At 49.2% G+C, this 91,649-nt stretch carries 85 protein-coding genes and 1 riboswitch (1 of these 86 only partly in view); of the genes, 41 read left to right on the forward strand and 44 right to left on the reverse strand.

All coding sequences use genetic code 11. The annotated features are described in order from the left end of the window. Positions 1 to 238, forward strand: the 3' portion of a protein-coding gene (locus tag VPR01S_RS15775) for a methyl-accepting chemotaxis protein (protein ID WP_021706359.1). 1,649 nt of this gene lie to the left of the window's left edge; only the last 238 of its 1,887 coding nucleotides appear in the window; its start codon lies off the left edge, out of view; it ends in the stop codon at positions 236 to 238. Between the two features lie 57 nt (positions 239 to 295). Here the strand turns inward: VPR01S_RS15775 and VPR01S_RS15780 are convergent, their stop codons facing one another. Next, positions 296 to 1,195 carry a LysR family transcriptional regulator gene (locus tag VPR01S_RS15780; RefSeq protein WP_021706360.1) on the reverse strand — a complete coding sequence of 300 codons (900 nt, stop codon included), beginning with the start codon at positions 1,193 to 1,195 and terminating at the stop codon, positions 296 to 298. 165 nt (positions 1,196 to 1,360) lie between these two features. Between VPR01S_RS15780 and VPR01S_RS15785 the strand changes: the two genes are divergently transcribed. The 8 genes from VPR01S_RS15785 (at position 1,361) to VPR01S_RS15820 (ending at position 12,461) form a co-directional block, all read left to right on the forward strand. Beyond that, on the forward strand, positions 1,361 to 3,052 hold the full coding sequence (locus VPR01S_RS15785) for an L-lactate permease (RefSeq protein ID WP_021706361.1): 1,692 nt from the start codon (positions 1,361 to 1,363) through the stop codon (positions 3,050 to 3,052). 167 nt (positions 3,053 to 3,219) lie between these two features. Then, positions 3,220 to 4,359, forward strand: coding sequence for an FMN-dependent L-lactate dehydrogenase LldD (lldD, locus tag VPR01S_RS15790; protein ID WP_021706362.1), 1,140 nt, complete (start codon positions 3,220 to 3,222; stop codon positions 4,357 to 4,359). Between the two features lie 94 nt (positions 4,360 to 4,453). Then, the gene (locus tag VPR01S_RS15795) at positions 4,454 to 7,294 is read left to right on the forward strand and encodes an FAD-binding and (Fe-S)-binding domain-containing protein (protein ID WP_021706363.1); all 2,841 of its coding nucleotides are present in this window, start codon (positions 4,454 to 4,456) and stop codon (positions 7,292 to 7,294) included. A gap of 111 nt (positions 7,295 to 7,405) precedes the next feature. Next, the gene (locus VPR01S_RS15800; RefSeq protein ID WP_021706364.1) at positions 7,406 to 8,200 is read left to right on the forward strand and encodes a PhzF family phenazine biosynthesis protein; all 795 of its coding nucleotides are present in this window, start codon (positions 7,406 to 7,408) and stop codon (positions 8,198 to 8,200) included. 17 nt (positions 8,201 to 8,217) lie between these two features. Beyond that, a complete protein-coding gene (locus tag VPR01S_RS15805; protein WP_021706365.1) occupies positions 8,218 to 8,862 on the forward strand; it encodes an HD domain-containing protein in 645 nt (214 codons plus the stop codon). Then, positions 8,855 to 9,601 carry a helix-turn-helix domain-containing protein gene (locus VPR01S_RS15810; protein WP_021706366.1) on the forward strand — a complete coding sequence of 249 codons (747 nt, stop codon included), beginning with the start codon at positions 8,855 to 8,857 and terminating at the stop codon, positions 9,599 to 9,601. Before VPR01S_RS15805 ends, VPR01S_RS15810 begins: the two co-directional genes overlap by 8 nt. Before the next feature lie 127 nt (positions 9,602 to 9,728). Continuing rightward, positions 9,729 to 11,789 (forward strand): VIT and vWA domain-containing protein, encoded by a 2,061-nt coding sequence (locus tag VPR01S_RS15815; RefSeq protein WP_021706367.1) that lies wholly within the window; start codon positions 9,729 to 9,731, stop codon positions 11,787 to 11,789. A 108-nt stretch (positions 11,790 to 11,897) separates the two neighbouring features. After that, a complete protein-coding gene (locus tag VPR01S_RS15820) occupies positions 11,898 to 12,461 on the forward strand; it encodes an esterase/lipase family protein (RefSeq protein ID WP_021706368.1) in 564 nt (187 codons plus the stop codon). Positions 12,462 to 12,545: 84 nt separating this feature from the next. Here the strand turns inward: VPR01S_RS15820 and VPR01S_RS15825 are convergent, their stop codons facing one another. Further along, positions 12,546 to 15,413 (reverse strand): alkaline phosphatase family protein, encoded by a 2,868-nt coding sequence (locus tag VPR01S_RS15825; protein WP_021706369.1) that lies wholly within the window; start codon positions 15,411 to 15,413, stop codon positions 12,546 to 12,548. 183 nt (positions 15,414 to 15,596) lie between these two features. On the opposite strand from VPR01S_RS15825, the gene VPR01S_RS15830 reads away from it, so the two are divergent. The 13 genes from VPR01S_RS15830 (at position 15,597) to VPR01S_RS15890 (ending at position 26,405) form a co-directional block, all read left to right on the forward strand. Continuing rightward, on the forward strand, positions 15,597 to 15,938 hold the full coding sequence (locus VPR01S_RS15830; RefSeq protein WP_021706370.1) for an ArsR/SmtB family transcription factor: 342 nt from the start codon (positions 15,597 to 15,599) through the stop codon (positions 15,936 to 15,938). A 130-nt stretch (positions 15,939 to 16,068) separates the two neighbouring features. After that, entirely contained in the window at positions 16,069 to 17,142 is a 1,074-nt protein-coding gene (gene arsB, locus VPR01S_RS15835) for an ACR3 family arsenite efflux transporter (protein WP_021706371.1), read from the forward strand. Between the two features lie 329 nt (positions 17,143 to 17,471). Further along, positions 17,472 to 17,690 carry a Flp family type IVb pilin gene (locus tag VPR01S_RS15840; protein WP_021706372.1) on the forward strand — a complete coding sequence of 73 codons (219 nt, stop codon included), beginning with the start codon at positions 17,472 to 17,474 and terminating at the stop codon, positions 17,688 to 17,690. 13 nt (positions 17,691 to 17,703) lie between these two features. Then, on the forward strand, positions 17,704 to 18,102 hold the full coding sequence (locus VPR01S_RS15845) for a prepilin peptidase (protein WP_021706373.1): 399 nt from the start codon (positions 17,704 to 17,706) through the stop codon (positions 18,100 to 18,102). Between the two features lie 20 nt (positions 18,103 to 18,122). Beyond that, positions 18,123 to 18,665 (forward strand): TadE/TadG family type IV pilus assembly protein, encoded by a 543-nt coding sequence (locus tag VPR01S_RS15850; RefSeq protein ID WP_021706374.1) that lies wholly within the window; start codon positions 18,123 to 18,125, stop codon positions 18,663 to 18,665. Between the two features lie 9 nt (positions 18,666 to 18,674). Further along, complete coding sequence (cpaB, locus tag VPR01S_RS15855; RefSeq protein ID WP_021706375.1) at positions 18,675 to 19,628, forward strand: Flp pilus assembly protein CpaB; 954 nt, start codon at positions 18,675 to 18,677, stop codon at positions 19,626 to 19,628. Between the two features lie 10 nt (positions 19,629 to 19,638). Further along, positions 19,639 to 20,799: a type II and III secretion system protein family protein gene (locus VPR01S_RS15860; RefSeq protein WP_021706376.1), complete on the forward strand. Its 1,161-nt coding sequence runs from the start codon at positions 19,639 to 19,641 to the stop codon at positions 20,797 to 20,799. An 11-nt stretch (positions 20,800 to 20,810) separates the two neighbouring features. Continuing rightward, entirely contained in the window at positions 20,811 to 22,073 is a 1,263-nt protein-coding gene (locus tag VPR01S_RS15865; RefSeq protein ID WP_021706377.1) for a TadA family conjugal transfer-associated ATPase, read from the forward strand. Then, positions 22,070 to 22,930, forward strand: coding sequence for a type II secretion system F family protein (locus VPR01S_RS15870; protein ID WP_021706378.1), 861 nt, complete (start codon positions 22,070 to 22,072; stop codon positions 22,928 to 22,930). Before VPR01S_RS15865 ends, VPR01S_RS15870 begins: the two co-directional genes overlap by 4 nt. A gap of 9 nt (positions 22,931 to 22,939) precedes the next feature. Continuing rightward, positions 22,940 to 23,824, forward strand: coding sequence for a type II secretion system F family protein (locus VPR01S_RS15875; protein WP_021706379.1), 885 nt, complete (start codon positions 22,940 to 22,942; stop codon positions 23,822 to 23,824). Then, positions 23,825 to 24,511: a tetratricopeptide repeat protein gene (locus VPR01S_RS15880; RefSeq protein ID WP_021706380.1), complete on the forward strand. Its 687-nt coding sequence runs from the start codon at positions 23,825 to 23,827 to the stop codon at positions 24,509 to 24,511. It begins immediately after the preceding gene. After that, on the forward strand, positions 24,508 to 24,768 hold the full coding sequence (locus tag VPR01S_RS15885) for a DUF3613 domain-containing protein (protein ID WP_021706381.1): 261 nt from the start codon (positions 24,508 to 24,510) through the stop codon (positions 24,766 to 24,768). The genes VPR01S_RS15880 and VPR01S_RS15885 overlap by 4 nt, the downstream gene beginning before the upstream one ends. Before the next feature lie 2 nt (positions 24,769 to 24,770). Continuing rightward, positions 24,771 to 26,405 carry a pilus assembly protein TadG-related protein gene (locus VPR01S_RS15890; RefSeq protein WP_040902903.1) on the forward strand — a complete coding sequence of 545 codons (1,635 nt, stop codon included), beginning with the start codon at positions 24,771 to 24,773 and terminating at the stop codon, positions 26,403 to 26,405. Between the two features lie 49 nt (positions 26,406 to 26,454). On the opposite strand, the gene VPR01S_RS15895 is transcribed toward VPR01S_RS15890, so the two are convergent. The 5 genes from VPR01S_RS15895 to VPR01S_RS15915 all read right to left on the reverse strand — a co-directional run bounded on the left by VPR01S_RS15895 (position 26,455) and on the right by VPR01S_RS15915 (position 32,824). Beyond that, positions 26,455 to 27,309: a mechanosensitive ion channel family protein gene (locus VPR01S_RS15895; RefSeq protein ID WP_021706383.1), complete on the reverse strand. Its 855-nt coding sequence runs from the start codon at positions 27,307 to 27,309 to the stop codon at positions 26,455 to 26,457. 1,010 nt (positions 27,310 to 28,319) lie between these two features. Further along, entirely contained in the window at positions 28,320 to 28,787 is a 468-nt protein-coding gene (locus VPR01S_RS15900) for a DM13 domain-containing protein (RefSeq protein ID WP_021706384.1), read from the reverse strand. A gap of 75 nt (positions 28,788 to 28,862) precedes the next feature. Next, entirely contained in the window at positions 28,863 to 30,095 is a 1,233-nt protein-coding gene (gene pepT, locus VPR01S_RS15905; protein ID WP_021706385.1) for a peptidase T, read from the reverse strand. 217 nt (positions 30,096 to 30,312) lie between these two features. After that, complete coding sequence (ompW, locus tag VPR01S_RS15910; RefSeq protein ID WP_021706386.1) at positions 30,313 to 30,948, reverse strand: outer membrane protein OmpW; 636 nt, start codon at positions 30,946 to 30,948, stop codon at positions 30,313 to 30,315. Between the two features lie 247 nt (positions 30,949 to 31,195). Next, a complete protein-coding gene (locus tag VPR01S_RS15915; RefSeq protein WP_021706387.1) occupies positions 31,196 to 32,824 on the reverse strand; it encodes a methyl-accepting chemotaxis protein in 1,629 nt (542 codons plus the stop codon). A 208-nt stretch (positions 32,825 to 33,032) separates the two neighbouring features. Between VPR01S_RS15915 and VPR01S_RS15920 the strand changes: the two genes are divergently transcribed. After that, a complete protein-coding gene (locus VPR01S_RS15920; RefSeq protein WP_202599241.1) occupies positions 33,033 to 33,788 on the forward strand; it encodes a TetR/AcrR family transcriptional regulator in 756 nt (251 codons plus the stop codon). A 62-nt stretch (positions 33,789 to 33,850) separates the two neighbouring features. On the opposite strand, the gene VPR01S_RS15925 is transcribed toward VPR01S_RS15920, so the two are convergent. The 4 genes from VPR01S_RS15925 to VPR01S_RS15940 form a co-directional block, all read right to left on the reverse strand. Beyond that, positions 33,851 to 36,892: an efflux RND transporter permease subunit gene (locus VPR01S_RS15925; RefSeq protein ID WP_021706389.1), complete on the reverse strand. Its 3,042-nt coding sequence runs from the start codon at positions 36,890 to 36,892 to the stop codon at positions 33,851 to 33,853. 5 nt (positions 36,893 to 36,897) lie between these two features. After that, entirely contained in the window at positions 36,898 to 38,007 is a 1,110-nt protein-coding gene (locus VPR01S_RS15930) for an efflux RND transporter periplasmic adaptor subunit (RefSeq protein ID WP_081693185.1), read from the reverse strand. 349 nt (positions 38,008 to 38,356) lie between these two features. Continuing rightward, positions 38,357 to 38,869 (reverse strand): regulatory protein ToxS, encoded by a 513-nt coding sequence (locus tag VPR01S_RS15935; protein WP_021706391.1) that lies wholly within the window; start codon positions 38,867 to 38,869, stop codon positions 38,357 to 38,359. Positions 38,870 to 38,871: 2 nt separating this feature from the next. Beyond that, entirely contained in the window at positions 38,872 to 39,741 is an 870-nt protein-coding gene (locus VPR01S_RS15940) for a winged helix-turn-helix domain-containing protein (RefSeq protein WP_021706392.1), read from the reverse strand. Between the two features lie 359 nt (positions 39,742 to 40,100). On the opposite strand from VPR01S_RS15940, the gene VPR01S_RS15945 reads away from it, so the two are divergent. After that, the gene (locus VPR01S_RS15945; protein WP_021706393.1) at positions 40,101 to 41,033 is read left to right on the forward strand and encodes a hypothetical protein; all 933 of its coding nucleotides are present in this window, start codon (positions 40,101 to 40,103) and stop codon (positions 41,031 to 41,033) included. Between the two features lie 44 nt (positions 41,034 to 41,077). On the opposite strand, the gene VPR01S_RS15950 is transcribed toward VPR01S_RS15945, so the two are convergent. After that, on the reverse strand, positions 41,078 to 41,947 hold the full coding sequence (locus tag VPR01S_RS15950; protein WP_040902909.1) for a cation diffusion facilitator family transporter: 870 nt from the start codon (positions 41,945 to 41,947) through the stop codon (positions 41,078 to 41,080). A 562-nt stretch (positions 41,948 to 42,509) separates the two neighbouring features. Between VPR01S_RS15950 and cspE the strand changes: the two genes are divergently transcribed. Both cspE and VPR01S_RS22880 read left to right on the forward strand, forming a co-directional pair. Then, positions 42,510 to 42,722 carry a transcription antiterminator/RNA stability regulator CspE gene (gene cspE, locus VPR01S_RS15955; RefSeq protein WP_021706395.1) on the forward strand — a complete coding sequence of 71 codons (213 nt, stop codon included), beginning with the start codon at positions 42,510 to 42,512 and terminating at the stop codon, positions 42,720 to 42,722. Between the two features lie 424 nt (positions 42,723 to 43,146). Then, complete coding sequence (locus tag VPR01S_RS22880; protein ID WP_169727790.1) at positions 43,147 to 43,287, forward strand: hypothetical protein; 141 nt, start codon at positions 43,147 to 43,149, stop codon at positions 43,285 to 43,287. Between the two features lie 52 nt (positions 43,288 to 43,339). Here VPR01S_RS22880 and VPR01S_RS15960 read toward each other — a convergent pair whose 3' ends face one another. From VPR01S_RS15960 to soxR, 3 genes are all read right to left on the reverse strand, one after another. Next, positions 43,340 to 44,011 (reverse strand): glutathione S-transferase family protein, encoded by a 672-nt coding sequence (locus VPR01S_RS15960; RefSeq protein ID WP_021706397.1) that lies wholly within the window; start codon positions 44,009 to 44,011, stop codon positions 43,340 to 43,342. A 23-nt stretch (positions 44,012 to 44,034) separates the two neighbouring features. Further along, positions 44,035 to 44,403, reverse strand: a complete 369-nt coding sequence (locus tag VPR01S_RS15965; RefSeq protein ID WP_021706398.1) for a VOC family protein — start codon at positions 44,401 to 44,403, stop codon at positions 44,035 to 44,037. A gap of 146 nt (positions 44,404 to 44,549) precedes the next feature. Continuing rightward, positions 44,550 to 44,990 (reverse strand): redox-sensitive transcriptional activator SoxR, encoded by a 441-nt coding sequence (gene soxR / locus VPR01S_RS15970; protein WP_021706399.1) that lies wholly within the window; start codon positions 44,988 to 44,990, stop codon positions 44,550 to 44,552. Between the two features lie 107 nt (positions 44,991 to 45,097). On the opposite strand from soxR, the gene VPR01S_RS15975 reads away from it, so the two are divergent. After that, on the forward strand, positions 45,098 to 45,514 hold the full coding sequence (locus tag VPR01S_RS15975; protein ID WP_021706400.1) for a RidA family protein: 417 nt from the start codon (positions 45,098 to 45,100) through the stop codon (positions 45,512 to 45,514). Between the two features lie 80 nt (positions 45,515 to 45,594). Continuing rightward, positions 45,595 to 46,473, forward strand: coding sequence for a DMT family transporter (locus VPR01S_RS15980; RefSeq protein ID WP_040902934.1), 879 nt, complete (start codon positions 45,595 to 45,597; stop codon positions 46,471 to 46,473). Between the two features lie 254 nt (positions 46,474 to 46,727). Here VPR01S_RS15980 and VPR01S_RS15985 read toward each other — a convergent pair whose 3' ends face one another. The 7 genes from VPR01S_RS15985 to hemB form a co-directional block, all read right to left on the reverse strand. Further along, positions 46,728 to 48,680 (reverse strand): DUF3732 domain-containing protein, encoded by a 1,953-nt coding sequence (locus VPR01S_RS15985; protein ID WP_021706402.1) that lies wholly within the window; start codon positions 48,678 to 48,680, stop codon positions 46,728 to 46,730. Continuing rightward, positions 48,677 to 49,156: a three component ABC system middle component gene (locus VPR01S_RS15990; protein WP_021706403.1), complete on the reverse strand. Its 480-nt coding sequence runs from the start codon at positions 49,154 to 49,156 to the stop codon at positions 48,677 to 48,679. The genes VPR01S_RS15985 and VPR01S_RS15990 overlap by 4 nt, the downstream gene beginning before the upstream one ends. Beyond that, complete coding sequence (locus VPR01S_RS15995; protein ID WP_021706404.1) at positions 49,156 to 50,274, reverse strand: hypothetical protein; 1,119 nt, start codon at positions 50,272 to 50,274, stop codon at positions 49,156 to 49,158. The genes VPR01S_RS15990 and VPR01S_RS15995 overlap by 1 nt, the downstream gene beginning before the upstream one ends. A 466-nt stretch (positions 50,275 to 50,740) precedes the next feature. Next, entirely contained in the window at positions 50,741 to 51,346 is a 606-nt protein-coding gene (locus tag VPR01S_RS16000) for a hypothetical protein (protein WP_021706405.1), read from the reverse strand. Between the two features lie 230 nt (positions 51,347 to 51,576). Continuing rightward, complete coding sequence (locus VPR01S_RS16005) at positions 51,577 to 52,482, reverse strand: hypothetical protein (RefSeq protein WP_021706407.1); 906 nt, start codon at positions 52,480 to 52,482, stop codon at positions 51,577 to 51,579. Between the two features lie 140 nt (positions 52,483 to 52,622). Further along, positions 52,623 to 54,263: a hypothetical protein gene (locus VPR01S_RS16010; RefSeq protein ID WP_040902911.1), complete on the reverse strand. Its 1,641-nt coding sequence runs from the start codon at positions 54,261 to 54,263 to the stop codon at positions 52,623 to 52,625. Positions 54,264 to 54,653: 390 nt separating this feature from the next. Further along, positions 54,654 to 55,634, reverse strand: coding sequence for a porphobilinogen synthase (gene hemB, locus VPR01S_RS16020; RefSeq protein ID WP_217997213.1), 981 nt, complete (start codon positions 55,632 to 55,634; stop codon positions 54,654 to 54,656). Between the two features lie 460 nt (positions 55,635 to 56,094). Between hemB and VPR01S_RS16025 the strand changes: the two genes are divergently transcribed. Beyond that, positions 56,095 to 56,343, forward strand: coding sequence for a hypothetical protein (locus VPR01S_RS16025; RefSeq protein ID WP_021706411.1), 249 nt, complete (start codon positions 56,095 to 56,097; stop codon positions 56,341 to 56,343). Positions 56,344 to 56,553: 210 nt separating this feature from the next. Here VPR01S_RS16025 and VPR01S_RS16030 read toward each other — a convergent pair whose 3' ends face one another. The 15 genes from VPR01S_RS16030 to VPR01S_RS16105 all read right to left on the reverse strand — a co-directional run bounded on the left by VPR01S_RS16030 (position 56,554) and on the right by VPR01S_RS16105 (position 70,677). After that, entirely contained in the window at positions 56,554 to 56,769 is a 216-nt protein-coding gene (locus VPR01S_RS16030) for a DUF3820 family protein (RefSeq protein ID WP_021706412.1), read from the reverse strand. Between the two features lie 69 nt (positions 56,770 to 56,838). After that, positions 56,839 to 57,183, reverse strand: a complete 345-nt coding sequence (locus VPR01S_RS16035) for a helix-turn-helix domain-containing protein (protein WP_021706413.1) — start codon at positions 57,181 to 57,183, stop codon at positions 56,839 to 56,841. Positions 57,184 to 57,461: 278 nt separating this feature from the next. Beyond that, positions 57,462 to 57,902: a F0F1 ATP synthase subunit epsilon gene (locus VPR01S_RS16040; protein ID WP_021706414.1), complete on the reverse strand. Its 441-nt coding sequence runs from the start codon at positions 57,900 to 57,902 to the stop codon at positions 57,462 to 57,464. Between the two features lie 15 nt (positions 57,903 to 57,917). Then, on the reverse strand, positions 57,918 to 59,303 hold the full coding sequence (atpD, locus tag VPR01S_RS16045) for a F0F1 ATP synthase subunit beta (protein ID WP_021706415.1): 1,386 nt from the start codon (positions 59,301 to 59,303) through the stop codon (positions 57,918 to 57,920). A 23-nt stretch (positions 59,304 to 59,326) separates the two neighbouring features. Continuing rightward, the gene (gene atpG, locus VPR01S_RS16050) at positions 59,327 to 60,187 is read right to left on the reverse strand and encodes a F0F1 ATP synthase subunit gamma (RefSeq protein ID WP_021706416.1); all 861 of its coding nucleotides are present in this window, start codon (positions 60,185 to 60,187) and stop codon (positions 59,327 to 59,329) included. 33 nt (positions 60,188 to 60,220) lie between these two features. Next, entirely contained in the window at positions 60,221 to 61,759 is a 1,539-nt protein-coding gene (gene atpA, locus VPR01S_RS16055; RefSeq protein ID WP_021706417.1) for a F0F1 ATP synthase subunit alpha, read from the reverse strand. 12 nt (positions 61,760 to 61,771) lie between these two features. After that, complete coding sequence (locus tag VPR01S_RS16060) at positions 61,772 to 62,314, reverse strand: F0F1 ATP synthase subunit delta (protein WP_021706418.1); 543 nt, start codon at positions 62,312 to 62,314, stop codon at positions 61,772 to 61,774. An 8-nt stretch (positions 62,315 to 62,322) separates the two neighbouring features. Next, a complete protein-coding gene (locus tag VPR01S_RS16065; RefSeq protein WP_021706419.1) occupies positions 62,323 to 62,793 on the reverse strand; it encodes a F0F1 ATP synthase subunit B in 471 nt (156 codons plus the stop codon). A gap of 43 nt (positions 62,794 to 62,836) precedes the next feature. Continuing rightward, positions 62,837 to 63,073 (reverse strand): F0F1 ATP synthase subunit C, encoded by a 237-nt coding sequence (gene atpE / locus VPR01S_RS16070; RefSeq protein ID WP_004730405.1) that lies wholly within the window; start codon positions 63,071 to 63,073, stop codon positions 62,837 to 62,839. A gap of 49 nt (positions 63,074 to 63,122) precedes the next feature. Next, a complete protein-coding gene (gene atpB, locus VPR01S_RS16075; RefSeq protein ID WP_021706420.1) occupies positions 63,123 to 63,890 on the reverse strand; it encodes a F0F1 ATP synthase subunit A in 768 nt (255 codons plus the stop codon). Next, on the reverse strand, positions 63,891 to 64,238 hold the full coding sequence (locus VPR01S_RS16080; protein ID WP_245580797.1) for an ATP synthase subunit I: 348 nt from the start codon (positions 64,236 to 64,238) through the stop codon (positions 63,891 to 63,893). A 629-nt stretch (positions 64,239 to 64,867) separates the two neighbouring features. Then, positions 64,868 to 66,835, reverse strand: a complete 1,968-nt coding sequence (gene fhuB, locus VPR01S_RS16090; protein ID WP_021706422.1) for a Fe(3+)-hydroxamate ABC transporter permease FhuB — start codon at positions 66,833 to 66,835, stop codon at positions 64,868 to 64,870. Next, on the reverse strand, positions 66,832 to 67,758 hold the full coding sequence (locus tag VPR01S_RS16095; protein WP_040902921.1) for an ABC transporter substrate-binding protein: 927 nt from the start codon (positions 67,756 to 67,758) through the stop codon (positions 66,832 to 66,834). Before VPR01S_RS16095 ends, fhuB begins: the two co-directional genes overlap by 4 nt. Further along, positions 67,749 to 68,534 carry an ABC transporter ATP-binding protein gene (locus VPR01S_RS16100; RefSeq protein ID WP_021706424.1) on the reverse strand — a complete coding sequence of 262 codons (786 nt, stop codon included), beginning with the start codon at positions 68,532 to 68,534 and terminating at the stop codon, positions 67,749 to 67,751. Before VPR01S_RS16100 ends, VPR01S_RS16095 begins: the two co-directional genes overlap by 10 nt. A gap of 55 nt (positions 68,535 to 68,589) precedes the next feature. Next, positions 68,590 to 70,677, reverse strand: a complete 2,088-nt coding sequence (locus VPR01S_RS16105; protein WP_021706425.1) for a TonB-dependent siderophore receptor — start codon at positions 70,675 to 70,677, stop codon at positions 68,590 to 68,592. Between the two features lie 136 nt (positions 70,678 to 70,813). On the opposite strand from VPR01S_RS16105, the gene VPR01S_RS16110 reads away from it, so the two are divergent. Then, positions 70,814 to 72,643, forward strand: a complete 1,830-nt coding sequence (locus VPR01S_RS16110) for an ABC transporter ATP-binding protein (RefSeq protein ID WP_021706426.1) — start codon at positions 70,814 to 70,816, stop codon at positions 72,641 to 72,643. Between the two features lie 64 nt (positions 72,644 to 72,707). Here VPR01S_RS16110 and VPR01S_RS16115 read toward each other — a convergent pair whose 3' ends face one another. Further along, the gene (locus VPR01S_RS16115) at positions 72,708 to 73,649 is read right to left on the reverse strand and encodes an NAD(P)-dependent oxidoreductase (RefSeq protein ID WP_081693189.1); all 942 of its coding nucleotides are present in this window, start codon (positions 73,647 to 73,649) and stop codon (positions 72,708 to 72,710) included. A 69-nt stretch (positions 73,650 to 73,718) separates the two neighbouring features. Here VPR01S_RS16115 and VPR01S_RS16120 point away from each other — a divergent pair, with 69 nt between their 5' ends. Next, on the forward strand, positions 73,719 to 75,050 hold the full coding sequence (locus VPR01S_RS16120) for an aminotransferase-like domain-containing protein (RefSeq protein WP_021706428.1): 1,332 nt from the start codon (positions 73,719 to 73,721) through the stop codon (positions 75,048 to 75,050). Positions 75,051 to 75,071: 21 nt separating this feature from the next. Here VPR01S_RS16120 and VPR01S_RS16125 read toward each other — a convergent pair whose 3' ends face one another. Then, positions 75,072 to 75,533 carry an ecotin family protein gene (locus VPR01S_RS16125; protein ID WP_021706429.1) on the reverse strand — a complete coding sequence of 154 codons (462 nt, stop codon included), beginning with the start codon at positions 75,531 to 75,533 and terminating at the stop codon, positions 75,072 to 75,074. 316 nt (positions 75,534 to 75,849) lie between these two features. Between VPR01S_RS16125 and VPR01S_RS16130 the strand changes: the two genes are divergently transcribed. The 8 genes from VPR01S_RS16130 (at position 75,850) to VPR01S_RS16165 (ending at position 85,081) form a co-directional block, all read left to right on the forward strand. After that, complete coding sequence (locus VPR01S_RS16130; RefSeq protein ID WP_021706430.1) at positions 75,850 to 76,515, forward strand: HAD family hydrolase; 666 nt, start codon at positions 75,850 to 75,852, stop codon at positions 76,513 to 76,515. Between the two features lie 64 nt (positions 76,516 to 76,579). Continuing rightward, entirely contained in the window at positions 76,580 to 77,479 is a 900-nt protein-coding gene (locus VPR01S_RS16135; RefSeq protein WP_021706431.1) for a LysR family transcriptional regulator, read from the forward strand. A 464-nt stretch (positions 77,480 to 77,943) separates the two neighbouring features. Further along, on the forward strand, positions 77,944 to 78,843 hold the full coding sequence (gene cyoA / locus VPR01S_RS16140; RefSeq protein ID WP_021706432.1) for a ubiquinol oxidase subunit II: 900 nt from the start codon (positions 77,944 to 77,946) through the stop codon (positions 78,841 to 78,843). Positions 78,844 to 78,847: 4 nt separating this feature from the next. Then, positions 78,848 to 80,884: a cytochrome o ubiquinol oxidase subunit I gene (gene cyoB / locus VPR01S_RS16145; protein ID WP_021706433.1), complete on the forward strand. Its 2,037-nt coding sequence runs from the start codon at positions 78,848 to 78,850 to the stop codon at positions 80,882 to 80,884. Continuing rightward, positions 80,874 to 81,467: a cytochrome o ubiquinol oxidase subunit III gene (gene cyoC / locus VPR01S_RS16150; protein WP_021706434.1), complete on the forward strand. Its 594-nt coding sequence runs from the start codon at positions 80,874 to 80,876 to the stop codon at positions 81,465 to 81,467. The genes cyoB and cyoC overlap by 11 nt, the downstream gene beginning before the upstream one ends. Next, entirely contained in the window at positions 81,467 to 81,781 is a 315-nt protein-coding gene (cyoD, locus tag VPR01S_RS16155; RefSeq protein ID WP_021706435.1) for a cytochrome o ubiquinol oxidase subunit IV, read from the forward strand. The genes cyoC and cyoD overlap by 1 nt, the downstream gene beginning before the upstream one ends. 7 nt (positions 81,782 to 81,788) lie before the next feature. Then, positions 81,789 to 82,655 carry a heme o synthase gene (gene cyoE, locus VPR01S_RS16160; RefSeq protein WP_021706436.1) on the forward strand — a complete coding sequence of 289 codons (867 nt, stop codon included), beginning with the start codon at positions 81,789 to 81,791 and terminating at the stop codon, positions 82,653 to 82,655. Positions 82,656 to 83,065: 410 nt separating this feature from the next. Then, positions 83,066 to 85,081 carry an alkyl/aryl-sulfatase gene (locus tag VPR01S_RS16165; RefSeq protein WP_245580798.1) on the forward strand — a complete coding sequence of 672 codons (2,016 nt, stop codon included), beginning with the start codon at positions 83,066 to 83,068 and terminating at the stop codon, positions 85,079 to 85,081. A gap of 47 nt (positions 85,082 to 85,128) precedes the next feature. Here the strand turns inward: VPR01S_RS16165 and VPR01S_RS16170 are convergent, their stop codons facing one another. From VPR01S_RS16170 to VPR01S_RS16185, 4 genes are all read right to left on the reverse strand, one after another. After that, positions 85,129 to 85,605: a DUF4234 domain-containing protein gene (locus tag VPR01S_RS16170; protein WP_021706438.1), complete on the reverse strand. Its 477-nt coding sequence runs from the start codon at positions 85,603 to 85,605 to the stop codon at positions 85,129 to 85,131. 97 nt (positions 85,606 to 85,702) lie between these two features. Beyond that, positions 85,703 to 86,326 carry a class I SAM-dependent methyltransferase gene (locus VPR01S_RS16175; protein ID WP_021706439.1) on the reverse strand — a complete coding sequence of 208 codons (624 nt, stop codon included), beginning with the start codon at positions 86,324 to 86,326 and terminating at the stop codon, positions 85,703 to 85,705. Between the two features lie 171 nt (positions 86,327 to 86,497). Beyond that, on the reverse strand, positions 86,498 to 87,493 hold the full coding sequence (locus tag VPR01S_RS16180) for an HlyD family secretion protein (RefSeq protein ID WP_021706440.1): 996 nt from the start codon (positions 87,491 to 87,493) through the stop codon (positions 86,498 to 86,500). Then, positions 87,493 to 87,816 (reverse strand): DUF3302 domain-containing protein, encoded by a 324-nt coding sequence (locus VPR01S_RS16185; protein ID WP_021706441.1) that lies wholly within the window; start codon positions 87,814 to 87,816, stop codon positions 87,493 to 87,495. The genes VPR01S_RS16180 and VPR01S_RS16185 overlap by 1 nt, the downstream gene beginning before the upstream one ends. 243 nt (positions 87,817 to 88,059) lie before the next feature. On the opposite strand from VPR01S_RS16185, the gene VPR01S_RS16190 reads away from it, so the two are divergent. Both VPR01S_RS16190 and VPR01S_RS16195 read left to right on the forward strand, forming a co-directional pair. Further along, a complete protein-coding gene (locus tag VPR01S_RS16190; RefSeq protein WP_021706442.1) occupies positions 88,060 to 88,437 on the forward strand; it encodes a hypothetical protein in 378 nt (125 codons plus the stop codon). A gap of 17 nt (positions 88,438 to 88,454) precedes the next feature. Further along, on the forward strand, positions 88,455 to 89,840 hold the full coding sequence (locus VPR01S_RS16195) for a class II fumarate hydratase (protein ID WP_021706443.1): 1,386 nt from the start codon (positions 88,455 to 88,457) through the stop codon (positions 89,838 to 89,840). Positions 89,841 to 89,886: 46 nt separating this feature from the next. On the opposite strand, the gene mgtE is transcribed toward VPR01S_RS16195, so the two are convergent. Next, positions 89,887 to 91,242 carry a magnesium transporter gene (gene mgtE / locus VPR01S_RS16200; protein ID WP_021706444.1) on the reverse strand — a complete coding sequence of 452 codons (1,356 nt, stop codon included), beginning with the start codon at positions 91,240 to 91,242 and terminating at the stop codon, positions 89,887 to 89,889. A gap of 104 nt (positions 91,243 to 91,346) precedes the next feature. Continuing rightward, a riboswitch (M-box (ykoK) riboswitch) is annotated at positions 91,347 to 91,516 on the reverse strand. Between the last annotated feature and the right edge of the window lie 133 nt (positions 91,517 to 91,649).

Genomic DNA, 91,649 nt, shown 5'->3' on the forward strand with positions numbered 1-91,649 from the left:
GGCACTGGATGAAATCAACACCGCCGTCGCGCTGATCAGCGATATGGCGACACAGATTGCCACCGCCGCCGAAGAGCAAACCCATGTCACCAGTGAGATCACCCAGAACGTGACGTCCATTAAAGACGTGACTGATCAACTGGTGATCGGCGCAGAAGACTCCCTGCAGCAATCCACACAATTGAAAAATCAGGCCGACGAACTTAACGCCAAAGTGGCGACGTTTAAAGTCAGCTAATCTAAAAAAGAAAACAGCGGAGCTTCGGCTCCGCTTTTGTATAGCTGTGATACCCGTTTAGAAATAATGAGAGATCGCCAGATAGCGAGTGCGAATGTGTTCGATCAGTAACTTCACTTTCTGCGGCGGCTGACGGGTAAACGGATAAACCGCATAAATACCAAGTTTTTTGCCCACCAGCTCAGGGAAGAGATCCACCAATTGCCCGTTGCGAAAATCATGGTAAACCAGACAACGCGGCACATAGGCAATGCCATGCCCACCTAGTGCCGCCTTACGCAGAGCAGTGGCGTTGTCAGTCGAGAAACTGCCCGCCACCCGCACAATGTAGTTGCCTTTGTCTGCTTTGAACTCCCATTCGCTGGCTCCCGTGGTTTGATAGGCATACTGCAAACAGTTGTGTCTGGTCAGATCCTGCGGCTTAAGCGGTTTTCCGTGCCGGGCAATGTAGGATGGCGAGGCGCACACCACCCACTGGGAGTCGAGTATGTGCCGGGCAATCAGGCTGGAGTCTTCCAAATAACCGGTCCGGATCACCAGATCGTATCCACCTTCCACCAGATCCACGAAGCGGTTGTCGAGTGACATATCGACGCTCAGTCCCGGATGCTGGTTACAAAATTCCGCCACCGCATCGGCCAGAATCAGATCGCCGGAAATGCTCGGCACCGACATTTTGATGTGACCGCTCAGACTTTCGCCAAACCCTGCAACCGCGTCCATAGCCTCCTGGGTGGCTTGCTTCACATTTTTCGCCCCATGGATGAGCGCCTTGCCCGCTTCGGTCAGGGTTAATTTACGCGTTGTCCGATATAATAATTGCACGCCTATTTCTTCCTCCAGACGCGCAATTCTTTTACTAACTACTGAATTTGTAAGGTTATTTTGCTCAGCCACCTTACTAAAGCTGCCCAATTCTACGACCTGAGAAAACAGGATTAAATCATCTGCACGCATCTTATTATGTGATTTTTGGAACTAATTATTTTCATTATTTCCCTATATCACCAAAAAAGAAAGGGGTAAATTCACGCCGAATTAACACAAATAACACAATTATAAAAACCACAACAAATCATCGATTCCTGATAGGGAACATTGAACTTGTACGAGGAAGTACCAATGACCGAAACATTGTTAGCTTTAGTGGCGTTCTCACCCATTGTGGTCGCTGCTATTTTACTCGTCGGCCTCAACTGGCCGGCGAAGAAGGCTATGCCTGTCGCCTTTACCCTGACTGTCGTGATTGCCCTGCTGTTCTGGGACATGTCGGCCAACCGCGTGCTCGCTTCTGTATTTCAGGGGCTGATCATTACCGTCTCCGTATTGTGGATTGTGTTCGGCGCGATTTTTTTGCTCAACACGCTCAAACACACGGGTGCCATCGCGACCATTCGCAATGGCTTTACCAATATTTCACCCGACCGTCGTGTTCAGGCGATCATCATTTGCTGGTGCTTTGGTTCTTTCATTGAGGGCGCATCTGGCTTCGGCACGCCAGCCGCAATCGCAGCGCCATTATTGGTGGCCATCGGTTTCCCTGCTCTGGCTGCGGTGCTGATGGGCATGATGATCCAGTCAACGCCAGTGTCATTTGGCGCCGTGGGCACGCCGATCATCGTTGGAGTGAACAAAGGTCTGGATACACACAATATCAGTGAAAATCTGCTCGCTCACGGCTCAAACTGGGATGCGTATCTGCAACAAATTACCTCGAACGTTGCCCTGATCCACGCCGGAGTGGGCACACTAATACCGATCCTGATGGCCATGATGCTGACTCGCTTCTTTGGCAAAAACAAAAGCTGGACCGAAGGGCTCGATATTCTGCCGTTCGCGCTGTTTGCGGGTCTCGCTTTCACTATTCCATACGCCCTGACCGGCGTGTTCCTCGGTGCAGAATTTCCCTCACTGATTGGCGGACTGGTCGGCCTCGCCGTAGTGGTCTCGGCAGCTAAACGCGGCTTTCTGGTTCCCAAATCGACCTGGGATTTTGAAAAAGAAGAGCTATGGCCAACGGAGTGGCTGGGCTCGCTCAAAGTCGATCTGGCTGACAGCACTCAGAAGCCCATGAGCATGGTAATGGCCTGGCTGCCTTATGTCCTACTGGCCGTGATTCTGGTCGCCAGCCGCGTCAACTCAGAGTTCAAAGGATTACTCACCGGTGTCGCGCTCTCATTTGACAATATTCTCGGCGAGACTGGCGTGAGTAGTGCCATTCAACCTCTGTACCTGCCAGGAGGTATTCTGGTGTTTGTTGCGTTGCTGGCCGTGCTTTTGCAATCACGTAGCACCGCACCGCTAACCAAGGCTTTTGGCGAATCGAGTAAAACACTGATTGGCGCCGGCTTTGTTTTGGTGTTCACCATTCCTATGGTGCGTATTTTTATCAACTCAGGCGTGAACGGTGCGGATCTGGCAAGCATGCCCGTCACAACGGCCAATTTCGCCGCCGGGCTGGTGGGAGACGCGTTTCCGGCACTGAGTGCGACCGTCGGTGCACTGGGCGCCTTTATCGCGGGCTCCAATACCGTCTCTAACATGATGTTCAGCCAGTTCCAGTTTGAAGTGGCACAGACACTCAGCATTTCCAGTGCCGTGGTGGTCGCTCTGCAGGCGGTGGGCGCCGCCGCCGGTAACATGATCGCCATCCACAATGTGGTGGCTGCCTCCGCCACAGTCGGCCTGCTCGGCCGGGAAGGTGCGACGCTGCGCAAAACCATCATCCCGACTTTCTACTATCTTTTGGTAACGGGCGTGATTGGTCTGGTCGTGATCTACGGATTCCACGTCACTGACGCACTGATGAACTGAACCGATTAACGCAGGCTCAAACCTGTTCCCGATGTGGCGCGGTGACCAGACCGACAAGTAGGTGCTGTTACTTCAGGTAACGTATAACCGGTCATTGCGCCATTCCCGACTCGCTTAAAGACGCCCTCTCAAGGGGACAAAACATTCTCATATCAGGACCGACTTCTATGATTATTTCTGCTTCTACTGATTACCGCGCAGCCGCCAAGGCCAAACTGCCACCGTTTTTGTTCCACTACATTGATGGCGGATCTTACGCCGAGCATACCTTACGCCACAATACCGAAGATTTATCCGATATTGCGCTGCGTCAGCGGGTACTCAAAAACATGTCGGATCTGAGTCTGGAAACCGAGCTGTTCGGCGAGTCGTTATCGATGCCGATCGCACTGGCGCCCGTTGGCCTGACCGGCATGTATGCGCGCCGCGGCGAAGTGCAGGCCGCCAAAGCCGCGGCCAACAAAGGCATCCCATTTACCATGTCGACCGTGTCAGTGTGCCCGATCGAAGAGGTGGTACCTGCAATTGAACGGCCGATGTGGTTTCAGTTGTACGTGTTAAAAGATCGCGGCTTTATGAAAAATGCGCTCGAACGCGCCAAAGCCGCCGGGGTGACCACCTTGGTCTTTACCGTCGACATGCCGGTCCCCGGCGCACGTTACCGCGACATGCATTCCGGTATGAGTGGGCCGAACGCGGCGATGCGCCGTGTTTTCCAGGCGATGCGTCATCCAAGCTGGGCTCTGGATGTTGGCTTGCTGGGCAAACCCCATGATCTCGGCAACATCTCCGCCTATCGCGGTGAACCGACTAAGCTGGAAGATTACATCGGCTGGCTGGGAGAAAACTTCGACCCGTCCATCAGTTGGAAAGATCTGGAATGGATCCGGGATTTCTGGGATGGCCCTATGGTCATCAAAGGGATTCTGGATGTGGAAGACGCGAAAGACGCGGTGCGATTCGGCGCGGATGGTATTGTGGTATCCAACCACGGCGGCCGTCAGTTAGACGGCGTGCTTTCGACCGCCCGTGCGCTGCCGGACATCGCGGATGCCGTCAAAGGCGATCTGAAAATTCTGGTCGACTCTGGTATTCGCACCGGGCTGGATGTGGTTCGCATGCTGGCGCTCGGCGCAGACTGTACCTTACTGGGCCGCTCCTTTGTTTACGCGCTGGCTGCGCAAGGTCAGGCTGGGGTCGAAAACCTGCTCGATCTGTACGACAACGAAATGCGCGTCGCCATGACACTCACGGGTGCGAAGAACATCTCAGAACTGACCCGAGAGTCGCTGGTCAGCATGGGCTAAATTCGCTCAGGGTGCCACACTGGCGGTGGCACCATTGTTACTGGAAACCTTTCTCTTTCCCGTTTAACCAGTAATCACCACAAGGAAGCAATAGATGGCAAATACAATATCAAATGCCACGTATCAACAACTGGAAGATATCCTTGCTGTGAATATCGACCGGGAGCGCATTGTTACTCAGGAAGCCAAACGTCTGGCTTACGGCACCGACGCGAGTTTTTACCGTCTGGTGCCGAAAATCGTTCTGCGCCTGAAATCGCTTGATGAAGTGATCTTCGCCATTCAAAGTTGTCGCGAGATGGCGGTGCCGTTTACCTTCCGCGCAGCCGGCACCAGTTTGTCGGGCCAAGCGTTGTCCGATTCGGTGCTCATGACTCTGACCGACGACTGGCGTGGGCATCAGATCGTGGATAACGGTGAAAAAATCATTCTTCAGCCAGGGGTCATTGGCGCCGATGCCAACAAATACCTGGCACCTTATCAACGTAAAATCGGCCCGGATCCGGCGTCCATCAACACCTGCAAAATCGGCGGTATCGCCGCCAATAACGCCAGCGGCATGTGTTGCGGCACCGCACAGAACTCATACCGTACCGTCGACAGCATCAAAATTGTATTCAGTGACGGCACCTTGCTCGATACCGCCAGCTCAGAAAGTATCGCCGCGTTTAAAGCGACCCGGCCAGAACTGCTGGAGGGCATTGAACAGCTGTGCCAACAGACGGCACAAAACCGAGAACTGACCGAACGAATCCGCCATAAATACCGGCTGAAAAACACCACAGGTTACGCCCTGAATGCGCTGGTGGATTATCAGGATCCAATCGAAGTACTGGAGCACCTGATGATAGGCTCAGAGGGCACGCTCGGCTTTATCGCCGAAATCACCTACAACACCGTCGTTGAACACGCCCACAAAGCCTCTGCCCTGTTGGTGTTTGCCGATATCGAAGAAGCCAGCCGCGCGGTCACCATTCTCTCTCACACGCCAGTGGCGGCGGTCGAGTTGATGGACGGCCGGGCAATGCGCTCCGTCGCGGACAAACCCGGCATGCCCGAATTTATTCAGACACTGGATCTCGAAGCCGCAGCGCTGCTGGTCGAATCTCACACCAGCACGCAAGTGGAGTTGGCGGCGCAGTGCGCGACCATCATGCAATCACTGACGGATTACACCATTATTGAATCCGTTCCGTTTACCTCCGAGCCAAAAACCGTCGCGACCTTGTGGGGCATTCGCAAAGGTATGTTCCCTGCCGTTGGCGCCGTACGAGAAGTTGGAACCACGGTCATTATTGAAGACGTGGCTTTCCCGGTCGACAACCTCGCCAACGGCGTGCGCGATCTGCAAGCGCTGTTTGATAAATACCACTACGGCGAAGCGATCATTTTCGGCCATGCCCTGGAAGGCAACCTGCATTTCGTCTTCACCCAGGGTTTTGATTCACAGGAAGAAATTGACCGCTACGGCGGTTTTATGGATGACGTTGCCGAACTGGTGGCCGTGAAATACCAGGGCTCACTGAAAGCCGAACACGGCACTGGCCGTAATATGGCGCCCTATATCGAGCTGGAATGGGGCAAAGACGGCTATGCCCTGATGCAACAAATCAAAACCCTGTTTGATCCCGAAGGCTTGCTCAACCCCGGCGTGATCATCAACAGCAACCCACATGCGCACATTGAGAACCTCAAACCGATGCCAGCGGCAGATCCACTGGTTGACCGCTGCATTGAATGTGGCTTCTGTGAGCCGGTTTGTCCATCCCGGACACTCACCCTATCGCCACGCCAACGCATTGTGCTGTATCGTGAACTGCAACGTCGTCGCGCCGCTGGAGAACAGGTCGAAGCCTCTGAGTTGGAAGAGGTGTTTGAATATCAAGGTTTGGATACGTGTGCCGCCACCGGGTTGTGCGCTGAACGTTGCCCGGTAGGCATTAATACCGGCGATCTGGTGAAACAGCTACGTACCGCGAAATATCAGAAGTTTACTCCGATTGCGCGTTGGACAGCCGAGCATTTTGCAACCACAACCAAACTGGCTCGCGCCGGACTGAAAACCAATCAGCTGGCCACTAAGGTGCTGGGTGAAAGCAGTGTCGGCAAGGTCACAAACGGATTGCGCAAGCTGACCAAAGGCGCCACGCCGGTGTGGATGCCAGAGATGCCACAAGCCAATACCCAAGATCTCAGCCAAGCCATCGAAGCGCAAACGGCCACAGAGAAAAAAGTGGTCTACCTGCCCTCTTGTGCCACTAGAAACATGGGTCAGCAAAGCAGTGCGCAGGATCAGCGTCCACTGACCGAGGTGACACTTTCTCTGTTGAACAAAGCCGGTTATCAGGCCGTGATTCCTCGAGAACTCAATGAGCAGTGCTGCGGCATGCCATACGACAGCAAGGGCATGACCGAACTCGCCAGCGCAAAAGCCAGACAACTGGAAGACGCTTTGTGGCAGGCGTGTCGACAGGGAGAATATCCCGTGCTGATGGACACCAGTCCGTGCGCCAAACGCAGTATTGAACTGTTCACCAAACCGATGGAAGTGTTGGAACCGACGGGGTTTGTCAGCAAATACCTGCTGCCACATCTCGACATCACGCCAAAGCAGGAAACCGTGATGCTGCATGTGACGTGCAGTGCCCGCCGCATGGGGCTGGAAGCAGACATGCTCAATTTGGCGCAAGCGTGCGCCACCGAGGTGGTGCTGCCGGAGCACATTCAATGCTGTGGCTGGGCCGGCGACAAAGGCTTTACCACGCCGGAGCTGAATGCGGCCGCCGTGCATCCGCTCAAAGAACAGGTACCGTCCGGTTGTAGCCGAGGCTTCTCCAACAGCCGTACCTGCGAGATTGGTCTGTCGCACCATAGTGGCATCCCCTACCAGTCCATTTTGTATCTGGTGGATGAAGTTTCCCGTCCGCACCCCTGATAGTCCCTTCGTTGCGCCCCGGCCGGGGCGCAACTATTTCATCTGCCCCATTTTCAATTGGCAGAAAAATCGTTACCTTGGAGGTCTGCTACACGGATACAGGATACCCCCATGGAACTGGAATATTTCATTATTGATGCGTTCACTTCTGAACCTTTCAAAGGCAATTCAGCGGCTGTTGTTCCGCTGACCAACTGGCTCAGCGATGAACAGATGCAACATATCGCCGCCGAAAACAACTTGTCAGAAACCGCGTTCATCCAATCACAGGGAAACAACCACTACCAGATCCGCTGGTTCTCTCCCCTGCAGGAGATCGACTTTTGCGGTCACGCGACGCTCGCCTCCGCCTACGTGTTGTTTCAACATTTTGACGTGCAGGGCAAAATCACCTTTTCGACGCTAAACGTTGGCGAGCTGCAGGTGACACAAGACAGCAGCGCCCGAATTGTGATGAGTTTCCCCAATCGGGCGCCTGTGCCGGTCGACAACATCCCACAGTCTCTGCTCGATGGCTTGTCTATCGCCCCGCAACAGGTGCTGCGCAGCGAACAAGCCTATTTCGCCGTTTACGACAACGAACAGTCGGTACTGGATGTAGTCAGTGACAGTGAAACCCTCAAACAGCTCGCTCCCTATGACGTGGTGGTGACCGCGGCAGGCAGTGAATACGATTTCGTCTCACGCTACTTCTGGCCCGCCAACGGTGGCGTCGAGGATCCGGTTACCGGCTCCATTCACGCCGGACTGGCGCCATTTTGGGCGGAACAACTCGACCAGCCAGATTTGGTCGCCTATCAGGCCTCTCAACGTGGAGGAGTACTGTACTGTCATATTCGCAGTGATCGTGTCATCGTTGCCGGGCATGGCGTGTTGTACGCACACGGTTCACTGTTTGTTTCTTAAAGGAAGGCCAACCACTGATGACGTCCATAAACCAACTGGAACCTTTGATGCTCGAGTTCATCGAGCGAGAAATGCAGACCGATGCCGCGCACGACCTGAACCACGTAAAACGTGTGGTCGCGACTGCAAAACAGCTGTGCGACGAAGAGCAGGCCAATCCGCAGGTAGTGGTCGCCGCGGCCTACCTGCATGATTGCTTTACCTATCCGAAAGATCACCCGGAGCGTAAACAAAGTTCGGCCATTGCAGCAGACAAAGCCGTGGCGTTTTTGGAACAGATAGATTATCCGCCGTCACTATTGGCAGCGGTGCATCATGCGATTTGCGCGCACAGTTTCAGCGCGGGGATTCACCCCGACACGCTGGAAGCGAAAATTGTGCAAGACGCCGACCGACTGGACTCACTCGGCGCAATAGGCGTGGCACGCACCATTCAGGTCGGCACCGCTCTGCAGCGTCCGCTGTATAACGCAGACGACCCCTTGTGTCACACACGCCCCCCGAATGATAACCGCTTTACGCTGGATCATTTCTTCACCAAGTTGTTCGCCATTGCTGACACCATGAATACCGAAGCCGCCAAAGCAGAGGCACGTAAACGCAAAGCATTTATGCAGCTATTCTTAGATCAGCTCCAACACGAAGCAAACGCGCATGACTGAAACCCAGCGACTGATCCGCGAACTGAAAAAGCAACTCAAAGGCCACAGCATCCAATATCAGGATATCGCGGCGGCCCTTGGCCTCAGTGAAGGGTCGGTGAAGCGCCTGCTGGCCGAAGGCAGCCAAATCAGTCTCGCGCGTCTTTCGGCCATCTGCCAGTTAATCGGATTGGAAATGGGTGAACTGTTTAAACTGGCCAGTCAGGCAGAGAAAGGACTCGATGCCCTGAGTTTTGAACAAGAGAAACAGCTGGTTGCGAATAAAGGTCTGCTGTTGGTTGCGGTGTGCGTGGTGAATGGTTATCGCTTTGAAGAAATCCTCAGTCAGTATCAGTTCTCCGAGCCTGAATTGATCCGGCAACTGGTGGCGCTGGACAAACTCGGCGTGATTGAACTGCTACCCGCTAACCGAATCAAGATGAAAATTTCACCGGATTTCCGCTGGGTTCCGGGCGGACCGATTCAATGTTTCTTCCAGCAGCAGGTACAAAACGAATTCTTCCACAGTTATTTCTCCGCCGATGACGAAAAACTGGTGATGAGCAGTGGTTTGATGTCACTGCCAAGCAACCACAAGCTGCAACACAAGATTCAGAAGTTGGTGGATGAGTTCTATGCCGGCTGTAAAGCCGATGAAGTACTCGATCTCAATGACCGTCATGGTACATCCATGGTGATTGGCCTGCGGCGCTGGACCTTTCCTTTGTTCGACGATCTGCTGCGCACGCCCAAGTCGTAAATGGCGTAACCTCAGGTGACACTATCCGTTACCTGAGCCTTTTTGCTCTCCTAAGTCGCCGCATACATGCATGCTGCCCCACATCAGGATTGTGGCGCGACGCCACATGATGCAAAGGAGGCACACTATGTCTGTTGTTCAACCATTTACCGCATTATCACGCGTATTCTGCTTGGTCTGTCTTACGCTCTTGGCTGGCCTGTTGAGTCCGATCGCGCTTGCCAGCGGCTTGCTTAAGCCAGTCAACAGTCAATATCAGGATCTGAAAATCCAGACCCATCATGTCAATGTCGTGATTGAAGACGGCTACGCAACCACCCAAGTGGAACAGGTGTTTTACAACCCGAACAATACGCAAATGGAAGCCCGGTACTCGTTCCCGGTACCGGAGCAGGCGGTTGTCGGAGAATTCATTTACTGGGTTAACGGTCAGCCGGTGGTCGCCGAAGCGGTCACCAAAGACGACGCGGAACAGATCTATCAAACCCAAAAAGAGCAAGGCCGCTCGACAGCGTTGACCACAAAGAACGAGTTCAAAACATTTGAAATAAAAGTGTTCCCTGTGTTACCCAAACAGACGGTTAAAATTCGTCTGGTTTACCTGCAAGACGCTCTGCTTGACCATGGCGTAGGTCGCTATGTGTACCCGATGGAAGAAGGGGGTGTGGATGAGATTGCGAAAGCGTTCTGGACCCGTAACGATAAGGTTGAGCAGGACTTTTCCTTCCAACTGACGGTTAAATCCGCTTATCCGGTCGATGGTCTGCGTCTGCCCGAGCATCCTCAGGCATCCATTGCTTCAACGCCGGAAGGCGAGCAAACTGTCTGGTCTGCCACCCTCGCTAATCAAATTGCAACATCAGAAAGCACCTCACCTGATCCGGCGTTTCGTCTCGATCAGGATATCGTCGCTTACTGGCGCTTGCAGGAAGGCCTGCCCGGACGTCTTGATATGATCGCGTATCGCGATCCAACACAAAGTGAAAAAGGCACCATCAAACTGACGTTTACCCCCGGCGATGATCTTGGACCGATTGTTCAGGGCCGTGACTGGGTCTTCGTATTGGATAAATCCGGTTCGATGGCGGGCAAATACGCCACGTTGGCGGAAGGGGTTCGCCGGGCACTTGACACACTTACCGGTGATGATCGCTTTCGCATCGTCCTGTTCGACAACCGGGCCTACGCGCTGACACCAAACTGGTTAGCGGCCACATCCGACAACATTGACCGCGCAATGACCTCGGTGATCGAGGCCCAGACCGGCGGTGGTACCAATTTGTACGATGGTCTGGAGAAGGCGACACAATCATTAGACCGCGATCGCACCACCGGGATGGTGTTAGTGACCGATGGTGTAACAAATGTCGGCGTGACGGAAAAGAAAGCCTTCCTCAAGCTGATGCAAAAACACGACATTCGTCTGTATACCTTCATCATGGGTAATAGCGCCAACCGTCCGCTGTTGGAGCCCATGACGCAAGTGTCCGACGGATTTGCACTCAGTGTGTCGAACGCCGATGACATTCTTGGTCACATCATCAATGCCACCAGTAAACTAACCCATCAGGCCTACCGGGATGTGCAGTTGGATATTGACGGACGCCGAATCACTGATTTGACGCCCGCTCAGATCCGCAGCCTCTACCGTGGCGAGCAACTGAGTGTGTTCGGCCATTATTTTAAACCGGGTAACACCACCATTACCTTGACCGCGAAGGTCGGTGGCATTGAGCGAAAGTACCGCACCACACTAAACCTGCCGGACAGTGCCACACACAATCCCGAACTGGAACGCTTATGGGCGTTTGCCAAGATCCGCGATCTTGAACACAAGATGGACTATCTCGAAACCGCCGATGCCGACTGGGAGCAGGCGATTGAAACCATCGCGCTCGACTATGGGCTGCTGACCGACTACACCTCATTGCTGGTAGTCGAAGAAGACGTGTTCAAGCAACTGAACATCAGCCGCAGCAATCAGGTGAGAGTAGAAAAAGAGCAACAGGCTCGTACCCAGCGTGCGCACCAGCCGGCCCGTCCTAACAGAGCCGATCAACACGACCCTATGTTCTCTCAACCGGCACCAAGCCACTCTGGAGGCCGAGGAGGAAGCCTGAGTAGTTGGATGGTGCTGCTCCTCGTTATCGTCGGTGGTTATCGGCGCTGGCGCCGCGTTTATCATTAACGCTAAGCGCTGATAAACAAATGGCCCTGAGAAACGTCAGGGCCATATTCTCTTTTAGATTTAAACAGGTTAGAGTAATCCCGATGCCAGACAAAGGAGCATAACGCAATGAAAATCATCATTCTGCACGGCTTATACATGCATGGCTTTATCATGCAGCCGCTCAGCCAGAAATTGCAGAAGATGGGCTATCAAACCCAGGTGATCAGCTACAACACAGTGGCCATTAACGACGACCAGGTATTCAAAGCGATTGATATGGCGCTGGATCGCACGCAAACCAACGTACTGGTTGGGCACAGTCTCGGCGGACTCATGATCAAACACTATCTGGCTTCACGGCAACCGTCCACGTCGCTGATCTCCCATGTGGTGGCGTTGGGTTCACCGCTCAGAGGCGCGTCCATCGTCGGGAAAATTCAGAACCTCGGCCTCGGCGCCATGCTGGGCAATTCAACACTCTATGGTCTGGAAAAGCACGACGATCATTGGCGGTTTGCACAAAAGCTCGGCAGTATCGCCGGAACCTTACCGTTTGGCTTCCGGCCGATTCTGCTGGGAACCGCGTTACTCTCTGACGGCACCGTCACCGTCGAGGAGACCAAAATCGAGGGTATGACCGATCATGCGGTCACCCGACACAGTCACACCAGCATGATTTACAGCAATTAAGTTACCGATCAGATTGATGCGTTCATTCGTCACAACCGGTTTCAACACCATTAAAAAAGCCAGGCGTTCACCTGGCTTCTTGTCTTAACGCTGAATATCCAACTTATTCAGTAAGGACGGGTAACCCCAGCCATTTTCTCCCGCTTGCACGGTTTCTCCCGTCAGATACTCATAGATGGTTGGGGCCAGAGAGCCGTTCTCCTCGCTGGTCATCGGTGTCACCTGCTGACCAATCGGCGCGCCCCAGAAACCGATAAAGGCGTCTTTTTCCAGATAGCTTTCACCCGCATGACGCCCCGGCACTTTGGTGTTGTAGCCGACACCTTCGCGTGGAAACAGGTTCACCGTTCCGGCCCGGTCCTCTTCGTACAAAGCCGCAATCTGTTCAACCGAATCCGGACGGTTACTAAAGCGCGTCAGCTCTCGCCACTCATCGGCACGACACCAACTGCTGACGTGATTCAGGTCGGCAGACAGACATTTTTTCAGCAGCGAGTTACGTTGCGCCAGCTCCCGCTCATCCGGCAGCGTCAGATACGGATTGAGCGTCTCAATACCCAACAAACGAGGCTTGCCATTCTCAGCGCGATAGAACAAGCGATCGCCATCGCGAATCACCCATTCATCCAGACGCTTCCCACCCCTCTGACCGATCAGCCGTGTCTCGCAGCGCGCTGGCTCACATGCCGTTTCTCGCACCGCCATGTAATCGAGCGTATCCCCGAGGCGCGCCAGCGTTTCTGCCATAATATCGATAGGCTGCCCCTGGCTGTGTTTCGGCGTCCAGGTGGTCAGTTCAGAATAGACAGGTTGTACCTGCCAACCCGATGCGGAGTTGAAGAAATCGAGCATGAAGTTGCCACCGGCGGTAGACGCCACCACCACATCAATCCCTTGGTTGCTCGGATAATTGAGCGCGTTGGTGATTTTCGGGCCCTCGCCTTCGTCAGAAGAAATTTTCCGCACCACCAGCGGATAACCAAGTTCCTGCTCCAGTTCGTGGAACACCACGTTTTCCGGGTTCAACGCATAATAGACAGGCGCCAGACCGTGGTCACCGGCCATGCCCCACAAAGTCTGACCATAAATTCCGGCATCCTTGTACGTTTCTTCAACCCGACGAATCCAGTAATCCAGACGATTCAACTCGCCGGTCGGCATGATGATCTCATCACTGAACGGGCCAACAAAGTGGGCAAAATGATCCGGCCAGGGGTTGTAGATCAGGGTGTAATCCGGCATTCCCTGCCCATCCAGTTGTGTGTACTGCTCGATATCCTGCTCAATCTTCCACTTGCGGGTGAACTTGGTGTAGAAGGTCCAGTAGGAGATGTTCTGGTAATCACGGATATTACGGATCAGGGCGGCCCGGCGTTGGCGCAACTGCGTCTCGACTTCCGCCCGTTTTTCCAGCTCCCGAACACAGCGCTTTTCACCGAAATCCCGCAGACCTTCCCCCACACCGAGGTTCACCAGGCCATCGTAACTGGTGTGCGCATTCCAGTCGTATTGCGCGTTACAGTTCAGTGTTTTCAGGTAATTGAGTCGATCAAACATCGTCTGAACCTGATTTTTCTGCATGATGCGGTCGAGTTGCAGCGCATCATTGCCGAAGAAGTAGTAAGCACGATCTTCATGACGGTCAACAAAATGGAAATTTGGGATACCGGTGCCGTGCTCACCAGACACCTTCGCACCGGTTTTTATGATCGGCAGATTGCGCACACTGATGGTCGGCGTCGATGAGATGCCGACCCGCGCAATCGAATCACGATGATCGGCGTACAGGCGTTTAAAGAAGGGCAGATAGTGTGGATCGCGGTACATCTGCTCCGACAACACCTCCGCAAAACGCATATCCTGCTGATGCTCTGGCTCTATCGCGCGGATGTTTGGTTCCATGCCTTGCCGAGCCTGATACTGACGATAAACGTGCTGGATAAACGGTTTACTCGGATCCACCAAGCCTTCAACGAGCCCTTGCTGCAAGCCGTCGACGGTGATCTGAACAGCAAAGCGGCGCCGTTGCTGTGACTCAAGAAAATCAATCAGTTGTTGCGGCTCATCATCGAACGCAGCCTGCATCCAGTTATTGAGCGCGACCTGGCGTTCATCCTGATACACGAACTGGCGGTAGGCTTTGAGCACATTGAGGCGCACAAAATCAATCAGGGTAATGGTCAGCGCCTGCGCTTTGTTGTTCTCTTTGTCGGCGTTTTCCGGTCTGCCGTCTTCGAGCACCGCCAGCAACGCGTGTTTCATGTCGCCCTCTTCCATGCCAGAAGCAGCCTGACTCATCAGGCCAACCACAATAGGCTGGATCTTAGCTATTAACTCGCGATCATGAGGGGTGTCTGACAGGTACTGATACTGTTCGGGGAGACGCTCCATATCCTGCCACTCACCAATTTCCACCAGCGCATCGTAGATGGTGACCATCGCCGCATAGAAATCATCGTCAATTTTGATCCCCTGCTGATGGCCCTGATCCTTTTTATGCTTGTTCTGCTCAGATTTGACCTCTTCGCTGAGTTGAAACAAGCTGTGTTGAAAGCCCGTCAGCGCTTGGTCGTCATAGACATTGCGCAAATAACGTTTGAAGGTATCTTCACTGCTGATGCCGGTGTAACGGTCATAATACTGATAGAGAAAATACCCCAGTGGGATTGCGTATTGCGGATTGGAAATCTGACTGATAACACGTTTTTTGGTGTCGCCGTCGAGTGGCAACGTTAAAACAAAGGCATCCAATGTCATGCCACCAATGGTAAACAGCGTCGTGTCGCGGGCGAAGCGGGTCGAGTAACTCAGTGAGGATACGACCTGATTTTTCAGCACTTGAGTTGAGTTAAACAGCCCACCGATCACCGGGGTATTACCGATATCAGCCTGACCACTAAGCGGCAGCATTGAAAGCCCCAGCAGCCATTTGTTCCAGTTTGACGTTGCCATCCTGCACTTTTCCTTGAAATCTGAATGACCTAATAGTCCCTCAATTATGCCCGGATATGCAACTCCCGACGAAACAAACCGGTCATCCGATCCGAAAATCTCCCGGACTGGTCGTTTGAGCATTGATCGTCAATACAAACCGGACTATATTAATCGTCATTCGACGATTAACTATAAGCACCTATGGCGACGCAATGTAACATCACGGACCCAAGCGCGTTTGAGGCCTCTGCGCGACAACTGGAACAAGAGCAACAATTGGCGGCTCAGGCCAAAGCACTGGCGCATCCGGCCAGGATTCGCATCCTCAAGCTATTGCTGACGCTGGATAATCTCGGCGGTTGCCTCAACAGTGACCTGGTCAGCCAGCTCGGACTGGCGCAATCGACTGTATCTGAACATTTGCGCATTCTGAAACAGGCTGGTTTTATCAGTGCCGAGCCGAATCCGCCGAAAATGTGTTACCGGATCGAACGCCAGGCGCTAAATGGCCACCTGAATTTGCTTGAGGCTATGTTGTCCTGAGGCGCTTCGCATCGCCACAGGTTAAATACGCCCGCGCCCGAAGCCAAATAGTACGATAACCCGTTAATAAGAAACGAAACATTTAACCACCAAACATCGTCTTTCGACGATAAACGAACAGAGACACGCTATGAGCACTGAATGCACGCCGGTCAGCTCGACACAAAAAATGAGTTTTCTCGACCGTTATCTCACCGTATGGATCTTCGTTGCCATGGGCATTGGCGTCACCATCGGAGTCTGGTTCCCGGAAGTGGCTGAGTGGAATGAATCCATGTCGGTCGGCAGCACCAATATTCCGCTCGCCATCGGCCTGATCCTGATGATGTATCCTCCGCTCGCGAAAGTGAACTATAGCTTGCTGGGTAAAGTCGCTCAGGATAAACGCGCCATCACCCTGTCATTGATCATGAACTGGCTGGTCGGGCCGATCCTGATGTTTGTTCTCGCACTGACATTCCTCGCCGATTATCCGGGTTATATGGTGGGGGTGATTCTGATTGGCCTGGCACGCTGCATCGCCATGGTACTGGTGTGGAACGACATTGGGGGTGGCAATAAAGAGTATGGCGCGGCGCTGGTGGCCCTCAATAGTGCGTTCCAGATTATCACCTACAGCTTTATGGCCTGGTTGTTTATTACTGTCTTGCCACCGATGTTCGGTTATCAGGGGTTTGCCGTCGACATCTCAATGGGTGACATTGCCGAAAGCGTCCTGATTTATCTTGGCATCCCATTTGCCGCCGGATTTGTCAGCCGTAACTATCTGGTGGGCGCCAAAGGCGAACAGTGGTACAACGACGTGTTTATTCCGCGTATTTCGCCGATCACCCTGCTAGCACTGCTGGCGACCATCGTGCTGATGTTCAGCCTCAAAGGTGAGATGATCATGCAACTGCCGATGGACGTTGTTCGCGTCGCGATTCCGCTGGCCATTTACTTTGTATTGATGTTCTTTGTCAGCTTCTTCATCGGTAAACGCATGGGGATTCCTTACGACAAAAACGCCTCAATCGCCTATACCGCTACCGGGAATAATTTCGAACTCGCGATTGCAGTGGCGATCGCTGTATTTGGTATCAACTCCGATCAAGCGTTTGCTGGCGTGATCGGCCCGCTGATTGAAGTGCCAGTGCTGATTGCGCTGGTGAATGTGGCGCTGAGAATGAAACGGAATTACCATTTACGCAACGCTGACGTTTGAATCGAGCAGCGTAAAAAACCAACAGCCCTCCAGCACCGGAGGGCTATAGAGCGTCACTCACCAACCGTTCTGAAGCCCCGCACCTTTCCAGACATCTCTGCGCCCCGACTTGACAAAGTGTTGCAATAACCACATAAAAACAAAGCATTTATTGGATCACTTTTTACCGTATTTCAAACCAAAACCAAACTTAGGTCACATATTTAAACGAGAAACTCATCAATGACCTCCTAATCTCATTGTTAAGGCGGAATGAAAACTGGAATCAGGATCAATACACATAATCCATGCCAGCCGCGCCAAATCTCGTATCAATGAGGAGAATCAGAATGAACGGAATCAATCACTACACCACTCAGCTGTGGTGCAAGCTGTCTGCCTTTATTCGCGATGACAAAGGTGCATCCGGTATCGAATACGCCATTATTGCCACCATTGCTGCGGTTGCGATCGCACTGTTTGCTGCAGGCGATGACAATATCGCTGATCGTATTGCAGCCATTTTGCAATCTGTTAAAGATGCGATGCCAACTACTGTTACACCATAGTCGATAAAGACCATTGTCTGGCTTAATCATTGGGACACTGGCGTTGGCCAGTGTCTGGGATATTAAAACCCAGCGAGTGCCCAATCTTATTAGCCTGGTTCTCTTTGTGATTGCGATATTCGCGCTGGTTGTGCAGCCCGAGCCAGTATCGGTTAAAGCCTTACTCGCCGCCATTCTGGTGACGCTGGCGATCACATTGCCCGGTTATATCAAAGGCAGGTTGGGCGGCGCAGACATCAAACTACTGCTGGCATTGGCACTACTCAGCAGCTTTGAACAAATGCTCTGGCTGCTGATCACTGCTTTTGTGCTCTTCATCATTTACTGGTGGGTATTTTACCGTGATAAGGAACGCGCCCCTTTTGTACCCGCCCTATTTGTAGCTGTGTGTCTGCAAACGTTTATCGTCTGAGGTTGTGATAAGGAGGCGGTATGGGCCAATCCTATGCCGGTTTTCAGGGAAAGAAGTTAATACTTAAACAACGGGGCGCCGTCGCGATTGAGACGGTTTTTCTGCTGCCGATTGTTATCATTCTGCTGTTTGCGATTGTCCACTACAGCATGATTTTTTTTGCGACCACACTGTTTGACTACGCGGCCAAAGAAAGCATCCGCAGTGCCATGTCTCAGGTGGATGAAAACTGTTACTTCAACGTAGATGGTTGTAGCGATAGCGACACCCTGACGCTGGTCAGCCCAGTGATCCTCGACAGTGCGACTCAAGTGATTCAGGGCGTAACACACGGCAGTGGCAACAGTTTAGGGGTTCTGTTTGGCGTCACATTGCCAGCCCGCAACGAGCTGATTTCGGTTTCCGCGATTGATGGCGGTGGTTGCTGTGAAGTGTCAATCACACTCGATAATTACCGCAATACCCCCTTTTTGCCTCTCAATGTGATCGACGGTTTGCTTCCCGGTGACACATCCGTTTTTCCTGACGCCATTACCGCCACTGCGGTACTGAAACTGAACTAGGAGCTGGCTATGCGAATCCCACATCTCACTCCGGATCTGCTCAAAGTGGTCGCTGGTCTGTTGTTCGCCGCGGCACTGATACTTGGCTGGATGGGCTTGAACAGTCAACCGGTAGCAACCACCGCCGTGCAGGTGCAGCCCGCCGAGCCTGAGTTTATTGTCTGGCGTTTTAATCGCGATCTGCCCGAGGGCGAGCTGCTTGAGCGCCAGTATCTGGACATGACCCGCATTTCGTTTCACAGCAAAAAGAATGTCGAAGATCTGTCCGTCGCTATCGGTCAACGCCTGAAAAAAGCCGTCTATGCCGGTACAGACTTAACCGTTGATATGCTCTCTGAGCCACGTGCCATCATCGATGAGCTGCCGGAAGACTACCGAGCCGTGGCGGTGAAAGCCAACGAAGTCATGACCGTGGGTGGCCATATTCGGGCTGGAGACCGGGTCGATTTGATCTACCTGCTCAAGCCAAACAAAACCACCGGCCCAATGCCGCTGGCCCGTCGTCTGGCTGAAAAGGTTGAAGTACTCGCCATCGGAGATCAGTTGACCAATTCCGCCTCCACCAGCCGTGAAGACAATGCTAAGTCGGTGGTTCTCGCCATTCATGAAAGCCTGGCGCCGTTGATTCTGCTGGCCGAATCAGCCGGTGAATTGCGTTTGGCCGTTGTCGGACACGACGACCTGCCACAACCAGCTAAACCCGCACCTACCTATCCGTTATTAGCGAAACGCCTTACGTTCGCCTCAGCCCAATATTCGCCAGCCAGCGCCGAGCTTGCGGTTAGAACTAAGCCACCAAGGCAGGATTACAGTGTCAATTTGAAGAACCTGACCCGTGAGGAGCCGCAGCCTGAACCAGTCAAACCCAATCAGAAAACAACACCCCAAAAACCCGTGCAACGGGCCAGTTACATTGAAGTCATTCAGGGCAGTGAACGCGCCTGGGTAAAAGCAGGCAAGTAATGGAGTATCTATGAGAAGAATAACACTCGGCATCCTTTCTTTTTTTTGGCTATCTTTCGCTTGCTTTGCTAACGATACCATTGCCCTCAAACCGGGCGCTCAAACCGAGTTTAACAGTAAAGAGAAAACCATTATCCGCGCTGCAATGGGCGACCCCAGCATTGCCACCCTGGATGTCCTGAGTAAGAACAAGCTGCTGATATCCGGCCAGGCCACCGGTGAAACGACTTTACTGCTCTGGTATCGCAATCAGTCTGAACCAGAGCGACATACCGTCGCCGTGTCGCCTGGTTCAGTCGCATTGGCCAATATTCAGGTCCAAACCGACATCAAAGTCGTCGAGATCAGTAAAACTGCTCTCAAAGAGGCCGGCTTCTTCTTCGGCAAACAAACCGGCAATACCACCATAGGGATAGGCAACAGCTCGTCAGTCAACGGTTTTGGCGATGGTTCCCTGTTTTCCAATAACGGCTTTTTGCCCTTTTCAGATGCGTTCAACGTGATTATTGGAGACGCTTCCAAAGGCATTCTTGGCACCATCAGTGCTCTGAACGCCAACGGTTTTGCTTACACGCTGGCCGAACCCAGCTTAGTGACTATGTCGGGTCACACGGCGACCTTTCTGGCTGGAGGTGAATTTCCGTATCCAAAGAGCTCAGACGAAGGCGACATCACTATTGATTTCAAAGAGTTTGGTGTTCGCCTCCACCTCTCTCCGACAGTGTTGGAAGACGAACGTATTCTGCTCAAAGTGGCACCGGAAGTCAGCGAGTTGAACTATAACCAGGGCGTCAGCACCGCCGGTATTATCGTGCCCGGCATCAGCGTACGTCGCACCGACACCACCGTACAACTCGGCAACGGCGAAAGCTTTGTGATCAGTGGGTTGATCAGCAGCAATACCATGAAAAATTCCGACCGCTTTCCTGGCTTAGGCGATATCCCGATTCTCGGCGCGTTCTTTCGCTCCAGCCGCCTGGAGCAAAACGACAAAGAACTGATGATGGTCGTTACTCCGCATCTGGTCAAACCGCTGGCCAAAGGCGCCAAACTCCCGCCGTTACCGGGAGAGGTTTACCGCCGCTATAACCCCAACTTTTTTGAACTGATTTTTCTTAATCAGGAGCCGGACGAACTGCCTGCAGGCATCGGCTTCTCGGAAGGCTTGTAAAGGAGAACACCATGACAGGGATGAGTTGGTTTTCTTCACCTATACCGCCGGCCTATCAGGAGCTGGATCTCAAGCTGAAAGCGGATCTCCATCAGTTTATTCTGGAGCGAATGGAAGATGACGGCGTCATTTTCGATATGGCAGCGGTTGAAAAAGACAACATTTTGCTGCCCGTGACCTCGTATATTCATCAATATCTGGACACCCACAAACTGGACATTCCGGTTGAAATTGACAGTCTGGCCAAACAGATCCTGGATGAGATGATCGGCTTCGGGCCCATCGAATCTCTGCTGCAAGACCCAAGTGTCGACGATATTCTAATCAACGGTCCCAAGCGCGTTTATGTCGAACGCAACGGCCAATTAGAACGCGTGAACCACCACTTCCTCAACGATGAACACGTGATTCGGGTGATTCGACGTATGTTGTCTCCTCTTGGCCGACGCGTTGATGAGTCGAATCCCATGGTCGATGCCCGCTTACCTGATGGCAGCCGGATCAACGCGATTATTCCGCCTTTGGCGCTGGATGGTGCATGCTTATCGGTGCGTAAGTTCAAACAGGACGCCTTAACCGAAGACTACCTGCTTGAGCATGGCGCGCTGAGTCATGAAATGATGACCTTCCTGAAACAGGGCGTCAAAGCCCGCTTCAATATCCTAATCAGCGGTGCGACCGGAGCCGGTAAAACCACACTACTGAACATCCTCAGCCAATATATTCACGACCACGAACGTGTTGTCACTATCGAAGATGCGGCGGAATTACAGTTGCGAAACGGTCACGTGGTGCGCCTGGAGACTCGTCCGCCAAACTCAGAAGGCAGCGGTGAAGTCACTGCGCGTGAACTGCTCAAGAACGCGCTGCGGATGCGGCCAGACCGAATCATTCTCGGGGAAAGCCGCAGTGGTGAAGTACTGGACATGTTGCAAGCGATGAACACCGGTCATCTGGGTTCAATGAGTACGCTGCACGCCAACTCACCCAGCGATGCGTTGATCCGACTGGAAATGATGGTGACCCTGGCCGGCTTCAGTTCGAGCGAAAACTTCATTCGCAAAGTGGTGGCGTCGGCGGTGGATGTGATCGTTCAGGTCAACCGTCTGCCAAGCGGTAAACGGTTGATCACCGAGATTGTCGAAGTGAATCAGGTGAAAGGCAGTCACATTACCACCACCCCACTCTATCGCTACGACGCTGCCCGAAAGCAGTTCAACAGCATGAATTCCCTGTCGGATCATCTCCTGCAGCAACTGGAGGACATGCTATGAACACCTGGTTACTGGCGTCAGCACTGCTGCTTTGTATGGTCGTGGCAGCACTTTTATGGCTAGTGAAACAACAAAGTATCGAACCGGTAACGCTTGCCAAGCGCAAGAAAAAACAAACCAATTATCAGGAACAGTTGAACGAATGGTGGCAACGGGCAGGATTTAGTCGCTCGCCAGCCAAAAACCTGGTACTGGCTTTGCTGCTGGCGACCAATACCTATCTGAGCGACACCGTGCTTGGCCTACCGGGAGCCATGCTGGGCGCAGCGCTGACCATGCTGGTGCTGTTTGCTCTGGCACAGTGGCGACGTAGCAACATCAAACGTCGCCTTATTCAGCAACTCCCTTCGTTCATCGATCAGGTCAACCGGCGTATCAAAGTCGGCATGAGTATCACCAAAGCCGTCGAGCAATCGGCCAAAACCACCTCGAAGCCACTCAGTCTGGTGCTGGACAGAGTCAACCACCGCAAAAACATCGGTATTGAACTACAAGATGCGTTCTACAAAGAGAGTGTGATTACCGGAGTAAAGCCGTTTCGCCTTCTGGGTTCGATTTTCAACATCAATGCTCGTTTCGGCGGCAGCATCACCGATCCGCTCGACAGCCTGGTTCAGTTACTGCGCCAGCAGGATCTCAGTCAGCGGGAGCTCAAATCCATTACCGGAGAAACGCGCATTACCGCCTGGGTTATCGGTATTGCCCCCACCATGGTCGGCATTTACATGATGAGCCAGAACCCGGAGCTACTGGTGAACATGTGGCAATCAGACAGTGGCCGGCACGCCTTGCTCTTTGGACTGGGGTTGCAAGCCACAGGGATTTTTATGATCTGGCGGATGTTTCGCAGCTTGTAGGAGGCGCGTATGTACAGTGACATCACATTCTACTGGTTGGGCGGCTCCATGTTGGTGCTGGGGTTGTCTGTGGTTTGCATCTATCTGGCACTGACCCTCAACCAAGCCCGGGCCCCCTCCACCGGCTCGGTACAAAAAGAAAAAATCCTCCAGACCAGCCAAAAGTGGTGGGGACGTTCGAAGCAACAGCACCAGAGCCAGTTATCCGACATGGTGGTCACCATGCGTCAGGCCGGCTACATCAGCAGCCGTCAGCAAATCATGTGTCTGTTTAAAATCGCTTTTGTCTGGATGAGCCTGGCGATGGTGGTGTTCGGACAGCTCGTCATCACAACACCCACATTCGGCGACACCTTCTTGTATGTCACCTTGTTGTTCGCGGCTGGTTTTTGGTTAACCCTGCGCTGGCTCAAAGCGCAGGCTCGAAAACGCGCCAAGAAAATCGACGAAGAGATGCTGGTCTCAGTACATCTGATGGCCATCTTGTGGCAGGTCGGGTTGTCGTTAGAAAGCCTGCTGCGCGCCTATTACAACGAAGCCAAAGACTTAACGCCCGAGGTCAATAAAGAGATCGCTCTGATTCTGGCGCGAATTGATGCCGGCCAGAGCCGCGAAACTGTGTTCAACGACGTGGCGACCATCAGCTTGTCGGTCGGTTTTCAGGATTTACTGACCATGATGTCTCAAGCCGGTGATACCGGCGGTGGTTTGCGCAGTTCATTCCAATCACTGGCCAAAATTCTTCAGGAACGCAAACGAACGGATTTACAGGAAAAGGTGACCAAAATGTCGGGAAAAATCTCTGTCACCATGATGGCATTTATGTTTCCTGCTCTGTTTATCGTACTGGGCGGCCCAGCCGCACTGGCACTCATCGCCGCATTTGGAGGTTAAATGAAAGGATTTGTGATTACGGCTGTGGCAATCACCTTGTCGGCTTGTGCGGTTACCCCTGCGCCAGTCGCGAAGCAAACACCCCAGACCACCAAAGGCCTGTGTGGTGAATCGCTGTCAAAGCAGGATGGCATGAAGATCTCGATGGCGAAGCAGGCTTTCCAGCGTGGTCAATACTTCTCATCGCTGGCCACGCTTGAGCAGATCGACAGCAGCCTAGTGACTAAACAAGCGTTACAAGCAAGCGCCTACCGAAAAACAGGCCAGCTAGCGAAAGCGCAAACCCTCTACACCCACTTGCTCTCCAGTTGCATCGAAGGCAACGCGGCGCATGGGCTTGGCCTGATCGCCGCTTATCAGGGTGATGTCAGACAGGCGCAGCAATGGCTGAGTCAGGCCGTGCGCGAAGAGCCGGCCAATGCCAATATCCGCAACGATTACGGCTTCCTGTTGCTCTCAACCGGCGAGGAACAACAGGCGCGCAATGAGTTTATCACCGCGCTTGAACTCAATCCTCAACACCAGACCGCGGCCAAAAACCTCTGGCTGGTGTTACTGCGAAACCACGAGGATCTGGCCGCTTCTCAGTTGAAAGCGCGCTTTGCCTGGAGCGATACCGAAAGTCAGAAGATGACCCAAGCCGCCAAACAGCTCAAACCGATATCTGTTATGGAGAAAACGCAATGATACGCTTGATCCTTGGAACCTTGCTGTTCACCACCAGTGTGACCAGTGCGGCTTACGAAAGCACTAAACCTAACCAAACTGTCGTAAAGCAAGACACTACAAGGGCCTGGTTACTGATTCAGAAAAAGAATCTTCAGTCGACCCAATACGAAGATAAACTGACACCAGAGCAGGCTAAAGCCGCGCAGGAGCGAGTTGAAAACAGCTTCAAACACCCGCTGCCTGACAGCTTCATCGACAACGAATTTGGTGAATAACCATGACCTTCCGACGCCAGCGGGGTGCCATCGGAATTGGACTTGTCGCAGCGATGCTGAGCCTGATTCTGTTTGCTTCTCTGGCGGTCGATACGGCGCGTTTGGTGTACCAGCGACAGTCACTCCAGTCGATTGCGGATCTGTCGGCGCTCGAAGTGGTGCGCTCCACCCCCTACTTTGTCGACGACGCAGTCAAAACACAGCTGGAAACGGCGCTCTCGAACAAGTATCAAGATAAAATCAGTTCCGTTCAGGTACGCTTTGGCACCGCTCGGGTTGTTGATAATCAATGGGTTGTCGATACTGACGATTCACCTGAAAACGGCTACTCCGCCGCTCAGGTCATCGTCACCAAAGTGGTTCCTCAAAGCATGATTGCCGGGGGGCTGTTCAATAATGCCACCATGACACTGACAGCCCAGGCGGCCATTCAAAAAAGTGGCCTAATCCGCTTTGGTATCGGCTCCAAAACCCTCGCCACTAAAGAAGGGAATATTCTGAATGCGGTGCTCAGCGATGCTTTGGGGGTCGATGTTGATCTTACGGTCGCCGACTATCAGGGCGTCGCCAACAGCACCATCAAGCTGAGCAACGTTCTGACAGAACTGGCGATCAAAGAAGGTCTGGCGACACCGCAGGAAGTGCTGGATGCCAGCATTAACATTGCCGACCTCATGACAACGTATGTCTCGCTGCTGACCAATGACGACGATGCCACGTATGGACTTGACCTGGTGGTTGACCAGCTCGCTCTGGCAGTCGGGTTACCTGAGGTGGTGCTGGGCGACATTCTGACTATTCCGGATGGCAGTAACACACAAGCCGCCGCACTGACCAGCGACCTGAACGCCCTCGACTTACTGACTGCCACCGTCTATGCCGCCAACCAGAATAACTTCCTCTCAATACCGGATTTGTCGCTGGGGATTCCTGGCGTGTTGAGTTCAACATCACAAGTCAGCGTGATTGAACCCCCCCAGTTCACGATCGCTACTCTGCCAGTGGTCGCTGGGATGGAGCCGAAAGTCACCAATGCCCAGACACAGGTCAATATAGAGGCCGATCTGGATCTGTTCGGCCTTATCAGCATCGGGGATGTCACTGATATCAGCACCACCCCGCTGTCGATACAGGTCGATACGTCGCAATCAACCGCCACACTCACTGACGTGGCCGACAACACCGCGAACTTCTCTACGGTCAGTTCACTGGCGGATATTTCCGTTGATAACCTGACTATTACGGCAACCATTCTAGGTAAAGATATCGATATTACAGCGCAAATCAGCGTCGAAAACAAAGACCCGGTCAGCAATACCTTAAGCATCGATCTGGAAGACGTCGCTACAGCGGACGGCTCATACGTCGTGACCGTTACTCGCGATCAAGAATTCTCCACCAGCGTGGTCCTGACAGTGGAAACGGATATCGATGCCATCCCCATCCTCGGGCCGTTGATCAAAGCGATCGTCAATAACACCCTGCTTGCGACACTTAATCCGTTAGTCTCCACCATTGTGGACAGTTTACTTTCTGATTTGCTGATCCCGATTCTGGAGTCGCTGGGCCTGCAAGTGGGCGGAGCAGATATGTGGGTGGATGCGGCCAATGTCAGCCAATATGGCTTGATTGAGTAACGACAGAAACCGCCTGATTTCTGTCGCCTGATTCGATGATAACGCGCACTTAAGCAGTCGGTGACGTTTCTGCCGGAAAGGCTTTTTCGTACTCCTGCATGAAATCCTGGCGAATCGCATGTTCAAGCTCGTTGGCTTTGTCGGTCGGGCAGAAAATCATGATATGCACGATCTGCTCCCCGGTTGCCGCGCTGCTGATGTGTATGTGCGGCTCTGCACCTGGCAAATCCACACCGGCGTGTTTTTCAATCATGGCGTTGTAGCGTCGGGCAACATCGGCAAAGTAGTGAAAATGCTCCTCAATTTTATGCTCAACTTTTTCCAGCATCGGATAAAGGTTCACGAAGTCTTTTACCACAATGGAAAAGTTGTGGTACACGTATCGCTTCATAAAGTTGAGATTTTTTACCGGATAGGTAAAGAACATGCTGTTTGGCAACGTCGCAGTTTTGCCGGTGTAGTGATACTGGCCGTGGTGAAGGTCGATCTCCTGAATCACGGTCGCCATCATATTGTGGTCAATCACTTCACCGCACAACTTGCCGACTTCAATCCAGTCTCCAACGCGAAAAGAGCGCGAACTGGCACGTTGAATTGAACCGGTAAAACAGAGGATGATCTCTTTTGACGCCACCACGATAGCAACCGCAATTGCGGTGACTGAGAGTGCAAACTCACTGATTTCCGATTGCCAGAGCATAAACATCAGCAGTAGGAACATTGCAAAGCTACTGTTTTTGGTGCGCGACATCCATTTACGTTGTTTGTCGGAGAGGAACGCGTCGTCACCGCGTATTCTGGCCAGGATCAGGCGACGCAGAAGCACCACCAGAAGCATAATCAGTGCTGTAAACAATAACTTATGGTTGATGAGAAAATCCCATACCACCACCACTTTTTCCATTCATCACCCCTGAAAAAGAGAAAGGCACACTCTCTGATTGGTTTGCGAACATTGTGAAGCGTTCTTAGTATAAGGCAAATAAATCTATAAATAGTGTGCTCTGTGTTAAGCAAATGTAGGCCATTTGGACGTTATAACAGCAGTATCTTTTACACCGCGCCAAAAGCGGGCGCAGAGAAGCAGGAATGGGGAAGTATTTAACACAACGATAAAGTAGCAACGCGAATATATTGCGCCAATATAATAAGTACAATAAAAGAAACAGTATTAATATAAAAAATTATAATAGGCTGCCACAAACGTTAAATACAGAAAGTTAAACGCCACCACAAATACAAAGAAGTTCATTTTTCTTATTTTCAATGAGGTTAATTCCTACAGACAAATCGTCAGCACCAACTGACTCGGTTGAGTAAGGGATAATCAACTTGGCTGTGAGGAGTATAACACAGAAAAAAATATTAAATTTAAGACAAATGACGTGTTTTACCCTTTGATGACAACTTTATTAAAAAAGATCGTTTTCATGACCACCTCTTTGATATTGCTTGGAGATCAGCATCTATTTCACTTACTGTTTGATATTTATCCATTGCTTGCACAAGTGGCGCTTTGGTGAGCGTCTTCTCGACACCATTAAAAAATCACCGGGAATAACTGGACTAAGCTCAGAATGTCATAATCTCGTAGCAAAATATTGACCACGCTCTCCATCTCCTAAAATAACGCCCAATATTAAACACCTTGCATTATTAGTTGCGAATCTTCAATCACTTGAAACATATAATTCTCTCGGGTTTGATATTTTAAAATTATCGGAAAGTTCCGACTTGACGGGGAATATTCATTTGAGCAGAAAACATTACCGTGATTGCATCATGATGATTAATTCACTGAAATTACTGAGTAATAAGCATGTTATCCATTTTATTCAACAAATGAATAACAGTCCGTTTCTGACGATCAAAAAAAGCGACACTCTAAGTGTCGCTTTTTCGTCTCTGGTTTTGTTACTGGTACTTTGCCGAACTGATAAACTCACCGAAGCTTTCACACCAGACAACCGCGGTATTGTACTGGTCGATATTGACTCCCTCAGGCAGTTTGAGAGTAAAACGGTCAAAGGTTTTCACATCGCCAATCTGCACCATCGATGATTGATACGTGGCAAAGTCAGCTTCGCTCTCGACAAAAATCGGTGAAAGATACAGTTTGTAATCTGGACCCGGGGCCAGTTTCCCCTGAAACACCACATCCGTGTTGGTTATCTTGATCTCCCCTTCTCCCCAATGCAGGAAATCACTGTCTTTGCGTGCGCGATCAAATTGCCCCGTATAGCGGGCATCCTGACTGAGGCGCTCAATTTTCGCCATATCCGGGGAGTCTGGTTGCGTTAAAATCGGCAGCAGATAGATTCCCAAGCCAACGCCCAACACGCCCACCGCTAAGTGTGACACCAGCAAAAATAACCATTTCATGTCTTATCATCCGTAAAATCAGAGAGATAAGATAACTTTACACCATCAGTGTAATGGTTGACACCGCCTGACGCCTTATTCTCTGTGATACTGTGCGGTTTTTTCTGACAGACGCAGGATCACTTTGACGGCCTGTTCCATCGCTTCGACCGAAACAAACTCGTGAATACCGTGGAAGTTATACCCACCAGTGAACAGGTTCGGGCAAGGCAATCCCATGAACGACAATCGCGCCCCATCGGTGCCGCCACGAATGGGTTTAATCACGGGCTCAACATCGCACTCCATCATTGCCTGCTTAGCCAGTTCAACAATATGGGGATGCGGCTCAATCATTTCGCGCATGTTGTAGTAACAGTCTTTCATTTGCAATTCGACACGCCCATGATGCAGTTGGGCATTCAACGTATCCACCTGCTGTCGCATGTAGGCTTTGCGCGCTTCCAGCCCTTCACGTTCAAAATCACGCAGGATGTAACTCAACTGGCTCTTAGCCACGCTCATTTTCGCTGATTTAAGATGATAAAACCCCTGATAGCCTTCGGTCTGCTCTGGTGTCTCTGCCTGCGGCATCATCATCTGAAACCGGGCCGCAATGTTCATTGCGTTGACCATCTTATCCTTTGCCCAACCAGGATGGACGTTGTTGCCGTAAATGATCACTTCTGCATTAGCGGCGTTAAAGTTTTCGTATTCCAGTTCACCCAGTGGCCCACCATCTACGGTGTAGGCCCACTGCGCCCCAAAACGTTCTACGTCGAACAAATTTGCCCCGCGACCAATTTCTTCATCCGGGGTAAAACCGATGCAAATGTCGCCATGCGCGATCTCGGGGTGTTGAATCAATTCTTCGATTGCCGTAACAATCTCGGCGATGCCGGCTTTATCGTCGGCTCCGAGCAGTGTCCGGCCATCTGTCGTAATCAGGTTGTGCCCATGCAGTTGATGCAGCTCTGGATAGCGAATCGGTGACAATACTTCGTCACCTTTACCCAGAGCGATATCTCCCCCCTGATACTCTTCAATAAACTGTGGTGCAATGTTACGACCAGACGCATCGGGAGCAGTGTCCATATGAGCGATAAACCCAATCGCCGGTACTGCAAAGTCGACATTTGACGGCAGTTTTGCCATCACGTAGCCGTGCTCGTCCAGACTGACCTGACTGAGGCCCAGTTCGGTCAGTTCGTCACGAAGGTATTCGGCAAACGTCATCTGACCCGCCGAGCTCGGGCAGCATGACTTAGCAGGGTTCGATTGGGTATTAAAACTGACGTATTTTAAAAAGCGATTTACCAGATTCTTCATGTTCGTATTCTCAATCTGTCTATTCTATCCGGGTTGCCCGGTCTGTTCGTGCTCAGCGGAGCCGTGAGTGACTTTTTATACTACTCTCCACAATTTCACGGGCTTTGTTGTAAATCAGCTTTTTACTCAGTTTATGCTCTCGGCGTCGCCGTGTTGTCAGAGGTACGGCCCATTAAAAAAGACGGCCGGAGCCGTCTTTTTACACAATCAGAGTTGATCAGAATTTATAGCCAACACCCACCATAAAGACCCAAGGGTCGATTTCAACGTCGGTTTTGTACTTGTTGACGCCGTCGGTGTAAGTGGCTTCAGTGTCAATGTCTGCATACCAAACCGCACCGTTCACAAACCATTTGTCGTTGATCATGTAGTCAGCACCCAGGTTTGCCGCCAGTCCCCATGAGTTGTCCAGATCCAGATCTTTCAGACCCGATTTGTTGTTGAACTTCTCATCGAAAAAGATGGTGTAGTTGATACCTGCACCCACATACGGACGGAACTTGCTCTGTGCATCACCAAAGTAATATTGCAGCATAAAAGTCGGTGGCAAATGCTTGGTTTCTGCGATATCACCCAGGTCACCCAGACCGGTCGAAATGTTGTGTTTGAACGGCGATGCCGCCAGTACTTCGAAACTGATGTTGTCGGTAAACATGTAACCAAAAGTCAGTCCCAGTTGAGTATCGGAATCGACTTTCAGCTCTTCATCAGAACCAAGAATTTTATCACTGCTGTCGTTTGGCACCACGGTCGCTGCGCCAGCGCGAAGAATAAAGTCACCTTTGCTGTGCGCAAGAACATTCGCAGACATCAGGGCAGAAAGTACGGCAAGGCCGCAAAGCGTCTTTTTCATTATTATTTCCTTTTGGTGTGGCAATATTTATTGGAATTGGTGAGCACCCTAACACATAAAAACCCCACCATTTTGATGGAAATCAATTTGTAAAAATTATCTAACTCTCAAATACATTTTCCAAACATCGATCACTTTTTTCTGCAATCAAAATTACAGTTATGTAATGCAAACTTTGTGTGCATCACACTGTTTTCGGGTACAAAAAAGCCGCTGATGCGCAGCGGCTTTTGACCATTTGGGTCGTTTACAAATGGAAGAACGACAGGTGTGATTTCTGTTTCTCTGCCAGGTGTGACAACTCACTGCTCGCGCTTGCGCTCTGGCTTATCCCGGCCACATTCTGATTGACCAGTTCAGACATATTCACGACACTGCGATTGATATCCTGAGTGACCTGAGACTGCTCTTCCGCGGCAGTGGCCACCTGAGTATTGGAATCATTGATGTCTGATACCGACTCCGTAATCCCCACCAGAGCATCATTAGCGCGCTGCGCCAGCTCGTTATTGCGATGCAGCATTTCCAGACTGGTTTGCATGCTGGTATCAGCCAGACCAGATTGCTTTTGTAACTCTTCGATGATCGCCTGAATTTCGCCCGTCGATTCCTGAGTGCGCGCCGCCAGCATACGAACTTCATCAGCCACCACGGCAAAGCCGCGTCCAGATTCTCCCGCTCTCGCAGCTTCAATCGCCGCGTTCAGTGCCAACAGGTTTGTCTGTTCAGACACATCACGGATTACTTCGATGACATTGCTGATCTGTTCCGATTGCAGTTTCAGTGTCTGCACGACCGACGCAGCGTCATTGAGTGCATTCGACATCTGTTCGCTGGCTTGTTTGCTTTCGCCAAATATCGCTAAACCTGATTTCGCCAGTTCGTCGGCTTCACGGGCAGTAGAGTCGGCTGCCGTTGCGTTGTCACTGACATTGTTGGCAGTACTGGCCAGTTCGTTAACCGCCGATGCCACCTGCTCGATTTCACACAGCTCCTGCTGCGCATTCTGTTCTGCCTGAGTCATGACCGCCGCCAACTCAGTTGAGGCAGAGGCCACTTCTTCACTGATGCGGATCAGTTGCTCTACAGTTGAGTGTAATTGTATAGCTGTCTTGTTGACGTCTTTACTCAGCATCGCGATTTCATTTTCGCCGTCAGCATCAGCCCGAACATTGAGATGCCCTAACGCCAGTTCACGCATCACGCCCTGCAACTTGATAATTGGGGTAACGATCATGCCCGACAGGAACCAAGCCGCCAGTAATGAGACTGCCAGCACAGCCAGTACCGATAACGACGCGACATTCTGTACATGCTTATTCTGCTCAGCACTTTTCTCCATTGAACGGGTGGAGAACTCATTGACCTTGCGAGACAGGGTGTTGATCGCCTTGACCATCTGGATACCTGCATCACGGTAGCCTGAGATAAACTGGTCGTATTCGTGCTCACCGACCAGCCCCTGATCGCTGCGAGACAAAAACTCGACCGCACGCACGGAATAGTTCACGTAACCTTCAATCGCCTGACGTACATTTTGCACATCACCGGCAAAGGTTTTGCGCTTGGCCATTTCATTCAGATCGTGCTGAATGGCTTGCATGCTTTGCTTTAGCTCAGCGAGAAAGGCGTCGCGGCGGTCAGCATCGTAAATGGCGTACACGGCGCTGATGCGCAATGGATAAACCTCATCGTCAATCTGAGCGAGAGTGTCTTTGTAGAACACCAGGTCGTTGGTGTTGGAGATGATCAGTGCTTGTTCAGATTCCAGGTTGTTTTTCGTCACCCACAGTGAGATCAACAACGCCAGAGTGGTAAACATGACAGGCAGTAGCACCTGCTTGCGAATAGACATGTTTTTTAGGGAAAACTGCATTTCTTGGCCCTTATGGTGAATTTGAGCGTGTCCCTACTGATTAAGATTATTCCCACTTCTTTGAGGCCAGAATTCTAGACTTAGATCACAAATTAGTCTAGGTAAAAGTGCATTTATTACAATGAGTTGCATAAAAATCATAGTCAAAGTTATGACAGCTCGACATATTAATGACAACATGACAGGAAATAACAATTTATGAAGAAAAATGTCATCTTCAAACGTTGCGGTATTGGACACCAGCCCTTCTATCAACTTGGGGTTAGTAATAGAATACAAAGACCATACTTTGAGAGACATTAGTCAAAACTCTATGAGCAATATAGGATCGACTTCAGAGGAGCCGACTGAAAAAGGCGTCACCAAACGCAACCGGGGACGACCTGTTGGTGATCGAGCCTCCAGAAAGGCTGAGCTGATGTCTGCGGCAATTGCCGTAACGGCAGAAGAAGGTTATTCGGGTGCGTCACTGCGCAAAGTCGCCAAGAGAATGGGGGCGACGACAGGCACCGTAACGTATTACTTCGCCAATAAAGAAGAAATGCTAGCCGCAGTCGCAGAAGAACTGTTTATACGCTTCCACAAGCAGCTTGCATTTGATACGCCACACGCCGACATTAACTTAGTCATAGAAAAGCTGTTAACCTGGGATGATTCTGAACAACCGGGCTTATGGCTGGCATTTTTACAGCTACTCACTCACGCTAGACAAGAGCCCGCATTTGCCCCGGTCATTCAACGTCACTATGCAAAAATCAGAGAAGCTTTGACATTTCTGGTAGAAAAAGGTCAGTCAAATCAAATTATCCGAAATGATATTACTGCCGATATGTTGGCTGAACAGCTTAGTGCGCTTGGTGATGGTTGGATGATGATGATGTCTATTGAACCAGAAAGGTTCACACCGGAGAAAATTCAATTGCTGTCCGACGCAGTCCTTACGCTGATCAAACCCGGCCAATAAATCGGCGTCCCTTAATGCCCCCCAAATAATAAAAAGCCGGATAAATATCCGGCTTTTTAAGATTATTCTGTGTGCGGTGCCCTGTATATCAATGCGTAGAGAACCGGCAACACAATCATGATCAGCAGGGTAGCAAAGAGCAGCCCACCAATGATCGTCACCGACATGGACGAGAAGAAATTGTCGAAGATCAAAGGAATCATTCCGAGCGCCGTAGTAAGCGCTGCCATGGATACTGGCCTTAAACGACTCACTGATGCATCCACAATCGCAGTGGTGAGACCTCGACCTAACGGTAGCTCCAAATTAATCTGCTCGATAAGGACAATCGCATTTTTTATCAGCATTCCGACCAGGCTTAAAAACCCTAACAAGGCCATAAAACCAAATGTTTCTCCCGACACCAACAGGCCAACCGTAACACCAATCAAAGCCAGCGGCACACAAAGCCAGATGACCAGAGGCTGGCGTAATGAGTTGAACATCATGATGGTAATGAGGATCATCGCAATCACAAAAATCGGTATCGAAGACGCTAAACCAGACTCAGCTTTCCGTGAATCTTCATATTCGCCGCCCCATTCCAGTGTGTAGCCAGCCGGCAGGTTTAGTGCTTCAACCTTAGGACGAATTTGCTCAAATAGCTTGCTGGCATTTCCTTTTATAGGGTCGGCAAAAACGGTGATCGTTCGTTTACGATCTCTGCGATGGATGATTTCATCCTCAAACGCGACCTCGTAAGACGTCACCACCTGTCTTAGCGGAATCATTCGCTGAGCCGAATGGCTCCATATTTGCAGATCCGACAGGCTGCCTATGTCATTGCGGCTTTTCTCATCTGAGCGAACAATAATAGGCAGAAGTAAATCTGACTCACGGTACACACCACTCACGACCCCCTGGAAGCCCTCCTGAATAGCCTGAGCCACCATCTGGTGCGTGATGCCATTCGTATCGGCCTGCTCTTCAGCCATGACGGCTTTGATCACTTTTACTGGTTGGCGCCAATCGGTGCGTACAGACTTAGTGTTTGGCTCCATTCGATATATATGTTCGACTTGTGTGGCAATGCGTCTAAGTTCATCAGTATCCGGACCACTTATGCGTGCCTGAATTTTCCCCGTTGAACCAGGCCCCAGTAGAAATGTTGAAGCATAAACCTGGCCATCTGGAAGCGCCGCGGAAATCTGGGCTTCAACTTTAGGAAGCAACTCATCAATAACACTTTGATCAGACACTCCCACAATAAATTGCGCGTAAGAACTGTTTGGCTGCTCAGGTTGATAAGTCAGCAAAAATCTAAGTGCTCCTTCACCGACGCTGCTGGTCACGGTCTCAACACCATTTTGCTCAAGTAATATCTTCTCGATCACTTTGGCATCTTCGCGGGTTTCATCTATGTGTGTCCCCTGCGGCAACCAGTAATCAACCAAAAACTGTGGTCGTGTTGCACTGGGAAGGAAGTTTTGCTCTATGAGCGTAAACCCCCACATAGATAGGGCAAATAAACCCACCACCGACGCTGAGCTGAGGTATCGGTGACGGATACAGCTACGCAGAAGCGCCTTATAGCGATTGTAAAAACGAGTATCGTACGGGTCACTATTGCTTTCGGACGCCGGAGTTTTTTTGAAAAATAAGACACACATCAACGGCGTCACCGTTACTGCTGTCAGCCAACTAAGCAACAACGACACCAATACGACCTGGAATAAAGAGCGACAAAACTCACCGGTTTCATCATTTGATGTTCCGATAGCGGCAAAAGCCAGAATCGCGATGAGAGTGGCTCCCAGCAATGGCCAGGCTGATTCTCTGACTACATCGATTGACGCTTCTTTCGCTGGCTTCCCTTTTTGCATCCGTATCAGAACACCATCGACAACAACAATAGCGTTATCGACCAGCATCCCCAACGCAATGATGAGTGCTCCTAATGACACCCGCTCCAGTGCAACACCAAAAGGCGCTAGAAATAGGAACGATCCTACAATCGTCAAAATCAGGATGAAGCCGATCAAGAGACCACTTCTCAACCCCATAAACAACAACAAAACAACAATGACAATCGCCGTTGCCTCAATAAGGCTAGTGACAAAACCTGATATCGCGTTTTGTACTGAATCGGATTGAAAGGATACGGTGTTGACTTGGATGCCAACTGGCCGTTGGTTTTCAAGCTCGGCTAAGCGAGATAGCAAAGCCTCTCCCATGGTCACCACATTGCCACCGGAAACCGTTGAGATTCCCAGCCCGATCCCAGCTAACCCATTGAAACGAATCTCATTATTCACTGGATCAACATAATCTCGGGTAACTGCAGCCACATCGCGTAGATAGATCTGCCGCCCATTAACAGGGCTGCTGATCAACAAACTTTCAATATCCTGAAGTGACTGCAGACCACCAGTCGGTTTAATCGTCACGAACGCACGACCAAGACGAGCGCGCCCTCCGTCAACGGCTAACCCTTTTTGCCGAAGTTGTCCAATGATCACCTCAGGTTGAATACCTAACTGAGACAAGCGATCCCGATTAAATTCAACATAAATCGCTTCCTGCCTTTCAGCAAAAGTGGTGACTTTACCCACATCCTTAACCAGCAGCAGTTCACGCTTGAGGGTATCAACATAACGTTTCAGCTCGGCATAACTGTAGTCTTTTCCTGTAACCACCAAAAAGGCGCTATACACATCACCATAATCGTCCATAACAATTGACTGACTGGCTCCCGGGGGTAAGGATGCTTGGGCATCATTAATTTTCCGGCGCAGTTCATCCCAGACTTGCGGCAAAGTGGATTTATCATATTCATCTTTCACCTTTACTGTGATCGTCGATAAACCACGCTCTGACTTCGACTTTACGCGCTCCAGTTGCCCGAGTTGTTGAATAGCCTGTTCGAGTTCATCACTGACTTCTTGCTCTACTTCAAGCGCAGAGGCGCCCGGGTAAGACGTAATAACCAAAGCTTCTTTAATTGTAAATTCTGGGTCCTCCAGACGGCTCATATTGAGGTAGGACAAAACGCCTGAAACAAACATCACAACCGTAAGAACCAATGTGACAATTCGATTGTTGATCGCGACAGCAGCTAAATTCATGTCACCTATTCCTCCATCAAGTGAACTAAATCACCTTCAGTGAGAAATTGGACACCGGAGGTTACAATCACGTCGCCCTTCGCAAGCCCCTTTCTGACTTGGATTCGAGAGCCAGTCGCATCACCTAAACTCACGGCTTTGCGTACCACTGCACCTACTTTCGGGTCGACCACCCAAACAGATGCGGATTTGTCAGGCTCGGCGAGAATAGCGCTTTCAGGAATCATAAACGTAGTGCCTGCAAAACCACCAGCTATCCGGTCTTGTTCTGACTTCTCTCGATACAAAACGCGGCCTGTCATACCCGGACTGACACTTACGACATTCGGCGTTTCAAAGCTGACCGTCACTTCAAAAGTACGAGTCACCGGATCGGCCATAGAGGAGAATGCGCTGATTTTTGCGGGTAGCTCAGCATTAGGATAAGCACTCAGCTCAACAAAAATCTGCTCATTGAAATCGATGTCCGAAACGGCATCCACTTTCTTGGTTCGCGCCCAGTCAGCTTCTGGAACGTGAATTTTCATTTCCAACGCCTCTTCACTTAGAAGAGTTAGTACCGTTTGTTTGGCCTGCACGTTGGCAAAATCTTCCACCATTTTTTTCGCCACTCGGCCATCAAATGGCGCGACAAGCACAGTGTCATCTAGCATTTTTTGTGCTTGCTTTAGCTCAGCTTGTGCGACTCTTAATCCACGACGAGCCTGATCCAGTTGCTGCTTAGTGACAGCATGATGTTTAAACGCCGCTTGATATCGTTCAAAGTCACCTCTGGCCGCACTCACTTCAGCTCGCATCCGGTCACGCTGAGCCTGAAACGTGTCTGGCTCCAGACGAGCCAATACTTTGCCAGCCCGGACAAACTCCCCCTCAATCACCGCAAACTCGCTGATTCTGCCAGAGACCTCAAAAGCCATGTCCGACTGCTTGACCGCAGACACCTGTCCCGGATATTTAAATACCCGCTGGACTGAGTCCATACCCACAGTATGCAACTTAACTGGTCTTGAAATTCGTTCTCTCTTGTCCTGAAGTTGTTCTTCACACCCAGTCATCAATGCCAGTGGCACCAATAAAAACCAAGCCCATATCCGCCGACTATTTCGTTTCACCATTCGTATACCCGTAATTCGTTACGCTCTATTGCAACAACACCCACGCCATTACAACCAAAAGTAAAATGTCTTACTCAGAACTCATCTGATATCGCCGCCTTCACGCAGTTAGAGCGGCTCCAAGCGGAACAGAGGATATAACAATAACACCATTTAACACAACACTTGTTATTTAAATTAAATAGCACAAACTGAAATACATATCACTGTACCCGCAACTGCAGTGTTCATAGACTCGCGTCACGATTATGAGCAGCAACACGAATGCGCCTGAACCCACTGACGTCGCCACATCAGTAGGTTTATCGTTGAATGATTGATAGGAATGAATATGGGGGGATGTGCGCTTTTACTTAGCAAATATTACATTGGAACCGAAATTATGGTTAGTAAGTAGCAGGGTCCTCTCATTGATTGCCTGCACTTTCCAGCTTTGCTGATTTTCGATCCGATAAAACTCAGCGATGAGATCCATTTGCGATGATGAGAGTACTTCGGGTACAGACGAAGTAACATGGTACTCTTTAGCTGCCGTCATAATGTAGTTATCGCGCGAGCTCCAGGTCCCGGTATCGGAGATCTGTAACGCGTCTCTATTTTTAGAACGTTGCGTCAAAATAAGCAGTTGGGTCATACGAGTGTACGTACCATCCGATAAAAACTTTATGGAGGCGTGTATATCTATCTGACGTATTGGCCCAACAACGAGCTCTCGCTCAAGAGGCGGAATCAAGGTTGTTAGTGTCATTTCCCACTCTCGGGCTGTTAACGTACGGTGCAAATCTGAGCGACCAATAACAAATATCAATAAACTTAGTAATACAGAGCACGCCACGCTGATCCATACATATTTCTTTTTCATTCTCATACTCCGGTTTGGCAGACAACTTCAGGCGTGCTGTATGAATAAAAAACAAGGGTTTGGTTTTTATCAGAACTCGGCAAAAAATGAATTAAGTTCAACATGACTTCACGGTCAGGATCTCCAGTGACGACGACTCTCTCAAGCTGCTGCGAATCCGAATAAGTCCGAATATAGTGACCAATACAGTGGTCTACTTGTTCTAGCCAGCGAATGAGTTCCGGCTGCTCATCAGGTACTTCAATCTCCACATCATCAATCGTGGCATAGCGCATGACGTTGTCGTAAGGAGAAAGAGTGAGGCAATAAGAGATCAAAGGCAGGCTTAACATCAAGGCGATAAACAACCCATTAAGCCATACCGGAACAATATACGGACGTCTCCCCTTTTCTGGTGAGTCCATCACCTCAGGCTGAATATCGTCGTCAAACGGTTGGCTGTCATCCGGGTTTTCAGAGCTTATCATCCACTCAGTGCTCTCAATGTCAGCTTTATCTGGCGATCTTGAGATCACTAGTTCAACTGTACAGATCAACTGATAACCACGCTTTGGCACTGTTTTGACGAAAAAAGGCGACTTAGTCGAGTCTTTTAGTACTTTTCTCAAAACTGAAACAGCTTGGGTAAGGCTCGAATCATCGACTTCAAAGCCTTTCTGACGCCATACAAACTCTAATAGTTCTTCGCGTGTCACAATTTTCTGCTGATGAATGCACAACGCCAGCAATATCCGCCCTTCATTGCTCCCCAAGTGAAACAAACGTTTGTCGTCATGGATATCCACCAACGTATTGCAGTTCGGATCAAACTGATACTGCTCAGCAAGAATAAACTTTGTTTTAAAACCATCGTTTATGTTAGTTAACTCCATTTTTCACCACGTTATCGTCACTATTACGTCAAATGTTCTAGCTATAACGTCGCGGAGTATATCATCTTAACGAATTAACACAACGATCGTTATCTTAATGATAATCACAAATTAAGACGCATTAAAGAAAAGGGCTATCGTTCAAAACCGCATAAGGTCACTGTTGACGTGTGGAATTTTCATTTTCGTGGGGAAACAGCACATTCACCCGACAAATACGTCCTAAATGTGCACCCTAGTGTTTGAAATTGCTGAATTATAATGCCGGAGAGAAAGTGGATCATCGGGCCATTTCCGGCTTGAGACGTTAGCCGCCAGACACAACCACTTTAAGAATAATAAACAATATACAGGGCGATATGATGAATCTACTAAACCTATTCAAAGGCGAAGAGGCGACCGTGTGCTACGAGTTAAACGGATGCGCTGCCGATAAAAAACTGGGGATCGCGGTTCGCGGCTCGGTTGATCTCAAACACCTGAGAACACCGAATGACGTATCAGTTAAAGATGCGTTTATGGCCGGGACCATTGACGCCATTATCGAAAAACTGGGCAGTATGGAAGACGCGACGCCGCGCTATTTCTACGTCACAAATCGTTATGACAGCATTAAAATCTGGATCAATAAAAGCAGCAAGGAGCTGAACGCGGCGACAACCTGCCCATTTGGCAACGCTATCGTTCACAATACCGGTCATCTGATCATGACTGCGGCCACCGCCGGTTTTGCTGACACCGTCAGTCCGGTACTAAAAACGGCACTCGAATCACCACTCGGTGCCAATAATGCGCAATACGCTGCTCAAGCGGCTGAAACCATCATGAGTAAAGCGGCGGGACAATTCTCACCGGTAGGTAAGAATGCGTCAGCCAGCACAGACGCAGAGGCGACCGGCTTTAGCCTGGCAAAAGGCCTGCTCACAGATGCCAAATACTTGGTTAATGGCACTCGTCAGGCGCTCAAGGGCAACAAGAACAGTGATGTGAACTTCACCGGTATGCCCGTAGAAACGCCACCACACAAAGACAAAACCAAGCGCAGAAATAAAATTAAATCGCTGATACACAAAGCAAAGCAAGTCGTCAGCCCGGAAAAGTTGATCATTCGTGTTGGCTCTGAGTTCAATAAGCATCATGCCGGAACCGTGATTGATCTTGGCGTCCGAGCAATCTCATTCCACGATCTGATCGAGTTTCTGACGTACTACGCCGAAGAGCACAAACTGGTGAATTGTTTTCACGATCGCTCTGGCGAGAACGGCCTGACAAATCGGGTGAACGTCATCTGAGTGAAAAAGAGCGACCCGATGGTCGCTCTTTTTCTTTGGCGGCTTTACGCCGGCTCAACATGGATCAATACCTCAGCATTCGGCAACACTGCCATGATGGCCGCTTCGATTTCATCGCACTTCTGATGCGCACGTTCAACGCACATCTGTTTCGGCACGGTGAGATGGAAATCGATGTGGCGGCGGCGCCCCGCATAGCGGGTACGCAGTTGATGGTAATCTACGCCGGGTCCACACGCGTTGCGGATGGTTTCCATGGTCAGAGCCAGCTCTTGCTCAGAAATACTGTGGTCAAGCAAAGGCCGAAACGCATTACGCAACATGTCAAAGCCTTCCCGGGTGATGAACAGCGCCACACCAATGGCAACCACTGAATCAATAAAGTACCAATGATAACCAAAGTAGCTGGCGATCAGCATCAGCCCCAATCCCGCCGCCACCCCCACAGAAGTCAGCACATCGGCTTTCAGATGCAACGCATCCGCTTCCAGAGCGACAGACTCTTCTTCTCGCGCCACCCGGTATAGATGTTGTGAGACCAAAACGTTGATCAAAGCGGAAACCAGCATCACAACCACCCCTAATCCCATTGCACTGACAGGTTGTGGATCAAGCAGTTTTTCTACCGCTTCGTAGACTATCCAGCCCGCCGCGCCCAGGATCAGCAGGGCTTCCAATACTCCAGAAACGTTCTCAATTTTGCTGTGTCCGTAAGGATGATTGGCATCCGGAGGTAAATCCGATTGACTCACGGCAAACAATGCAATCAACGCCGCAATCAAATCCATGGCTGAATGTATCGCTTCAGAAATGATACTCACCGAGCCACTTACGATGCCGACCATTACTTTCATCACAATAAGTCCGCTGTTCGAACAAACCGAAAGAAGTGCAGCGCCAGTTTTACGATTCATAACATAACTCCACAAAAGTGACCTTTCTCACTGCTGCGAATCTTATCACGAACTATTTACTCATTATGTCTATAATTTTTGTAAAATTTACACCAATAAAAAAATTAAAATCAAATATATATAATAAACAGATTCAATGAGATAGATTTAAAAAAACCCTATTAATGAAAGCTTGGGTGAGAATGAGTCTTACATAATCATTAGAATGAAAACAAATCTCATCTTTCTTCCTATTTTAGCGATGAGAAATAATATTTGATGATATTTTGCGCAGTAATGCGCTTGTTGATCGTGTCAGCAGCAGAAGGTGTATTTAGCTCCTGTCAGTACAAACTTCCCTCTGGCCCGTTAGAAAAATAAAACTGGTCATTTAGAAAACAAGGTGTATAGTGGTGTCAGCTCTGGCAAACGAGCTATTAGTGAAATGTTAAGTACAAGTCTGTTCTCAGTTACCTTTCGATACCCGTCGTTTAGCTCCTGCGATAACTTCTCTTCATAGTCAATTCAATAGCTTTATGTTCGCAGCTTTTAACTTATTTTAAATTTCTATCGAGGTATCTACATGTCTTCAAAAATGACTGGTTCAGTAAAATGGTTCAACGAAACTAAAGGTTTCGGTTTTATCACTCAAGATAACGGTGGCGCTGATGTCTTCGTACATTTCAACTCTATCGTATCAGACGGTTTTAAAACTCTGGCTGAAGGTCAGAAAGTAAGTTTCGACGTTGAACAAGGCAAAAAAGGCCCACAAGCGTCAAACGTTACTGCTCTGTAAGATTTCAAAAAGGTGTGGCGCCCTGTCGCCACATCTTCTTCTTCACTTTCGCCACATCTCCCCCTCTCAACATCAATTAAATTACCCAGGATCCCCATGTCCAGAAGAACAAGCCGCCAGCGACACTGGTATCAAATACTACGAGATAAATCTGTCAAGAAGGATAATAAACACGAGTGTTTAAAATAGAATTTTATTTAAAAGAAAACCAGGCACATTGGTCTGCAGAAATACATCAGTTAAACAGTGACATTCTACAACGTCATATTTTTCCAAAACTTCTGACTTCCCAACCCCACCTCAACTTCCAGTTTTGCGAGCATAACCAACAAGGCGTGATCTTGTCGGCAAGTGGCACCACACTTGGAAGCTTTAAAATTGATTAACCCAAACACGACCAGCATTCAGTAATGAGGAATCACAAATGAGTAAAGCAAAGAAAAAACGTCCCGTTGAAAAGAAGACGACAGAGAACCTTGGTGAGAATAAGAACATTCATACCACAAGGAGAAAAATTGAAGACATTTTGAACCAGCGCGATTTTGACAAGTTATACGAGCTCTGATTGTTTTCCCGAACCCAATTACTCGTCAGGCTCGCGCTGACAAAAACGTACATCAACTCTCAGAACCACCACCTTGTTCCCCGACACGATCAGACGCACGAAAATAGGCCATCTGATCAGCATGCGCTTTTATAAATGCCGGACGCGCAGTCGCTCGCGTCACGTAAGCCCGACAAGCTGGATACGGCGTCAGGCCATCAAAACGGTCAACCAGGCGCAATACGTCTGCCATTGCAATGTCTGCAATAGAAAACTCTGCCGCCAGCCACTGGCATTGTGATAGCACCTGCTCCATATGCCTGAGCCGGACAGTGAGAAAATCATCGAGCGCTTTACGCCCTGAAGTGGCTTGTTGATCGTCAGTAAACATAAAGATCGACCAAGGTACGCTCGCCATCTCGACGGAATTCAATGCGGCAAAGAGCCATTCGATGACGCGATAACGGCCAGATAGATCGCTGGGCATGAGCTGACTACTGTGCTCCGCCAGATAAAGAAGAATCGCACCGCTCTCAAACAGAGACAGCTCGCCATGACGCAGCCAAGGAACCTGTCCAAACGGCTGCTGTGCGAAATGGTGCTGAGAGCGAGTGGCAAACGGAGTGGCTTCCACTCGATAGGGTAACGCGGCTTCTTCCAACGCCCAGCGCAGACGCAGATCCCGGACGTAGCCGCGTGGCGCTTCCGGTACCCAGTCAAACGTGGTGATCACAAACTCGGTCATGTCCTCTCCCGAACCTGTCGTCCTTACGCGTGTTTTTGAGGGGAAATCAGATGGATGATATTGGTCGGGCTGGCAATCCAGAAAGCCTGAAACCCCTCCGGCAGCGGTTCTATTTCATCCCGGCGGTGGCAATCATGCCGTTGCAGATACTCTGCGGCTCGTTCAACATCGTTGGTGGTCACTTCCAGCCAGATTTCGGCCTGACTTAACCCGGCTACACAATCGAGCCACAAGGTTTTATCACCAAACTCGAATCTTGGAGTGCCGTCCATGCCATCATTCGACAGCTCTTTGAAACGCAGTACGTCCCGATAAAAGCTCACAGTACGTTCGTACTCATGAGCGGGAATCTTCATGGCAATGTTATTGCCTGGCTGGAACTCGGGTGCCACTTTGCTCACTCCTTAAAGCTGGCAGTCTTACTTCCCAAAATGCCAGCCTGGTTGCATATCACACTATCACTACACTATAGCTGCAAAATCCGACAATTTCGAAATTCCGCGATACACTCGAAAACTCTCTCACCGCGCGTGGATACTCACTGAATGATTCGTTGTGCGCCCTGCCCCTGCTGATGCAATGTGTCTTCCGGGTTGAGTAGCTGACACTTTTTCATGCTCAGACATCCGCAGCCGATACACCCTGTCAGGTTTTCCCGCAGAGACTGTATTTGCGCCATTTTTTTATCCAAATCCTTTTGCCATTTTTTAGCGACTTTTTCCCAGTCCCGCTTGGTTGCCGTTTGATTCATCGGCAGGCCACTCAATTCAGCCGTGATCTCTTCAAGCGTGAAACCTATCGACTGCGCCACCTGAATCAGCGCGATTCTGCGTAGCATCGACATCAGATAACGGCGCTGGTTTCCGGACGTACGGATAGAGGCGATCAAACCTTTGGTTTCATAGAAACGCAAAGCGGATGTCGCTACACCACTGCGTTCCGATAATTGACCAATTGTTAAATATTGATTATTTATCATTATGTTACCTGACTTACCCAAGAGAAAACAAAGTTATTGACTTAAAGTTAAGTTGAACTTCTATACTACTGCAAAATTTCATTAACAACGAATGGCAGGTTCATAAAATGACAATCAAGACTCTCTCTTTCTGTAATCCGGCTGCACTGTTTAACCCTATACCTTATGGGTTTTGTCATACCGTGAAAACCCCACCCAATGGCGAGCTGATCTTCATTTCCGGCCAGAGTGGCGGTGAAGGAAAAACGCATTCACTAAGCCATGACTTTGATCGTCAGGTTGATAGGGTGCTGGCGAACCTGGAGATTGCGCTCACCACCCACCAGCTCAGTTTTGATGACGTAGTCAAAATTACGATTCTAATCGTTGATCACAATGCAGAAAAACTGGAAATCTGGAGTAACGCGATGAAAAAACGTTGGTCAACAGAACGTTTACCCGCCAGCACCCTGATTCCAGTCCCGACACTGGCGCTTGAAGGCATGCAAATAGAAGTCGACGCTATCGCTTTCAAGGCGTGCTAACTCATCACTGCGCCCATTTACGGGCTAATTTTGAGCCAGGTTCGTCAGCCTGGCTCTTCAATTTTCAGGTCACTGTTATGATTTTACGCAATTATTTAACGCTGCTCGCCATCGGGTTGATATGGGGCTCACAGTTTATTTTTCAGGAAGTCGCGCTCGGGAGTTTTGCTCCAGTCTGGATCGGCGCATGTCGGGCGCTGCTGGGGGCTGTGACCTTAATTGTTATCTGCAAAACACTCGGCATCAACGGGAACAGCAATCAATGGGGACTCTTTGCCCTAATCGGATTACTTGAAGCCGTGATCCCGTTCGTGCTGATCCCTTGGGGACAGCAGAACCTGACCAGTTCTATCACCGCAATCCTGATGGGTACCCTGCCCTTTTATGCTTTGCTGCTCGCCCCGCTTTTCATTCGTGGCGCCAGTATCAGTGCAGGCAACACCTCCAGTGTTTTTGTCGGTTTTTGTGGTTTGTTGGTGTTGTTCTATCCGGATTTGGTCTTGGACAGAGGGGAGTTGAATATGCTCAGCGCGGCGGCGGTTATTGTTGCGGCGATCTGTTTTGCTATCGCCCTATTGTTACTCAATCGGGTTCACGATGAACATCCGTTGATTGTGGCAAGAAATGTCTTGTCGATGGCCAGTGTTCAACTGCTGGTTGTTGCATTGTTTAGTGCGCCATTAACGTTTGGTGTCACGTCAGCAGGGGCCATATTATCGTTGGTGTATCTGGGCGTAATGTGCGCTGGTGTGGTCTACTACCTGTACATGATGAGTATCCGCCATGCCGGTGCCGTCTTCACATCTATGACCAATTATCTGGTGCCCGCCGTGGGTGTATTGATCGGTGTGGTGATCTCAGATGAACCCGTCCAGGCCAACACCTGGATCGCATTAAGCATCATTTTATTTGCTCTGTTCATCAACCAAAAGTTGTCAGCACCACAAAGTCAGCGTTAAACCTAGCCATAGCAAATGGTACCGTGCCATTTGCTATGGATTTCTATTCCTTGTTTGGGAGTCCCTTTTCACCTAATCGTTGTGACTCGTTTATGGACATTTCCGTGTTACGATATCTGGTGAATGTCGGACTCTCAGATAAATTTTGCTAGGGTAAAAAGAAAGATCTGACCCCGAGTATTGTTAGCCTTTATGTCATAGATATCATTAGCAATAATATTAAGGTCAAACGTTACTGCTTGACCTTAGTAAAATTATATCAACTTTTGACCATTTGAAGACCATCTATATCTAACATACTGATCAAACTCAGGTTCGTCTGCATGTTCTAAAACTATAATCTGTGGCTTAAACCCAATTTTTGGATCTCTTTCAAGTTCATTTAAGAATCGTTCAAAAACCTTGAATATATTTATTACTTGTTTAATATTCTCATCAACTTCTTCTTCACCCAATAACTCTTGCTTATTATTAGAAGAAAATCTTCTTGTTACTTTTGGAAAATATACCTGACTAGGTTGGTCTAGAAATAATATTGCTGGTATTACAGAATTTGAGCTTGAGGTTAATTTTAAAATTGACAAGAAAACCGCTAGATGACAAGCTAACCAGTTCGCACCACTACCCATTTCTGATAGTAGTATTTCTTGATTTTTAAAGTAATAAGCGAACGTGAAATCTTCTGTTTTGAATTTCATTTCACCATTTCGTAAATCATCTTCAAAATCTAAGTCTTTTTTAAGCTCATTCATTGTCTCATTGATAAGTGCATTAGCCTCGGAAAATTTATGTTCAAGACCATAGCCTCGAATCAGTCTGATACAATTTTCTAATTCCTCTTTCATAGCTGGAAGATCGTGGTTAGATTTTTCTAACTTTTGCCCTTCAATAAAGAATTCTAAGGTGTTCTCTATCCTCCCACGAATATTATTTAGTGAGTCCCTTATATCTAGATTATTTTTAACTTTGAATAATTTTCTTAATTGTCTTATTTCATTATCTATATTAGCTATGACCTGTTTTTGCTTGTCTCGCTTTAAAAGTAATGAGTTAAGAGATTTAGAACTGTCCTGTTTGTAACTACCAATTCGGGACAGTTCATCAAGAAGTAGCGCTCTAGAGCGCTTAACCTCTTCCACTTTAGAAACAACACTAGTTACTGGTGTGCTACATAACGGGCAACTAACACTGTTTTTAGGTACTGACTCATCTTGCGATACTTCAGCAAGGCGTGCCATCGAGTTGGAGTAATCTATTGACTCCTCCTCATTCGCCTTAATAAGACTTATCAATTGATTACATTCATATAAAGACGTTAGCTCTTTATCTTTTGCTTTCTCTAAGGCATTTAGCTGCTTATTGAAATCAACATTTTGCTCTGCATTCAATGGTACAGAAGGCAGGTTTCTCGCTAAATTTTTCAGCTTTCCTAGTGATGCATCTTCATCCAAAAATTTAAGATTTAAAACTCTATAATACTGCCTAATTGGTATAAGTAATTTTTCTCTTTTTTCTTGAATACCTAGCAGAGCTTTCTTTTCTTCTATCTCTATCTTTTTTATTTGCTTTTCTAAATCTTCAGATCTTTTCTTCAATCTGTAGTATCTGCTATCAACCCAACCCATAAATATAGGAAATTGATCAATTACTGTTCTACTTTTAATGAAGTTATCAAACCTATAAAACAAACTATGCTTGTTAGCTATTAAGTTTTGATGCTGAAAGAATAGTGAAGTAGCATTCCGAATCGAGACTTTCCCTTTCTTAAGTTTATAATCGTCATCATCATTCAATGATGTATCTTCAACCGATAATCCTAAGTGCTCTTCGAAATCCTTTTGAACTTCGAATTTAGTTCTAGTTTTCTTGGACTTAAAATAGTTAGAGTTAATTTTATTATCAACATTGAAATCAGCCGAATATTCAACAGAAAAATAACACTTTGTTGGCTGATTATTTGAGCGTCCAATGATTATCTTTTTATTATTGTGTTCAAATACGCAACAGAATATATCTGTGAAATCAGTAACTTTTCCCACAGGGATTGTAGAGCGATTCGAAAACAAACAAAAATCTACAATCTCTATTAAAGCACTTTTACCTGTTTTAGAGTCACCTGTTATTATGTTTAACCCTCGGTCAAAGCCAAGACGTTTCAAATCACCATCATGACCAATGAGAATTATATTTTTTAAAAAAGCTTTCATATATTTGTGACCTTGGATTTCAGAAGAACATTAACATATCCTTCTTTCGAAAAAATAATACCTAAGTTATAAGATGCCTTTATAAATTCTTTTTTATAGTCATTTGTTATTGATATTTCTTCTAAATCATTTCCATTCAAAATAAAAGAATTGATTATAATTTCACAAATTGAACTGAGGTAGATTATTCCACAATTTGTTACAGACTTTGAGTATTGAACTTTATCATTTATCAAAAACAAACGTTCTTTAATTTCATCATCCTTTAGAAATGCAGTTTGAAAAGTACTACTAACATTAGACCTATTTAGTTTCGCCCTTAAAACATCATCCATAACAAAAGGAACAACAAGATAAATCAACTCAAACTTCGCGCCTCGCTCATCAACTCGTCTAGCTCCTTGAATAAATGAATATAGTATTTCAGCAACAAAAGAGGGAGAATACTTCAAATCTCTAATAACCTGAGGATTCATTAGTCAATATCCTCTTTATTATATTTCCAAGTATAAGCGGTGTTATTAATAGCCTCGTGTACTTTACCTCTCATGAAGTAAGGTTTCGTACCACTTACCTCAGGCACTTCTAACACCGAACTATTATGAAATTCAAAATATGCTTTACAAGCTGCCTTGTTAGATTTGGATGAACCTAAATCTTCATAATCTATTTCGTAAGAATATTGTCTTTTATATCCTGTAGCTTTCTCTACTGCATCTACTAAATAGTTATCAATAATTTCGGGCATAATGTCTGGTTTAAGATCTACAAGGCTCTCTTCACTGTTTTTAGCTTTGAAGTAATCATTGAGAGCAACACCTCTATCTCTGCCTTTCAAACCAATATCTCTATACTCTAATAAAAACAAGTAACCGTCAGCATTCTGCTGCTCCGTATCATACTCCGTGCGGTCTACAGGAAAAGGAATGCTATCTCCACTCCACCTGTTAACCTGAAACTGGAAAGCATCATCAAAATCATTGATATTAACCTTCCAATGTCGGTGGTCTACAATTGCACTTTTATTAACGTATGAGTATATCCAATGGAAAATGCTTTCTCTGTATGGCTCTAACACGCACTTCAATTTGCGAGCTTCCAATAAGCTCTTCCATTTATCTTCTACATGTTCCCGAGATTGATCAATTGTAAATCTAGACAATATGCTCAATAGCTCGGCATCCGATGCATCTTCAAAAATTTTGTCATAGAGAGGCTTAACTGAAGATGATGGTACGTGAGACTTTATGATATTGAGTTTTTCATGAGCACTTCGTGTGTTCCAACCATGAAATATTGAACTCTCGGAAATGAAAGATGTCGTGTGTAACACAATTTGCTCAAACATAGAGGAGTCTTCAACCACCAAGTTCTTCAAAGTGTTCCAGAAATCTTTTGAGTTACTAGCTAAGTTATGCTCTTCTACGTGGTGTTTTACCTCTGTGAACGTCTTACCATCATAGACATCCCCAAAGCACTCTATCCAGATAGTCTCATTGGTTTTTGCATCAAAGCACTTCTCAATGGCGATTAAGACTTGGTAAACATAGCCTAAATACTTTGGTGTAGCGTTGTTGGCAAAACCTTCTGTCATCCTGTCGATTACTCCTAGATTCACTCTCATTAACTTCGCGCACTGGGAAAAACTCGCGATCTCGTTATGTTCTCGAAACCAATTTCACCACCATGCTAGATCGAAGCAAATAAAATCACCATAGTTACCATACGGTTAGAAGGGATTAATTTTGTACAAATACTCCATGAATGCAAGTAAAACCTGTTGAATATTGAGCGGTGTAGTTACGAGACTTAGTAAAAAGGTTACGCTCGTACAATTTTTACACCATTGAAGGGCAAGCTATTAAAACTCACGGGGTCAGGTCTTGCCTTTTGTCTCTTATTACTTTTTGTATATCAAAGTTGACTGAGTATCATTTTGTGATTTGGAGGCGCAACTCATTTGGGGCAGAAATGTTTCAGCCCGAACAGGATGAAACGAAGATGGACAGAACTGTTTTAGGACGTAACATAAAGTCGCCTGCATCAGATTAGAAAAAATTTCAATCGAAGTCGTCTCGATTTAGGCTTTCACGCGCCCTTTTAATGAGTTTTTCTACGTGTTCTTCCGAAGACTTGCGCTGAGACAAATAGGCTTTGTGCTCTTCGGAATCCTCGATGTCCAAAAAAGGTAGCTCCTGGTTAGACAAGTGATAATTTACGTGCCAATATGCTGTAGCCGCATTTATATATTGTGCTTTTAATAAATCTCCCCACCTTTCTATTGCTTCATCTGACAAATTTGCAACCGTGTTAGAATGCAATTCTTCGATTCGATTTATTCCTAAATTTACAGATTCAACGCAAGAATCTATTAATGACAAAGATTTCCTTTGAGCTGAACCTAACTTAATAGCGATGTCAGAATAGTGCTTTTTAAATATAGGATTAGATAGCTTTAGTGGAACGCCTGAATCTATACCATTCAATGCGTAGATTTGAATACTTCTTTCATATGATCTACAAATCAAGAGCAATCGATACTTAATATCTTCCAGTTCTTCAAGAATCGCCACCTCCAAGGATGAAACTTTTCGCCTTTGAATATAAAAATCGAAAAGCTTACCTATTGCTACCCCTAAAATGATATATGCAATTTTTTCGTACATAGCACTGACCTGACCCCAACTTTTTAGTCCACGGACAAGTTGGTTTTTTATCAACTAAACACATAATGAGGCATTAGATAAATTGAATCAAACTGAAATTACTAGAAGTCTTATGAGTGATGATCCTGAGAAGGTTTGGGGCATTTCTGACTTACGAAGTGTCAACTGTGAAGGTTCTGGACAAAACCGTCACAGGTTTGCAGTCAGACTTAAGCGCTTTGTATGGGTTTTTAATCTAAGCGCATATTAAAAAACCTCACCTTCAAAATAGATATGTATGGTAGGTGCTCCTCATCGTGATAGGTGTAATCACCACTACTTTGTAGCGTCGAATTGAAGTTCGAACAAAATAACTGGACTCCTGAACGATAAACTCGCTTCTGATTTCTATACCCATTCATGACAACATTCTTATAACCATTTTCAAGATCTGTTACCAACTTTGACCACTCGCAGATTTTCGGATCAACCACGTCTTTTCCTAAACTACCATTTCCAGCCATATCTATCGCAGCTTGAACTAGATCGCAGCCTGTAACCATCTCTGACGTTGTTTTATGTTTTGGCCAAGTAACGTGAAAGGGAAATAACTTATTTGTATTTTTTATCCAGAGTTGGTTCTTGGGCATTAACAGAAACTTAGAGCAATCTGGTAGCCCTTCGATATTGGTTCCACCTAACGTATATGAACCAATTACCCTTGAGGAGTTTTGTACACCTGCCCTGATAGTTAAAGGTTGATGTCTATCTAACTTTTCTAGAAGCTTTCTTTCTTTCGCTGTAGACGCACCACTGTCAATTTTTTTAAATTTCGAAGTATTCTTAGCCTGTAGTAGTAACGCTTTTTTTGAGAATACTACTCCCTTGGCGTTACATTCCTCGACAATATACAGTAAGTCTGCCAGCTCACATTTTACTTTCTGAGTATTAGCTATTCCATGAGCCTGCGGCGTGCCATCAATCCAAATGGAGCTTACCTCTACTCCTCCTGCAACTTGATGTTGCTTTGCTATTTTTTTAGCCAAATATGCTAATAATCTTTTCCCATGTAAATGCTGCAAAGCCCAACGTTCTAGGGAACGCCCTGTTTTATTCTTATATATTTTACTCCAGTAACGCCAATGAGCTTGGTGCATAAATCCTCCTTAAACCTAACGCCCCGTAACGCAATACTGAAGCCGCCGCATGCCGCCTTAATCACTTAAACCACTACACTAATGACTTACCAATACGCAGGCTTCACTGGCAATATCGAGCGATTCAATACAAAAGTTGATCATTTTAACTCTAAAGTTTCTTTTGTGGCTTCATCTCGAAGACCTAAGGCATAAGTTTTTGTCAGCTTTTTGTCTTCGTAAGTTATACCGCCAATTAAACAAGCTTTTGCAACTCTAGTGTATTCTTTTCTAATGTTTTCGTAGTTATGGATTGTCCAATGAATAATCACTTTTCTTAACGAGTAATACTCCTTCCTATAGTTGTCTTTAGTAGGTATTTTTACACCGAATATATTTAAGCAGAATCCCAGAATCCTAGCTGATTTGAAATTGGGTAACTTTTCCATTTTCCTGATTTCATCGTATATCAATCGGTAGTATTTCTTTAAAATGTAATAGCTAGCCTTACTATCTCTGTGACCGATAAAATCGCTCCAACAAGAGTTATGCTGAATTGACCAACATGTGTCCTCATCAACACTAACACATGCAGCAGCAAATGTTAGCTCAAACATCAATTCGGATACCAAGTCATATAAATCAATTGATTGGAATCTTTCCTCTTTCCTTTTCCGTAGCTTGTGAGGTGTAAAAACTGCAACAGACGGATGGTTTTCTATTAGGTTTATTACAGACGTGACAAACTTTACTGCCACTCTGAAGTTTTTATAGCAATCAAGATCATAGTAATTATTGGGGTTACTGTTGATTTCATATAGATATGTGCTGTTGTCTTTTATTTTACTGAAGGCGTTATTTATTGCGTATGAATGTCTCCACCACCATCCTTCGTTTAGATAAGACTCAATTGCTGTTAGAGCTGAGTCACAATACACTTTAAATTGTTCATGTTTTAGGTCGAAAAGTGGTAAATCAGCATCTAGAGGGGAAGCAAACTGTCGATTTAAGGCTTCGAGCTTTTCTATGTCTCCAAACATGGAAATACTTAAAGGCTTTATGTACCCAATAAGCCCAGAGCTGAAACCATCTCCTTCATGGTGCAAGAGCGAGTTTGAGTTAAGTATTGCAGCCGTTGCGGTGTTCTTAGTAAATTGACGAAATGGCAGTGTCTGGATATTTTCTGCTGTCATGCTTTCGTATAATTCGATTATGAGGTTTGGATGATATTCCGCAACAACCTCACAAAATCTTTTGTTTCCTATAAGTAGTATGATGTCATGAGCATAATCCTTGCATTCGCCCTTAGAACCAGATGCGCAAGTTACTATACGGCTAATCGAAGGTGTAATTTCTGAGGCAACCTCTTTAAGAACATCTGCATTCCCCTCTAAGATTCTCGCATACAGTTGATGCATGAACTGTTTGTAGTTGTTCTTCCCAAATTTAGGAGGAGATATAAAACCAAAGTAAGCCCACAAACTAATGATCATGAGGAAAAGTACAGCAAAGATTGCTTGCCACATACTTTGGCTTAGATTGAAATCAGGAGTAAGCCAACCTAAATTGACCCATAACTCTGATATAAGAACTCCGATACCAATAAGAGGTATGATGTAAAAAGAGGTTTTGTGGAGTGATATTGGTGCAACTGCTATACGAAATTTATAGCGTTCCCCCGTAATTGTGTAGACCACAAATAGTAGTGCTAGAGCGGAAATAAACGATGAGAAGCCGAATATAGAGTCAGAAGAACTCCCTGCGGGAACAAAGCACATCCCTAATAGCTCTCTAGTACACATTCACGTCACCTGATAGATTTGAATTGTACACATATTACTCGCCAATTGACTGAAAGTTAAGCTTTATGAGGGAGTTACGGTATTGACCAATTCCTTGAAGGCAACTCCAATGAGGTTTTTATTGGTTCCGAGATCGAACTGCCCGTCTTCGGATAACTTCAAATATGGCAAATTCAATATACTGATTTGAATAAGCGTTTGCTCTAACACAAAACGGGGCAGAAGTGTTTCAGCCAGAATGGGCTGAAACCTTAAAGCTTTAAACACTTGAATGCGAATATGCCAACTCTGAAAATTGAATAATGTGGACAAAGATCATTCCTTTAGTCCACAGTCTTGGTACAGCAGAGAGCTTATGTTAATTATTGAAATTCATAGCCAAATACTCAGCTAAACTTCTTCACTTAACCATATCGCATACTGTTTGGTGTAGTAGCTGACAATTAAATCTGCTCCAGCTCGCTTTAGCCCAATAAAAGTTTCGTTCACCACTAACTTTTCATCGAGAGCACCAGCCAGAGCCGCAAATTTAATACTCGCATACTCTCCACCTACTTGATAAGCAGCTAACGGTAAATGAGTCTCTTGTCTTAAGCGGGAGAGCACATCTAAATAAGGCGTGCCTGGTTTGACCATAAGGATATCAGCACCTTCAGCTTCATCAATAGAAGCTTCGAGTAAAGCTTGTCGACCGTTGGCATAGTCAAGTTGATAGCCTTTCCTATCACCATTGAGTTCACAATCTACTGCCGTTCTAAATGGCCCGTAAAAGGAAGAAGCAAACTTTGCTGAATGTGCCAAAATTGCCACGTCATGATAACCGGCGGCATCAAGACCTAGACGAATCGCTTTTACTTGACCATCCATCATTGCTGATGGAGCTAACATGTCAGCACCCGCTTTAGCTGCTGTTAAAGATTGCTTGACCAAGTTTTCAACCGTTAGGTCGTTACACACTTTACTACTCTTTATTACTCCACAGTGCCCATGATCAGTATATTCACAGAAACAAATATCCGGAATGACCATCATATCTGGCACAGCAGACTTTATTATTTTAATCATACGTGCAAGTAAACCATGATCATTCCATGTGTCGCTTCCTTGCGCATCTTTAGTATGAGATATTCCAAAAGGCATCACATAGCGTATACCTAAAGCATGAAGTTCTCGGACCTCATCCGCTAAATGACACTCTGGGATTCTGCTTATGCCAGGTAGAGTAGAAATTGGCACAGCTCGCTCTATATGTTCCTCGACAAATATAGGATGAATTAAATCACCTAGCTGCACATGACTTTCTCTTAATAAATCTCGCATAGCTTCGGAACTGCGGAGGCGTCTCAGGCGTCGTATTGGGGCAGTATTCAAAATATCATATCCTAATTTAAGTTACTCGATGCAAAGGTTCGTTAGTCAGAGCTTATGATTTCTCTTTAGTAACAAATCACTTTTTTGATCAAAAAAATGCCGTTTTTTCACTCTGCTCTTCAATACAAAATCAGTCAATAGTTATGTAAGAAATGAGGTGGCAGCCCACACCGCAATACTTTTCTATATTTAGGGTTCGTATAACTTTTAGTATGGAAAACATATGCCTTCAAAGTTTAAAAGAGCATTTTCACTCTATGATTTCGGGCAATCAATGTTCCTGCGCTTTTGCTGATTTACAAAACCATCAATAACGACAGGTATTGCAAAGAGAGTTGTGGACAGCTAGCACGAGCAGTAGACTTGCGCTAACCAGAACGCCTGACTTTGGGTGCGCACTAAACATGAACGTTTGATTCTGCTACCACAAAGTCGATATTTAGTTTGATGGAGATAGATAATGAACGATAGTTGGGCTAACGTCTTTCCGTACTTTGCTGGAGCTTTTAAGCTTATTGTATTAGGCATTGGAGCCTACTTAGCTATTAAATGGCATTTTGATGAAGAGAGGAGGGTAAGGGAAGCGCAAGGCGTGGTGTTTGATAAACCAAGCGTCACGAAAAAATTGGCTGTGATGCTAACCATCCCATTCCTTCTAAGTTTTCTGGTGCTGCTAGTTATTTATGCTACTGACTGGTTTCTCTACTGATGGGCTTTATTGATACGATCAATGTTGAGCGATTTCAAATGGTGTACTCACACTGTTAAGAGGCTTATCCGATAAAACAGCTCAATCAAGACTCAAAATGTTATCTCAACGTTTACGCTCTAAATTGGTTTGAGGCAAAGCGTGCCAGAGTAGAATGCTCTGGCGGCCTTGAGTTGACGTTCTCCATACAAGCTCTGGAGCAACGTGAATTTACATACGTTTTAGTGGTTTGACGACTGAATCCAAACCTTCAATTTTGAGCGCCAGACACAATTGCAGTAACTGGCCCAACTCCCCATCCGGGAAGCCTTTTTTATCAAACCACAGCAGGTATTCTTCCGGCAGGTCAATCAGTACTCGCCCGGCGTATTTGCCAAAAGGCATTTGAATTCGGGCGAGCTTAAGCAGGTTTTCTTTTTCCAGCATGAGTATTCAATGGGGTGATTCACGATTAACACGCAGTATCGCTGAATCTTGGAGTGATGGAAAGCGGACTCAGACCTCGTGAATGTAGTCAATGATCACTTCATTGCCTTCACAATAGACACGCTGGATCTTGCCATCGACTCTCACTCGGTTTTGCAGATGCACAACCTGCGCATCGGGCCCGGCGATCTCTTTCAGCGATGGAATGACGATATTGGGGTTCACGTGCAGTTGCTGACAGAACTGCTCGATAAAGTGGAGGCTCAGTGGCTTGGAGCCACGCAGCAACTCAGAGAACTGAATCTGATTCATGCCCAGTCTCTTCGCGACTTCCATCTGTGTCAGGCGTAGTTTTGCTTTTTGCGACATCCAGATGTTGTATAACGCTTCGCGATCCTGGTCCGTGAATTCCATAGTGTCCTCTCAAGGTATTGTTTTTGCCGATAAATCCTAACAGCAATCATTGATCCCATGTCATTGTCAGGTTAACTTTTGTTCATCACATCTCAAAAACAATGCACTTAATATGCGTTTGTATTCGTAAAAAATGAACCAAAATTACTGATAAATGAGCAGGTTGACACAACGCTGATTATTGAGAGTATAGACGAGATATTTAGGCGAAAACTCAGGCCTGAGCCAGCCAAAAGGACACCAGAGAAGAAGCCTGCCGACAGGCGGCAGGCTTAAGATTAGCGGCGGGCGCGAACACTGAGCTCAAACGCTCGCAGTTGCGCCAACGCTTTGGTCAGCTCCATCTGCGCCTGAGCGAACGAGAGATCGTCGACATGCGCACGAATGTTTTCTTCGGCCGCTTTACGGGCCTGTTCGGCACGCGCCTTGTCAATGTCTCGACCGTGTAATGCGGTATCGGCCAGCAGCGTGACAACATCCGGTTGCACTTCGACCAAACCGCCAGAGACGTACAGGATCTCTTCGGGTTTGGACAGATCATCCACGATACGAGCAACACCCGGCTTAATTCGACTGATCAATGGCGAGTGGCCGGGACGAATCCCGAGCTCACCGTCAGCACCCGCTACCGCGATAGCGTGCGCCGGACCAGAGTAGAGCGTCCCCTCTGCACTGACCACATTGAGCTGGAACGTACTTTGTGAAACCGCTATGGCCATACTACCTCCTGCTCGTTACAGAGATTTTGCTTTTTCAAGCACTTCGTCGATGTTCCCGCAATACATGAACGCCTGTTCGGGGATATCGTCGTACTGCCCTTCAAGCAGCGCTTTGAACCCCGCGATGGTGTCCTTAAGCGGCACAAACACACCCGGCTGGCCGGTAAACACTTCCGCGACATGGTAAGGCTGGGTCAGGAAGCGTTCGACTTTACGCGCCCGAGACACCAGACGTTTGTCGTCTTCCGACAACTCGTCCATACCCAGAATGGCGATGATGTCTTTGAGCTCTTTGTAGCGCTGCAATGTCTGCTGTACCTGCTGGGCAACGTGGTAGTGCTCCTGACCGACAATCTGCGGATCCAACTGACGGGATGTCGAATCGAGCGGGTCAATCGCAGGATACAAGCCCAGCGCGGCAATGTTACGTGACAATACAACCGTCGCGTCCAAATGAGCAAACGTGGTGGCCGGAGACGGGTCGGTCAGGTCATCCGCCGGCACGTACACCGCCTGAATCGACGTGATCGAGCCATTTTTGGTCGACGTGATCCGCTCTTGCAGCACTCCCATCTCTTCCGCCAGCGTCGGCTGATAACCCACCGCCGATGGCATACGCCCTAACAACGCTGACACCTCGGTTCCCGCCAGGGTATAACGGTAGATGTTGTCGACAAACAGCAACACGTCGCGGCCCTCGTCACGAAAACGTTCGGCGATCGTCAGGCCTGTCAGTGCAACACGAAGGCGGTTACCCGGTGGCTCGTTCATCTGACCATACACCATGGCCACTTTGTCGAGTACACCCGCTTCTTTCATCTCGAAATAAAAATCGTTCCCTTCACGGGTGCGCTCCCCCACCCCGGTAAATACCGATAAACCAGAGTGAGCTTTGGCGATATTGTTAATCAGTTCCATCATGTTGACGGTCTTACCCACACCGGCACCGCCGAACAAACCGATCTTGCCGCCTTTGGCGAACGGGCAAATCAAGTCAATCACTTTGACGCCCGTCTCCAGCAGCGCGGTACTGTTCGACTGCTCTTCATAGCTCGGCGCGCTGCGGTGGATTTCGTACTTCATTTGCTCGCCGATAGGACCGCACTCATCGATGGGTTCACCCAGCACATTCATAATACGGCCCAGCGTTTCTTCCCCGACCGGAACGGTGATCGGGCCGCCGCTGGACGCCACTTGCAGACCGCGTTTCAGACCATCGGACGACCCCATGGCGATGCAGCGGACCACGCCACCACCCAACTGCTGTTGAACTTCCAGGACCAATGAACTGTTGTCCGCGCCGCTCACCTTCAGCGCGTCATAGACTTTCGGCCCCTGATTTTGTTCGAATTCAACGTCCACCACCGCGCCGATGACTTTGACGATTTTGCCAATACTCATAATCTCAACCTCAAATTCTGTCTCTAAACCGCTTGTGCGCCGGCAACAATTTCGCTCAGCTCTTGTGTGATTGCCGCCTGACGGGCTTTGTTGTACACCAGTTGTAAATCTTCAATCAGTTGTCCGGCGTTGTCCGTCGCGGCTTTCATCGCCACCATACGTGCGGCTTGTTCACAAGCGATGCTCTCAACCACTCCCTGATACACCATGGATTCGACGTAACGCTGAATCAGATGGTTGAGAATGTCTTGAGGAGACTGCTCGTAGATGTAATCCCAGCGAGCGTCTTTATCACGTTCAATATCTTCTTTCGGGAACGGCAACATTTGCACGACCCGCGGCTTTTGCACCATGGTGTTTACAAACTGATTAAACACCAGGAACAAACGATCGATCCGGCCTTCGGAATAGTGCTCCATCATGGCGTTGACGGCGCCAAGTAATTCTTCCAGTTTGGGCTTATCACCCAGCCCGGACGTCTGTGCCACCACATTGCCGAGCGAGCGGAAAAAGCCGATCGCTTTCGAGCCGATCAGGGTCGTGTCCACGTCCACGCCCTGCTCCTGCCACGTTTGCATTTCCGACAAAACCTGCTTGAACAGGTTACTGTTTAAGCCACCACACAACCCACGATCTGAAGAGATGATGATGTACGCCACCCGTTTGACTTCCCGCTCCTGCAAGAAAGGATGACTGTACTCCAGTGTCCCGGACGACACGTGGCCAATCACCTTGCGCATATTGACGGCATAAGGGCGTGACGCTTCCATATTGTCCTGAACTTTGCGCATCTTACTGGCGGCGACCATTTGCATCGCACTGGTGATCTTTTGTGTGTTACCCACACTGGCGATCTTGGTGCGAATCTCTTTGGTATTTGCCATAAAGGCCTCCTACTCAATGACGCTGATATTTGCCTACGAATGCAATGCGGTGAACTCTTTCAGTAAGCTGTGCAGCTCGCTTTCAATCTCATCGTTGTAATCACCAGTGTGGTTAATCGAATCCAATAGCGGTTGGGCATTGGTGTGGGCGTACGCCATCAATTCTTCTTCGAAGGTGGCGATCTGATGGAGATCCACATCGCTCAAATAACCTTTCTCAGCAGAGAAAATGGCCAGCGCCTGCTCTGCCACCGTCATGGGTGAATATTGCTTTTGCTTCATCAGTTCCGTCACTTTCTCACCGTGATCCAGTTGCCGACGGGTGGTTTCATCCAGGTCAGATGAGAACTGCGCAAACGCAGCCAGTTCACGATACTGAGCCAGTGCGGTACGAATGCCGCCCGACAATTTTTTGATCACCTTAGTCTGAGCCGCACCACCGACGCGAGATACCGAGATACCTGGGTCCACCGCAGGACGCAAACCGGAGTTGAACAGCTGGGTTTGCAGGAAGATTTGCCCGTCGGTAATGGAGATAACGTTAGTCGGGACAAACGCCGAGACGTCTCCTGCCTGGGTTTCAATGATTGGCAGAGCGGTAAGCGAACCGGTTTTGCCTTTCACTACCCCAGCGGTAAAACGCTCCACATACTCTTCGCTTACTCGCGCGGCGCGTTCAAGCAAGCGTGAGTGAAGATAAAACACATCGCCCGGAAACGCTTCACGGCCCGGCGGGCGTTTAAGCAACAGCGAAATCTGACGATACGCTACTGCTTGTTTAGACAGGTCATCGTACACAATCAGCGCGTCTTCACCGCGGTCACGGAAATACTCGCCCATCGTACAACCGGCATATGGCGCCAGGTATTGTAGCGCGGCCGCCTCTGATGCCGAAGCCACCACCACTATGGTGTTGTCCAGCGCACCATGCTCTTCCAGTTTGCGGACCACGTTGGCGATGGTCGACGCCTTCTGGCCGATGGCGACGTAAATACATTTTACGCCCAGATCTTTCTGGTTGATGATGGCATCAATGGCCATGGCGGTTTTTCCGGTCTGACGGTCTCCGATGATCAGCTCACGCTGTCCACGACCGATCGGCACCATGGAATCCACCGCTTTGTATCCTGTTTGGATAGGTTGGTCGACCGATTTACGATCAATGACCCCGGGCGCAATCACTTCGACCGGATCCATACGCTCAAACGAGACCGCACCTTTACCGTCAATAGGCTGACCAAGCGTGTTTACGACCCGCCCTAGCAAGCCGGGGCCAACTGGCACCTGCAAAATCCGCCCGGTACCTTTCACTTTCATGCCTTCCGACAGGTCCGCATACGGCCCCATCACGACCGCACCAACCGAATGGCGCTCCAAGTTGAGTGCCAAGGCGAAACGGTGGTCTGGCAGTTCTAACATTTCGCCCTGCATCACCTCGGATAAGCCGTGAATGGTGATGATGCCGTCGCTGACCGAAATGATGGTTCCTTCATTACACGCTTCGCTTTCCAGATTGAAATTAACGATGCGCTCTCTGATTAGTTCACTGATTTCATTTGAATTTAATTGCATTTCTCTTCCCCGTTACGCATGCAGGTTGGTTGCCAGTCGGCTGATGTTCGTCAGCACACTGCCGTCAAAGACGGTTTGGCCGGCTTTGATCACCACACCACCTACAAGGGATGGATCCAGTTGTGTTTCCAAGGTGATGGCTTTGCCATATCTGGCTTTTAACGCCTCACTAAGCTGCATCATCTGGTGCTGTTCTAAAGGCTCAGAAACACACACTGTGACTGTCATGGTGCGTTCATAATCCGCTTTCATGTCACCAAATTGGTTGATCACTTCACTCAGTGCTTTCAGCCGTTTGTTTTCAGCCATGACGCGCAGAAAATTTTCGAAGTACTGGCTGAGCCATTCGCCAGTGGCAAGCAGAATCAAATCCAGTAATGCCTGCTCTGACCCATCCTCTTCCAGCTCACTGAGCAACAAACGGGTATTGGGCTGCGCCAATACAACGTCGCACAGCGCCAGCATTTGCTGCCACTCATCCAGACATGCAGCTTCACAGGCATAATCAAAGGCGGCTTTCGCATAAGGTTGCGCGACCACTGTCAGATCCGACATACGCCCCCCTAGACTTCGCTGATGAAGCGATTCACCAGCTCTCGGTTCGCCGCACTATCGAGGTTGCGACTGATCAGTTTGCTGGCACTGGCGATCACCAGGTCGGCCATTTCATCTTTCAGCTCCTGACGGACTTTGCTGCGTTCCAGCTCCACTTCGGCTTTGCCTTCGGCAACAATGCGGGCTTTTTCCTGCTTCGCCAGATCAACCGCTTCTGCAATCATCTGGTCCTGACGCTGCTTACCCTGATTAATGATCGCCTGAGCCTTCTCACGCGCTTCCGCTACCAGGCTGTCACCATTGGCTTTGGCCAGTTCCAGCTCTTTCGCAGCCTGTTCGGTTTGCTCAAGGCCCTGTGCAATTTCGGCGCGGCGCTCATCGAGCATTTTGACAAGTGGTGGCCAGACGTATTTCATGCACAGCCAGACAAAGATCACGAAGGAGATCGCCTGACCCAGCATTGAGGCATTTAAGTTCATAGCACCCTCACTTCTATAACGTGTTGAAAATGAATAGTTCGAATTACGCTACAGCGAAGATGATGTACAAACCGATACCCACGCCGATCATTGGCACCGCATCCACCAGACCCATCATGATAAAGAACTGAGTTCGCAGCATCGGGGTAAGATCCGGCTGACGAGCCACACCTTCAAGATACTTACCGGCCAGATTACCGATACCTGACGCGGCACCAGCAGCACCCAAACCAATCAGCAGTGCCCCTGCGACATATAGAACTGCGCTAACGATATCCATAACAACTCCTAGAATTGAATTTTTAATTAAGATTTAAAACAGTCAAAAATTAATGTTCTTCTACAGCCATGCCCAAATAAACCACAGTTAACACCATGAATATAAAAGCCTGAAGCACGACAATTAATATGTGAAATAACGCCCATGGTACACTCAGTGCCCATTGCATCCACCAAGGCATTAAAGCAATTAAGATAAAGATCATTTCACCGGCATACATATTTCCAAACAGTCGAAGACCCAATGAAATCGGCTTAGAGATCAATGTCACCAGCTCCAACACCAGATTCACCGGATACAATAACGGATGAGAAAATGGTTGCGTGGTTAATTCTTTAATAAACCCTTTAATACCTTTGTGCTTAAACGTATAACCAAGAACAAGAATAAATACGCCTAACGCCATCGACATCGTAATATTGACGTCCGCAGAAGGTAAATCACGGAAGTGACCCAGACCGAGTTCACGAGTGACGGCCGGAATAAAATCGACAGGTAATAAGTCAATTGCATTCATCAGCAGTACCCAGACAAATATCGTCAGCGCCAGAGGGCCAATCAGCTTATCTTTCGCCTGGAATATTTCTTTCACCATATTGTCGACGAACTCAAACGTCATCTCGATCAAACACTGAAAGCGCCCCGGTACCCCTTTGGTTCCTTTCGTGACTACGTAACGGAACGAAAGAATAAACACCAGACCCAAAATCCAAACCATGATCATAGAATCGATGTTGATGCCAAACCAACCGTTGCCGGTGGTCAGAAAGGTCAGGTGATGCTCAATGTATTCATGAGCAGATTGGACATTCTCCATTTATGCCTTCCTTTCACTCGGGTCTTTAAACATCGGCGTGAAGAAATGGCCAAGCATCGTCACGCTGAATGCAATCAAGACCACGATGTTGCGAAGAGCCATGAATCGAAAGGTCAACACGAACATCACAACGGTGTAGACGATTTTGATATTACGACTCAGGTTCATCAGGTCGCGTAAGCTCTTCTCTGGTTTCAGTTTCGATTTAATGGACGCCATCACCATACCCAGAAGAGATGGCAGAACAGCGATAAGCACACCGGTCAATGCCGATTCTGCACTCAACACTCCATTGCTGAGGTACTCATACCCCATGAATAGACCTCCCAATAACAGTTGAGCTATCACGAGCCTCCGTCCAGCCAACATAATTGCGTTGCTGGTAATATTCGTTTCCATAAACCACCCTAGATTTAATAATTACGAATTAAATTTATGATAAATAAAATTCACAATATTCAACTCATATGATGATAAGAGAAATACAGTGATAAATAAAATTCACAGAAATAAATTTAACTTGATAATTATAATTCACAGAATAAGGATGAAAGGTATAAATAACTCCGTATTCCGTACCCAAATGAATATACACCCATAATTTATTCGATCTAAATCGAAAAACATGAAATTTATCATTTCATTTTTGAAGAAAAAATTAATTTGATATTTAGGTTTTTCGACGATAGATTGAAAAGCAGTCTTTATCAGCATTAAGACGAAAAGCTCAATCACAAGGACGTGATCTCATTTAATAATGAGCACTTACAGGAAGTTATTAAATTGACATAAGAAAATATAATTATTTACGACCGAATTTATCAATAAATTCGGCCATTAACCACATCAAAAACAAATATAATTGTTAATTGATTTTTAATTTAAAAGTATACACCTATAAAAAAGCACACAAGGTATTCATTATTCTTAATCAATACGATGCGTGCTTTTATCAGCAACTTTCTGTTGTAACAACATTAACGGGCTTTGCGCGTCACCATCAACAACAAGAAGTAGCCACCGCCCAGGATCGATACAATAGTTCCAGCCGCAATTTGCATCGGATGCAGCAACACCTGACCAAGCCAGTCTGCCCAAAGCATCAACGTGGCCCCAATCAAGCCGGCAACCAACAATTGCTCCCGTGCCTGCTTCGCCCCCAACATATACGCCATATGTGGCGCGACCAAACCGACAAAAGCGACCGGCCCCATTGTGGCAGTGACCAGCGCGCACATCAGCGCCACCAAGACCAACAACCCTGCGCTCGCCAGTTGAATGCCCAGGCCACGTGCACTGGCAAATTCCCGGCCGATGGAAATCAACGTCAGCCAGCGCGAGGTACACACGGCCACAAAGCACAACACCGATACGGAGCCCATCAACCAGATCGCCTGTTCGGCTTGAACCCGATATGTCGAACCTGACAGCCACAGCAAAATGGTGTAGCTGTCACCACTGCCTTTGGCGAGACAAAATTGCAACAGAGCTTCAATCAAGGCCGTCAGGGCGATCCCGGTGAGCACCAGGCTGGACGGTGCAAAATTGTGTCGGCGTCCAAGAAACAGTAATATCGCCAGAACACTCAGGCTGCCAAACAGCGCAACCGCCCATTGTGCCGAAAACATCCGTTCTCCCAAGACCACGCCCACCAATACCAACGCAAATGTGGCCCCCGACGAGACCCCCAGGATATCCGGGCTGGCCAAAGGGTTGTATATCAATCGCTGCAACACCACACCAGCCATAGCCAGACCTAAACCGGCGAACAGTGCCGTGGTCATTCTTGGCCAGCGCAGCAGCCATTGAAACTCGGTCGGCCACATTATCGCGGCGCCGTGGTCGGTAAACTGAAACCCAAGATGCAGCACCACCCCACCCAGCAACACCAATGCCAGCCCCAACACGCGATGTGTTTTCAGGCGCGCACTACCCTGCGGCAGCGAAACCGCCAGATGATCCTGTGCAGACAATCGACGGCGGCTGAACCAGATGAGTGCTGGAGCACCAATCGCAGCAGCGGTCACACCACTTGGGACCATTTGCCCAATCCAGTCACTGATGACTATAGCCAGTGTATCCGTGATCAGCAGTAACACCGCCCCCAACAGGACACTCGCCCACAGCTCCTGATGCGGGGTACGCGCACCGCAAGCCCGCGCGATATTCGGCGTCAGCAAACCGATAAAAGAGATGATGCCCACCATAGTGATCGACGCCGAAACCAGCCAGATGCCGCCCAGCATTAACGCAAAAAATATCGGCACGACATTCAGTCCGCGCGCCGATGCGCCTTGCTGGCCCAGCCGCATCAAAGTCAGAATACGCGGTGCAAACAACAGTAGTGGCAGCGCCAGAGACAGTTTGGGCAACAACCACAGCAGGTCGTCCCAGCCATTCTGCGCCAAATCTCCCGCGCCCCAGATAAAAATATTCTGCGCAAATTGCTGATTGAGAAGAATAATGCCACTGGCGAACGCACCAAGCAGGATATTGACCACCATGCCGGACACCACCAAAGGTAAACCCGTCATGTTGTTCAGGCCGGTGATGACCACAACCAACCCGAATGCCGCGATCGCGCCGCCCATGGCGGCCAATACACTGTATTGTGCTGCCCAATCGGAAAACCAGACATTCACCACCACCAGCGCCAGCCAGGCGCCCGAAGACGTTCCGAGCGTCAGGGGAGATGTCAATGTATTTTGAGTCAACTGTTGCATTAAACTGCCCGCGAGCCCCAACACGGCGCCAACCACAATGGCCATTATTGCTCGTGGCAGTTGTGCATACACAAAGTGAACGTCGGCGAAACTGTCCACATCCCGACTCATAGTGGCAAGCGACCATTGGACCGGAAAAGTCAGAGCGTTCCCAAACTGGAGACTGATGGCCGCGATCAATACCAAGGCAAAACTGAGAAAAATAAAGTGCTTAGAAGTCATTGCTGCGCGGTGACCTCCAACAGACTGTCCGTCACTGCGTCAGCAATATAACGAATGGACATCGCCCCGCCGTAATTCCAGACCGGACGAACGGCATTGAATTTTCCCGCACGCACAAACGGCAGCGCACGCCACAGAACAGATTGCTCGACCTGTTCACGCTGTGGAAACGGTAGAAAATACAGCACATACGCGCTGTCGATGGACGCCAGTGCCGTGAGGCGCTGTTGTGTTATCCCCCATACGGCATCACGCTGAGGTAATGGCGTGTTTAACCCCAATTGGCGCAGCGCATACTGAGTTGTAGAGTTTTCCGTATACAAATACACGGAGGTCGGGTTGGCAAATCGCATCGCCAGCACCTGCGGAAGCGCATCGCCAAACGCCTGATGCAGTCTCTGTTTCTGCATCATCAGATGCGCGTTTAGTTCCGACAACTTCTGCTCCGCCAGAGCCGCTTTGTCCACCACCTGACTCAGCAAACGAAAATGCGCTATCGCCACCTGAGCACTCTGATCGCTGGCCTGGAAATTAGGCAGATAAAGCACTGGTGCGATGGTTTCCAGCACCGGCACCAGATCTTTTTGGGGTGATGCCGCCAGGATCAAGTCCGGCTTTAGGGCGGCAATTTTTTCCAGATTCGGCTCTGCGCGAGTACCAATATCCGTGATACCAGCCGGAGCCTGAGGTGTCACTACCCACTCCCGATAAGCTGGCAGGTTTGGCGCGCCAACCGGCGTAACGCCAAGCTCCAGCAGCTGTTCCAGCAAGTCCCAGTTGAGCACGACAATGCGCTCCGGCACCTGTGGCAGCACCTGCTCGCCACGCGCGTCCGCAATTCGGATTTCGGCCAGAGCTGAGCCCGACAGCAACGTAAAAAAGAACAAATAGAAATATAAGAAGGCTTTACGAATCATGCACATACTACTGCTAGTTTATTGGTTTTAGAATGAACTGTCGGATGCGGATGGTCGATCAGACGAATGTTGGACTGATAGAGATCCGACAAACGTTTTTCGTCGAGCACCCTGTCAGCGGGGCCTTCAAAGGCTACCTTGCCCTGCTTGAGCGCGATAATGTGTGAGGCATAACGAATGGCCAGATTCAGGTCGTGCAAGATAACGATCACGCCGTGTCCTTGCTGATGGTTGAGTTCTGCCAGCAAAGCCATCAACTGATATTGATGATGCACGTCCAGGGCGGAGGTCGGCTCATCCAGGATCAGCACTGGCGCCTGTTGCGCCAACAACATGGAAACCCAGGCACGTTGACGTTCACCGCCAGACAATTGCTCCGCCAATGTGTCAGCAAAGCGCTCAACACCGGTTTTCTGCATGGCATCAGCAATGATCGTCTGATCGTCACTGCGCCAACGCCCCAGCGTGCCACGCCAGGCAAAACGCCCCAACCGGACCAACTCACGTACCGTCAGACCAGCAGAGGTCGGCAGTTTTTGTGGTAAAAATGCGACCGCTTTGGCCAACTCGCGGCTTTTCAATGCGGCCAGTGACTGATTGTTGAGCAACACCACCCCCAGATCCGGCGCTTGCTGGCCCGATAACAAACTGACCAGCGTCGACTTACCAGAGCCGTTGTGACCCAGAATGACCGTCAGTTGATCGGTCGGCACCCTCAACTCATCAATCGACAATATGGTTCTGCCATCACGTATCATGGCAACATTGGATAAATGGAACATTTTTCGCCCCCTTAAAAGCACAACCGCCCAAGATGGGCGGTTGTTGGCGTAAACATTACCAGCGGTAGTTGGCGCTAAGAACAACTTGTCTCGACTGGCCGTAGTAACAGTAATAGTCACAGCCAGAAATGTACTCTTTGTCCAGCAGATTGGTCGCGTTGATCTGAGCCTGCCATTGTGGGGTGATGTCATAAGAGATCATCGCATCCCACAAGGTGTAGCTCGGTACCGTGCGGTTGCTGCTTTTCGGATTGTCTTTTGTCTCACCGATGTAGCGGACACCCGTCGCGAAGTTCCAGCCATACAGGCCCGCGTTTGCCGCATCGTAATTGATCCAGGTCGACGCGCTGTGACGTGGGATCAATGCCACTGACTTACGACCTTGCCCGTTGGTATCTTCCGTTGTTGCATCGGTATAGGTGTAGCTGGCCGTGAGTTTGATATCTTCCGTCACGTAACCGGCCGCTTCCAGTTCAACGCCTTTTGAACGAACTTCGCCCGACTGAGTTTGTACCGACGTCGATGGATTGGTGACCAGCGCATTCTTCTGTGTCAAATCAAACCAGGCCAGGTTGATGTATCCGTCAAAGAAGTCCGGCGTATATTTCACCCCAACCTCTTGTTGCTGACCTTCCAGAGGCTTGTAAAGCTTACCCGTGGCAAGATCTATCGATCTCAGTACTTCGAACGACTCGGAGTAGCTGACATACGGGGACAATCCGAGCGGCGACAAATACATCACACCGGCGTTGAACGAAAAATTGCCATCATTACGTGACTCACTCTGCGACAGTTTGTCGCTTTCATTGCGCGTTTTCACGTAGTCGTAACGACCGCCAATCACACCCACCCACTGATAGTCCAGCATGGCTTGGTATTGAGCATAGAGACTGGTCTGGGTTTTATTGATACGACGGTCGTGAGCATTGGCCGGATCCAACGGGTTAAAGTTGCCGTACTCCGGATTGAGTGCGTCGATGTCTCCGAAGTTGAAGTTGTCCTCTTCCTTACCTTTGTTTTGGTGGTTCTGGAAATCCACTCCCATTAACACCGTGTTCTCGACCCGGGACGTGTTCCACTTGGCAACGGCTTTGTTATCCACCGTAAAACTGTTGTTGTGCCCATCGCGGAACACGATGCCACGACCGACGACCGTCGATGTGTCACTCGGGAACGCATAAGAACTGCGAAGATACAGATCGTTGTAGGCGTAATTCAGATTTTGCGATAACGTCCAGACATCGCTGGCCTGATGTTCAATCTGATAACCCACCGAAATTTGCGTGCGCTCATACTTATCGTAATCTGGCTCGCCAAGGTTGGTCGACGGGTCAATTTTGCCATCCGGCGTGTTGATGATGGTGCCATAAGCCGGGAAGAAACCATTGGTTGGCACACCTTCATCATGCAGTACCGATGCCAGCAAGATCAGTTGGGTGTTGTCAGAGACATCAATCGCCAGACTCGGTGCCAGATAGTAACGTTTGGTTTCTGTTCCGTTTAGTTCACCGTCAGTGTTTTTCAGCATCCCCACCAGGCGGTAGCGAACGCTGCCGTCATCATTGGCGTAGTCAGAAATGTCAAAACCCACTGCCTGATGGTTGTTGTTCCCTCCCTCCAGATGCAGTTCACCCTGAGGGACATCGGTTGGTTTCTTCTGAACCGCGTTCACCACGCCGCCCGGAGGTGCTTCACCAAACAGAATAGAAGCGGGCCCTTTGATCAGCTCCACGCGCTCCAGACCATAAGGTTCCAATAACCAGGTGTAGTAACCATCTTTGAACAGACGGCTGCCGTCCAGATACGTGGCGGCGTCAAAACCGCGCACTTTGATCCAATCGGTATCGTTGTCAGCACCATAAGGCTGTGACGTCACGCCCGATGTGTAGCGTAACGCTTCATCCAGTTTTTGTGGATTGCGCTGGGCCATATCTTCTTCTGTAACGATTGACACCGCTTTCGGCGTCTCTTCCATCGGCGTTTCGACTTTCAGTGCGGAAGCCGTGACCACCATCGTTTCCATCACCTGAGGTTGTTCCTGTTCGTCAGCAAAAGCATGAGAAACAAGCGCGATTGGCGCGACACCGTAAGCAATTACACGGCGTACCACTGCGGCCAGGATCGTTTTGCGCGCATGAAGCATGGACAAATGACTCCTAAATAAATTGAGAATTATTCTGATTATCTTTAATATTCCTGCGCATTTTACTGATAAATTTCGCAATTAACAGTCACAATGCGAACAAATCTCATTTAAATTTATCTCAGGTCAATTTTCTATGTTCCAATGGTTTGAAAAGCTCACCGCCCCTTTTCCGGAGGAAGAACCCCAGAAGCCGCCGCGCACTCTGTTCGGGTTTTGCCGTCACTACACCCGTGGCTTCGAAAAGCCGCTGGTCATCATGTCATTGCTCAGCGCGTGTGTGGCGATCGCGGAAGTAACGCTGATCCGTTATATGGGTGAACTGGTCGACATTCTCGGCAGCCAAAATCCAGAGACTTTCTGGGCAGATCAGGGCAATCGTTTATGGACCATGGCCGCGTTGGTCGCGATCATCATGCCTGCACTGGCGTTTTTTCACTCCATGATCATGCACCAGACACTGCTGGGTAACTATCCGATGTCGATCCGCTGGCAAGTACACCGCTACCTGCTCAAGCAGAGCGTCGGTTTTTTCCAGCGTGATTTTGCCGGCCGGGTCGCTACCAAGGTGATGCAAAGTGCGCTGGCTGTGCGGGAGACCGTGATGAAGCTGGTCGATGTCATGGTGTACATCAGTGTCTATTTTGTGTCGATGGTATGGATGATGGGCGAATCAGACATGACGCTGATGCTGCCGATCCTAGTGTGGCTGATCGCATATATCTGTATCCAAATCTATTACATTCCACGCATGAAACAGGTGGCTACCGATCAGGCCGATGCCCGTTCACAGATGACCGGCCGGATTGTCGACAGCTACACCAACATCACCACGGTTAAACTGTTTTCGCACTCACAACGTGAGATGGAATACGCTAAGAGCAGCATGGCGACGTTCCTGTCGACCGTCTACCGCCAGATGCGTATGGTGACCTGCCTGCTGTTTTCGGTGGACGCCATCAACTACCTGCTTTTGCTGTCGATTGCCGGATTGTCGATTTTTCTCTGGCTTGATAGTGCAGTGACTGTCGGTGTGATTGCCATCGCCATCAGCATCGCCCTGCGCGTTCAGGGGATGTCAAAATGGATCATGTGGGAGCTGAGTGCCTTGTTTGAAAACATTGGGACCGTTGTGGATGGCATGAACACGATTTCCAACGATGTTGAAATCAAAGATGCACCGAATGCCCGGGAGCTTACCGTGCAACGCGGTGAAATCGAATTCGACGATATCCATTTCCGTTACGGTGACGATAAACCTGTCTTCGATGCGCTCAACCTGCGCCTGAAACCGGGCGAAAAAGTTGGTATTGTCGGACGCTCCGGTGCGGGTAAATCCTCACTGGTCAACCTGCTACTGCGTTTTTACGATGTCCAGTCCGGTGCGATCCGCATTGATGGACAGGATATTTCGCAGGTCTCTCAGGAAGCCCTGCGCAGCCACATCGGCATGATTACGCAGGATACTTCGCTGCTGCACCGCTCTATCCGTGACAACATTCTTTACGGCGATCCTCAAGCCAGTGAAGAGGCGATGATCGAAGCCGCGCGTCAGGCTCACGCCCATGATTTCATTACCACATTGAAAGATGAAGAAGGCCGCTGCGGCTACGATGTACTGGTTGGAGAGCGAGGCGTGAAACTTTCCGGCGGGCAACGCCAGCGGGTGGCGATAGCTCGTGTGCTGCTGAAAAATGCACCGATCCTCATCATGGACGAGGCCACCTCAGCGCTGGATTCAGAAGTAGAAGTGGCAATCCAGGAAAACCTGGAGGTTCTGATGGAAGACAAAACCGTCATCGCGATTGCGCATCGCCTGTCGACCATCGCCGCCATGGATCGCCTGATCGTCATGGATAACGGCCGCATCATCGAACAAGGCAGCCATCAGGAATTGTTGGCCCATAATGGCGTCTACGCACAATTGTGGGCTCATCAGACGGGTGGTTTCCTCGGCGAAGTTTGATCATAACCGCGCTCGCGCGACCCGGTCAGATCCCACAAGGGCCTCCGAATGGAGACCCTTGTAATTATGAGTTCTGTTTAGCCACGGCTTTAAACAGCACCGACGTGTCCATCCGGCCGAGTCCGTCTTGTTGTAAATCGGCGTATTGCTCATCCACCTTACGTGTCAGCGGTAACTCTAATCCGTAACGCTGTGCTTCTTTGAGGCAAAAACCGAGATCTTTGCGCATCCAGTCGATGGCAAAACCAAAATCGAATTTGTCCTGTGCCATTGTGACAGCGCGATTTTCCATCTGCCATGAACCCGCCGCACCGTGCTTGAGCACGTCAACGACCTGTTCAATATCCAGATTGGCTTTCTGAGCCAAAAGTAAAGCTTCACTGAGCCCCTGCAAAATACCGCCAATACAAATCTGGTTGACCATCTTACAACGCTGACCCTGACCGTTCTCCCCCATCAGAGCGACTTGTTTGGCATACGCATCCATGATCGGACGAGCCTGTTGGAACGCATCAGGCTGACCACCGCACATCACGGTCAGCACGCCGTTCTCTGCCCCGGCCTGACCACCCGACACCGGGGCATCCACAAACTGATTCCCTTGTTGATGGCACGCTTGGGCCAGTTCTAGGGCCAGTTCTGCAGACGTTGTCGTGTGATCAACCAGTACGGCACCTGATTTGAGGCCAGCTAACACCCCTTCCTCGCCGTAGATGACACTGCGTACATCGTCGTCGTTGCCCACACACACAAACACCACATCGCAGTGGTGAGCGGCGGCTTTCGGGGTGTCGAATGCCTGGCCACCATACTGCCCGGCCCATTGCTGCGCCTTCGCTGACGTACGGTTATAAACCGACGTTTGGTAACCCGCTTGCTGTAAATGACCTGCCATTGGGTAGCCCATGACACCCAGCCCAATAAACGCGACTTTACTTGTTTCCATCTCTGATTTCTCCCGCCGATTAGCCGTTATCCATTTTGATTGTGCTGAATATCTAAGCATCGACATTGACATATGTCAATTAATCAATTTTAATTCATTACACTAAGTCATTAAGTCAACCAGAGCCGTATGAGCGAAGCCAAGTTCCGTCAGATTGCCGATACCATCACCACCCGGATTATAGAAGGTCGCTATCCGGCGGGCACTAAACTGCCCACCCACCGGGAAATGGCTACAGAATTAGCCACAACCCCAGCGACGGTAGCAAAAGCTTATAAACTGCTGACAGACCTGAATAAAGTGGAGTCATTTGTTGGGAGGGGAACATTTGTCTGCGGCGGTTCGCATCTGGCATCGGTGATTCGCGCTGAGGAGAAAAGCGACGAATTTAACTTCTCAATCTTACAGCCGTGTCTGGTGCACAACGCAGCAGCACTGCAACAAGCCTATTCCCAAGCTCGCTGGGATGTTTCTTTACTCGGTTACAGTGAACAATCCGGCCATCAGACACATCGGCAAAATGGCGCAAAGTGGGCCCAGGCGTATGGTCTGGATCACGCCAATCAGGACAACATCCTGCTGACCAACGGGGCCCAACACGCTCTGTCTCTTATCGTCGAGACACTTACCCAGCCAGGTGACACCATTGCGCTGGAAGCACTGACCTATCCGGGGATTCTGGCCATTGCCAGCCTGTCCGGACGGCGGATCGTTGCGGTCGAAATGGACGCAGACGGTATGCGTGCGGACAGCCTGTCGCACATTCTGGCCGAACACCAGCCCAAACTGGTTGTTGTGGTTCCTTCACACCACAACCCGACGGGCATCACCATGCCCATCCACCGACGTGAGGCGATCGCCAAGGTGGTGCAAGCTTCCTCAGCCTGGTTGGTTGAAGATGACATATACGGCTTCCTCAACCCTGAACCTATTTCCGCCATCAGTAACTGGATTCCTCAGCAGAGCTTTCACATCACCAGTCTGTCAAAAGCCATCAGTCCGGCCATGCGCTGCGGTTTTCTCAAGGTACCGAATCATTATATCGACACGCTGAGCACACACATCCGAGCCACTATCTGGATGGCATCACCACTGAATTACGTCGTTGCCAGCGACTTAATTCAATCTGGAGAGGCATTTGCTATGGCCGAGAAACAAAAGGCACTCGCGGTGCAAAGGCAAACGTTAGCAAAGCAAATTCTGGGCACGGACACTCAAGGGACGGGCTACCACATATGGCTGCCATTACCTGACGGCTGGCAACAGGATAAGTTGGTAATCGAAGCAAAAAAGCAGGGGATTTTGATCAGCAGCGGCGGCTACTTTACCGCAGACCAACATGACAGCCAGTACGTACGTCTGGCTCTGACCACCATTGCGGCGGAGAAAAAATTCGAGCAGGGTCTGCAAAAGCTTCGTGTTTTGCTCGACAACCCTGCCCGAGTTAATTTTCCTGTATGAGCCCAATAGCTCCGGAAAATATTACGATTCTGGAGCCCAGATACGGATGCTCACATCCAGCTCTGCTGGTGCGTACACCACCACTGGCAGTTTGCTGTTATAGCGGTAAAGATCTTTGTTGTACATCTTCACAAACGCTTTGGTTTTTTCCTGATCCGGTGGACACGCCATCAGTGTGGAAGCCCCCTGACCCGTGTAACCTTCAACCTGGAAGTAGTTGTAACCCCAACCTTTCAAATCATGCTCAACAATCTGACCGCCAAGTGACACGCGGTTACAGTCTAGCATCATCTCTTTACCAGCAACGATTTCAACGCGCTTATCCTGCTCGTTATTCGCTGGATCAAGATAGAAAACGTGGCGAGTCATACCGTCGATTTGCGGAAACATTTCAGCAGACGGTTTGGTGTAATCAGCAGAACTCATCGTAGAACATCCAGACAGCATCAGTGCGCCGGCAATCAGCCAAGGGCTCTTTTTCATTGTTTAATCCTTATCAGCATTAATTAAGGAGATATCCGCATCCAGTTGTGATACGGAATATACAGTACACATGATAGTTTATCGCCAGCACTTTAACTGCTAAATTTCTGTAAGCATTGATAAAAATGAGCAATTGTCGGTGCAGTCTCAGATAATTGACACCAAAAGTGCGTTTTTCATTTCCCTTTAAAATACACTGTTCATTATTGATTTATCCCATATATGGATTGACGAATTGATCAACAGGAAAAGGGACTATCGACGAGACTTGTGTCACAATGCATCACCTGATTCCCTCAACCAAAAGCTGTATTCTATGAACTTCCAAGCTGCAATTTTTGACATGGACGGACTGCTACTCGACACAGAGCGAGTGTGTATGCGTATTTTCCAGGAAGCCTGTGAGGCACTGAGTGTTCCGTTTCTGAAAGACATTTATCTGGGTATCATCGGTCGTAACGCGGCCGGGATTGAAGAAACCATTCGTCAGGGATACGGCCCGGATCTGGACTACCCAACGCTACACGCAGAATGGCGCAAGCGTTACGATGCGGTGGTCAAACATCAGGCGATCCCGGTCAAAGATGGTGTGGTAGAGTTACTCACCTGGTTGAAAGCGCAAGGTATTCCGACCGCCGTGGCAACCTCGACGCAAAAAGAGATCGCTCAGATAAAACTCAAACTGGCCGGATTGGATCACTATTTCGATAATCTCACAACCGGATGTGAGGTGCAGCGCGGTAAGCCGGATCCTGAAATTTATCTGTTGGCTGCTGGCCGTCTTGGCGTTCAGCCGCAAGCGTGCCTAGCCTTTGAAGATTCAAATAATGGCGTGCGCTCGGCAGTTGCGGCCAATATGACCACCTTTCAGATCCCCGATTTGGTTCAGCCATGTGCGGAAGTACGAGCCTTCGGCCACCAGATTAATGATTCGCTGAATGACGTGCTGGCACACCTTCAGCGCCAATATGCAACGACATAACATATTGTAAATCATACGGTTTATGTCTAATCTCAGGCTAAGGATGGCCTGATGGAAACCCATAATGGATCTGAACTTATTCAAAACTTTCGATGCGGTGATGAAAACCCGCAGCGTCAACGAAGCCGCTGAGCTCACAGGCGTCACTCCGCCTGCGGTCAGTCATGCACTGAATCGTCTACGTGAACTGTATCAGGATCCCCTGTTCATCCGCCAGGGACGTGGTATTACCCCGACCAACTTTGCCATTGAACTGCACGTCGAAATCGAAGCTCCGCTCAGCGTTTTACTCAATGGTGGCAGCTCACGCACCTTGTTCGATCCATTAACCAGCGAACGGACATTCCGCATTTCCAGCCATCAGGACATTGACGTGATGGTTCTGCCAGCGTTGTCAGCGTACCAGTCTCTGCATGCGCCTAACATCACGATTCACGCCGACGTTGAACGGCTTAATGAGCAGGATCGCCAAGAAGAACTGCGCAAACGCAAAGTGGATCTGATCCTGGCGACCATACCTTTTGAAGATCACGGCTATCATAATCAACTGCTGTTTCACATCGATCTGGCTGTTGCTGCCAGTCGGCAGCATCCGCGCATTCAAGACCGCCTTAGCCATGAGCAGTTTTACGCAGAAAAGCACCTCTTGTGGAAAACCCAACGTGACAACCTCTACGCGCTCGATTCCCTGACCCGGGAAAAACAGCCGGAGCGCCAGGTCGCCTATATCACCAGCTCCAGCGCTAACGCGCTGATGATGGCGGCACAAACCGACTGGTTGTGTGTCAGCACGCGCTGGCACATTGCTCAGTTTCCTCAGTTGCAAATTCTTCCCGTCCCGTTTGAGACGCAAAAAGTGCCGATTTATATCACCTGGCACCAAAGTCAACACAACGATTCCGGCCATCAATGGCTCAAACAAGCCTTGTATAAAAGCACCGAATGCTTTCGCCAAAACACGTGATTTTACCAATTCCACAATAAGGGACTAAGATCACAAATTTGCACAACAATAACGGGCAACTTATCAGCAGCACCGTATGGAATAACCGACTATCGCACCCAGTAACCGGACCGCATACTAAGTAAATAAAATCATAAGGTTATATAACAATAACCGTAAGTGAAAATCCTTATCATTTATAAAACCACACGCCTAGAACACACCAAATATGAAAGGTAAGTTTTCATATTCGTCTAATGAGCTTCCCCTTGTAAATCCTCATAATGCGCCGGATGTAACATTGTATTTCAAAGTGTAACATTTAATCCATATAAGAAGCAGGGTTATTAACGGCCGCCATTCTCTTACGGATAGCGCACTTTGAAGTGCTTCGTTGCTATTGCTCAACATAATACATTCAAACGACTAAACCCGGTGGCTCAGGCCCGCCCTGTCCGCCGGATAAACATTGAGAAAGTTAGTTAATGGAAGCCTCAAGATACAAAAGCATCTTGTCTAGGGTTGGGTTGGCTTTTGCCATTCTCCTGCTCTCCGGATGCGATTCTGCTTTGCTAAATCCGAAAGGCGCTATTGGTGTACAAGAAAAAGAACTGATCATCACCTCACTGGTGTTGATGCTCATTGTGGTGATCCCCGTCATCCTGATGACCATCTACTTTTCTTTCAAATACCGCGCGTCGAATACTGACGAAGAGTATGCTCCGGAGTGGTCTCACTCGACCAAGATCGAGCTGGTGGTATGGACGATTCCTATCATCATCATCGCGATCCTCGGTACTATCACCTGGCACTCAACGCATGAATTGGAACCTTCAAAACCTTTGGCCAGCGATGTTGAGCCAATGACGATTGAAGTGGTCTCCATGGACTGGAAATGGCTGTTCATCTACCCAGAACAACACATTGCCACTCTAAACCATGTCGTGTTCCCGAAAGATGTACCTGTCGAGTTCAAGCTCACTTCTGACAACATCATGAACTCGTTCTTTATCCCGCGTCTGGGCAGCCAGATCTACGCCATGCCAGGCATGGTGACCCGCCTGCATCTGATTGCTAACCACGAAGGTGACTTCAAGGGTATTGCAGCCAGCTACAGCGGCGAAGGATTCTCGCACATGAAGTTCACCGCGACTGCGACCGCAGACCGCGCCAGCTTCGATAAATGGGTAGAAAAAGTTCAATCCAGCCCAGATACCCTGGCCGATCTGAGCGCTTATAAAGCCCTGGCAAAACCATCGATTGATGAGCCAGTGACTTACTACTCGAAAGTAGTGCCTGAGCTGTTCACCAACGTCGTAACCCAATACCCGGGTTCAATGAACGCCAGCTTTGACAAAGCTTGTCTGGTCGAAGATGAAGGATAACCCTATGTTTGGAAGATTAACTCTCGATTCCATTCCATATCATGAGCCGATTATCATGATAACGCTGGCCGTTATCGCGATCGTCGGCGTTGCTGTTCTTGCGGCCGTTACCAAAGCGGGCAAATGGGCATACCTTTGGAATGAATGGTTTACCTCGGTAGACCACAAAAAACTTGGTTTCATGTACATTGCAGTCGCAATGATCATGTTGCTGCGCGGCTTTGCCGATGCGGTGATGATGCGAAGCCAGCAACTGCTCTCATCAGCAGGTGAAGCAGGTTACCTGCCTCAGCACCACTATGACCAGATCTTCACCGCCCACGGTGTGATCATGATTTTCTTCGTCGCGATGCCTCTGGTTATCGGTTTGATGAACATCGTGATCCCTCTGCAGATCGGTGCGCGTGATGTGGCATTCCCTTACCTGAATAACCTGAGCTTCTGGCTGTTTGTGGTTGGTGTGATTCTGACAAACCTGTCACTGGGTGTTGGCGAATTTGGTCGTACTGGCTGGCTGGCCTACCCTCCTTTGTCTGGTATTGACGCCAGCCCCGGGGTCGGGGTCGACTATTGGATCTGGGCATTGCAAATATCCGGTGTGGGCACGACGCTGACGGGTGTGAACTTCTTTGTCACTATATTACGTATGCGTACCCCGTCTATGCCGCTGATGAAAATGCCGGTGTTCACCTGGGCTTCCCTGTGCGCCAACATCCTGATCATCATCTCGTTCCCAATTCTGACCGTAACCATTGCGCTACTGACTTTGGATCGCTATCTGGGCATGCACTTCTTCACCAATGACATGGGGGGCAACATGATGATGTATGTCAACCTGATTTGGGCGTGGGGTCACCCGGAAGTGTACATATTGGTGCTGCCGGTGTTTGGTGTGTTCTCCGAAGTCACCGCGACCTTTGCGCGTAAGAAGCTGTTCGGTTATACCTCGCTGGTGTGGGCGACCATCGTGATTACGGTGCTGGCCTTCATTGTATGGCTGCATCACTTCTTCACCATGGGCTCCGGCGCAAACGTGAATGCCTTCTTTGGTATCGCCACCATGATTATCTCAATCCCGACCGGGGTGAAGATCTTCAACTGGTTGTTTACCATGTACAAAGGCCGCATCACGTTCACCACTCCTATGCTGTGGACCGTCGGCTTCCTGATCACTTTCTCGATCGGGGGTATGACTGGCGTACTGATGGCGGTACCAGGTGCCGACTTCGTTCTGCATAACTCGGTCTTCCTGATCGCTCACTTCCACAACGTAATCATTGGTGGTGTGGTATTTGGCTGTTTCGCGGCACTGACTTACTGGTTCCCGAAAGCAACAGGCTTCATGATGAACGAATCTTGGGGCAAACGTGCGTTCTACTGCTGGATCATCGGTTTCTGTATGGCCTTCCTGCCGCTCTACGCGCTGGGCTTTATGGGTATGACTCGCCGTATCAGCCAGGATCTGAATCCTGAGTTCTTCCCGCTGCTGGCGATTGCAGCTGCCGGTACAGCGGTTATTGCACTTGGCGTACTGTGCCAGTTCGTGCAAATCTACGTCAGTATTCGTGACCGCAACCAGAACCTGGATCTGACGGGTGACCCGTGGGATGCACGTACTCTGGAATGGGCAACGTCCTCACCGCCGCCGTTCTACAACTTCGCTCACCTGCCAAAAGGCGATGAAGTCGACGCATTCTGGTACCAGAAACAGCGTGGTGAATTCAAACCTGAGCAAGAAGTCGAATACGAGCCTATTCACATGCCAAAGAACACGCCAACGGGTATGTATGTGTCCGCTTGGGCCATGATCTTTGGTTTCGCAATGATCTGGTACATCTGGTGGCTGGCTGCCGCGAGCTTTGTCGGCATCGTCGTCGCTTGTATCCGTCACAGTTACAACGAAGACGTGGATTACTACGTTACCGTTGAAGAAATTAAAGAAGTCGAAGCGCAGCGCCGCGCGAAACTGGCTGAAGCTGGTAAGGCAACGCCTCAGACTGACGGTGACGAAGACGATATGGAGGTGACCTATGCACGCTAATACTCACGCTCATGATCACCACCATGATACCGGTGGTAACAAGCTGTTTGGTTTTTGGATTTACCTGATGAGCGACTGCATTTTGTTTGCAACCCTGTTTGCAACATATGCGGTACTGGCTGGCGCAACCGCCAATGGCCCGGACGGTAAAGAGATCTTTGAACTGCCATTCGTATTCGTCGAAACCATGCTACTGCTGCTGAGCAGTATCACATTCGGTTTCGGGATGATTGCGATGAAACGCAAAGATCTCTCATCGATGAAACTGTGGCTGGCCGTGACCTTCCTGTTCGGCCTGGGCTTTATCGGTATGGAGATCTACGAGTTCCATCACCTGATTGAAGAAGGCTTTGGCCCGCAAAGCAGCGCATTCTTGTCTGCGTTCTTCACGCTGGTCGGTACACACGGTCTGCACGTGTCGTTTGGTCTGATCTGGCTGGCGGTGTGTTACCACCAGCTGAGCACCAAAGGCCTGAATGAGATGATGGAAACCCGATTCCAGTGTCTGAGCCTGTTCTGGCACTTCCTGGACATCGTCTGGATCTGTGTATTCACCATTGTTTACCTGGTAGGAGTGATGTAATGAGCAATCAACACGCAGACACCGGTGCACGCGATTACGTGAAAGGTTTTATCTTTTCACTGATCCTGACCGTGATCCCGTTTTACTTTGCCTGGACGCAAACTCTGCCGGAAGCGACCACCTACGCATTGCTGTTTGGCTGTGCCATCGTGCAGATCGTGGTTCACTTCGCTTACTTCCTGCACATGGAAGTAAAAACCGAAGCAGGCCAATGGAACATGGTGTCACTGGTGTTCAGTGCCATTGTGGTGCTGATCCTGATTGCAGGTTCCCTATGGATCATGTGGAACCTGCACGAAAATATGATGCTGTAGGTCTGATATGCTGAAAAGCTATGTCTCACTGACCAAGCCAGGCATCATTTTCGGCAACCTGATCTCTGTGGCTGCGGGGTTCTTCCTCGCAGCCAAATCAGAGCCAGCAACCGGGTCACTGCTTGCAGTGACCATGGTTGGGGTTGCACTGGTGATAGCCTCCGGCTGTGTGGTCAACAATATTTTTGACCGCGACATTGATTTCAAAATGGCGCGTACCCGCAACCGCGAAATGGTTCAGGGTAAAATCAGTATCGATGCTGCATTTGTGTACGCTCTGGTACTGTTGCTGGCCGGTACCGCAACGCTGTACCTTAAGGTCAACCCACTGTCGACAGTGGTGGTCCTGCTGGGCTACGTGTTTTACGTTTTCTTTTACACCATGTGGTACAAACGCACCTCAGTATACGGTACAGCGGTTGGCAGTATTTCCGGCGCGGTTCCGCCTTTGGTGGGCTATCTGGCGGTCACCAACTACATCGGTATTGAAGCAATCCTGTTGTTCACTTTGTTCTGTTTGTGGCAAATGCCACACTCGTACGCGATTGCGATGTTCAGGATCCAGGACTACCGTGAAGCCGGTATTCCGGTACTGCCGGTCAAATCCGGTATCATGAAAGCTCAGAAACACATGAAAGCCTACGTGGTTGCGTTCAGCGTCGTCGCGATGGCCCTGTTTCTGTTTGGTCAGGCGGAATATGAATTTCTTGCCGTGGCCGCGCTGGTCTGTCTTTACTGGCTACGCGTGACTTTCCGCCCGGTCAACTATGATAACTACGAATTCTGGTCCAAGGCCGTGTTCAAAGCGTCGTTGATTGTGGTGATGGGAATCAGCGGTATTCTCGGTCTCCAACTGTTTACCCTGACCGCCTAGTTCTTTTCTGGCGTACTTGTTCATCTGGCAGCACGGCCGATAACGGTTCTTACCATTCGATGATCCGAACCCGGTATGTGTGTGTCCGCGCTGCGTGAACAAATACGCCACCCTACTCTCTCCGATTGCAGATACCCATGCCCCAACACGAACATGGGTGTCGGAAGCAATAACCCGACCAGAATGCCTGTTCTACCCAGTTTCACTGATGTTGGCTCTCGGCTGCATCCATCCACGCTGACTGCCAAATTAAGTTCAATAAAAATAAATCAAATGCCAAATAAAAGATGAATTATATTTAATCCACTTTTTACGGTTGCTCTATCGATCAATCAGTTAGCGCCACTTACTCTAACTTAGTCCGTGGCAGAGCTGTCTGCCACTCTTACTCAGTTAGAGAGGTAATGCCCGTGAGCTTCATTGTAACCAAACGTCTGGCACTTGTGCCGTTGGCGCTATTGATTTCGCCGTCACTTTACGCTGCACCGCTGAGCAGCTACCAGTTTACTTCCCAAACCAAAGACGCCACTGACTTCACCACCAAGGCCAATGACGAGGTTTATCAGCAGCTCGATTTCACCGACACAAAAGCGTTTCAACAAGCCGACCGTGGCTTCATTGCACCGTTGCCCAATGGCGGCCTAATTGAAGGTGTTGCCGATATTCCGGCCATGCAGTTTGTGCAGGGAAAACCCGCTCCGGCGACCGTCAACCCTAGCTTGTGGCGCCATTCTCAGTTAGTCAACCGCGGCGGCTTATATGAAGTTTTGCCCGATAAAATTTATCAGGTGCGCGGCAATGATCTGGCCAACTTGACCATTATTGAAACCCCGAACGGCATCATTCTCTATGACGTCGAATTCTCGCCAAAAACGATGAAAATGGCTTACGAGCTGTATGCCAAACATCGCGGTAACCGTCCGCTCAAAGCGATCATTCTCTCCCACTCGCACACCGATCATTTTGGTGGTATTGAAGGGGTGATCCAAACCGGTCTCGCCACCGAACAAGACTTCCAATCCGGGCGTATTCCGATTTACGTACCGCAAGGGTTTGTGAAAGAAGCGGTCAGTGAAAACGTCTTATTTGGGAACATCATGAGCCGTCGCTCAATTTACCAATACGGCGCCGTCTTACCGAAAAACGATAAAGGCATCACAACCGCAGCACTGGGGCCGCTGGTGCCAAATGGCGACAACGGGCTGCCTACCGCTGTACATGAAATCACACACAATAAGCAGGAAGTCACCATTGATGGCCTGAAGTTTGAGTTCCATTTGGCGCCGGACTCCGAAGCACCCGCTGAAATGGTGTTTGAAATCCCGGCTTGGGGCGCTATCTCTATGGCAGAAGATGTCAACCAGTTGCAACACAACATCTACACGCTACGTGGCGCTAAAACGCGGGATGCTGGCAAATGGGCCAGCTACATTAACCAGGCGATCATCGACTGGCAGGACCACGCTCAGGTGTTGTTTGGACCACACACGTGGCCTACCTGGGGTAATCAGGATGTCGTCAGCTACATGAAAGGGCAGCGTGATCTCTACAAGGCCATCAATGATCAAACCACCCGTCTGGCCAACCATGGTTATCGCCCGCGCGATATCGCCAAACACATTGAGATCGCCGATCCGATCATGAAACAGTGGTACAACCGCGATTACTACGGCAATTTCGAAAACAACGTGATCGCCACTTATGTCAATAACCTCGGCTGGTACGACGGCAACCCTGTGCAGCTGGCACGCCATACCGACGCCGAAACCGGTCAGCGTTACGTTGCTGCATTCGGCGGTGAGGGCAAGGTGATCGAAAAAGCGCTCGACTCATACCAAAAAGGCGACTACGCCTTCACGGTTCAGTTACTGGACAATATTGTCGCTTACACCAAAGACAACACCGATGCTAACTATCTGATGGCGGATGCCTTTGAGCAACTCGGGTATCAGGAAGAAACGTCTCTGGTGCGTAACTGGTACCTTACCGCAGCCCAGGAGCTGCGCAATAAACAAATGCTGCCACAGCCAATCAACACCGCCGGTCCGGACGTGATCAAAGCGATCCCATCGGATTTGATGATGCAGGTCTTCGCAACACGCATTGTGCCGGAAAAATCGCTTCAGGCAGGCCGTATCGCGTTTGATTTCAAACTCAACGGTGAAAACTATGGGGTGGAAATCGAAAATGGTGTGATGAACGCATCGAAAGACTACCAACCAAAAGACAGCAGCGGCACAATCAGCTCGGATAACCTGACACTGTTTAGCGTGCTGGGAGGCAAAGTCACCCCCGAACAGGCCGTCAAGAGTGGCAAAATTACGCTCAGTGGTGACAAACAACTGCTTAACCGCTTCATGTCTGTCCTCGATAATCAGATCCCAAATCGCTTTAATCTGGTCGAGCCACGCTTAAACGACCAATAATCGCTGACCTGGGTTCAACAAAAGCGACGCATCCGCGTCGCTTTTTATTAGGCATCAAGCTGCGTCTGCGTGCTCTGCTCATCAGAGTCCAGCTCTTCACACAGGCAGTTCACCTTATAGTTGAAATACAAGGGCGTAAACAACACCGTAAACAACGCACTGAAAGCCCGTGCTGAACCCGGCTCAAACCCAAGCGCCGCGTTCACCCGGTTACGCGCCTTAAAACCCCAAATCAGCAGCATAATCGATACTGACAACCCAATCAGGTTGTCGACAAGAGACAACATCAGATTGTCGTAGAGCAGTATCGACAGTACCCGCGTCATCATACCGATGCAGGCCAGACCGAATACCGTCTCCATGAAACCTTGATTAATCGGCGTCATACCGTGTGGCAGGGCGTTAACTTTCTCGCTTTGACTCTTCGCATAGTACGCGGTGTAGATCCCCAGAGTCACCAGCGCGAGAAAAAACAATCGCCAGGAACTCTGGCTTTGCAGTTGCCGGATGAGATTACGATCCATTGGGTGTCCTCTTGTCAGCATTTCGTGGTTTAAAAAACGGTTCACATTGTGCTTGCCTTTGAGAAAAAGTCAATCCATCTTATTGATTATTAAATGATTATGTTGTCACTACCTGAGCAAATACCGCTTTCACCTTGCTGCCTAACATCTGGCATTGAACCTCATTAAAACCGGCTGCGCGGCAAAACGATTCTGTCAGAGAGGGGGTAAGAACAATCGCATGACGGGGCTTAGTTCGATAGGCAAGCGTGTAACGAAAACGCAGTTTGCAACGCTCCCAGAGGCTCATTTCATGTTGCGTATAGCTGAGAATGTACAAGCGACCAGCCGGTTTCAGCACGCGACGGACTTCCATCAGCGCCCGCTCCTGATTGGGAATCACATGCAGCAGATTGGCCATAAATACGGTATCGAAGGTGTCATCTTTGTAAGGCAGGAAAAAACAGTTGGCTTTTTCGACGTGGACCTTAGGTTCATTCTCAAAGCGCTGCGCAGTCACCGCCAACATGGCATCCGACAAATCCGTTGCGGTCACTGACGTGGCCTGATCGACAAAACACTCCGTGTAAGTGCCGTTGCCACAACCCAATTCCAACAGTTTTCCAACCGAGCTGATCGCAGATAAACGTTGCTTGATCCTGCGGACATTGTCTTCGCCCACTACGTAGTTATTTTTTGCTTCAAAGTTCCGGGAAAACTGCTCCCAGTGGTTGTGACTCATGCTTCCTCCGTGAAACCGATGAGTGAGACCTAATAAGCCTGTTGTTGCACAGCAGAGGATACTATCTTTTTCGCCCTCCGCCTAAAAAAAGCAGGCACAAAAAAGCGGATTCAGTGCACAATTTCCTTGCCACTGAATCCGCCCTTTTACTCATTCTCGCTGAGTGAGGATTTAACCTTCAAATACCCAATTCTGCCAACTTTGCATTCGTAGTATCACTTTGCGTACGATGCTGAACATCTCCCACTTTGGTGAATACACAGCAACGTGGGCGTCAGCTCCGGCAGGTACAGGCATGCCCTGCAATAACGCCGGCTCGTCGAGTTCGACCTTGACCAGTAGACGTCCATTCGCCGGGATGCGTTCCGGATATTGCAACTTACCTGAGGGTTGGAATGATCCCTGTGCCATGATGTCGTTCACTTGCACAACATGCGCTTTGTACGCATGGCCGGGAATGGTGTTGAACGTCACTTCCGCGGGATACCCCACTTTGATGTAGCGCGCCGGTGACTGCTTAAAAGCCGCAAATATCTGTTTGTCTTCTTGATGAACAAACGTCATATTGCCCTGAAACGGCACCATTCGACTCTTCATTCCCGGGCGCAACGCCATCTGGCTGACGTACCCATCCGTTGGTGCACGCACTGTCGTTGCATCCAGGTTGAATTTTGCCAGCGACAATTGTGCCTGATACTGCGACTTTTGCGCCTGTTGAGCCAATAAGTTGGATTCAACCGTGTCAATACTCTCCTGTGACGAGAAGCCTTTTCGGCCTAGGTTTTTGTAGCGATCCAGCTCTGACTGATAAAACGCAATGGCCGCATCGGTGCGCTGGATATCGCTCTCGATTCGCTCAACCTTATCTTGAAATGGCGCCGGATCAATTTGATACAGAGGGTCACCGGCTTTCAGCGCTTCGTTTCCCTTGATGTAGACCTGGGTGATCAACCCTTCGACTCGCGACGTGATTGGTGTGGTCACGCTGTACACCCGGGCCATGCGCGAAACGGGCTGATACATCGCCATGTACAGAAAAATCCATCCGACCAGAAACATGCCAATCACGCTGGCGGTGGTCAGTGTCCATTTGTTTTTTGGCACACGGAACACTTTAAACACCACCACACATAGTGCGATGTAACTCAGAATAATCAACGTTTCCATCACTTCACCTCGTTGTGTTGTTCCAACTGTTCAATGCGCGCCAGCAGTTGATCGTACTGCTCCTGAGTCACCTCCGTCTGCATACCACGCCAGCGCTTAGTGTCCGGGTCATACAATACGGCCCATATCCACAGAAACGGCCAAATCACATGCAGAAAAAACAGGCTGATCCAGCCTGCAACGTGAATCGCTTCCTGATGCGGATGATTGCGTTTTTTCGCCATTTCATAAGGAATGTCATGCAACACGATCAGGCCATAAACAAAGATCAACAGCACAACAAACAAAATCGCGAGTGAAAGATAGTCCAGGGTCAGGTTCATTAATTCGCTCTCTCTATCAAGCGCAGCAGCGCCAATAATGACTGAGAATAGAGATCGTGTTAGCAAACAACAAACAACCAGACTGAATACTAAATTAAATATGATTCATCCATTCGCAAGTTCTATCGTTAGTTTAAATTATCATTGTTACCACTGGGGGTTGGCAGTAATGGGCGTGTGTTAAGGTTGCTTCACCTCGCATTTAGTGATAATAATTATCATTAACAAAACAGTGAGAGCCCTATGGAACAACAACAAGCCCTCTATCGCGCCTTTTATCAAGCTCAGGATCGTTTTCTGGATCCTTATACCGCGTGCGGTTTCGAGCCTGATATTATCTGCAATTATGTCCATTGTGGGCTCTTACTGACTTCTTATTATGAATACGGGACGGAACATCAGAATCCACTGTTGTGTGAGCTGTTTCTGCGTCAGGTGTACTTTCATCTATTAGACGGTATTGACGATACGACTCGCTCGCGCGTCTTTCGCCAGATCTGTCTGGATGCCGTACATACGCCATTGCTGTGTCTGAAACGTTTTTACGATCATATCTCCGATGGCGACATAAAGTTCCTATCCTTAAAACAAGAATTACAGCGTTTGAATACGCCTTTGTAGCCGAAAAGGAATACACCATGACTCAACAATATCGGATTGAAAAAGACAGTATGGGCGATGTGAACGTCCCAAAGGATGCTCTCTACCAGGCTCAGACCCAGCGCGCAGTCGACAATTTTCAATTCAGCCACCACACCATGCCCGTTGCTTTTATTCAGGCACTGGCTCAAATCAAACAAACCGCAGCCCTGACCAATGCGCAGCTCGGTTTGCTCGAAGGTGACATCGCCAATGCGATCGCAGACGCGGCTCAGCAGGTCATTGACGGCCGGCATCTCGAGCATTTTCCGATTGATGTGTTCCAGACGGGCTCAGGCACCAGTTCGAACATGAATGCCAATGAAGTGATCGCCACATTAGCCAGTGCCCAGCTCGGCGGTGATGTCAGCCCCAATGACCACGTTAACATGGGCCAAAGCAGCAACGACGTGATACCGACCGCTATTCAGGTCAGCAGCGCACTGCTGACTGAAAAACAGCTGCTTCCGGCACTGGAACACCTTATTGACGTACTGGAAAAGAAAAAAGCCGAACTGGCGGACGTGGTGAAAACCGGTCGCACCCACTTAATGGACGCCATGCCAGTCACTTTCGAACAAGAATTAGGCGGATGGCAACAACAAATCCGCCACGCAAAATCCGCCATCGAAAGTGCGCTGACATCGGTCAAACAGCTGGCACAGGGCGGAACAGCCGTTGGAACCGGCATCAATGCGGATCCACGTTTTGCACGCGCGTTTGCCGATAATCTGACCCAAGACACACATGTCCGTTTTGCCGCCAGCGACGACTTCTTTTTTAACCTCAGCAGTCAGGATGCCATCGTTGCATTATCCGGCCAGTTAAAAACCGCCGCTGTCGCGATCATGAAAATCGCCAACGACCTGCGCTGGATGAATTCGGGCCCGTTAGCCGGACTGGGTGAAATTGAGCTGCAAGGCCTGCAACCGGGTTCCTCCATCATGCCCGGCAAAGTGAACCCGGTTATCCCAGAAGCCGCAGCCATGGCCGCAGCCCAAGTGATCGGCAACGACACCACCATTACCATCGCGGGGCAAGCCGGTAACTTCCAACTCAATGTCATGCTCCCTGTGATCGCGCATAACGTGCTGGAAAGCATCGAGCTGTTGAGTAACAGCGCTGTTGCGCTGGCTGATAAAGCCATCGCCACCTTTACAGTGCGTCGTGACAACCTGGACACCGCCCTGGCACGCAACCCCATTCTGGTGACCGCACTGAACCCGGTGATTGGTTATCTGAAAGCGGCTGAGATCGCCAAACTGGCGTACCAGCAGGGTCGGCCGATCATTGACGTTGCTGAAGAGCAAACCGATCTCGACCGGGCGACACTCGAACGCCTGCTCGACCCGGCCAAGCTGACGCAAGGCGGCATCGCAGAATAACTGACATCGCCGAAAATAAAAAAGCCTCCTTACGGAGGCTTTGTCTTTATGCCAGTTCAGGCAAGATCAACTTAGCGATTTCGAAGTAAATCACCAGGCCCGTGCCATCGACCAGCGTGGCAATAAACGGCGCAGAAACCACCGCCGGGTCAATACTTAAGCGGCGCAGTACCATCGGAATGATGGACGATACAAATGCGCTCCACAGTACGATGGCCAGAATGGTCAGTGTCACCACCAGCCCGACCTCAACACCGACCCCCAGACTCCAGGCTCGCACCCAAGCCGCGCCAGCCATGGCAAGCGCAATCATCACTCCAGTGGTCAACTCTTTGCTCAGCACCGAACCGAGGTTTTTCAAACTTACTTCGCCCACGGCCATTGCCCGGATAATAGTGGTGGTGATCTGTGTGCCACTGTTGCCTCCGGTCCCAATCAACAACGGAATAAAGAATGCCAGCGCGATGGCCGCTTCCAGTTGCTCTTCAAACGCTCTCAATACCGTACCGGTGTAAGCTTCGGCCAGAAACAGCGCCAACAACCAGCCAATGCGTTTTTTCCACAAGTTCCAAGGAGAGGTTTGCAGATAGCTGGCATCCAGCGGCATTGAACCCCCCTGCATCGCCGCATCTTCTGTGGTTTCCTTTTCCAGGATATCAACCGCGTCATCCAGGAAGAAGAAACCAACCAGCAAACCATTGTGCTCGACCGGTAACACCGTAACATCCAGATCCAGTAAGCGGCGTGATGCCTGCTCCTGATCCAGAGAGACATCCAGCACCTCGCCTTTGGGCTGCATGATGTCGCTCAGGGTTTGATCTGCCGACGCAACCAGCAGCATTTTCAGGCTGATTTCACCAACAAGCTGACCGTACTCGTTCACCACATACATATTATTGAGGTGATGGTGCGGTGTATCCCAGGCCTCATAGAGTACCTGTTTCGCTTCGCTGAGACTTTGGGTCACGGATAAGGTCAGCACATCTGAGTGCATGTGGGCGCCGACCGATTCGTCCGGCCAGTTCAGCTTGCGTTGCAACTGCAACGCTTCTTCATTGGCCAGGAAGTCGAAGATCGCCTCTCTTTCGTGTGCCGGCAAAATCCGCAGCAGTTTTTCCACCGTCCGTTGCGGTAACGCAGTCAGAACGGCTTCCAGCTGAGGCTTTTGCATATACGCCACAACGTCCGCCGCCAGCTCCGGAGAGATACGGCTGAAAATGGTCACCAATTGCGCTTGTGACAACTGACACAGAACATATTTGGCTTCCTGATCAGACAAATTGACCAGTTTTTGTACCCACTTTTCGCTGTCTGGCGCATTCGCCAGTTTGTGAGAAAAAGCGGTGAGTTGCTTGATTTGAGCTGCTACTACAACAGGGTTAGTAGTTTTCATTACATTCATCACACATACCTCATGTGACTCAGGACAGACCTGAATTGATTGATCTTTGATGCAAGAAAACAGCAGTTGAAGGTCGAGAAAATAAAAGCTGTATAAGAAGGAAGGAACAATCCCCACGTCTTAGCTTCAGCACTGTACAACGTATTCACTGACGTGAAAGCCACTTGGGTTAACACCTTAAGCCGATGATAACTGTCCTAATCCTGGGCATCTCTCGATGTCGTGGGATCAGTGGCCTATGTTTGAACAGGAGCCTCGCCTAACGAGATGCTGTAAAATACACAGTAGGTTCTCTTTAGAACGGCGCGATTATAAGAAGGCGCCTGACAAAACAACAACTAAAAATCCTGATGGTGATGATAAAAAACCGTGACGGCACGCACACAAGACATCGAATCGCTCTGATC

The sequence above is a fragment of the Vibrio proteolyticus NBRC 13287 genome (genome assembly GCF_000467125.1).
In the GTDB taxonomy this organism is placed as follows: Bacteria; Pseudomonadota; Gammaproteobacteria; order Enterobacterales; family Vibrionaceae; genus Vibrio; species Vibrio proteolyticus.

Bases quoted from the DNA above. Each gene is read 5' to 3' on its own strand.
- VPR01S_RS16185 (WP_021706441.1), bottom strand. From the start codon at position 87,816: ATGAACCTGACCCTGGACTATCTTTCACTCGCGATTTTGTTTGTTGTG.
- VPR01S_RS15860 (WP_021706376.1), top strand. From the start codon at position 19,639: ATGAGAAGAATAACACTCGGCATCCTTTCTTTTTTTTGGCTATCTTTC.
- arsB (WP_021706371.1), top strand. From the start codon at position 16,069: ATGAGCACTGAATGCACGCCGGTCAGCTCGACACAAAAAATGAGTTTT.
- VPR01S_RS16190 (WP_021706442.1), top strand. From the start codon at position 88,060: ATGGAACAACAACAAGCCCTCTATCGCGCCTTTTATCAAGCTCAGGAT.
- VPR01S_RS16135 (WP_021706431.1), top strand. From the start codon at position 76,580: ATGGATCTGAACTTATTCAAAACTTTCGATGCGGTGATGAAAACCCGC.
- VPR01S_RS16060 (WP_021706418.1), bottom strand. From the start codon at position 62,314: ATGTCGGATCTGACAGTGGTCGCGCAACCTTATGCGAAAGCCGCCTTT.
- VPR01S_RS15990 (WP_021706403.1), bottom strand. From the start codon at position 49,156: ATGAATCCTCAGGTTATTAGAGATTTGAAGTATTCTCCCTCTTTTGTT.
- lldD (WP_021706362.1), top strand. From the start codon at position 3,220: ATGATTATTTCTGCTTCTACTGATTACCGCGCAGCCGCCAAGGCCAAA.
- VPR01S_RS15870 (WP_021706378.1), top strand. From the start codon at position 22,070: ATGAACACCTGGTTACTGGCGTCAGCACTGCTGCTTTGTATGGTCGTG.
- VPR01S_RS15840 (WP_021706372.1), top strand. From the start codon at position 17,472: ATGAACGGAATCAATCACTACACCACTCAGCTGTGGTGCAAGCTGTCT.
- atpG (WP_021706416.1), bottom strand. From the start codon at position 60,187: ATGGCAAATACCAAAGAGATTCGCACCAAGATCGCCAGTGTGGGTAAC.
- VPR01S_RS15920 (WP_202599241.1), top strand. From the start codon at position 33,033: ATGTCATCTTCAAACGTTGCGGTATTGGACACCAGCCCTTCTATCAAC.
- atpA (WP_021706417.1), bottom strand. From the start codon at position 61,759: ATGCAATTAAATTCAAATGAAATCAGTGAACTAATCAGAGAGCGCATC.
- VPR01S_RS15945 (WP_021706393.1), top strand. From the start codon at position 40,101: ATGATGAATCTACTAAACCTATTCAAAGGCGAAGAGGCGACCGTGTGC.
- VPR01S_RS15850 (WP_021706374.1), top strand. From the start codon at position 18,123: ATGGGCCAATCCTATGCCGGTTTTCAGGGAAAGAAGTTAATACTTAAA.
- VPR01S_RS16005 (WP_021706407.1), bottom strand. From the start codon at position 52,482: ATGCACCAAGCTCATTGGCGTTACTGGAGTAAAATATATAAGAATAAA.
- VPR01S_RS15865 (WP_021706377.1), top strand. From the start codon at position 20,811: ATGACAGGGATGAGTTGGTTTTCTTCACCTATACCGCCGGCCTATCAG.
- VPR01S_RS16175 (WP_021706439.1), bottom strand. From the start codon at position 86,326: ATGAGTCACAACCACTGGGAGCAGTTTTCCCGGAACTTTGAAGCAAAA.
- VPR01S_RS15785 (WP_021706361.1), top strand. From the start codon at position 1,361: ATGACCGAAACATTGTTAGCTTTAGTGGCGTTCTCACCCATTGTGGTC.
- VPR01S_RS15825 (WP_021706369.1), bottom strand. From the start codon at position 15,413: ATGGCAACGTCAAACTGGAACAAATGGCTGCTGGGGCTTTCAATGCTG.
- VPR01S_RS15995 (WP_021706404.1), bottom strand. From the start codon at position 50,274: ATGACAGAAGGTTTTGCCAACAACGCTACACCAAAGTATTTAGGCTAT.
- VPR01S_RS15930 (WP_081693185.1), bottom strand. From the start codon at position 38,007: ATGGTGAAACGAAATAGTCGGCGGATATGGGCTTGGTTTTTATTGGTG.
- VPR01S_RS15915 (WP_021706387.1), bottom strand. From the start codon at position 32,824: ATGCAGTTTTCCCTAAAAAACATGTCTATTCGCAAGCAGGTGCTACTG.
- fhuB (WP_021706422.1), bottom strand. From the start codon at position 66,835: ATGACTTCTAAGCACTTTATTTTTCTCAGTTTTGCCTTGGTATTGATC.
- cyoD (WP_021706435.1), top strand. From the start codon at position 81,467: ATGAGCAATCAACACGCAGACACCGGTGCACGCGATTACGTGAAAGGT.
- cspE (WP_021706395.1), top strand. From the start codon at position 42,510: ATGTCTTCAAAAATGACTGGTTCAGTAAAATGGTTCAACGAAACTAAA.
- VPR01S_RS16010 (WP_040902911.1), bottom strand. From the start codon at position 54,263: ATGTGTACTAGAGAGCTATTAGGGATGTGCTTTGTTCCCGCAGGGAGT.
- cyoC (WP_021706434.1), top strand. From the start codon at position 80,874: ATGCACGCTAATACTCACGCTCATGATCACCACCATGATACCGGTGGT.
- VPR01S_RS16035 (WP_021706413.1), bottom strand. From the start codon at position 57,183: ATGGAATTCACGGACCAGGATCGCGAAGCGTTATACAACATCTGGATG.
- atpE (WP_004730405.1), bottom strand. From the start codon at position 63,073: ATGGATATCGTTAGCGCAGTTCTATATGTCGCAGGGGCACTGCTGATT.
- VPR01S_RS16115 (WP_081693189.1), bottom strand. From the start codon at position 73,649: ATGCTTAGATATTCAGCACAATCAAAATGGATAACGGCTAATCGGCGG.
- VPR01S_RS15820 (WP_021706368.1), top strand. From the start codon at position 11,898: ATGAAAATCATCATTCTGCACGGCTTATACATGCATGGCTTTATCATG.
- VPR01S_RS16170 (WP_021706438.1), bottom strand. From the start codon at position 85,605: ATGGATCGTAATCTCATCCGGCAACTGCAAAGCCAGAGTTCCTGGCGA.
- VPR01S_RS15895 (WP_021706383.1), bottom strand. From the start codon at position 27,309: ATGGAAAAAGTGGTGGTGGTATGGGATTTTCTCATCAACCATAAGTTA.
- VPR01S_RS15885 (WP_021706381.1), top strand. From the start codon at position 24,508: ATGATACGCTTGATCCTTGGAACCTTGCTGTTCACCACCAGTGTGACC.
- VPR01S_RS15875 (WP_021706379.1), top strand. From the start codon at position 22,940: ATGTACAGTGACATCACATTCTACTGGTTGGGCGGCTCCATGTTGGTG.
- VPR01S_RS16030 (WP_021706412.1), bottom strand. From the start codon at position 56,769: ATGCTGGAAAAAGAAAACCTGCTTAAGCTCGCCCGAATTCAAATGCCT.
- VPR01S_RS15890 (WP_040902903.1), top strand. From the start codon at position 24,771: ATGACCTTCCGACGCCAGCGGGGTGCCATCGGAATTGGACTTGTCGCA.
- VPR01S_RS15935 (WP_021706391.1), bottom strand. From the start codon at position 38,869: ATGAAAAAGAAATATGTATGGATCAGCGTGGCGTGCTCTGTATTACTA.
- VPR01S_RS15900 (WP_021706384.1), bottom strand. From the start codon at position 28,787: ATGAAATGGTTATTTTTGCTGGTGTCACACTTAGCGGTGGGCGTGTTG.
- VPR01S_RS15810 (WP_021706366.1), top strand. From the start codon at position 8,855: ATGACTGAAACCCAGCGACTGATCCGCGAACTGAAAAAGCAACTCAAA.
- pepT (WP_021706385.1), bottom strand. From the start codon at position 30,095: ATGAAGAATCTGGTAAATCGCTTTTTAAAATACGTCAGTTTTAATACC.
- VPR01S_RS15815 (WP_021706367.1), top strand. From the start codon at position 9,729: ATGTCTGTTGTTCAACCATTTACCGCATTATCACGCGTATTCTGCTTG.
- VPR01S_RS15780 (WP_021706360.1), bottom strand. From the start codon at position 1,195: ATGCGTGCAGATGATTTAATCCTGTTTTCTCAGGTCGTAGAATTGGGC.
- VPR01S_RS22880 (WP_169727790.1), top strand. From the start codon at position 43,147: ATGAGTAAAGCAAAGAAAAAACGTCCCGTTGAAAAGAAGACGACAGAG.
- cyoA (WP_021706432.1), top strand. From the start codon at position 77,944: ATGGAAGCCTCAAGATACAAAAGCATCTTGTCTAGGGTTGGGTTGGCT.
- mgtE (WP_021706444.1), bottom strand. From the start codon at position 91,242: ATGAATGTAATGAAAACTACTAACCCTGTTGTAGTAGCAGCTCAAATC.
- VPR01S_RS16095 (WP_040902921.1), bottom strand. From the start codon at position 67,758: ATGTGCATGATTCGTAAAGCCTTCTTATATTTCTATTTGTTCTTTTTT.
- VPR01S_RS16180 (WP_021706440.1), bottom strand. From the start codon at position 87,493: ATGGAAACGTTGATTATTCTGAGTTACATCGCACTATGTGTGGTGGTG.
- VPR01S_RS15960 (WP_021706397.1), bottom strand. From the start codon at position 44,011: ATGACCGAGTTTGTGATCACCACGTTTGACTGGGTACCGGAAGCGCCA.
- cpaB (WP_021706375.1), top strand. From the start codon at position 18,675: ATGCGAATCCCACATCTCACTCCGGATCTGCTCAAAGTGGTCGCTGGT.
- VPR01S_RS16195 (WP_021706443.1), top strand. From the start codon at position 88,455: ATGACTCAACAATATCGGATTGAAAAAGACAGTATGGGCGATGTGAAC.
- VPR01S_RS16000 (WP_021706405.1), bottom strand. From the start codon at position 51,346: ATGTACGAAAAAATTGCATATATCATTTTAGGGGTAGCAATAGGTAAG.
- atpB (WP_021706420.1), bottom strand. From the start codon at position 63,890: ATGGAGAATGTCCAATCTGCTCATGAATACATTGAGCATCACCTGACC.
- VPR01S_RS16100 (WP_021706424.1), bottom strand. From the start codon at position 68,534: ATGTTCCATTTATCCAATGTTGCCATGATACGTGATGGCAGAACCATA.
- VPR01S_RS16065 (WP_021706419.1), bottom strand. From the start codon at position 62,793: ATGAACTTAAATGCCTCAATGCTGGGTCAGGCGATCTCCTTCGTGATC.
- VPR01S_RS15800 (WP_021706364.1), top strand. From the start codon at position 7,406: ATGGAACTGGAATATTTCATTATTGATGCGTTCACTTCTGAACCTTTC.
- VPR01S_RS16125 (WP_021706429.1), bottom strand. From the start codon at position 75,533: ATGAAAAAGAGCCCTTGGCTGATTGCCGGCGCACTGATGCTGTCTGGA.
- VPR01S_RS15880 (WP_021706380.1), top strand. From the start codon at position 23,825: ATGAAAGGATTTGTGATTACGGCTGTGGCAATCACCTTGTCGGCTTGT.
- VPR01S_RS16040 (WP_021706414.1), bottom strand. From the start codon at position 57,902: ATGGCCATAGCGGTTTCACAAAGTACGTTCCAGCTCAATGTGGTCAGT.
- cyoB (WP_021706433.1), top strand. From the start codon at position 78,848: ATGTTTGGAAGATTAACTCTCGATTCCATTCCATATCATGAGCCGATT.
- VPR01S_RS15950 (WP_040902909.1), bottom strand. From the start codon at position 41,947: ATGAATCGTAAAACTGGCGCTGCACTTCTTTCGGTTTGTTCGAACAGC.
- atpD (WP_021706415.1), bottom strand. From the start codon at position 59,303: ATGAGTATTGGCAAAATCGTCAAAGTCATCGGCGCGGTGGTGGACGTT.
- VPR01S_RS15830 (WP_021706370.1), top strand. From the start codon at position 15,597: ATGGCGACGCAATGTAACATCACGGACCCAAGCGCGTTTGAGGCCTCT.
- ompW (WP_021706386.1), bottom strand. From the start codon at position 30,948: ATGAAAAAGACGCTTTGCGGCCTTGCCGTACTTTCTGCCCTGATGTCT.
- cyoE (WP_021706436.1), top strand. From the start codon at position 81,789: ATGCTGAAAAGCTATGTCTCACTGACCAAGCCAGGCATCATTTTCGGC.
- VPR01S_RS15940 (WP_021706392.1), bottom strand. From the start codon at position 39,741: ATGGAGTTAACTAACATAAACGATGGTTTTAAAACAAAGTTTATTCTT.
- VPR01S_RS15975 (WP_021706400.1), top strand. From the start codon at position 45,098: ATGACAATCAAGACTCTCTCTTTCTGTAATCCGGCTGCACTGTTTAAC.
- VPR01S_RS15985 (WP_021706402.1), bottom strand. From the start codon at position 48,680: ATGAAAGCTTTTTTAAAAAATATAATTCTCATTGGTCATGATGGTGAT.
- VPR01S_RS16105 (WP_021706425.1), bottom strand. From the start codon at position 70,677: ATGCTTCATGCGCGCAAAACGATCCTGGCCGCAGTGGTACGCCGTGTA.
- VPR01S_RS16130 (WP_021706430.1), top strand. From the start codon at position 75,850: ATGAACTTCCAAGCTGCAATTTTTGACATGGACGGACTGCTACTCGAC.
- soxR (WP_021706399.1), bottom strand. From the start codon at position 44,990: ATGATAAATAATCAATATTTAACAATTGGTCAATTATCGGAACGCAGT.
- VPR01S_RS16110 (WP_021706426.1), top strand. From the start codon at position 70,814: ATGTTCCAATGGTTTGAAAAGCTCACCGCCCCTTTTCCGGAGGAAGAA.
- VPR01S_RS16120 (WP_021706428.1), top strand. From the start codon at position 73,719: ATGAGCGAAGCCAAGTTCCGTCAGATTGCCGATACCATCACCACCCGG.
- VPR01S_RS15805 (WP_021706365.1), top strand. From the start codon at position 8,218: ATGACGTCCATAAACCAACTGGAACCTTTGATGCTCGAGTTCATCGAG.
- VPR01S_RS15795 (WP_021706363.1), top strand. From the start codon at position 4,454: ATGGCAAATACAATATCAAATGCCACGTATCAACAACTGGAAGATATC.
- VPR01S_RS15925 (WP_021706389.1), bottom strand. From the start codon at position 36,892: ATGAATTTAGCTGCTGTCGCGATCAACAATCGAATTGTCACATTGGTT.
- VPR01S_RS16025 (WP_021706411.1), top strand. From the start codon at position 56,095: ATGAACGATAGTTGGGCTAACGTCTTTCCGTACTTTGCTGGAGCTTTT.